Source organism: Actinomadura sp. 6K520, assembly GCF_004349245.1.
Taxonomy (GTDB): Bacteria; Actinomycetota; Actinomycetes; order Streptosporangiales; family Streptosporangiaceae; genus Spirillospora.
Map to the genome: position 1 here is coordinate 56,618 of NZ_SMLC01000003.1, position 86,462 is coordinate 143,079.

Genomic DNA, 86,462 nt, shown 5'->3' on the forward strand with positions numbered 1-86,462 from the left:
ACGAGGAGTTGTGGACCGGCGCGAGAACCGCGGCCACGCCCTGGCTCGAGTTGATGACGCTCTGGCAGTTCGGCACGACCGCGGTCGTGCCGCCGTCGCCGTTGCCGCCGCCGTGGTTGAGGTTGAAGTTGGCGTTCTCGTTCTCGCCGCCGCCACCGACGAGCAGGGTCGACAGAACGGCGCGCTCGGGCAGGACCTCGCCGGTCAGCTGCTCCAGCTCGGTGTAGGTGTAGGACTTCATGTGGTTCCTTTTCTTCCTTGTCACGCCCGGATCTCAAGGTGGATACCGGATGTCCCTTGCCTCACTGCAGGTCGCAGCGAGATAGCTCTATGTATACCAGAGGTCACTCAATGTAGCCAAGAGGGGCGTGTCGCGTCTCCGGACCACGGACCGGCAGTGACGATTCAGCGCGTCCGGGCGGGTATGCGAACGGGCATGGAATTCGGATACACGCTGCTCTGCGAGCAGACACCGCCCAAGCAGCTCGTCGCCGACCTGGTGGAGGCGGAGGAGGCGGGCTTCGACTACGCGGCCGTCTCCGACCACTACTTCCCGTGGCTGGAGGACCAGGGCCACTCCGCCTACGCCTGGTCGGTGCTGGGCGCGCTGGCCCAGGCCACCCACCGCATCCCGCTGATGACGCAGGTGACCTGCCCGATCATGCGCTACCATCCGGCCGTCGTGGCGCAGAAGGCCGCCACGATGGGCGTCCTGTCGGACGGGCGGTTCACGCTCGGGCTCGGCGCGGGCGAGAATCTCAACGAGCACGTCGTCGGGCGCGGCTGGCCGTCGGTGGACGTCCGGCACGAGATGTTCGCGGAGGCCGTCGAGATCATCCGGGCGCTGTTCGGCGGCGACTACGTCAACTACCGGGGCCGGCACTTCACCGTCGACTCCGCGAAGCTGTACGACCTGCCGGACCGGCCCGTCCCGATCGGGGTGGCCGCGGACGGCCCGCGCGCCGGACGGCTGGCGGCCCGGCACGCCGACCTGCTCATCTCCGACCAGCCCAACGGGGACGTCGTCGACCTGTTCCGCAACGAGGCCGGCGCGGGCAGACCCGTCTACGGACAGATCCCCGTCTCCTACGGCTCCGACTACGACGAGTGCAAGGAGCGGGCGCACCGCATCTGGAGGTTCTCGTCGCCGGGGTGGAAGGTGATGGCCGAACTGCCGGGCCCGGTGAACTTCGAGGCCGCGGTGCAGACCGTCCGTCCCGAGGACGTGGCCGGGGCCGTCCCGTGCGGTGACAACGTGGACGACTACGTCGAGGCCGTCCAGAAGTTCGCGGACGCGGGTTTCACCCACCTGTCGATCTGCCAGTCCGGGGCCGAGCAGCAGAAGGACTTCCGCACGTGGGCGGAGGCCGACCTTCTCCCGGCCCTCCGCGAACGTTTCGGTTGATCCGGGGTCGTCTACCTGGGGTACGGCGCGGACGGCAGGCCCGTCGCGGTGACGGCGGGACGGGCGGCGGGACCGGCGGCGGCTCCGGCGGCGGCTCCGGCGGCGGCTCGGGGCCGACCGGTCCCACGGCGCGGATCGATTTCTTCACCGTCGGCACCGGCGCCGCCTGCGAGGACGGCGACGGCTCCCCCTTCCGGTACAGGATCACCGGCAGCGAGAACCCGACGCTGATCAAGTTCAGCATCTACTTCGACGGCCGTCTCGGCAGGGGGCACCCCATCCAGTTCCAGGCGGACCCGTCGTTCAGCACCAGCGGCATCCAGGCCGAAGCAGCGGGAACCCACACCTACCGGCTGGTCCTGCAGGGCCCCAGCCAGCAGGAGATCACCCGGACGGTGAAGGTCTGCTGACCTGGGGCCCCGAGGTCGCCTCCAGGCGGCGGGCGAGCTCGTCGCGCTCGCGGGTCACCTGGGCGAGTTCGTGCTGGAGTTCGATGATGCGGCGGATCGCGGGCAGCGTCATGCCCTCGTCCATCATGGTGACGACCTGCTGGATGCGGCCGATCTCGTGGCGGCTGTAGCGGCGCTGGCCCCCGGCCGAACGTTGCGGCGAGACGACCTGGTGCTGGTCGATGCGGCGCAGGAACGCCTGCTGCACGTCGAGCATGTCGGCGACCTGTCCCACGGTGAACAGGGCCGCGTGCTCGTCGTCCATGGGCAGCTTCACACGCCCCTCCTTCTCCCGCCTCTACGGCCAATGAGACCGCGGCCCTGTCCCGGTGTAGCGCGGGACCGGGCCGCGGGTGATCCGTCGCCGGATGCTTCCGGTCAGCTCTTGAGCGCCTTGCGGCCGCGCTCCGCCTGGACGGTGACCTTGCGGGGCTTGGCCTTCTCCAGGACCGGGATGCGGATGGCCAGGACGCCGTTGTCGTAGGCGGCCTCGATCGCGTCGGCGTCGAGGTGCTCGGCCAGGTAGACGCGGCGGGTGAAGGACCCCATGGTCCGTTCGCGGATGAACGGCCGCTCGTCCTCGCCGATCTCCTCCTCGCGGTGCGCGGTCACCGACAGGACGCCGCGGTCGACGGTGATCTCGACGGAGTCGGGGTTCACACCGGGCAGGTCGAACCGCAGGACGACGTCGTCGGCGCGCCGGATGCCGTCCATCGGCATGCCCGCGCCGGTGCCGTTCCCGGCGGACTGGCGGAACGCCCGGTCGAACTGGCGCTCGAACTCCTGCACGAACGGGTCGATCGACGTCAGCAGCATGATGCTTCACCTCCGAAGATGCCCGGGCCCCGGAGGCCCGGATGCCTGATCGCCACAGAAGGAACTTGCAACTCAGATTGTAGGAATCCTCTTGTCAGACGTCAAGTCTCTGTCTCGCAGCCTGCTCCTGCCTGCACCAAGATACGTCCAGTCGCCGTACTCCCGCGGCATACGAGGGGATGGGCCGAGCTCTGCACGGCGGCCCTGGTGGATACCTCCAGCCGCACTTGACAAGCTCCTGCACGTCTGGGTATAGGAATGGTGTAGTCGGTCGATGACCTGGTGAACGTGCAGAGGGTTTCCGGGGAGTGATCGAGATGCAGCGCCTCGTGCCGCGGCGGGTGGACCGCGAGTTCGCAGAGCTGATCTGCGCCGACGAGCAGTGGCTGAGGGACGAGTTCGACGCCCTGGTCGCGGCGAGTTTCGGCGGACCGCCCACCCGGCCTGGGCCGCCCGCACCTCCCTGGACGCCGCCGGCCGGGCGACCGTGGCGATATCTCCCGTTCTCGTTCCCGGCACCGCCCGCTGTGCGGCGCGCCGCCCGGCCCGCCGGGAGCGGCCTCCCGATGCGGCGGCAGCGCTCACCTCCGGGGGACGACCCGGTGCGCGTACGTCACGGAGCAGGAAGACCGTAAGGAGGGCTATCGCTGCAGAGAGTCGTCAGCTGAAGTCTCGCTCTTTTCGCATCTGCCAGGACCGGCGGGCGGCGACCGCCCGCCGGTCCTTTCATGCCCGTGGGGTCAGGCGGCGCAGTACTGGGCCTCCTTGCCGATCGACCGGTAGGGGCAGTCGGCGTAGTCGGTCAGCCGCAGCAGGGCCTCGCGGCTGCGCTGGACCTCCCGGTCGATCGCGGACGGCGGCGGGTAGAAACTGCCTCCGCCCAGCTCGAAGGTGTAGGAGAAGATGCGGTACTGGCCCCACGTCCAGTCGATGGTGGTGCCGTCGGTGATGTACAGGTCGCTGGACTGCTGCGGGACGAAGCCGTTCGTCCCGGCCAGTTCCCGGCCGATGGTGCGGTGGGCCAGCTCGTCGTCGGCGGTCATCGTCCCGGGGACGGTGTTGTTGTAGGTGTAGCCGAACGGCCACAGCACCAGTTCCGCCTCGGAGTGGATGTCCAGGAACATCTTGATCTGCTGCGTGCCGCCTACGACCCGGCTCCGCACGAAGTCGGCGATCACCTTGGTCTCGGGGGCCGACTCGGCGCGGGTGCCCCGGTAGGTCTGGCTGGAGCCGCTGCCGGACGAGCCGCCGCAGCAGCCCCAGCGGTAGGCGAAGTTGCGGTTGAGGTCCGTGCCCGTCGAGGTCGAGTTGGGCTGGCGGTTCTTGCGCCACCACCGGCCGGCGGAGGTGTCGCTGGTCATGTCGTAGACCTGGCCGTCCGGGTTGGTCATGGGCATGATGTAGATCTCGCGCCCGTTCACCAGGTTCCTGATGCGGCTGTTGCCCGCGTACCCGCTGGTGAGCTGCCCGATGTAGTCGAGCGCCTGCTCGGCGGTGAGCCGCTCGCGCGCGTGGATGTTGGCGATGATGAGCACCTCGGGCTCGTTCTCGTCGGCCGCCACGTTGTCGCTGATCTTCACGCCGACGATGTCGCGTCCCTGGTACGACCTGCCCGCGACGAACTGCCGCGCGATCTGCGGGTACGCGGCGACGACGGAGTCGACGTTCTGCCGCATCTCGGCGTACGTGTGGTACGACGTCGCGGCCTTGGTCTCGACCGGGGCCGGGGACGCGGGCGGCGCCGCCCGCACCGTGTAGCCGAGTCTCCGGATCGCCCGCACCTCCGCCGGGATGGCGGTGACCGAGAGCTCGCCCGTCCGGACGTCGTCGATCGCCGCCCCGGTCCGCGCCACCTCGGTGCGCTGCTGGGCGGTGCCGGGACCGGTCACCACGTACTGCGCCGCGGCGTCCGGGGCGGGGGCGGCCGCGGCCGCGGGGGCGAAGGTCAGGATCAGGGCGAGTGCCGACGGGATGGTGAGGAGGGAGCACAGTTTCCGTGCACTGTTCATACGGGCACCTGCATTCGTGCTGCGCGCCCGGCGATCGCCTTGCGGGATGCCTGAAGGAAGCGCACGGGCGCTGGGGGGTGCCGTCACCATGAACGGGAACGGAACGCTTGACAATGGCCGGCCGGCCGCCCGCCCCATCGGCGGAAACCCCCGGCCGGAGGCGTGAAAGGCCAGGCCAGGGTTCCCGCGGGCCGGGTCGCCGCGGCCCCGGTTCAGATCAATCGATGCCGTTGTGAAATTTCAATGGCCCATCGAGATGCGCTGTTCAAGCTGTAACAGGTTCTCATCCGGGTCGGTTCCCGTGCTGGTACCGAGGGGTTTCGGCCCGGCCTCTCCTGGGTGCGGAGCGTGACCGTCCTTGCCGGGGCGACGAGCCGGTGACGTCGATTTATGGACATCTCGTATCGCGATTTACGGCCGAGTTGTGACCGGAATACCGGATACTTTGATTGGGTATTGACCAGAACATCACCTTTGCTTACCTTGTTAATAGAACGCGTTCTACTCGTTGGGGCCCGTGTCGATGCGGACACGGCCGCTCCGGCTCCCGTCCTCGAAACATGCCGCCCCCGCCGTCCATTGGCCACGGGCGTGGTGGCGCATGGGTCGAAGGGCTCCCACCCCGTTCCTTCGGGTGCAGGCGCGACGCCCACCGTTCGAAATGAGGACCACCTTGTCCCGCACCACGAAGAAGCTGGCCGCGATCGCATCGACCACCGCCGCGGCCGCCCTCACCGTCGCCGTGACCGCCACCCCCGCTATGGCCTGGACGGCCGGTGACTTCACCGCCACGCTCAACGGCACGATGGTCATCGACGCGGGCATCGCCGCCGAGTGCACCGGCTCGACGCTGAGCGGCACCATCGACGCCAACGGCAACCTCACCATCACCTCCGCCTCGGTCAGCGGCTGCGGCGTCACGGTCACGCCCAACAACCTGCCGTGGTCCGGCAGCCTCAACAACGGCGTCGCGAGCCTCAACGGCTTCTCGATGAGCGCCATCGGCTGCACCTACGGCGGCAACCTGTCCGGCAGCTTCAGCGGCACCGACCTCCCGGTCACCGCCACGTTCGCCGACCAGACGGTCAACAAGACCAGCGGCTGGCTGTGCCCGGGCTCCGCCACCGTCACCGCGACGTACGACTTCGCCGCGGCCTGACCTCCGGTGACCGGCTCGGCCTGACGTCAGCCGAGCCGGTCCCACCACCGTGACCCCGGCCCCCACCCCGCCGGGGTCACGGCACCGGAGACCGGATCGTGCCGCGGACGTGAGGGGGCCGGGCACTACCGACAACGGAGACTGTCCCAGGAGGGGCGGCGCGCGGTGATGGCCGTGTGCATGGCAGGGGCCTCAATGTGACGAACCCCCGGCCGCATCTGGCCGAGGGCTCGCGGAGTCGAGCGGGGGGCGTCAGGTGAGGTCGTGCGCGCTGCTCTTGACCGAGCGGGTGAACGCCGACCATGCCGAGGCACTGAAGGTCAGCTTCGGCCCCTCCGGATCCTTGGAGTCACGCACACCGACCATGGGGGCAAGGTCCGCCACCTCAACGCAGTCGCCGCCCTCATGGCCGCTGTAGCTGCTCTTACGCCAGAGACCTGCCACCTCGACGCAGTTCCCCCCGGAATGGTCGCTGTAGCTGCTCTTACGCCAGTGAACGCTGGGCATGTCCTTCATAGGCTCTCCATGACAGCAGTTATCAAGGCTCGCGACTCGCCGACAGGCAGTGCGTAGCCTCTCAGCAAGTCATACCGTACGACATACTCGGGTACCCTCGTCGGCTGTTCAATGAGCATGCCCATTCCCGCTGACTCTGTGTAAGCGACATTTATGCCGTCGTTGAAGCCGAGAAGAGTGAAGCTTCCGGTCAGGCCGGGGTAGTAGCCCACGTCCTGTGGGACTACCTGGATCATCGTGTTGGGGCGCTCGCTTAGTTCCAGTAGAAAGCGGAGCTGCTCGCGCAGGACTGTCTTGTCGCCGACTACCCGCCGGAGGACTCCCTCATCGAGGGTGAACCACACATGAGGGCTGTCTTGCCTCGTAAGAATTTCCTGTCGCCTGAGTCGTTCTTGTACGAGTTCGTCAATGCTGGGGCCGTCGAGGGACGCCATCATGGAACGAATGTAGTCCTCGGTTTGGAAGAGACCATTTACCAAGAGTGCCGAGTAGACCCTGACGGCATCAGCTTTCTTCTCGCGCTCCTGATACTCGACGAAGCCCGGCGGGAGAGTGGTCTGGACCTCGACTTCATTGGCGAGCTTCCAAAGGCGGTGAAATAGGCCGTCCGTCCTGAAGAAGGTATCGAGATCTTGTGCGCTCTGTTCAGATACCTTGCGGCCGCTCTCCATCGTGCTGATCCACTGCGGGGTGCAGCCGAGAGCGTCGGCGAGCTCCTTGCCTGTAAGTCTGGCCTTGTCACGCATGCGGCGGAGTTCCGTGCCGAAGAAGGTGCGCGCTCGATTTTCACCCATTTGGAGCCTCCGGGGAGTTGACCAGCGAGGGCTGGTTGAGTTGATCTTGGCTCAACTTGACCGGCGGTGTGGAACGGTCACTGGCGCACTTTAACCCGGACCATGAGGCTGTTCGCAAACTTTTCGCCGCAACGACAGACAACGAGGTCCCCGACATGTCAAAGAGGTCGATATCGAATAATTACGAAAAGACAGGGCAATTGCCCCCGATGTCCGATTGGCGGGGTGAGCGATTGGACGACGGATTCCGTGCGCACCGCCTCACCGGCCTGAGCGACTACCAGACGCTCAACGGCTGCCTGAACGAGGTGCGGGCGCAGGACGAAGGCGAACTGTGGCTGCTCTGCGACGCCCAGACCCGGCTGTCCGAGCGGATCGCTCTTGCCGAGTCCACGAGGAGGCGGCCGTGAGCATTCCCGAGCACGAGTCCCCAGCCGTCGAGTCGTACGTGCGGTTGAAGGCGCTCGAAATGCACCTGAGGGCGCACGGCTTCACGACTCACCACGTGGCCGGAGGGCTGGTCGTCCGGAACACGACGTCCACCGCGCGGACCTGCTGCGGAGCCCGAGGGGTCGCGGGCGACACCGTCACCTGCCGGCCTAACGAAGAGGACGGGAACCGCTACTGGTTCTTCACGTCGTGGCAGCAGCCGATCGCCGAGTCCGAGCGCATCACCGACGCCCTGGTGATGATCAAGGGCTATCTGGGAGCCCCCGCTTGAACGCCTCGGCCTACCGGGCTTGGCGGCCCAGCACGGCGGCCTACCTCGCCAAGCTGAGGCGCGAGTTCCCGGCTTTCGGCATCATCGCCGATCCGGACCGCCCCATATGGATGGCGGTCCGGGGCGATGACGTGTTCATCAGGGCCACGGACGGCTACGTCCTCCGCCAGCGGCTCCTGGAGATATCGGATCAATGAGCCTGGCCGGGCCGGCTACCTGCTGCTGAAAGCGGCCGCGTAGACGGCGGCCGGGCTCGACCCGGTTCCCGGGGAAGTCTGTGCTCGTGCACTTCTGCGTTCTCCTGGTTCCTGCTGCGCCGCCCATCTCCAGATCTCCGTGCTGGAGAATTTCGCCGGGGGACATGCGTAGGCTCGATCCGTTCCCGTGAGTCGTGCCGAGAGGAGAGCGGGGGATGGCGTTGCCGCGGGTGCCGGAAGGGATGTTCGACTTCACCACCACCGGGCTCGCGGACCTGCACACGGCGGTCATGTACGCGTTCGGGGAGGCGAACGAGCGGCTGGAGACGTCGCTGACGTTCGACCAGGTGCGGGAGCGGCTGCGGCAGGTCGGGTTCTACGCGCCCGTGGACGACGCCGGGCTGACGCGGGCGCTCGGGCAGCTCGCCTCGTGGGGGCTCCTCGACGTCGTGCAGAACCACGCCGGCAGCTACGCGACGGCCGAGGAGTACGAGCGGAAGAACCTCCAGTACTCGCTGACGCGCAAGGGCGAGGCGGCGTTCGCGGGGGTGCAGCACGCGCTGGCCGTGCTGAGTTCGTCCGGGGCGCTGCAGACGGCCGTGCTGGACGCGATCGCCGACCGGCTCGGGGAGTTGGGCGAGCTGCTCAAGGACGACGACCCAGGCGTGAACCGCAGGATCTTCACGACGCTGCAGGAGCTGGAGGGGCACCTCGACGCGCTGCGCAACAACACCAAATCGTTCAACGGCGAGCTGCAGCGGCTGATGCGGGCGGAGGGCGCCGACCTCACGACGTTCAACGACGTGAAGGGGGCGACGGTCGCCTATCTGCAGGAGTTCGTCACCAACCTGGACATGCGCGCCGATGCGATCAGTGCCGCGCTAGAGGAGGTGGAGGTGCGCGGCGTGAGCGTCCTGCACGGCCGGGCGCTGGACGGCGCGGAGCTGCCGCCGCTGCAAGGTGACGACCCCGCGGTCGCGTGGCTGGCCGCGCGCAGGGCCAAATGGGATGGCCTCCTCCTGTGGTTCCGGCCGGAGGAGGGGACGCCACGGGTCCGGCAACTGCACGACGTGGCGCGACGGGCGATCGTGTCGCTGCTCCAGGTGCTCGACCGGATCACCGAGTCGCGGCGGCGGTCGTCCAGCGCCGCGTCCGACTTCCGGACCTTGGCCCGGTGGTTCGCCAACGCGCCGTCCGAGGACGACGCCCACCGGCTGTGGGGGACGGCGTTCGGGCTGACGTCTGCGCGGCACGCCCACCTCGCCCACGCCGACGGCGAGCCCATCCCCACAGCGGCGAGCTGGGAGGAGACGCCGCCCGTGGAGGTGTCGGCGCTACTGCGCACCAGCGGGCGCACCGAGCGGGTGGGGCGGACGGCCAAGGTCCGCGACGTCCAGGCCCTGCGCGCCGAGCGGCGCGAGCGTGCCCGGCGAGAGCGGGCGGAGCTGGAGGCGGCCTGGCACCGGCTCGCCACCGACGGGGCGCTGCGGCTGTCGGCCTTCGGACGGGTCGAACACGACACGCTGCGCCGGCTCCTGGACCTGATCGGCCGGGCCCTCGCGGCGCGTCCCGACTCGGACGGGCTGCGGCGGGCGCTCACCTCGGACGGCCGTATCGAGGTGCGGCTGTGGCCGCCCCCGGACGGCCGAACCGCGGAACTGCGCACGGCGAAGGGACGCCTCCAAGGCCCCGACTACCTGGTGGACATCCGCTTCCTCGCAGCCGGGCCGTTCCGCAGGGTGTCGGGCGCATGAGCGCAGCGAACCGGGGGGTGTGGGGGGTCGCCCCCCACGGGAGGCAGGCATGAGCAGGCTGAAGAACCAGCTCGCCCAGGCGGAGCGGGAAGAGATGGCGCGGGCGATCCGGCTGCTGCTCGGCCGGCCGCTGATCTCCATCCACACCGATCCGGACGACTTCGACCTCGTCCGCCGCCGCCATTCGGCGCTCGCGCCGTGGTTCGACTACTTCTGCGGCTGGCGGCTGCTCGTGGAACCTCGGCTCGGCTATGCCCGGCTGGTGAAGGTGCGGGGCGACGCCGATCCGTCCCGTCCGGCGCGGAGGCGGCGTTCCACCCGCGCGCCGTTCGACCGGCGCAGGTACACGCTGCTGTGCCTGGCCGCCGCCGAGGCCCTCGCCGCGCCGGTCACGACGATCGGCATGCTCGCCCAGCGGGTGGTGCAGGCGGCCGCCGCCGACGACGGCGTCCCGGCCTTCGACCCCGTGCGGGGCGACGAGCGGGCCGCCTTCGTCGACGCGCTGAAACTGCTGGAACAGCACGGCGCCGTGACGGCCGTCGACGGCGCGACCGACGCCTTCCTCGACAGCGCCGAGGCCAAGGTCCTCTACCGGGTGGACGCGACGCGGGTCATCCGGCTGCTGTCGGCGCCCGTCGCGCCGTCGCGGCTGCCGGAGACGGACTGGCCGGATCTCGGGGACCTGACCGTCGAGCGTCGCTACGGCTCCGACGACTCCACCGAGACGCAGCGGAACCTGTGGGCGAGGCATTCGCTGCTGCGCAGACTGCTGGACGACCCCGTCGTCTACCGCGACGATCTCAGCGAGGCCGAACTCGCCTACGCGGCCTCGCTGACCGGACGGCAGATCCTGCGCAGGGCGGCGGAGGAGGCGGGGCTGGAGTTCGAGGAACGCGCCGAGGGCTACCTGCTCGTCGACCCCGACGCCCTCGCCACCGACTCCAAGTTCCCCGACGACGGCAACCACGCGAAGGTGGCCGCCCTCCTGCTGCTGGACGAACTCGTCAAAGCCGGGCCGCTGCCGATGGACGGGCTCGTGGACGAGGCCGCGCGCCTCCTTGCGAGCCGTCCGCGCTGGGCCATGGCGTACCAGTCCGAGGGCGGCACCGAGCGGCTCGCCAGCGACGCCCTTGCCGTCCTGACCGGGTTCGGGCTGGCGAGAGATGAGGGCGGCTTCGTCCACGCCATGCCCGCCGCCCATCGGTACACCGTCAACCGCGAGGAGCCATGACCGTCACCGAACTCGTGCCCGCCGGGGCACCGCCTGCACGCTGGCGGCCCGTCCGCGCCGGGATCCTCAACGTCTGGCGGTACTACGACGAGGTCTTCGAGTTCCACAAGGGCCGGCTGCTGCTGCGCGGGCCCAACGGCAGCGGCAAGTCCAAGGTCCTCGAACTGCTGCTGCCGTATCTCCTGGACGCGAGCCTGAAACCCAGCCGCCTGTCCACGTTCGGCGGCAGTGAGCGGACCATGCACTGGAACCTCATGGGGGACGGCCACACCGGCAAGACCCGCGTCGGGTATGTCTGGCTGGAATTCGCCGACGGCCCCCGCCGGTTCACCTGCGGCGCCCGGTTGCAGGCCACCGCCAACACCAAGAACGTCACCGTCGCGTACTTCACCACGGAGCAGCGCGTCGGCGTCCCCGGCGGCCTGGCGCTCACCGGCGACGCGGGCCAGCCCCTCACCCGCGCCCACCTCGCCGAGGCCATCGGGCAGCACGGGAAGGTGCACGAGTCGGCGGACGCCTACCGCACCACCGTCCGGCGGACCCTCTACGGCGGCCTCACCGAGCAGCGCTACGACTCGCTGCTCACCGCGCTGCGGCAGCTCCGCACCCCCAAGCTCTCCGAGCGCCTCGACCCCGGCCTGCTGTCGGACCTGCTGTCCAGCGCGCTGCCGCCGCTCGGCGAAGGGGAGATCCACGAGATCGCCGAGGGGTTCGAGCGCCTCGACCGGCAGCGCGAGGACCTGCGGCGGCTGGACGGCCACGTCCAGGAGGCCGACCGCCTCGCCGCCCGCCAGCGCACCTACGCCCAGCGCGTCCTCCGCGCCGCCGCGGCCCGCCTCATCTCCGCGAGAACCGCGATGGGCCGCCTGACCGACGAGGCGAAGACCGGCCGCGCCGACTACGAACGCGCAGTCGCCGAGCACACGCGGGCGGCCGGGCTGCTGGAGGACGAGGAGAAACTCGCCAGGAGGCTCGGCGCCCGCCGTGAGGCCCTGCTGGAGAGCGACGCCTACCGCGCGGGCCGCGACCTCGCCACGCTGCGGGAGAGCGCCCGCAAGGCCGATGCGGCGGTGACGGAGAGCCGGAAGGTCGCCGAACGCCATGCGCAGGAGGCGCAGAGCCGCCGCGAAACGGCCGACCGGGCCCTCTCGGACGCGTCCACACGGCGTTCGTTGACCGACCAGGCCGCCGAGGAGGCCGCCCGTGCCGCCGACCGGGCCGGCCTGGCGGCCGTCCATCGGGAGGCGGCCGACGCGATGCACGCCGCCATCGACGGTGAGACGCCCCGCGCGTCCGTACCCCCCGCCGTGGACGAGACGGCGGCGGACGCGGCGGCCCGGCGCGCACGGGACCTGATCCGGTCCGCCGCCGGGAGCCGGGAGGAGCAGATCGCGGACCTGAAGGAGGCGATCGACCGGCACCGGCGGGCGCTGGAGCGGCGCACCGAGGCGGAGACCGACCGGGACGCGAGCCGCGCCCGCCTGGAGGAGGCGACCGGGCGGCGCGACACCGCCCGCGCCGCCTACACCACGGCCCGGGACGGGCTCGCGGAAGAACTCGCCCGCTGGGCGCGGGCCTGCGTGCACCTCGCCGGACTCGACGGCGAGGCGCTGGCCGAGGCCGTCGAGGACGAGCGGGAATGCGACGAGATCGTGTTCGCGGCGCGGGCCCGGACGATCGAGCGGTTCGCCCAGGAGGAGGGCGAGCTGCGCATGCGGCGCGACGACGTCGCGGAACGGCTGGCCGTCCGGGAACGGGAACGCGAGGAGCTGAACCGGCGGCGGACGATCGCGCCGCAGCCGCTCCGGACGCGGCCCGCCGAACGCGGGGGCCGTCCCGGCGGACCGCTGTGGACGCTCGTCGCGTTCGCCGCCGACGTCGCCCCCGAGACCCAGGCGGGCATCGAGGCCGCGCTGGAGGCGGCGGGGATGCTGGACGTGTGGGTCATGCCGGACGGTTCGCTGCTCCGCGAGGAGCACGACGCGTTCGCGCCGCGTCTCCTCGCCCGTCCCGGCCCCGGCCCCAGCCTGGCCGACGTCCTGGTGCCCGAGCCGGACGCCGGGGTTCCGCCGGAGGTGCTGACGGGCGTGCTGGCGGGTGTCGCGTACGGCGGGACCGCGCTGGAGGCCGACCACCTCGCCGCCGTCGGCGCGGACGGGTCGTGGCGGCTCGGCACCGTGACCGGCCGGTGGCGGAAACCCGAACCGGCGTTCATCGGCGCGACCGCACGCGAACGGGCGCGGCGCCGCCGCATCGGAGAACTGGACGCGGAGATCGACGCCCTCGGGCAGGAGGCCGCCGACTGCGACGAGGCACTCCGCGGCGTGGACGCCGCACGCGCCGCACTGCGGGCGGAACTCGGCGACCGGCCCCCGCACCGGCCGGTGATCGAGGCCGCGCGGGCGAGGGACGAGGCGGACCGGGCCGTGGCGCGGTGCGGCGACGAGCACGAGCGGGACGAGAAGCGGCTGCACGACCGCGAGAAGGCCGTGACCGCGGCGCTGCGGGACCTCACCGCGCTCGGCGCGGAGCACGGGCTGCCCACGAACGATCAGGCGCTGGAGACGCTGGTGCGCGGTGTCCGCGACGCGCGGGAGACCGGGAACCGGTGGGTCGACCACTGCACGGCCCTGGTCGCCGCCCGCGTCCGTGCCGCCGACGCGGACCGGTCGGCCCGGGACTACGAGCGCACCGCCGCGGAGTCGCGGACCCGCGCGGTGGAGGCCATGGAGACCGCCGCGGAACTCGCCGAGCGGGTGGCGACCATCGATGCCTCGATCGGTGCGGAGCACCGGCAGGTGCTGGACGGCCTGCGGGAGACCAAGGCCGAAGCCGACCGCTGCCGCGCCCGCTGCCAGGAACTCCGCGCCGAACTCGACGACCTCGGGACGCGCATCGGCGAGCTGAGAGCCACGGTCGCGGCGGCCGAGCGGGCGCGGGACGAGGCCGTCCGCGTGCGAGACGAGGTGGCCGAGCGGTTCCGGCATCTGGCCGGCGGGCATCTGGCGGCGGACGCCGGGCTCGACGTCTCGCTCGCCCCGGACGGCGGAGTGCAGGCCACGCTCGAATGCGCGCGTTCGGTCAGCGCGGCGCTGGACAAGACGCCGCATGAGCCGAAGAACGTGCGGGACGCGGAGGCCAGGCTGTCCGAGGCGATGCACCATGCGCGGGACGTCCTCGCTGACCAGGCCGACCTCGAACTCGTCCAGGACGACGACGTGCAGGTGCTCACCGCCACCATGAACGGGGTGCGCGTCGGCGCGGCGGAGCTGAGCGCGGCCCTGCGCGCGGAACGCGACCAGCGGCGGCAGGACATCACCGACAAGGAACGCGACCTGTTCGACCGGACGCTCGCCGGGGACACGCGCAGGCACCTGGCCGACCGCATCCGGCAGGCGAACGACCTGGTCGAGGGCATGAACCGCCGGCTCGAACGCGTCCGGACGGCGTCGCGGGTGGCGGTCCGGCTGGTCTGGCAGGTGGACCCGCAGCAGAGCGCCGGGATACGCGCCGCCCGCGACCTGCTTCTGCGCGACCCGACCCGGCTGAACGAGGAGGACCGGGAGGCCCTGTACCGGTTCTTCCGCGACCGGGTGGAGGAGGCGCGGGCCGCGAACACGGCGGCGAGCTGGGAGGAGCAGCTCATGGAGGTGCTGGACTACACGGCCTGGCACCGCTTCACCGTCCGGCTCGAACGCGGCGACGGCAAGGGCTGGCAGGACCTCACCCGCAAGCTGCACGGCGCGCTGTCCGGCGGGGAGAAGGCCATCGCGCTGCACCTGCCGCTGTTCGCGGCGGTCGCGGCGCACTACCAGACCGATCCCCGCTGCCCCCGGTTCATCCTGCTCGACGAGGTCTTCGTCGGCGTGGACACCGCCAACCGGGGACAGGTCTTCGACCTGCTGGTGAACCTGGAACTCGACCTGGTCCTCACGTCCGACCACGAATGGTGCGACTACCGCGAACTCGACGGCATCGCCATCCACCAGCTCATCACCGGCGACGGCGACGACGCCGTGACGACCGCCCGGTTCGTCTGGGACGGGCACCGCACGGAAGCCGCCGACAGTGAAGCCGCCGACAGTGAAGCCGCCGACAATGAAGCCGCCGACACCGAGACCATGGAAGGCGACGCGCTCGCATGAGCGTTCCCGATCGGCTCCGGGCGGCCGACCTGAGGCCACTGTGGGCGGAGTTGCACCGGCGGTTCTCCACGGGCGTCCAGGTCAGCCGGGTCACGCTCAAGGACCTGGACGACGCCCAGCGAGCCGCCTTGGCCGACCTCCTCGGGATGGACCGCTACCCGCCGGCCACGGTCTCGCTGTCCGTGGCGCGGTTGGACGCCGTCCTCCTGGAGATCTCCGGCTCCGACACTAGGACGGTCACCGAGGAGATACGCGGGCCCATCGGCGACCGGGCGCGCGACAGGAGAGAACAGGAGCGCGAGCGGGACGAGCTGTGGGCATGGCTGGAACGGCATCCCGTGGTCGCGGCCGAACCGGCGCTGCTCGGGTGGGTCGCGGACGTCCGGCGCCAGGGGCTCGTATCGGCGTCGGTCCCGGCCACGCGCGCCCTGCTCGAAAAGGCCCTCCGCGTGCTGGCGGCACTGCCGTCCGACGGACGGCCGCTCGCGTCGTTCGCCACCGACGTCCTGGGCGATTCGCACGCCCTGGACGACGGGCACCGCCTTACCGGCCTCGTTCTGCGTGCGCTGGCCGCGCTCCAGGGTGCGGCGCCGCCGGGAGACGCGCAGGAGCGCAGGGCGTTGTGGCAGGACGCGGGAGTCGAGTGCGACGCGTTGTCCACGACCGTCCTGGTCGCGGGCCTGAGACCGCCCGGCCGGGGAGTACTGGCGCAGACTCTCCGGCTGTGGGCGGACGCAGGCCAGGCATCCGTGGTGACCCTCCAGCAGTTGAGCGACTCGCCCGATCTCCGGTTGGACGTTCCTGATGTGCGGGTGACCGAGAACCCCACCGTCCTCGCGCTCGCCCTGCGGCGGTTCGGGGATCGCTGCCCTCCGCTGGTGTGCTCCTCGGGCTGGCCGAACAGCGCCGTCATTCGCCTCCTGCGCGCGATCGGCCGCGATGGGACGGCGCTCCACTACCACGGCGATTTCGACGGTGAAGGTCTGCGGATCGCCGCTTATGTCATGGCCAAGACCCAGGCCAGGCCGTGGCGCATGTCGTCCAGCGACTACAAGGCGGCACTGGACGTGACGCCGGGGCCGCACCCGTCGCCGGGGCGGGTGACCGAGGCGCCCTGGGACGGCGGTCTGGCGCAGGCGTTGACGGCCTCCGGCGCCGCGATCCTGGAGGAGGCCGTGGCCGACGCCCTTCTGGCCGACCTGGGAGCGACCTCTCCGGGAAGCTAACCGTCTGTCACTGATCGATTGCTTTGCGGGGTCGGCGGGGAAGGGTTCTTCGCGTTGGTGTCTGCGGCGCGGAGGCGATGCAATCGATGAGTGAGATCTCGACACTGCCCACGACCGTCGTCCGGCCCGGTGACAAGCGGTATCCGGCGCTGAGCCGGGGGTTCAACCAGCGGTGGATCGCCGAGCCGGAGTACGTGCGGCTGGTGCGGACGCCCGAGGAGGCGCGGGCGGCGCTGGCGGAGGCGGTGCACGAGGTCGCGGTGGACCCGGAGCGGACGCGGATCACGGTGAAGTCCGGCGGGCACTGCTACGAGGACTTCGTCTGCGGTAAGGACGTGCGGGTCATCCTGGACGTCAGCCCCATGTGCGGGGTGTCCTACGACGGCGACATGCAGGCGTACTGCGTCGGGGCGGGGGCGACGAACTGGCACGTCTACAGCCATCTGTATCCGGTCAGCGGGAAGGCGCTGCCCGGCGGGTCCTGCTACTCGGTGGGGCTCGGCGGGCACATCCCGGCGGGCGGGTTCGGGCTGCTGTCACGTCAGCACGGGCTCACCGTCGACTACCTCTACGCGGTGGAGGTGGCGGTGGTCAGGGCGGACAAGTCGGTCAAGCTCGTCGTGGCGAGGCGGGACGACGAGGACGAGCGCCTACGGGAGTTGCTGTGGGCGCACGCCGGGGGAGGGGGCGGGAACTTCGGTGTCGTGACCCGGTTCTGGTTCCGGGGGCTGCCCGAACCGCCGAAACAGGTGCTGCTGACCGCCCTCGCCTGGGACTGGAAGGACTTCACCAAGGACGAGTTCACCGCGCTCGTGACCGCGTACGGGGAGTACTTCCGCGACCATCAGGACGCGTCCACGGCGGCCGGCAAGCTGTTCGCACTGCTCAAGCTCAACCATGTGAGCAACGGCCAGATCGGGCTTCTCGCCCAGGTCGACGTGGACGACCCCGACGGGCCGCAGGCGATGACCGACTTCATCCAGGCCGTGGACGGCCGAATCGGGCCGGCGGCGACGAAAATGCGGTCGGTGATGGGCGAGCATTTCGTCCACATGGACATTCCCAGGGTGATGCCGTGGCTTACGGCCACCCAGACACTGAACGCGAGCGGGGAGAACCGCTGCGGGAAGTACAAGTCCGCCTACCTGCGGAAGCCGTTCACCAGGCAGCAGATCGACGCGATGTGGGCCTACCTCGGCAAGGAGGAGTACACCGGCTACGTGAACAAGCAGGCGCTCATCCAGGTCGACTCCTACGGCGGCGCCATCAACCGGCCCCTGCACGACACGGCGGTGCGGCAGCGCGACTCCATCCTGAAGCTCCAGTACCAGGTCTACTGGACGAGGCACGACGCCCACGAGGACGACCACCTCGCGTGGATCCGCGACACCTACCGGGCGACGTTCGCCGGGACGGGCGGCGTCCCCATCGCCGGAGGCGACGTCACAGACGGTTGTTACATCGGGTATCCGGACACCGACCTGGACGACGAGCGCTGGAACGGCTCGGGCCAGCCGTCGGCGACGCTCTACTACAAGGACGCCTACGCGAAACTGCAGGAGGTCAAGCGGTATTGGGATCCGCTGAACGTTTTCCGGCACGCGCAGTCGATCCGTCCATGACGCACGGTGTGACGGGCGGCACATCACGTGGCGTGACGGATCATCTCGCCTTTATTGCATTCAATGCCCAATACTTGCGGGTGTGACGACGGGGACAGTAGTTTCGTCGGGCGTATGGATGGGAGCATCGGGCCGCCGTGGCCCGGGCCGTCTGGGGAGTCCATGAAGAAGCGTACCGACAGGAAGATCGCCATCGCGGGCACCGCGGCGGCGGCCGTGCTGCTGCCCGCCGTCATGGTCGGCCTCGCGCAGGCCGGCGTGGGCGTGCCGAAGAAGCTGTCGGACGCCGTCGGCGACTCCGAACCGGTGCCCTCGTTCGGCCCCGCGGCGCAGCCGTCGGCGCCGGGCGCCGCCGCGCAGCCGACGAAGTCGGCCAAGCCGGTCAAGCTGCCCGACGTGCCGACCGGGACCAACCCGTTCCAGACGGGCGGCGGCGGGCCCGCGCCCACCGACCCCGACACCAACGCCCGCAACCGCGGCCAGAAGCCGAAGCTGCCCGCGGGCGCCGGGTCCGGCAAGTACGCCAAGGCGCCCAACGGCGCCACCATCACCGGCGTCAAGAAGATCAACTCGCGGATCTTCGACGTCGAGATCGCGTCCCCCGCGCTCGGCGCGAAGGTGAAGACGCGCGTGATGGTCCCCAAGGGGTGGAGCGCGAACGCCACCAAGACGTGGCCGACCGTGTACGCCTTCCACGGCGGCAACAACAACTACACGTCCTGGACGAAGGACTCCGACATCGAGCAGACCATCGGCCCGTACAACGCGATGGTCGTGATGCCCGAGGGCGGCTGGAACGGCTCCTACGCCAACTGGTACAACGGCGGCAGGGGCGGCATCCCCGAGTGGGAGACCTTCCACATCCGCGAGGTCATCCCGCTGATGGAGCGCAACTTCCACGCCGGGGCGACCCGTGCCGCGATCGGCCTGTCGTCCGGCGGGCAGGGCGCGATGATCTACGCCGAGCGGCACCGCGGGACGTTCAAGTACGCCGCGTCCTACAGCGGCGCCCTCAACATCAGCGCACCCGGCATGCCGGCCATCCTCACGGCCATGAACCGGGAGTCGGGCATCTCGATCTGGGGTGACCCGATCACCGCGCGGAGCAACTGGCGCGAGCACGACGCGGCCGTCAACGTGGCCAAGCTCAAGGGCATCGGCGTCTACGTCTCGTCCGGCAACGGCGAGCCGGGGCCGTTCGACAGCCCGGACACGCCGCCGCACAACGCGGGCCGCATCGGCGAGCAGCTCTCCGGCGTGATGGCCGAGAACTTCGTCGCCGCCGCCAAGCAGGCGGGCGTCCCCGTCACCTCGCACCTGTACGGGCCGGGCATGCACAACTGGAAGTACTGGAAGCGCGAGCTGAAGCGCAGCTGGCCCGCCATCGCGGCCGCCATCGGGGCGCGCAAGTCCTGACCCCGCCGATTCACGTGTCCTGCGTCACGGCCGGCGATCGAGATCGCCGAATCGCGGGCGGCGCCACGCCGTCCCTGTGACGATGGAGGGCATGGCAGGAAGCGATGGTGCGGCTCTCGCCGGTGATCTCCCCCCATCCCTGCCGGCCGGGGCGCGCCCGCCCCGGCTCGGCGACGAACTGGCGCGGCGGACCCGTCCCGTCGTCCTCTGGTACGGCTCCACGTACGGGGTGATGGAACAGGTCCCCGGCGGCTGGATGATGTCGGGAATGGAGCGGATGTCCCCGCAGGACGCCCGCGAGTCCCTCGCCTGGTGGTTCCGGAACATGGTCCGGTTCCACTCCACCGGGGCGGACCACGCGGCCTACCGCGAAGGGGCCGCGCTCCTCGAACACGGGCACCTCGACGAGGTGACCGTGGCCGGGCGGGTGTTCCGCGTCGTCCGCGCCGACAGGTTCTGCCGGTTCGGCCCGGACGGACCCGAGCCGCCGCGGCCCACCGACCCCGACGACCTCCCCGAACCCCGCACCCGCCGCGATCCCGACCGGTTCGACCACGGCCTGCTGCCGCCCGCGCGGCCGATGAGCGGCGCGGAGCTGCTCGGCGAGCACGTCCCCGGCGGGCCCGGCGTCCCGTCCGAGGTCACCCGCGACGCCCGCCGTGCGCTGGCGACCCACCCCGGCGTCGTCCGCCTCGCCACCAGGTTCGCCGCCGCCGAGCGGGAGAACGGGACGTGGCCGCCGCACGGCCCCTTCCTGCACAGCCCCGCCCGCGTCCGCGACCACCTCGCCGCGTACTTTGACACGCTGGTGCCGAAGATGCTGCGGCCCTCCCCGGCCGTCCTCGCCGAGTACCGCGCCGCAGCCGCCCACCTCCGGGACGGGACGCGCCGCACCGAGGTCACCGTCCTCGGGCGGCTCTTCCGCGTGGTCCGCGTCGAGTACATCGTCCGCGCCGGGCCGGACGGCCCCGAGACCCCGCGGCCGTCCGACCGCGACCCCGAGGAGCTCCGCACCGGATCCGGGGAGTTCCGCGCGACGGGCCTCGCCGACGACGACCAGTAGGGCCGGTCCGCGGTGGCCGTCCGAAACATAGAAGGCGCTTGGTCGTTCTGCCGTCCGGAAATTGCGCACGCCGACCTAGCGTGAAGGTATGCGAGCTGCGATAGGCGTGCCATGCCCGAGGTGACCGAGTACCTCGCCGGGTTCCCGTCGTGGGTGGAGCTGGCCACTCCGGATCTGGAGGCGTCCAAGCACTTCTACTGCGAGGTGTTCGACTGGTACGCCTACACGCTGACCACCGGCGAGGTGGGGGAGTACGAGGTTTTCACCATCGGCGACGTCCAGGGCCCGGCGATCGGCGGGATGTACGAGCTCGTGGACGACACCCAGCAATCGTCCTGGACGGTCTACTTCCGCACCGACGACCTCGACGCGTCGCTCGACCGGGTCCGCGCCGCCGGCGGCCAGGTGCTCGTGGAACCCGTGGACATCGCCGGCCTCGGCCGGCTGGCCCACTGTTCCGACCCGCAGGGCGCCGACTTCGCCCTCTGGCGGGGCTACGACCTCAAGGGCGCCGAGGTGGTGGACGAGCCGTCCGCCCTGTGCTGGGTCGAGCTGTCGTCTCCCGACATCCACGAAGCCCGCCGCTTCTACGGCCGGGTGTTCGGCTGGGAGGCCGTCGACCGCGCCTACTACGTGCCCACCTACACCGAGTGGAAGGTCGACGGCCATTCCGTGGCGGGCATGGTCTCCCTGGAGGAACGGTGGGCGCCCGACACACCGTCCCACTGGGCCCCCTACTTCTGGGTCGCCGACTGCGCCGCCTTCGTCGAGCGCGCCGCCGAGCTGGGCGCGCACATCCACGTCCCGCCGACCGACATCGACCGCGGCCGCCTGTCCATCCTGACGGACCCCGCGGGCGCCCGCATCGCCGTCATCACCCCGAGCACCCCCGACGTGCACACCGCCAAGTCGGCCCCCTAGAACCCGGCCCCGGAACCTCGACTCAAGACGAACCACCGGCCCCGCGGGCGCACACCTCGCCGTCACAACTCGCCGTCACAACCCCGCCACCCCGGCCTGAACGTCGCCAAATCACTCCCTTGACACACCGGTCCGCCGAGCGCCCTGGGGCCAGATGACGTGTACGGCGACGCCCCGCCCCCGGGCGTGCTGGACTATCTCGGCGGTTCCGCCGCTGCCCTTGGCCGGGGTCCCGTCCCATACGGCGATGAGATGGTCGACCCGGTCGAGCATCATCAGTCCCGCCTCCCGGTAGGGCCCAGGTCCAGGGAGGAGGTGTGGCAGCGCCCGTACCCGTGAGGCGTGTGCCTTCAGCTCCTCGAAGGCGTCCCGTGCCCGGGGCCCCAGCGCCGCGGCGTAGCCGGTGGCGGGGATGACGACGTCCAGACGCCCCCCGAGGCTCAGCACGGCGCGTGCGAAGATCTGGTCGGCTCCGGCGGCCAGGCAGGACACGCCCACGATGTCGCGTGTGCCGCGAGCCCGAAGCTCCCTGCGGATCGCTTCGTCCACCATGACGGTGGTCGGCTCGTCGAGATCCCGATGCCCGGTGATGGCGATCCGCATAGACCTCCCTCCCTCCTCTTCCTGTGGCCGTTCGTCTTCCGGTGGCCGTTCGCCGCGGCCGCAGGATGGTTTCCACCAGGTCCGTGATCTACACGTGGGAAGCCCACCAGAGGGTGTGCTCCCGGGATATCGCTTCCTCGACCTCGTCGACGAAGTGCGCCCACTCCGGGTCGGTGCCGGGCCACTCGACCCGTGAGGCGATCTCGGCGAGTTCCTGCGCTGCGATGCCGTACGCGGTGGCGAGTTGCTGATGCTGGCGCGTCTGCACCCAGGCGAGCCCGCCGGCCGCGATGGCGCCCACGATGCCCGGCAGGTCCAGGCCGAGCATCCCCACCGCGTTGAGGACGGCCGCGACCAGGCCGCACGCCTCCAGGGAGGCGAGGAAGACCGACCAGCGTGCGACGCTTCGCCCGTGCTGCGCTGAGCGGCGGGCGTACCAGCGATACTGGTCTTCGATCCTGCCGGTCCGGTAGGCGCGCCTGCGCCCGTCGAGGTCCTGCGCGCGAAGCTCCCGCATCTCGTCGGTGACCTGGAGCCCGCCGTCGCCGTCGGCGTCGATGACCAGCGCACGCAGGTTGCCTCGAATGACCGAGAAGCGGTGCAGCAGCAGCGACTCGGCGGTGTGGTCGTCCTCGTCCACCCCGAAGGGCTGACCGCCCACCGCGAACCGCCACGCCAGAGTCTTGGCGGACTCCGCTGCCGCGCGCGCCTCGTACCACTGCCGGTCGGGACGTTCCGTCAGCAGGTAGACCTCGATGACCAGGCCCACGCCGAGTCCCGTGGCCGCCAGCAGCGCCGCCGCGTCGACCCTGCTCACCTCGAGGGTGAGCGTCCCCATCACGGCGGCGGTGAGTAGCGCGACGAGTCGCATCCCGGTCGCGACGAGCAGCCTGTGCTGCCCGGTGACCGCACTGGTGTCCGCCGCCCGGAAAAGAGCAGGATAGTGTGATTCGGCAAGTGCCTCCACACTTTGAGTGGAATGTCAGCTCTTGTCCGCGTCAAGGTTGTGTGTAGAAGTCCACAGTTACGAGATGTCCGACATTGGCCACCGGATCGTAGGATGTTGTGACCAGGGGACGGGCGCCGGAGCCGGTCCAATGAGGTGGGACCCGTGCGGCGACGTGATAACGGACGCGCCAAAAATGGAGACAATGAAACTGGATTGTGGCACGCTGCCGGGCGTGGAGGATTTCTGGTCCGCACAAAAGTTCGATGGTGCGGGACCCAAGGGGTCCCATAACGCCGGTCCGCGCGATATCGGAACCCACGGACGGGCATACTGTCGCCACGCACTGTCACCCTGCCGGATGGATAACCATGAATACTCTTGTTGATGAAGCGGGCGCAGCGGAACTCACCGACCTGCGGGAGCTGCCTCCGGAGGAGCTGGCGTTCGAGCCCGAGGCGATCGGCATCGTGGCGCGACTGACCAGAACGGAAGAGGTCAACGGGGAGGGCTCAGAAGCCGTCCGGGTCGCGGCGTTCAACTCTTTCATCTGATATCAGATTACGCCGTCATGCCTCCGTCAACACCGTTCCGGCAATTCGTGCTCAAGGTGCACAGCAGGTGCGACCTCGCATGTGACCACTGCTATGTATTCGAGCACGCCGACCAGAGTTGGCGGGGGCGTCCGGTCGCCATGGCCGTGCGCACGATGGAGCGCACGGCCGAGCGCATCGCCGAGCATGTGCGAGCCCACGGTCTCACGGAGGTCTGCCTGGTCCTGCACGGCGGAGAACCCCTGCTGGCCGGAGCAGGCCATCTGCGCGACCTTGCCATCGCCCTGCGGAAGCCGCTCAGCGGTATATGCGAGATCGACCTGCGGATGCACACCAACGGCGTCCTGCTCGACCGGCGGTACTGTGAACTGTTCCGCGAGCAGAACATCAAGGTCGGCATCTCGCTCGACGGCGACCGGACGGCCAACGACCGGCACCGCCGCTACCGGGACGGGCGCAGCAGCTACGACAAGGCCGTCCGCGCCATCGACCTGCTCCGCCGCGAGTATCCCGACCGCTACTCCGGGCTGCTGTGCACCGTCGACGTCGCGAACGACCCGATCGCGGTTTACGAGGCGCTCATCGCGCACGCACCGCCCGCGATCGACTTCCTCTGGCCGCACCACACCTGGGACCGCCCGCCGCCCGCCGGAACCGGCGACTGGCTGAAGGCGGTCGCCGACCGGTGGCTCGACGACGGCCGGCCGGTCCCGGTGCGGATCTTCGACTCGATCATCAGCACCGCACGGGGCGGCCCCGCCCTCACCGAGTCGCTCGGGCTGGAGGCCAGCGACCTGCTGGTCGTGGAGACCGACGGCGCCTACGAACAGGCCGACTCCTTGAAGACGGCCTTCGACGGCGCCCCGGACACCGGGATGGACGTGTTCCGGCACTCGATCGACGACGTCGGGCGGCACGCGGGCATCGGGGCACGGCAGGGCGGGCTGGCGGCCCTGTGCGAGAAGTGCCGGGAATGCCCGGTCGTCGCCACCTGTGGAGGCGGGCTGTTCGCCCACCGGTACCGCGGTGACGGCACCGGTTTCGCGAACCCCAGCGTCTACTGCGGTGATCTTCTCGCGCTGATCGGCCACGTCCAGGAGCGGACCACCCGCGCGCCGCACGTGCTGTCGCCTGCCGTGGTGCGGTCGGTGGCGACGGGGCACGGCGACAGGGCGGCGATCGCCCGGCTCGGGACCGCGCAGGCGATCGGCCGCCGGTCCCTGCTCGCGGCCGTCGGCGCCGCCACCGCCCCATCGGACGCCTGGGAGGCGATCAAGCGGATTGGGGCCGCGGACTCCGACGCCTACGACTGGGCGCTGTCGCACCCCTACGTGCGGGCCTGGGCCGTGGAACGGCTTCGCGCCCTGAACCGGCCGGGCGGCCCGGGACCCGCTCCGCAGCGGGACGACGGGCTGCTGGCCACCGTCGCATGCCTGGCCGCGGCCAGAGCGGCCGAGAATCTCACCCTGCCCGTCCCGGTGCGCGACGGCTCGGTCTACTTCCCGGGAATCGGACGTCACGAAGTGCCGGGGCGGCAGGAGACCAGGGTCCGCGTGGACGCCGGAAGCCTGGACGTGGAAGGCGCCACACGGTTCGACGCGGTGCGCCACCTGACGGCCGGCACGTTCACCGTGGCGCTCGACGACCTCGACCCGTTCCGCGGCTGCCACGACCACCCCGCCGCCGGGCGCCTGGACGCCGCGGCGTTCGCGCGGTGGCACGCCTTCTTCGAGGAGGCGTGGACGCTGCTGGAGAAGGAGTACGCGGAGTATGCACCCGCGATCTCCGAGGCGCTGACGACGATCGTCCCGCTCGACCCGCCCGCGTCCGGCGCCAGCGTCAGCTCGGCGGCGCGGGACGCCTATGGGTCGGTCGCGATCGCGCTGCCCGAGACCCCGGCGATGCTGTGCCTGCTGATCCTGCACGAGTTCCAGCATGTGAAACTCGGTGCCGTCCTCGACTTCGCCGACCTCTACGACAAGGCCGACGACCGCCTGTACCACGCGCCCTGGCGCCAGGACCCGCGTCCCCTGGAGGGGCTCCTGCAGGGGACGTACGCGCACGTCGCCGTCGCCGACTTCTGGCTCCGGCGGGCGCGGGACCCGGATCCGGACACCGCCGCCGAGGCCGCCCGGAACTTCGGCGACTGGTATCCGAAGACGCTGGCGGCGACCGGCGCGCTCCAGGACTGCGGGGCCCTGACCGGGCTCGGCGAGCAGTTCGTTGCGACGATGCGCCGGACACTGGAGTCCTGGGACGTTTCAGACCCGGGGCCGAAACGGTAAAACTCCACATTTGACGGGCTGTAATCTTGCCGCTCCTGCCGCTATACATGATGAAACCCCCGAGGGAGCGGCATGGCGGGACGAAAGCAGGTGGAAGAGGCGCGCCCGCACTTCTTCCTGAGCTATGCCAGGCCGCGCTACCGGCCCGAGGACAACGACCGCTGGGTAACCAAGTTCTTTAACGATCTCTGCCAGGACATAAGCCATGCTACGGGCGCACTTAATCCCGGTTTCATGGACAAGCAGATCGACGTGGGCACCGAGTGGCCGGACCAGCTCGCGGACGCGCTGGCGAACTGCCGGGTCTTCGTCGCGCTGTTCTCCCCCGCCTACTTCACCAGCGAGTACTGCGGCAGGGAATGGGCGGCCTTCCTGAAGCGCTACCACGCGCAGACCGCCGGCCTGGACACCCCACCGGCGATCATCCCGGCGCTGTGGACGCGGATGGAAATGACCGAGATCCCGGAATCGCTGCACAACCTGCAGAACATCCCGCCGGGGTTCCCGTCCGCCTACGGCAGCGAGGGCCTCTACGGGATCATGAAGCTGGGCCGGTTCCGCGAGCAGTACAAGGAGACCGTGCTGCGGTTGGCCACCGTCATCAAGGACCGGGCCGCCGAATGCGCCCTTCCCTTCAGCGAGGTCCCGGCGCTGGCGACGGTGCAGAGCCCGTTCGCGGGCGCGGCGCCCGGATCGCCGCGCCCGGCGATCCGGCTCACCCTGGCCGCGCAGGCGATCGGCCGGCTGCCGCCCGACCGGGACACCTACTACTACGGCCGGACGCCCCGCGAGTGGACACCGTTCCGCACCGAGAAGCACACGATGCCGATCGGCTCCTTCGCCAGGCAGGTGCTCAGCGAACTCGGTCACGACTCCATTCTCGCGAGCGCGGACGGGCCGCCGCAGGACCTCGGGGGCGCGCCCGGGCTGCTCGTCGTCGACCCGTGGGCGGTCAAGGACCGGGACATCGGCCAATGGCTCCGGGAGGTCGACCGGGACCCCGTCCAGGTCCTGGCCCCGTTCAACTACGAGGATCCGCAGACGGCGGAATGCGCCGAGAAGCTCGGCGCGGACGTGGCGGAGGTACTGCCCCAGGCGGCCGCGCTGAAGGGCTCGGCGCCGCACGTCACCTCCGCCCCGGCGTTCCGCGATGCGCTGCCCAAGGCCGCCCACGAGGCGCTCATGCGGCACCTGAAGACCACCGACGTGCACCCGCCGCAGGCCCCGCCCTCCACACCCCGGCGGCGGCTCCGGGACCCAGGGCCCTAGGCGAGGAGAACCCCATGGCGAACAACGGAACCATCGTCACCTTCTACTCGTACAAGGGCGGCACCGGGCGGACGAGCGCGCTCGCCAACGTCGCCTGGATCATGGCCGCCGCCGGGCAGAAGGTCCTGGTCATCGACTGGGACCTGGAATCCCCGGGGCTGCACAAGTACTTCCATCCGTTCCTCGACCAGGACATCCTGACCTCGACGCCCGGGGTCATCGACATGCTCGACGAGTACTCCTGGGCGACGACGACCAGGCACGACGACGACCGGCGGGACTGGCATCGCGAGTACGCCCGGGTGCTGCGGCACGCGGTGACCCTGGACTGGGACTTCCCCGGGGAGGGGACGCTCGACTTCATCTCCGCCGGACGCCAGAACAGGAACTACTCCTCGCTCACCCGCACCCTTGACTGGGACAACTTCTACGGGCGGCTCGGCGGCGGCCAGTTCTTCGACGCGCTGCGCGAGGACATGCGGCGGCACTACGACTACGTCCTGATCGACAGCCGCACCGGGTACAGCGACATCGCCGACATCTGCACGCTCCAGTTTCCCGACGTCCTGGTCGACTGCTTCACGCTCAGCTACCAGAGCATCGACGGCGCCGCCGACATCGCCATGAACATCGACAGGCGCGACCATGTGCGGCCCATTCGCATCCTGCCGGTTCCCATGCGCATCGACTTCGGCGAGAACGCGAAGGTGGAGGCGGGCCGCGCGTACGCCCGCGCGCGTTTCGACCGCTTTCCGCGCGGCATGCCCCGGCAGGACGCGAACGGCTACTGGCTCTCCATCGAGATTCCGTACCGGCCCTACTACGCCTTCGAGGAGACCCTCGCCACGTTCGGGGACGCGCCGGGCTCGCCGAACTCGATGCTCGCGGCCTTCGAACGGCTCACCAAGGTGATCACCGACGGGCGGGTGCGAGAGTACTCGCCCATCGACGAGGAACTGCGGCTCACCACCCTCGAACGGTTCACCCGGCGTGGCCCGGCGGAGATCTCCGACGTCCTCATCAGCTACGCCTCCGCGGACCGGCCGTGGGTCGACTGGATGGCGCTGGTGCTCGGCCGCGCCGGGTTCCGCGTCACCGCCCGCAGCGTCGACGCGGCGCCGTACGACATGCCGGACGAGGAGCCGGCCGGGTCCGACGAGCACACGATCGTGCTCGTCTCCCCCGACTCGGTGCAATCCCCGCAGGCGCAGCGGGTATGGGACGCGCTCGGCAGCCGCACCGCGGCCCCGCACCGCCGGCTGACGGTCGTCCGGGTCCAAGGCGCCGCGCTCGGCTCGGCGTTCAGCGACCGCGTCCCGCTCGACCTCACCGGGCAGGGGGAGAGCGGCGGCGCCGAGGACCTGGTGCGGGCGCTCGGCCGACCCGGCTACAACTTCGACCACCCGGCTGAGCACTCCCGGGTCGGGCCGCGCTTCCCCGGCGCCGCCCGGACCGCGCCGGCCATCTGGAACGCAGACCGGCGCAACGCCGTGTTCACGGGCCGGGGTCGCCTCCTGGAGGCGATCCGGGACGAACTGCTCGGCACGACCCGGCGCATCGTCACGCCGTTGGCGCTGCACGGCCTCGGCGGTGTCGGCAAGACCCAGGTCGCCTTGGAGTACGCCCACCGGTTCAAGGCCGACTACGACCTCGTGTGGTGGATCAGCGCGCAGTCACCCGACTCGATCCGGGTCGGTCTCGCCAACCTCGCCGAGCAGATGGAGTTGCGGGTCGGTGACCACCTCGCCGACGCCGCCGCGGCGGCGCTGGAGGCGCTGCGCCGCGGCGAGCCGACCTCCCGCTGGCTGCTCATCTTCGACAACGCCGACGACCCCGGGGAACTGGCGTCCTACCTGCCCGGTGGCGACGGGCACATCCTGATCACCTCCCGCGACCCGGCCTGGACGCAGCTCGGCACGCCCCTGGAGGTGGACGTCTTCACCGAGAGCGAGGCCGCCGAGCATCTGACGCGCCGCGTCCAGGAGATCTCCGAAGAGAACGCGCGCAAGATCGGCAAGGCGCTCGGGCACCTGCCGCTGGCGATCGAGCAGGCCGCCGCCTGGCTCGCCTCGACGTTCATGCCGGCGAGCGAGTACCTGGACGAGCTGGAGCACGAGACCGCCTCCACGCTGGAGCGCAGCGGCGAGTCCTTCCCCCAGTCGGTGGCGATGACCTGGAGCGTCACGTTCCGGCAGCTGCGCGAGGCGTCCCCGGCGGCGGCCCGGCTGCTGGAGCTGCTCGCCTTCTTCTCCTCCGAGCCGATCGCGCTCGACCTGGTCTACAGCAAGGAGGCGGCCCGCATCCTCGCCCGCCACGACGAGACGCTCCGCGACAAGCTGGTGATCGGCAAGCACGTCCGGGAGATCAGCCGGTTCGCGCTCGCCAAGGTCGACCAGGGCAACAATTCCATCCAGGTGCATCCGCTCGTCCAGGCCGTGATCCGGCACGGGCTGGCCCCGGACGTCGCCGAGGCGACCCGCCACGACGTGCACAGGATCCTGCTGGGGGCCCGGCCGCAGCACGGCGACACCGACGATCCGGCCAACTGGCCGAACCTGGAGGAGATCCTGCCGCACGTGAAGCCCTCGGCCGCGGCGCAGTGCGACGACGAGGACGTGCGGCAGATGCTCACCGAGCTCGTCCGGTACCAGTGGAAGCGGGGCGAGTTCGACAGCGCGATGGCCGCCGGGCGGGAGCTGGCCGCCGAGTGGAGCGGCAAGCTCGGCCGCGACCACTGGCAGTGGCTGTTCCTCCAGTCGCAGATCGCCAACGTGCTGCGCTCGCAGGGGCGACTCGACGAAGCGTACGAGCTGGACAGCGAGGTGCTGCAGCGGCAGCAGCAGTCGGCCGCGCTCGGCCCGACGCACCCCCACACGCTCATCACGGCGAGCAATCTGGCCGCCGACCTGCGGGCGAAGGGCAGGTTCCAGGAGGCGCTCGCCCTGGACAAGCGTACGTACGAGCAGGCCGCCGAGCCCTGGGGCGACGACCATCCGCGCACGCTGATGGTCGCGTACAACCTGGCACTCGACTACCGCCTCACCGGTGATTGGCACAGCGCCTACCGTTACGACAAGCACGCCTTGGAAGGGCGCCGCCTCCTCCTCGGCGAGAACCACCCCTACACGCTGTACTCCGAGTCGAACCTGGCGCGGGACCTGCGGGAGTCCGGGCACTTCGACAAGGCCGTCGACATCCTCCGGGACGTGTACCGCAGATACCTGGACGTCATCGGCGACCAGATCCTCGACACGCTCCGCACCGGCAAGAGCCTCGCGCGTTCGCTGCGCAGGGCGGGTCTCCGGGAGGAGGCGCTGGTGCTGGCGGAGGAGATCTACGCCCGCTACCAGCGGTACTTCCCGGAGTCGCCGGACACGGTGCCCGCCGACCTGGAGGTCGCGGCCTGCATGTCCGATGCCGGCGACCTGGTCGGGGGCCGGGACCGCACCCGCGCCGCGCTGGCCAGGTACCGAAGCGTGATGGGCGACGACCACCCCTACACCGCGATGATCGAGAACAATCTCGGATACCACCTGCGCCGCACCGGCGACCTGGACGAGGCCTGCGAACGTTCGGAGCGGGCGTTGTCCGAACTCACCCGGATGCTGGGCCCCGAGCACCCGTTCGTCCCGCTCGCCGCGGACAACGTCACGAACTGCCTGGGCGACGCGGGGCGCTTCGCGGAGGCCGAGACGCGGGAGCGGGACGCGATGGTCATGCTGTCGCGGCTGCTGGGGGACGACCATCCCGACACCCACACCTGCCGGTCCAACCTGTCGATCACCCTGGAGGGGATGGGCCGCGTCTCGGAGGCGAGAGAGCTGCGCGAGCGGGCGGTCGCCGGGCTGATGGTCCTCGCCGAGAGGCATCCGCACCCGGTCATCGCGGAGGTCCAAGACGGTGTCCGCGTGGACCGGGACCTCGAACTACAGCCGCTCTGAGCGGTGGCCGCCCGGGCGGCTGAGCCAGGTCAGCACGTCCGGAAGGACGTTGAACGCCCCGAAGTGGGCGGAGCCGGACTGGACGACGACGGTCGAGGTCGGGATCCGGTCGGCCAGCCACCGGGAGTGCCCGGCGGGGGAGAAGGTGTCGTTCGCGCCGTGCCACAGCATCGTCGGGACGACGATGTCGCCGAGTTCGAACCCCCACGGCGCGCAGAAGGCGAGCAGGTCGTCGATCCAGCCGTCGGCGGACGTGCGGAACGCCTCCGCGAACGTCTCCAGCAGCATCCTGCGCATTCCCGCCTCCAGCACCACGCGGCGGTCCGACTGGGTGAGTCCGTCGTACAGGTTCGCGACGTGCTGCGCCGGGTCCGCGCGGATCCGGTCGGCGATCGAGCGCAGCCTGGCGGCCACGAGCGGCCCCTGGCCGCGGACGGCCATGTACTCCCTGGTGTTGGACGGCGCCATGCCCGCGAACCAGTCCAGACCCTCTGCCTGCGCCGGCGCGAGCCCGACGAGAGCCGCGGCGCGGGTCGCCCGGCCAGGGAGCAGCGCCGCGCATGCGAGGGCGTGCGGGGCGCCGCCGGAGCGGCCGAGGACGGCGAATTTCTCCAGCTCCAGGACATCGGCGAGCAGCCCCACGTCGGCTGCGACATCGGCGACGACGCGTCCGCTCATCCGGTCCGACCGGCCGTAGCCGGGCCGGTCGAAGGTGATGAGCCGGATCCCGAGCTGGTACAGGGCCATGGGCCGTGGAAGGGGACCGATCCTGCTGCCGGGCGTGCCGTGCAGCAGAAAGACCGGAAATCCGGTCGGGACCCCCCATTCCTCAACGGCGAGCTCTCGTCCGTCCGCAGCGTAAACGACCCTCGTCAAGATCGTCCTCCGTCCCCCGGGATTCGCCGAGAAAGCTCCCGTCCCGCTTCTAACCGAACTTCTCCACATACGTCAACGGGGGTAAGGGCGTGCTGACGAAGCGTCTATTCATCAGTGCCGTCGGCGGCGTGGAGGCGGGCCAGGAGGAGCAGGGTCAGTTCCTCGATGAGGTCGTCGAGGGTGGCGTCGACCCAGCCGGCGTCCCAGTCGTGGAGCAGGCCGGTGATGCTGCCGGTGAAGGCGGCGGCGGCGATGCGGTAGTCGCGGTCGGCGATCTCGCCGCGGTGGGCGGCGGCGGCCGCCTCGGCGCAGATGAAGTCGAGCCAGCGGGCGCGGCGGGCGAGGCGCTGGCGCTCGATGCGGGGGCCGGCGCCGACGACCTCCACGAACGCGATGCGGATGCGGGCGCGGTCGGCGGTGATGCTCGCGGCGTAGGCGCGGAAGAGGTGGGCCGTGCGCTCGGCGAGGGGAAGACCCTCGACTTCCGGCAGGGCGGCGACCACGGCCTGCTCGGCGGTGTCGTTGACCTCCAGGTGGAGTTCGGCGAGGAGGTCTTCGAGGCCGGCGAACTCCTCGTAGAACTGGCGGGTGGACAGCCCGGCGGCCTCGCTGAGGGCCGCGACGGTGGTGCCGCGGTAGCCGGGGCCGCGGCCGAAGAGCTCCAGGCCCGCGTCGAGGAATCTGCGGCGGCGCTCGGCGCGCCGCTCGGTGGCCGATCTGCCGCCGTACCTGCCGGTCGGCGTTGCGCGCCTTCCTGCCACGTCGCTCCCTCCGCGCCCTGGAACGGCATTTTCCCGCGAATGGGCCTTGTGTCGAGCGGCCTCTTGTCTTACCGTCCAGTAACCAAGTCAGAATACGGCCGTTTTCAGACTGGAGACCACCCCCCACTCAGGAGGTACTCATGCCCTCCCTCAGTCTCCGGAGACCCGCCGCGCTGCTCGTGTGCGCCCTGCTGACGGCGGTGACGGCGCTGGCCGGCGCCGTCCCCAGGGCGGATGCGGTGCAACTGCGGGACGTGATGGCCGTCGGCAACGGCCAGGGCGGCACCGTCAGCTTCATCGACACCGCCACCTACGAGAACCTCGGCTCGCTCAACGTCGTCCCGGACCTGCAGGAACGACTGGACGCGATGAACCCGGTCGAGCGCATCGGCTACGAGGTCGTCAACAACATCCAGGGCTACCGCAAGCTCGTCGACGACATCGCGGTCTCCCCGGACGGCACGACCATCTACGTCTCGCGGGGCGTGCTGTCGGACGCCGTCGCGTTCGACATCGCGAGCAAGCGGATGCTGTGGCGGCGCAAGACCGAGGGGTTCAAGGCCGACCACGCGGCGCTGTCCCCGGACGGGACGAGGTTCGTCGTCAGCGCCACCACGGCGAGCAAGGCCGAGGTCATCGACACCGCGACCGGGCAACTGGTGTCGACCTTCGCCACCGGCAGCTACCCGCACGCCAACGACTACTCGCCCGACGGGACGACCCTCTACAACTCCAGCATCGGCATCACCTCGCTGCCGAAGGCCCTCAACGGGCTGAAGGGGGCGAGGTCGGTCACCGCGGTGGACGCGAACACCTACCGGCACCTGCGCACCTACCAGTTCGAGTACGGGATCCGCCCCGCGGTCTTCACGCGCGACAACAAGACGATGTACGCGCAGCTCTCCTACCTCAACGGGTTCGTCGAGTACGACCTCGCGGCCGGGAAGATCACGCGGACGGTGGAGATGCCGTTCAGCGAGCGGGGCGCGGCGCTGAAGCCCGACGACTACCCGCAGAACTCCGCCCACCACGGCATGGCCATGAACGCCGACGAGAGCAAGCTCTGCATGGCGGGGACGATCGACGACTACGTCTCCATCGTGTCGCGGCCGGGGCTGGCCACGGACGGGACCGTCCACTACGAGCCCGGTGCGCTGCCGTACTGGACGCAGACCTCCCCGAACGGGCACGACTGCTACGTCTCGCTCTCCGAGAAGAACCAGATCTCGGTGATCGACTACCGGACGGCCCGCGAGGTCGCGCGCATCGACGTCGGCGACTACCCGCAGCGGGAGCGCGGCGCGAAGCTCACCCCGGAGGCCATCGGCTCACTGGACCCGTCCAACGGCTGACCCCTCCCCGCGACCCGGCCTCGCGAACCGGCCCTCGCGAATCCGGCCACCGCGCGGCCCGCCGGCCTCCCACCCCACCGGCGGGCCCGCGGTGGCCTCCGCGTTCCGGCGCCCGGTGCGGCTGCGGCTCAGCCGCCTTCTGCTCGACCAGATCGGTTCCCGCCGGCACACCTAGTGTTCGCAGAATTGTTGACAATTTGGGCTACAAGGGCACACAGTGTGGTGCCATGAGCGATACCGCCGCGCCCGGCCCCCTGCTCGTGATCAGCGCGCACGCCGGCGACTTCGTGTGGCGCGCCGCGGGCGCGATCGCCCTGGCCGCCGAGCGCGGCGACCGCGCGAAGGTGGTGTGCCTGAGCTACGGCGAGCGCGGCGAGTCCGCGAAGGCGTGGCGGGCGGGCAAGGGCCTGGCGGAGATCAAGGAGATCCGCAGGGGCGAGGCGGAGGCCGCGGCGGCCGAACTCGGCGCGGAGATCGAGTTCCTGGACGCCGGGGACTACCCGCTGGTCGAGTCGCGGCAGCTCGTGGACCGGCTCGTCCGCGTGTACCGGGACTTCGCGCCGGCGGTGGTGCTCACGCACACCCTCGCCGACCCCTACAACGGCGATCACCCGGCGGCGGCGCGGATGGCGCTGCAGGCGCGGGTGCTGGCGCAGGCCATCGGATACGACGCGCCCGGCGAGCCGCTCGGCGCGCCGCCGGTGTTCTTCTTCGAGCCGCACCAGCCGGAGCAGTGCGACTTCAAGCCCGACGTGCTGCTCGACATCACCCCGGTGTTCGAGCGCAAGCGCAGGGCCATGGAGTGCCTGCCCGCGCAGCAGCACATGTGGGACTACTACACCGACCTGGCCAAGCGCCGGGGCGTGCAGCTCAAGCGCAACGCGGGCCCGAACCTGGGGCTGCCGCACGACACGATGGCCGAGGCGTACGTCCGGCTGTACCCGCAGACGACGGGGGTCCTGGCGTGAGGACGGTCGTCGTCACGAACCCGCCGCGCGCCGACGCCGCGGCGGTGGACGCGCTGGCCGGGTTCGGCGTCGCGACCGTCCACGAGGCCATGGGGCGGACGGGCTTCCTCGGGCCGTCGATCCGCCCCGTGCACCTCGGTTCCCGCATCGGCGGGACGGCGGTGACCGTGCTGTCGTGGCCGGGCGACAACCTGATGATCCATGTCGCGGTCGAGCAGTGCCGGCCCGGCGACGTGCTGGTCGTGACGACCACGTCGCCGTCCACCGACGGGATGTTCGGCGAGCTGTTCGCGACCGCGCTCCAGCACAGGGGCGTGCGCGGTCTCGTCATCGACGCCGGCGTCCGGGACGTGGCGGAGCTGCACGCGATGGGCTTCCCGGTGTGGTCGGCGGCCGTGAGCGCGCAGGGGACGGTGAAGGCGACGCCCGGTTCGGTGAACGTGCCGGTGACGATCGGCGGGCGGACGATCCGGCCCGGCGACGCGATCCTCGCCGACGACGACGGGGTGCTGTGCGTCCCGCGCGGCGAGGTCGCGGGCGCGGTCGCCGCCGCGAAGGCGCGGGAGGAGAAGGAGACCGCGACCAGGGAGGCGTTCCGGCGCGGCGAGCTGGGCCTCGACCGCTACGGGCTGCGCGCCCGGCTGCCCGGGATGGGCATCGAGTACGTCGACTACGCCGAGTACGCGGGGTCCGAAGAGCCGTGAGCACCGGTGTGCGCTGCATGCTGATGCGCGGCGGCACGTCCAAGGGCGCCTACCTCCTGGCCGGGGACCTGCCGTCCGACCCCGGCGAGCGGGACGACCTGCTGCTGCGCGCCATGGGCACCCCCGACCCCCGCCAGATCGACGGGATCGGCGGCGCGCACCCGCTCACCAGCAAGGTCGCGGTCGTGTCCCGCTCGGCCGACCCGGACGCCGACGTCGACTACCTGTTCCTCCAGCTCGGCGTGGCGGAGCCGACGGTGTCCGACCGGCAGAACTGCGGGAACCTGCTCGCCGGAGTCGGGCCGTTCGCCGTCGAGCGCGGGCTGGTCGAGGCGGGCGGCGAGCGGACGAGCGTCCGCATCCGCATGGTCAACTCCGGAAGCGTCGCGACCGCGACGTTCCCGACGCCGGGCGGCGCCGTCCGCTACGCCGGGGACACCGCGATCTCCGGGGTGCCGGGGACCGCCGCCCCGGTCGTCCTGGACTTCGCGGAGACGGAAGGATCGGCCTGCGGGGCGCTGCTTCCCACCGGCCGTCTCCGCGACCTGATCGACGGCGTCGAGGTGACCTGCGTCGACAACGGGATGCCGGTGGTGGTCGCCGCCGCGGCCGACCTCGGCGTCACCGGGTACGAGGGCCCGGACGAGCTGGGCGCGCTGGGCGACCGCGTCCAGGAGCTGCGGCTCCGGGCCGGCGAGCTGATGGGGCTCGGCGACGTCACCGCGGCCTCGGTGCCGAAGACCACCCTCGTCGCGCCGCCCCGCGACGGCGGGACGATCTGCACCCGCACGTTCATCCCGGTGCGCGTGCACACCTCGATCGGGGTGCTCGGCGCCGTCAGCGTCGCCACCGCCGTGCTGCTCGACGGCGCGGTCGGCCACGACCTCGCCGAGCTCCCGCCGCCGGGCGCCCCCCTGGGCATCGAGCACCCGACCGGGCGCCTGGACGTGGCGGTCGAGCTGGACGGCACGGCCGTCCGGCGCGCCGGCGTCGTCCGGACGGCCCGCAAGCTCTTCGACGGAACAGTCTTCCCCCGGAGCGGACCATGACCATCAAGCACGAGATCGCGCACGTCGGCCACGTCGAGCTGCTGACGCCCGAGCCGGAGAAGAGCCTGTGGTTCTTCACCCGCGTCATGGGCCTCACCGAGAACGGCGCCGAGGGCGACTCGGTGTACCTGCGGACCTGGGACGACTACGAGCACCACACCCTCAAGCTGACCGCGCACAGCACGTCCGGCATCCGGCGGACCGGGCTGCGCGCGTCGTCGCAGGAGGCGCTCGACCGCCGCGTCAGGGCGATCGAGGACGCGGGCCTCGGCATCGGCTGGCGCGACGGCGACCCGGGCATCGGCCCGACCTACGTGTTCCGCGACCCGGACGGCCACGAGCTGGAGATCTACTGGGAGTCGGAGTGGTACGAGGCGCCGCCGGACCTGGCGCCGTCGCTGAAGAACCAGGCGCAGGCGTACCCCGCGAGGGGCGTGTGCGTCCGCCGCCTCGACCACGTCAACTTCCTGGCCGCCGAGGTCGAGCCGAGCACCGAGTTCCTGCGGGACGTGCTGGGCGGCCACCCCACCGAGCAGATCCGCCTGGACGACGGCACGATCGCCGGGCGCTGGGTCACCTTCACCAACAAGTCCTACGACCTCGTCTACACGCGCGACTGGACGCGCAGCAGCGGCCGCCTGCACCACATCGCGTTCGCGACCGACACCCGCGAGGACATCCTCCGCGCCGCCGACATCTTCCTCGACCACGGCGTCTTCATCGAGACGGGACCGCACAAGCACGCCATCCAGCAGACGTTCTTCCTCTACGTCTACGAGCCGGGCGGCAACCGCGTCGAGCTGTGCAACGCGAGCGCCCGCCTGGTTCTCGCCCCCGACTGGAAGACCATCACCTGGACGGAGGCGGAGCGCGCGAAGGGCCAGGCATGGGGCCTGAAGACCATCGAGTCCTTCCACACCCACGGCACACCCCCCGTCAGCTAGAGAGGCGCTCCAGGAGGTCGCGGCTGGCGGTGGACATCGTGGGCGGGACGCCCAGCTCGTCCAGCATGGCCGCCGCGGCCTCCATCTCCGCGGCGCGGCGGACGGCATGCCGGTAGGTCCCGGTGACGAGCCGCTCCACGGTGGCGTCCCCGGCGGCCGCCAGCTCGTCGACGATGTTCTGCCGGAGCCAGTCCTCGCAGCCGGCCGCACGTGCCGCTTCCAGCGCCTCGACGACCGACCCGGCCAGGCCCTTGAAGAAGACGCTGCGGAGCAGCTTGCGGCCCGCGGCCTCCCCGGCCGCCGCGTCCATCACCTCGACGGACGCGCCGAGCGGCCCGAGCAGGGCGCGGACGTCCCCGGCGCCGTCGCCGCAGGCCAGCATCGGCGTGCGCAGCCCGCGCCCCGGCACCGGAGCCATGATCGCGACATCGGCGAACCGGACCCCGGCCGCTCTCGCGGCGGCGTCGAGCTCGCGCTTCAGCCCGGGCGACGCGGTGTTCAGGTCGGCCCAGACGACCCCGGCGCCGGCCGCGCCGACGCCCGCCCTGAGCGCCGCCGGGGCGTCATGGGAGCTGTTGACGCTCAGCACCAGATCGGCCCCGGCGACGGCCTCGGCCTCGCTCCCGGCCGCCGTCATCCCGCCCGGCGCGGGCACCGCCGGGTCGTAGCCGCGCACCACCGCCCCGGCCGCGACGAGATCGCCGCCGATCGCGCCGCCCGCCTCGCCGAGCCCCAGGACCGCGATGGTCGGCATACTTGTCCTCCTCGGAGCCGCCGCTGCCTGAGCTACCTTAGATGAGCGACAAAATTGGCGACAATCTCGGAGCGGCTGTGCGCGACGTGGCGGAGGGGATCCGCGAGGCGATCCTCAGCGGCGAGTTCGTGCCGAACCAGCGGCTGATCGAGGCCGATCTGTCCGAGCAGTTCGCCGCGAGCCGCGCCAGCGTCCGCGCGGCGCTGCTCGAACTGGCCAACGAGGGGCTGATCGAGCGCGTCCAGAACCGCGGCGCCCGCGTCCGTGCGGTCTCCCTCGCCGAGGCCGTGGAGATCACCGAGGTCCGCATGGTGATCGAGGGGCTGTGCGCCGCGAAGGCCGCCGAGCGCGTCACCGAGCGGGAGGCCGCCGGCCTGCGGGCGATCGGCGCGGAGATGGGCGACGCCGTCTCGTCCGGCGACGTACTCGGCTACTCCCGGCTGAACGAGCGGCTGCACCGCCGCGTCCGCGAGATCAGCGGCCAGCGGACGGCCGCCGAGGTCCTGGAGCGGCTGCGCGCCCAGAACGTCCGGCACCAGTTCCGGCTCGCCATGCACCCGGGCCGCCCGCAGGAATCCCTCCCGCAGCACCTGGAGATCATCGAGGCGGTCTGCGCCCGCGACCCGGCGGCGGCCGAACGCGCCGCCCGGACCCACCTGCGCAGCGTCATCGAGACACTCGCCGAGATCGACCGCCGCCGCACTCCCTAGGGACGGCCGCCCCCGCCTCCGGCCCGAAAAGCCTTCGCTCTCGCGTGTCCGCCGCCGTTACCGTCTCCCGTGCCGTGAAGGGACGATCTTGTCCGGCGGCGGTCGTCATCGAGAGAACGGGAGGATTCCGATGACAGCCACAACCCTTGCACTCGCCAAGGTTCGCAACATCGGGATCATGGCGCACATCGACGCCGGCAAGCCGACGACCGCCGAGCGCATCCTGTTCTTCACCGGCCTCTCGCGCCACGGTCATCGCGGCGGGCTGATCCCGCGCTGACCGGGGCCGCGTAACACGGCCCCGGTCAGCTCCAGATCGTCACGTACACCGGCGGGCGGAACCGGGACGGCGGGACGCCCGAGCCGGGGGAGCGCATGATGTGCAGGGCGTCGGCGGTGGCAAGGAAGCGTCGGAATGCGCCCGCCAGGGGCGGCCGGCGGTCCGGCGCCAGCGTCGTGGCGTGCCAGCGGATCTCCACGGGCGTGGCGGGGGTCGCGACGACGCGCAGCTCGCCGCGCTGCACGCGCGGCGCGACCAGGTGCGCGAGCGCGACGGCGAGCCCGTCGCCGTCGGCGGCGGCCGCCCACGCGGCCGTCTGGTTCGGGTAGACGCGGACCCGGTCCTCGGGCACCTTCAGGCGGCGCAGCAGCAGGGACGTCGCGCTGCCCGGGTCGGTGCCGGACGGGTCCACCAGCCAGCGCGGGCGCGGGGCGGCGTGGACGCCGACGGCGACGAGGCTCGCGCGGAACACCGGCTCGCTGACGAGGCCGGGATCGTCGGCGAGGCGCGGGCCGAGCGCCACGTCCGCGAGGCGGTTGTGCAGCAGGACGGGCATCTCCCGCCCGGCCACCACGCCCGCGGCGCCCTCGACGTCGCGGGGGTGCCGGGCGGCGAACGCGTCCAGCAGCGGCGTCGCGACGAACTCCGCGATCGCGGGAACGGCGATCACCCGCAGCGCCTCCGGGGCGCCGCGGGCGGCCCGCACGGCGCCCTCGGCCTCCGCGCCGAGCACCACCATCTGCGACGCGATCGGCAGCAGGCGGGCGCCGCCCTCGGTCAGCGTCATGCCGTCGCGGCCGCGGACGAGGAGCGGGTCGTCGAGGTGCTGCCGCAGCGCGGCGAGGGCCTGCGACACCGCCGGCTCGCTCACGTTCAGCGCCCGCGCCGCCTCCTTCACCGAGCCGAGCCGGGCGACGAGGACGAAGGCGCCGAGCTGCGTGAGGGTCATACGCCGGTCCAGCCTCCCGGGCCACCCGTTAACCCTTCGCTTATTCGGGTGTTGTCCCAGCGTACGGGCAGAGTGAGAATCCGGTCACATCCCACTTCGAGGGGGGCGTCGTGCAAGTACCGGCGAACTTCGAGTACGCGAAGGCGACGACCGTGGAGGAGACCCTCGCGCTGCTCGCCCGGCACGGGGACGAGGCGAGGGTGGTGGCGGGCGGCCACAGCCTGCTGCCCATGATGAAGCTGCGGCTGGCGCAGCCCGAGGCGCTCATCGACATCAACGACGTGACGGAGCTGTCCCGCATCCGGATCGAGGGCGGCATGCTGTGCGTGGGCGCGCTCGTCCGGCACGCCGAGCTGCTCGACTCGGCGGTCGCGGGCGAGCACTTCCCGATCCTGCACGACGCGGAGCGGGTGATCGCCGACCCGGTGGTCCGCAACCGCGGCACGGTCGGCGGCTCGCTGTGCCAGGCCGACCCGTCGGAGGACCTGTCGGCGGCGTTCGGCGCGCTGAAGGCGTCCGCGGTGATCCGCGGGCCGGAGGGCGAGCGGACCGTGTCCCTCCGGGAGTTCCACACCGGCCCCTACGAGACGGTCGTGGAGCCGGGCGAACTGCTCATCGAGCTGCGCTTGCCGATCAGGCCCGGCGGGTCGAGCGCCTACGAGAAGGTCGAGCGGCGGGTGGGGGACTGGCCGCTGGCCGCCGCCGGCGCCGCCCTCTGGCTGGACGGCGACCGGATCGCCGACGCCGGCATCGGGCTCACCGCCGTGCGGGCCGAGCACTTCGTCGCCCCCGAGGCGGAGGAGGTGCTGCGCGGAGCCGTCCCGTCCGAGGAGGTGTTCGCCGAGGCCGGACGGGTCGCCGCCGAGCACTGCGACCCCGGCTCCGACCAGCGGGGACCGGCCGACTACAAGCGGCACCTGGCCGGAGAGCTGACCACACGCGCGCTGCGCCGCGCCTACGGGAGGTTGCAGGCATGAACATCACCGTGACGGTCAACGGGCAGCCCTGCACGCGCGACGTGGAGCCGCGCCTGCTGCTCGTCCACTTCCTCCGCGACGAACTGGACCTCACCGGGACGCACTGGGGGTGCGACACGTCCAACTGCGGGGCCTGCGTGGTCTGGCTGGACGACGTGCCGGTGAAGTCGTGCACGGTCCTGGCGGTGATGGCGTCCGGCAGGGAGGTCCGCACCGTGGAGGGACTGGAACGGGACGGCGAGCTCGACCCCGTCCAGCAGGGCTTCACCGAGTGCCACGGCCTCCAGTGCGGGTTCTGTACCCCCGGGATGATGATGACGTCGCGGTGGCTGCTCGACCGCAGCCCCGACCCGACCGAGGCGGAGATCCGCGAGGCGCTGTCGGGGCAGATCTGCCGGTGCACCGGCTACGAGAACATCGTCCGGTCCGTCCGCTGGGCGGCCGAGCACCCCGCCGAGAAGCCCGAGGAAGTGACCCCATGAGCGCGAGCAACCCCGACGGGCACGGCCCCAACGGGCACGGCGGCCCCAACGGGCACCACGGGTTCGGCCGGGTGGCGCGCAAGGAGGACGCGCGCTTCATCCGCGGCAAGGGCAACTACGTCGATGACATCAAGCTGCCGGGGATGCTGTACGGGGCGATCCTGCGCAGCCCCCACGCCCACGCCAGGCTCCTCTCGGTCGACACCACGGCCGCCGAGGCGCACCCGCAGGTCAGGGCTGTCATCACCGGCGAGACGCTCGCGGGCCTGAACCTCGCGTGGATGCCGACGCTCTCCAACGACGTCCAGGCCGTCCTCGCGACCGACAAGGTCCGGTTCCAGGGCCAGGAGGTCGCGTTCGTCGTCGCGGAGACCCACTACGCCGCACGCGACGCGCTGGAGCTGATCGACGTCGACTACGAGGCGCTGCCCCCGGTCGTCGACGCCCGCACCGCCCTGGACGACGGCGCCCCCCTCATCCGCGACGACGTGGAGGGACGCGCCGACAACCGCATCTTCGACTGGGAGGCCGGGGACGCCGAGGAGACCGACCGGGTCTTCGACGACGCCGAGGTGGTCGTCTCCCAGGACATGCTGTACCCGCGGGTGCATCCCGCTCCGCTGGAGACATGCGGGATCGTCGCCGACATGGACAAGGTGACCGGCAAGCTCACCGTCCACACCACCACCCAGGCGCCGCACGCGCACCGCACCGTGTACGCGCTCGTCGCGGGACTGCCCGAGCACAAGATCCGGGTCGTCTCGCCCGACATCGGCGGCGGCTTCGGCAACAAGGTCGGCATCTACCCCGGCTACGTCTGCGCGATCGTCGGTTCGATCGTCACGGGCCGCCCCGTCAAGTGGATGGAGGACCGGTCGGAGAACCTGATGACCACGTCCTTCGCCCGCGACTACCACATGCGCGGGGAGATCGCCGCGACGCGCGACGGCCGCATCCGCGGCCTGCGGGTGCGGGTCCTCGCCGACCACGGCGCGTTCAACGGCACCGCGCAGCCGACGAAGTTCCCCGCCGGGTTCTTCCACGTGTTCACCGGCTCGTACGACATCGAGGCCGCGCACTGCGCCGTCACCGGCGTCTACACCAACAAGGCGCCCGGCGGCGTCGCCTACGCCTGCTCGTTCCGCATCACCGAGGCCGCCTACCTGGTCGAGCGCATGATCGACCTGCTGGCCGCCGAGCTGGACACCGACCCCGCCGAGCTGCGGCTGCGCAACCTGCTGCGCGCCGAGCAGTTCCCGTACTCGTCGCCGACCGGCTGGGAGTACGACTCCGGCGACTACCCGCGCACCCTGCGCACCGCCATGGACATCGCCGGGTACGACGACCTCCGCGCCGAGCAGGCCGACCGGCGCGCCCGTGCCGCCGGTGCAAGGGGCGACGACCCGCTCATGGGCATCGGCATCAGCTTCTTCACCGAGGCGGTCGGCGCGGGCCCGCGCAAGCACATGGACATCCTCGGGCTCGGCATGGCCGACGGCGCCGAACTCCGCGTCCACCCGACCGGCAAGGCGGTGCTGCGCATCTCCGTGCAGACGCAGGGGCAGGGCCACGAGACGACGTTCGCGCAGATCGTCGCGCACGAACTCGGCATCCCGGTCGACGACGTCGAGGTCGTCCACGGCGACACCGACCAGACGCCGTTCGGGCTCGGCACCTACGGGTCGCGGTCCACCCCGGTGTCGGGCGCGGCCACCGCCGTGGTCGCGCGGAAGGTGCGCGAACGCGCCCGGATCGTCGCGGGCGCCATGCTGGAGGCGGACCCCGAGGACCTCGAATGGACGCCGGGACGGTGGATCGTCCGCGGCGACCCGTCGTCCGGCGCGACCATGCAGGAGATCGCGATGGCCGCGCACGGCAGCCTCGAACTGCCGGACGGCGTCGAAGGTCACCTCGACGCGACCACCGTCTACAACCCGCCCAACCTCACCTACCCCTTCGGTGCCTACATCGCGGTCGTGGACGTCGACCCGGGCACCGGCAAGGTCACCGTCCGGCGGTTCGTCGCGGTGGACGACTGCGGCGTCCGGATCAACCCGATGATCGTCGAGGGCCAGGTGCACGGCGGCCTCGCCGACGGCGTCGGGATGGCGCTCATGCAGGTCATGGCGTTCGACGAGGACGGCAACCACCTCGGCGCGTCGTTCATGGACTACCTGCTGCCGACGTCGATGGAGTGCCCGTCCTGGGAGCTCGGCGAGACCGTCACCCCGTCGCCGCACCACCCGCTCGGCGCCAAGGGCGTCGGCGAGTCCGCCACGGTCGGCTCGCCCGCCGCGATCGTCAACGCCGTCGTGGACGCGCTCCGGCCCTACGGCGTCCGGCACGCCGACATGCCGCTCACCCCGGCGAACGTCTGGCGCGTCATCCAGGGCCGGCCCTTCCGCACGGACCTGGCGATCCCATGAACGACAGGACGGACCCATGAACGACAGGACGGAGACGTTGCGCACCCAGCGGACGCCCTACGTGCTGGCCACGGTCGTCCGCGCGGAGCGCCCGACGAGCGCGAAGACCGGCGACCGGGCGCTCGTGCTCCCCGACGGCACGATGGAGGGGTTCGTCGGCGGTGAGTGCGCCGAGTCGGCGGTGCGCGACCAGGCGCTCCGGCTCCTCGAATCCGGTGAGTCGACGCTGCTGCGCATCACCCCGGGTGCCGACTCGTCGCCGCTCGACGGGCTGGTCACGGTCACCAACCCGTGCCTGTCCGGCGGGACGCTCGACGTGTTCCTCGAAACGGTGATCCCGCCCGCCCTCGTCACCGTGTACGGGGACGGGCCGGTCGCCCGCGCGCTGGTCGACGTCGGGCGCGCCGCCGGGTTCGACGCGCGGCCGGCCGGGACCGCCGACCCGCCCGGCCCGGACGCCGCGGCCGTCGTGGTCGCCACGCACGGACGGGACGAGGAGGCACTGCTCACGGCCGCGCTGCGCGCCGGCGTCCCGTACGTCGGCCTGATCGCCAGCCGGAAACGGGGCGCGGCGGTCACCGCGTCCCTGGCAGGCGGCGACCGCGTGCACACCCCGGCGGGCCTGGACATCGGCGCCCGCACGGCACCCGAGATCGCGCTGTCGGTGCTCGCGGAGATCCTGGCGCTGCGTCCGGGTCCGGCGCGGTCCCCGGCCGGATCTGACCCCGGCCGGTCCGAAGCGCACGACCACTGCTGCACCTGACGCGCACCGCCGCACCTGACGCGGCGAGGGGCCCGGCGGCCACCGGGCCCCTCGCCTCAAGGGATCAGGTCGACGACACGGCCCGCACCGGTTCGGCGCGGCGGCGGGCGAGCGCCGAGTCCAGCGCCCACCTGCCCGGCCCGAGCACCGCGATCAGCAGGAACGCCCAGCAGAACATCGCCGCGCTCTCGCCGCCGTTGCGCATCGGCAGCAGCCCGTCCGGCTGGTGCACGACGAAGTACGCGTACGCCATCGAACCGGAGGCGAGCACGGCCGCGAGGCGGGTGAACAGGCCGGCCAGCACCAGCCCGCCGCAGACGAACTGGATGAGCGCCGCCCACCAGCCCGGCCAGGCGGCGAACTCCACCGCCTCGCCGCTGCCCCGGTTGCCGCCCAGCACACCGAACAGGGAGGCCGTCCCGTGGAACAGGAACAGCAGCCCGACGACGGCGCGGAACAGCGCGAGCACCGGTTCGGTCAGCCGGTCCAGCGAGATCATCTCTCCGCCACCCAGCCGGTCATGATGCCCATGACGTCCTTGAAGCCCTCCTCGGACGCCCGGTAGGACGCGGTGATCTTCAGGGTGTCGCCCCGGCCGATCCGGCCGATCGGGGTACCGCCGCACGACGGCATGTCGGAGATCTCGGCGTGGCCGTGGTGGTCGATGAACTCCGGCGTGCCGCCCTCCTCCGCCACGCTGCGGCACATGAGCTGCCCGGTGGAGGCGTTCTCGGTCTGCACCGCGATGCCGCCGCGGTGCACGTGCCCGCGAATGTGGACGAGGTCGCCCGAGATGGTGGATCTCCACGTCCTGGACTTCTCGCTCTGCTGCGGCGGGGTGTCCCAGGTGGAGTCCAAGCAGCCGCCGACGTCCAGCCAGAGCGGGGTGACCGGCGTCATGCGCGAGTCGGACGCGGGCTGGTAGGTGAAGGTGAACTCGACGTAGGCGGTCTTCTCCTCATGCGCGTGGTTCATCAGGTCGGCGAGGAGCGTCCAGCGGTCGAAGGACCCGATCCGGAACCCGTACCCGGCCGGGAAGACGCTCTCCACCCGCTCGTTGCCGGACGCGAGCACCCGTTGCGGTCCGCCGCACACGGTGTCCCGCGCCGCCGAATTGAAGATCACCGCGTGGTGCAGCATCGGCCCGGTGTTGATGTTGGCGTTGCCGCCGTCGGGGTAGACGAGATTCGGCTTGAAGCCCGTGACATAGCAGTTCTCGCACGGCTTCTGGATGTTGAACTTGACCTGGTCCGGCAGCATTCCGTGCGCACCGCCGGCCGCCGCCGGAATGGTGTAGGGGCCGTATCGCAGCGTGACGGTCCGCGCGGCGCTTGCTGTCTGCGCGGGGGTGTCCTGGTTGGGGGCGGCCTGGGCGGTCGCGGGGAGCAGTGCGGTGCCGGCCAGCATCGTTGCGGCGCCGCAGACGACGAGGAATCTTCTGAGGGACAAGGGTCTCCTCCTTGGGGAGCCGCGCCGAGCGGAAAACTGCGGCGCATTTTCTGCATGCGGCGGCAGACCGAAGTGTGAGGATTTCACGGATGATTCCGCGGCAATGCGGAAACGGTCGGCCGCGACGCCCCACACAGTGAACGACCCTCGATGTGATGTCAATTGTGCCTCGGCACAATTGCGCGTCGCGGACCGGTGAGCAGTAATTACGCCGAAACAACGGGAAGAAGACTGGTGATTTCGCCGATGTCACTGGCGGGGAGGGGCGGAGGGGGCGCGGACGCGGTGGCGCCGCCTCCCGCCGGCGCGCCGTCCGCCGAACGCCGTCCGGGCCGGCGCCTCGTCGGCTCCGGGTGTTGTGAACGGCGTCATCTCACCGACTCGCCACAAGTCGGCGCACTCGGTGAACCTTGGTGGCTAGGCTCTGTAGGCCGGGGCGCGGGCCCCGCGATCCGCGAGGGGGAGTGCGCAGGTGTTCGAGTCCGTGCTCGTGGCGAACCGCGGCGAGATCGCCGGCCGGATCATCCACACGGCGCGCGCGATGGGCATCAAGACCATCGCGGTGTACTCCGACGCCGACGCCGACCTGCCGTTCGTGGCGGAGGCGGACGAGGCCGTCCTGCTCGGCCCCGCCGACCCCGCGCGCAGCTACCTGAACGTCCCCGCGGTCCTGGAGGCCGCGCGCCGGACGAACGCGCAGGCCGTCCACCCCGGCTACGGTTTCCTCGCCGAGAGCGCCGCGTTCGCCCGTGCGGTCACCGACCACGGCCGCGTCTGGGTCGGGCCGCCGCCGCTCGTCATCGCCCGGATGAGCGACAAGATCAACGCGCGGAACCTGATGAAGGAGGCGGGCGTCCCCGTCGCGCCCGGCGTGTGGGAGCCCGTTCCCGACGCCGGCACGGCGGTCGAGGAGGCCCGGCGCATCGGCTACCCGGTGATGGTCAAACCCGCCGCGGGCGCCGGCGGCGTCGGCATGGCCGCCGCCCGCGACGAGGCGACGCTGCGCGCGGCGTACGAGGCGGCCCGCACCGGCGCCGCCCGCCTGTTCGGGCAGGACGACATCCTCCTCGAACGCCACGTGGACGGCGCCCGGCACGTCGAGGTGCAGATCCTCGGCCTGAACGACGGCACCGTCGTGACGCTCGGCGACCGGGACTGCTCCGTCCAGCGCCGCTACCAGAAGGTCGTGGAGGAGGCCCCGTCGCCCGGCGTCCCCCCGGCGCTGCGCGAGCGGATGCTCGCCGCCGCCGTCCGCGCGGGCGAGGCGGTCGGCTACCGCGGCGCGGGCACCGTCGAGTTCCTCGTGGACCCCGCGGCGCAGGAGTTCTTCTTCCTGGAGCTGAGCACCCGCCTCCAGGTGGAGCACGCCGTGACCGAGCTGGTCACCGGCATCGACCTGGTCGAATGGCAGTTCCGCATCGCCGCGGGCGAGCCCGGCCCGTCCGCCGTCCCCGCGCCGCGGGGCCACGCCGTCGAGTTCCGCGTCTACGCCGAGGACCCGCAGCGGTTCCTGCCCGTGCCCGGCGACATCAAGGTGTGGGAGGAGCCCGTCGGCGACGGCATCCGCATCGACGCCGGCTACGTCGAGGGCGACACCGTCACGCCCCACTACGCGATGCTGCTCGCCAAACTGTGCGTCCACGGCGACGACCGCGGACACGCGCTGAGCCGGGCCAGGGCCGCCCTCGACGCGTTCCGCATCGAGGGGCTCCCGACCAACCTGCCCTTCCTGCGGGAACTGCTCGACCGTCCCGAATTCGCGGGCGGCGCCTACGACACCGGGCTGGTGGCGCGCATGCGCGGCGCCCCGCCGGTGGGCGGCGCCTACTGCGACAGGTGCGGGGAGCCCGCCGCCGGGCGCGACCACGGCGCGTGCCGCGAGGCCCGCCGGATGGAGCCGCCGCGCTACTGCCCGCACTGCCGCCGCCGCCTGGTCGTCCAGGTCACGCCCCTGGGCTGGACGGCCCGCTGCTCCGAGCACGGTGACCTGGAGCCGGACCCCGGTCGCTAGAACACCAGGACGTAGGTGAGCAGGAGCTTCACGCCGGGTGCGGGGACCCAGTCGCGGTCGGGGGTGCGGACGAACCCCATCCGCTCGTACATGCGCTGTGCACCGACCATGTTCGCCTGGGTCGACAGGCGCAGGCCGCGGAGTCCCGCCGCGCGGGCGCGGCCGACGCACGCCCGCACCATGGCGGTGCCCGCGCCCAGGCCGCGTGCCTTCTCCCGGACGGCGAGCATGCGGAACTCGGCCTCGTCCGGCCCGGCGATCTGGACGTAGGGGCTGCCGGGCCCGCAGTAGGCGACCGCCCCGACGACCTCGCCCCCGGACTCGGCGACGAGCAGGTCGGCCCGGGCGGCGCGGTCGGCGGCGTCCCGGAGCGTGCCGACGTAGGAGGACGTGGGCGACACCAGGCCGCCGTCCACGTAGACCTCCACGGTGAGGTCGCCGACCAGCTCGTACTCGTCCGGGCGGGCCGGGCGGACGGTGACCGGCCCGGAAGCCGGCTCGGAGAGCGGCTCAGACACCGGTGGTCTTGCGGGGGTAGGAGACGTCCGGGTCGGTGGCGACGTTGACCAGGTACGGGACGCCCGAGTCGAACGCGCGGCGCAGCGCCGGCCCGATCTCGTCCGGGCGGGTGACGAGCTCCCCGGCGCCGCCGAGCGCCCGGACGACCTCGTCGTAGCGGCAGTGCGGCCGCAGCTCGGCGGCCACGTCGTAGCCGTACAGCATGCGCATCGGGTGCTTCTCCAGACCCCAGGAGCCGTTGTTGCCCACCACCATCACGACCGGCAGGCCGTGCCGCACCAGGCTATCGGCGTCCATGAGCGACAGCCCCGCGGCGCCGTCGCCGAGCAGCAGCACCACCTGCGCGGCGGGGCGGGCGAGGCGCGCGGCGATCGCGTAGCCGAGCCCGGTGCCGAGGCACCCGTACGGGCCGGGGTCGAGCCAGCGGCCGGGGCGCCGCGGCTCGATGTACTTGCCCGCGTACGAGACGAAGTCGCCGCCGTCCCCGATCACCACGGCGTCGTCGTCGAGGACCTTGGACAGCTCCCCGTAGATCCGCAGCGGATGGATCGGGTCGGCGCCGGACGCGAGCAGGTCGATGTCGCCGGCGATGGCCGCGTAGGTGGCGTCGCGCAGGCTCTCCCGCCAGTCCCCGTACGTGCCCGGGGACACCCCCGCCTTCGCGCAGGCGGCGGTGAGGTCGGTGAACAGCAGGGACAGGTCCCCGGCCGCGGAGCCCGCCGGGCGGAGGTGCGGTACCAGCTGCGAGGGCGCGTCCGCGAGATGGACGACCTTGGCGGTCCCGTCGCCGAACGAACCGTAGCCCAGGCGGAAGTCGAGCGGCGTCCCCGCGACGATGACGAGGTCGGCGTCCGCGAACGCGGCGCCCCTGGCGCGGGTGACGAGCAGGTCGTGCCCGGCGGGCAGGATGCCGCGCCCCTGCCCGTTGGCGACCACGGGCAGCCGCAGCTCCTCGGCGAACGCGCGGGCGGCCTCCTCGGCGCCGTCCATCCACACGTCCGAGCCGAGCACGAGGACGGGACGCCGCGCCGCCTTCAGCAGCTCGGCGACGCGGGCGAGCCGCTCCGGATCGGCGGGCCGCTCCGGCGGGTCGGGGATCTGCCCGGCGCGGGCCGGTCCGGCGGGGCCGAACAGGTGGTCCATGTGGACGTCGAGGAACACCGGGCCGCGGTGCGGGGCGGCGGCGGTCGTGAAGGCGCGGGCGAGGTCGGAGGCCAGCGTGTCCGGCCCGGTGGCGGTCATCGCCAGCTTGGTGACGGGCGCCAGCAGCGGCGGCTGGTCGAGTTCCTGCAGCGCGCCCGCGCCCCACCGGCCGAGCGGGGCGCGGCCGCCGAGCACGACGACCGGCGACCCGTTGAAGTGGGCGGTCGTGACGCCGCTGATGCCGTTGGTGACGCCCGGCCCGGCCGTCAGCACGGCCAGCCCCGTACGGCGGGTGAGCCGCGCCGTGGCCTCCGCCGCGAACACGGCGGTCTGCTCGTGCCGGACGTCGAGGATGCGGGGGTCGGCCTCCGTCCCCGGCACGGTGCCGGTCCGCCCGCCGGTCTCGCCGACCGCGCCGTCGTAGAGCGGGAAGACGTGCCCGCCCGACAGCGTGAACATCGTTTCGACGCCGTGCCTGCGGATCTCCGCGATCGCCGTGTCACCACCGTGCCGAGCCGTCATGCACGCACCGTAACAAGCGAGCGCTTGCCCGCACAGTAGTCGTTAGGGTCTTGACGACGTCTGGGCGGACCATGTTGATTGGCGGGAGGCCGACCCCCGGAGGTGCCCGATGCCGGTCCCGCGTTCGATCCTTGCCAGGCAGGACCTCACCGACCTGGACCTGGACGTCGTCGCCGGAGCGTGGCCGGACGACGTCCGCGGGCACTTCGTCGTGAGCACCTCCGACCAGCGGACCCGCCCACTGCACGCGTTCTTCGGCGACGGGATCATGGCCAGGCTGTCGCTCACCGCCGGTACCGACGGCGCGCCCCCCGGCCGGTTCGCCTGGCGCGCCCGCGTCCTCGACACCCCGTCGGTCCGGCTGCGCCGCAAGCGCCCCGACCTGTTCACCGCCGGGCCGGTCGGCACCGGCTCGCCCTGGGGGTTCGTCAACGCCGCCAACACCGCGCCACTGCCGTGGGGCGACCGGCTCTTCGCCACCTGGGACGCCGGCCGCCCGGTGGAGGTCGACCCCGTGACCCTGCGGTTCGTCGCCGAGGTCGGGCACCGCGACGACTGGAAACCCGCCATGGACCAGGCCGTCCTGCCGCTCGTCTCGACCACCGCCCACCCGGTGGTGGACCCCGAGCGCGACTGCCTGTGGAGCATCAGCCGCGACGTGCTGACCGGCGCCGTCTCCGTCATCGGGTACGACGGGAAGGGACCGCGCGTCCGGCGCTGGGAGGTCGAGGGCGCGGTGCTGCCGCAGGCCACGCACACCATCACCCAGACCCGCGACTGGCTCGTCCTCGCCGACACCGCCTACAAGATCGACCCCGAGGAGGTCTTCGGCGGGGAGCGGACCACCGCGAACAACCCCGACGGGCCCGTGCTGCTCATCCGCAAGGACGACCTCACCCCGGGGCGCGAAAGCGTCACCTGCAAGCAGTTCCGCATAGCCCCCGAGGTCAACCACTTCTACGCCCGCTACGACGACTCCGACGGCGTCCAGGTCGTGATGGAGCACAGCGAAGGCGTGGACATCGGAATGTACCTGCGCGAGGACGACATAGACGTCTACGGACGGCCGATCGACCCCGCCCTGCGCGGCATGTACTGCCACGGCATGACGCCCGCGCTCACCACCGTCCTGCAGTTCGACCCGGAGAGCGGCCAGGTGCGGGAGCGTGCACGTGCCAGCGACCCGGAGCGGTGGTGGCAGGCCGAGCTGTCCGCCATCGACTGGAGCATCGAGGGCCAGACCGACCCAACCCGGCACCACCTCATCTACCTGGGCTTCCACCCCGAGGCCATCAACCAGCGGGCCCTGCGCAACTACGAGGGCCGCGTAGACCCCTCGCTGTTCCCCGCGGAGGAGACCCCGGCCGTCCTCGTCACCCACGACCGCGAAGACCTCAAGGCCCTGTCCGAATGGACGTTCGCACTGGACGACTACCCGACGTCCCCGTCGTTCGTTCCACGCGGCCGGGGCGGCAGCCGCTACGCGGGCACGAACCCCGGCGGGCACGAGGGATACCTGGTCGTGGCCGTCCACAACGACGACCGGTTCCGCGTGGAGCTGTTCGACGCCTCCGACGTGGGGCGCGGCCCCATCGCCGTACTGGCCCCGCCCAACGGCACGACAATGCCGTTCCTGATCCACTCGGCGTGGATGCCCGAAGCCCGCCCGGCCCCCGACCTGGAGCGCCACCGCTTCGCCGACGACCTGGACGCCCGCCTCGACCAACTGGACCCCGACCTCGCCGCCACGGCCCGCGAGGTCGCCGCCGACCTCGACGCCCGCTAGCCCGGGTTCGCCGGTTCGCCGACCCGGCGAACGTTCGTGGACGCCGCTCAGTCCAGGTCGCCGCAGGAGGACTCGCCGGGAAGGAGCGGGCGCAGGCGGACGGAGTACGTCGTCCCCTCGCTGCGCCACGCGGTCCCCGGGCGGGTCTCGGGGACCTTCGCCGAGGGGGCCAGCGTGCAGATGCCGCCCGCCGCCCGCACGCCGTCGCCGAGCGGGCCGAGCGGCCACGGCCTCGCGGTTCCGCCCCCGGTGATCTCACCCGCGAGGACCGCCGTCCGCTCCGGCGTGTACGGCCCCGGCGGGGCGGCCTGGTCGTCCGCGGGCCAACCGTCCGGGTCGAGGTGCTTGAGGAACATCGCCTCCCCGCTGCCCGGCCACCCCGGCTCGATGATCCTGGTCGTCGCGTCGCCCATCGTGACGACGGTGACGACCGCGTCCGCGATCTGGTCGGAGCCGACCGTGTGGGAGCGGTCGAAACCGGCCGCGCGGGCCCCGTCCAGCAGCCGCCGGAGCGCCCGCGGCTTCAGGCGGTACTGGGTGAGTTCCCGGTCCGGCGGCCGGCTGCCCGGCCGCTCGGCGGCGGCGATCGCGCGTCCCGAGGAGTAGAGGGAGAACTCGGGGAGGCTTCCCGGGCCGCCGATGCCCGCGATGCCGCCCGTCTTGCGCCACCGCAGCACGAGCCGCTCACCCACCGGTTCCCCGGGCGCGGACCGGGACGCGGTCGGCGTGGCGGAGGGAGGCGGCGGCCCGGACGTCTCCGAGCCGCCGCATGAGGTCAGGGCCGTGCAGGACACCACGGCCGCGCAGGCGAGCACCGGGACCCGCCGGAGGTACGGACCGGCCATGGGGGTTGGACGGGCCGCCGCCCCACCGGGTTCCACGGCGCCGCCGGTACAAAGTCGGCCGCCGAAGACTGTGGGATCCGGTGACGTACCGCCCCGCGGCCCCGCGCTAGTGTGCCGCCTTGTGAGTGTGCTCGTGGTCACCGGGACGTGTACGGGCGTGGGCAAGACCGTCGTCACCGCGGCGCTGGCCGCGGTCGCCGCCACGCGCGACGCGTCCGTCGCCGTCGTCAAACCCGGGCAGACCGGCGTCCGCGCCGGCGAGCCCGGCGACCTCGACGCGGTCCGGCGCCTCGCGGGCCTCGACGACGTCCACGAGTTCGCCCGCTTCCCCGACCCGCTGTCGCCCGCCGCCGCGGCCCGCCGCGCCGGCGTCCCGCCCGTCCGGCTGCCGGAGGTGGCCGAGCGCGTCCGGGACCTGTCCGGCGACCGGCGGCTGGTGCTGATCGAGGGCGCGGGCGGCCTCCTCGTCCGCTACGACGACGAGGGCAACACGATCGCGGACCTCGCCCGCTGGCTGGGCGCCGCCGCCGTCGTCGTGACCCGCCCCGGCCTCGGCACCCTCAACCACACCGCCCTCACGCTGGAGGCGATGGCGCACCGCGGCGTGCAGCTCGCCGGCGTCGTCATCGGCGAGTGGCCGGCCGACCCCGACCTCGCGATGCGCAGCAACATCCGCGACCTGGAGACCATCGCGGCCCGGCCGCTGGCGGGCGCGCTGCCCGCGGGCGCGGGCGCGCTGGACCCGGCGGAGTTCCTCCTGGCCGCGCACCGCGGCCTGGCCCCCTCGTTCGGCGGCGCCTTCGACGCCGCCGCCTTCCGCGACACCTTCGGCCCCGACAAGGAGTAGGACGTGACAGACATCCTCGACGTAGCCCGCCGCCAGGTGCTGGACGAGGGCAGGGGCCTGTCCGCCGGCCAGGTCCTCGAATGCCTGACCCTCCCCGACGACCGGCTGGAGGACCTGCTCGCGCTCGCCCACGAGGTCCGGATGCGCTGGTGCGGGCCGGAGGTCGAGGTCGAGGGGATCGTGTCGCTGAAGACCGGCGGCTGCCCGGAGGACTGCCACTTCTGCTCGCAGTCCGGCAAGTTCGAGTCGCCCGTCCGCGCGGTGTGGCTGAACATCCCCCAGCTGGTCGAGGCGGCGAAGGAGACCGCGAAGACCGGCGCGACCGAGTTCTGCATCGTCGCGGCCGTCCGCGGCCCCGACGAACGCCTCATGGCACAGGTCCGCGACGGCATCAGGGCCATCAACGACGCCGTCGAGATCAACATCGCGTGCTCGCTCGGGATGCTCACCCAGGAGCAGGTGGACGAACTGACCGCGATGGGCGTCCACCGCTACAACCACAACCTGGAGACGGCCCGCTCCCACTTCCCGAACGTGGTCACCACCCACTCGTGGGAGGAGCGCTGGGAGACCCTCCGCATGGTCAAGGAGGCCGGAATGGAGGTGTGCTGCGGCGGCATCGTCGGGATGGGCGAGACCATCGAGCAGCGCGCCGAGTTCGCCGGCCAGCTCGCCGAGCTGGAGCCCGACGAGGTTCCGCTGAACTTCCTGGCGCCCCGCCCCGGCACCCCGTTCGCCGACCTCCCGCTGGTCGAGGGCACGGAGGCGCTGAAGACGATCGCCGCGTTCCGCCTCGCCCTGCCCCGCACCATCCTCCGCTACGCCGGAGGCCGCGAACTCACCCTCGGCGACCTCGGCACCCGCGAAGGCATGCTCGGCGGCATCAACGCCATCATCGTCGGCAACTACCTGACCACCCTGGGCCGCCCGGCGGAGCAGGACCTCGAACTCCTCACAGACCTACAAATGCCCATCAAGGCCCTAAGTCAGACCCTGTAGGCTCCGGCCGCTCGTCCCCCAGGTCCTCCGATTCGGCCAGGCGTCGGTTCGCCTCCCATTCCACGCGGAGCTGTTCCGATCTCTCCTTGGCCTCCTCGGCCAGGACCCAGAAAGGCCGTGGGGGCTCGGCCCGAGGCGACTCCTGAATGGGGGGACGAGGTGCTCCGTCGATGCAGATATTGCCGCCGATGATCTCTACCTTGGCGCCTTCCTCTGCGTTGACGTACTCCCAAAGCTCGCCGCTCTGCCAGAGGTTGATCGGCTTGTCCGGAAGTTCGATGCAATAGAACTGCCGTACGAGGTAGTAGGCCATATTCAGGCCCTCCACGGCTTCCAGCCGTTGGTGTTGATCGCGACGTTGAAGGGCTCGGGTAGATGGATCGTCGCGCCGAAGTCCCAGGACTCTCGGTGCAGGTACGCGCTGGAGCCCTGGTCGGGGATCGAGTAGAGCGTCGTGCTCGCGACCTTCGGGTCCCGGTCGACGAGGAGGTAGTACGGGATTCCGACCCGAGCGTACCCCCACCACTTGGTCGGCTTGCGCAGGTTCCTGTCTTGGCTCGGCGCCCTGTCGTAGATGGCCAGGTTCTTGGAGGTGACCTCCACGACCATTTCGATTTCGTCCGGGCTCAGGTTTACCTCTTCGGCCTCTCCTGCGGCCTCGAATACGCTTTCTTCTGCCACGATCAGGTCGGGGACGTAACCTTGCTCGAAGCTCACGAGGTTCACGGTCATGACCTGTCGAGTGGTCCACGGGTAGGTCTTATCCGTGAACCTGGCCCTGTCGATCGCACTGGAGATGCGGTAAACGATATTTCCGTGGGCGACGACGGGGGTGGGGGACACGACGATCTCTCCTCCGATGATCTCGGCCCGAGAGCCCTCGGGTAGGTGGAGGAAGTCGTCGAGTTCACCCCTCGCCCAGAGGGCGTAGGGCGTATCTGGAAGGGCTGCCTGGTAGGAGGGCAGCGTTTGGATGGTCACGTTCGGCGATCCTTCCCTCACGATCTGCTCCAGTCATCGTAGGGGAACGTGTGTTCGGTCCGTGCGTGAAACGTCGCACTCCGTCATGGTTCTGTGGTCGTGGCCGTCACGCGCCTGCGTGAAGGCTAGCGGCGGAGGCGGGTGATGAACTTGTAGCGGTCGCCTCGGTAGAGGGACTGGGCCCATTCGACGGGCTGGCCGGTGGTGTCGAAGGCGTGGCGGGAGAGCAGGAGCATGGGGAGGCCGACGTCCACGCCGAGGAGCTGCGCGTCGTGGGGGGTGGCGAGGACGGTCTCGATGGTCTCCTCGGCCTCGGTCAGGTGGACGTCGTAGGCCGTGGCGAGCGTCTCGTACAGGGAGCGGTGGCGGGGGAGCTCGCGGCGCAGGCCGGGGAAGCGGCGGGCGGGGAGGTGCGAGGTGTCGATCGACATGGGCTCGCCGTCGGCGAGGCGGAGGCGGTGGACGCGCAGGACCCGGCCGCCGGGGCGGATGCACAGGAGGGTCGCCAGGCGCTCGTCGGCGCTGACGTAGCCGGCCTCCAGGATGCGGGTCTCGGGGCGCAGCCCGTGGTGCCGCATGTCCTCGGTGTAGCTGACGAGCTGGAGCTCCTGCGACACCTTCGGTTTGGCGACGAAGGTGCCCTTGCCCTGGATGCGCTGCAGCCGGCCTTCCACGACGAGCTCGGCGAGGGCCTGGCGGACGGTGGTGCGGGACGTCTCGTACTTCTCGGCGAGGGTCCGCTCGGGGGGCAGCGGGCTGCCCGGCGGAAGCGACTGGATCAGCTCCACCAGCAGCTCTTTGAGCTTGTAGTACTTCGGGATGCGGGGGGCCTGGTTCGGGTGGCGCTTACCGACGCCGCCGAGTGAGGCCCGGTCGAATCCGTGCTCGAATCCACCCCCGTGCCGGGGCCCGCCCCTGACCTCCGTCACGGCATCTCCTCACGTTCATCACCGGTTCTCCCCGATGTTATGCGTGCAGACTACGGGCGGTAGAGGACGCCACTTCGGCCAGGGCCGTCCCGAGGCGTGTGAGGTCCGCCTCGCCCAGCGTGGCGCGTGCGGTGAGGCGCAGGCAGGCGCGGCCCTTGGGCACCGACGGCGGGCGGAAGCAGCCGACGCGAAGCCCGTGCTCGGCGCAGGTCGCGGCCGCGCGGACGGCGGCGTGCGGCTCGCCGAGGTACACCGGGACGACGGCCGCGGCGGGCTCGGCGGTCTCCAGGCCGGAACCGGCCGCGAGCGCGGCGATGCGCCGGGCGCGGTCGCGGGCGCGGGACGGCAGGCCGGGGTCGGCTTCGAGGACGTCGAGCGCGGCGAGCGCGGCGCCGGCGGCGGGCGGGTTCAGGCCGGTGTCGAAGATGAACGACCGGCCGGTGTCGACGAGGGTGTCGATGATCTCGGGCGCGCCGAGGACCGCGCCGCCCTGGGCCGCGAGCGACTTCGACAGCGTGAGGGTGAGGACCACGTCCGGTTCGCCCGCGAGGCCGGCGGCGTGCGCGGCGCCCCGGCCGCCGTCGCCGACGACGCCGAGCGCGTGCGCCTCGTCGATCACCAGCAGCGCGCCGTGCGCCCGCGCGGCGCGGTGGAGGGCGCCCAGCGGCGCGAGGTCGCCGTCCACGGAGAACACGGCGTCGGTGACGACGACGGCCTCGTCCTCGTCGCGTTCGGCCAGCGCCCGCTCGACGGCGGCGGCGTCGCGGTGCGGGACGATCGCGACCCGGGACCGCGACAGGCGGCACGCGTCCACGATGGAGGCATGGTTGACCTGGTCGGAGACGACGAGCGTGCCGGGCCCGGCGAGGGCGGTGACGGCGCCGAGGTTGGCGAGGAAGCCGGAGGAGAAGACGAGCCCGGCGGCGCTGCCGGTGAACGCGGCGAGCCGACGGTCCAGTTCGGCGTGCAGCTCGGTGGTCCCGGTGACGAGGCGCGACCCGGTGGAGCCGGTGCCCCACGCGCGGGCCGCGGCGACGGCCCCCTCGATCAGCCGCGGGTCGCCGGCGAGCCCGAGGTAGTCGTTGGACGCGAGGTCGGCGGGGCCGTCCGGACCGCCGGGGCGGGGGCGCAGCGTCCGGCGCAGCCCGGCCTCGGCGCGCCGCGCGGCCGCGTCCCGGAATCTGGCCAGGGGGTCTCGTCCTGCGGTCATGCGGGAATCCTGCCAGGCCCCGCCGGGGCCGGGGGCGTGGCCCCGCACCGAACCGCATCGGCGATGATGGTGGCGTGCCTACCTTGGCGGATCTCGTCCGCGATCACAGCGACCTCACCGAGGCCGACCTGGAGTGGCTGCACGCGCTGGTGTCCGACTGGCAGCTCCTCGCCGACCTGTCCTTCGCCGACCTGCTGCTCTGGGTGCCGCTGCGGTCGGCGGCCGCGCTGCCCGCCGAGGCGGCGGCCCGCGCGGGGCGCGGCCAGCGCGGCGCGCTCGACGCGGGCGCGACCGTGCCGGGCTGGGTGGCGATCGCGCAGATGCGCCCGACGACCGGCCCGACCGCCTACCCGGAGGACCTCGTCGGCAAGGTCGTCCGGACGGGACGCCGCGGCCTGATCGACGTGGCGTGGCGGGAGGGGCGCATCGTCCGGGAGGGCGACCCCGAGTGGGGCAGCGGCATCCCCGTCCGGGAGGAGTCGATCCCGGTGCGGCGCGGAGCCAAGATCCTCGGCGTGATCCAGCGCAGCACCAATCTCAGCTCGGCCCGCACCCCCAGCCGGCTGGAGCTGACCTACCTGCAGAGCGCCAGCGACCTCGCGACGATGATCTCCGAGGGGCGGTTCCCGGTGCCGGGGGAGGAGCCGAACATGGTCCGCTCGCCGCGTGTCGGCGACGGGCTGATGCGGCTGGACCGCTCGGGCCGGGTCACCTACGCCAGCCCCAACGCGCAGTCGGCCTACCGGCGGCTCGGCTACCCGGCCGACCTGGTCGGCGAGTCGCTCGGCCAGATCACCGCGGACCTGTGCGACACGGGCGAGCCGATGGAGGAGGCGCTGAGCGTCGTCCTGTCCGGCCGGGCGCCCCGCGAGGTGGAGGTCGAGTCACGCGGGTCGATCATGCAGCTGCGGACGATCCCGCTGGTCGTCGGGGGGACGCGGATCGGCGCGGTCGTACTGTGCCGCGACGTGACCGAGCTGCGCTGGCGCGACCGGGAACTGCTGACCAAGGACGCCACCATCCGGGAGATCCACCACCGGGTGAAGAACAACCTGCAGACGGTCGCGGCGCTGCTGCGGCTCCAGGCCCGGCGGCTGCAGATCCCGGAGGGCCGGGCCGCGCTGGACGAGGCGGTCCGGCGCGTGGGGTCCATAGCGATCGTGCACGAGACGCTGTCGCACACCCCCGACGAGCTGATCGACTTCGACGACATCGCCGACCGGGTGATCACGATGGCGGCGGAGGTGTCCACCCCCGAGACCAGGGTGGCGCCGAAGCGGACCGGGAGCTTCGGCGTCCTGCCCGCCGAGGTCGCGACGCCGCTGGCGATGGCGCTCACCGAACTCCTCCAGAACGCCCTGGAGCACGGCCTGGTGAACCGCTTCGGCACGCTGGAGGTCATCGCCCACCGCTACGGCGAGGGCGAGGTGCGCGACCGGGGCGGCGTGGAGGTCTGGGGAGAATGGCCGGAGGCCGGCGACCACGAGTCCCGCGGGACGCCCGCCGCCGACACCGGGGAACCCACCGGACGCCGCCTGGTCACGACCATCACCGACGACGGCGTCGGCCTCCCCGCCGACTTCGACGTGGAGGGCACCGACAGCCTCGGCCTGCAGATCGTCCGCACCCTGATCGTCGGAGAACTGGGCGGCCGCCTGGACTTCACTCCCCGCCCCGGGGGCGGCACCGAGGTGACGGTCGACATCCCCCTGGACCACACCCACCGGCGTGTTTGATTGCATTGCTGTGCTTGTTTGCACTGCCCTTGGCGGTCAGGCGCCAGAGCGCCTTCCCTTCAACGGGCAATGCGCGCGATCGCTGCATCGCTCCGGCTCGCCCCGGGGCTCGCTGCGCGATCAGGTTCCTCGCAGGCTCGGAACCTGCCTTCGGACGCGATCGCAGGTGTTGGGGTTGTCGCGGGGTTGCCGTGGTGGCTGATGTAGGTGCGCGCGGCGGTCGAGGATCGTGGGAGGGTGTTCAGCGCCTGACGCCCAGGGCGCTGCCTTGGGCACTTCGTGTCCTGCGGCGCTTGAGGGCGCGGCGTTCGTCTTCGCCCATGCCGCCCCAGACGCCCGAGTCCTGGCCGGACTCCAGGGCCCAGCGCAGGCAGGCGTCGGTCACGTCGCAGCGCCGGCACACCTGCTTGGCCTCTTCGATCTGCAGGATCGCGGGCCCGGTGTTGCCGATCGGGAAGAACAGCTCGGGGTCCACGTCACGGCAGGCTGCGCGGTGGCGCCAGTCCATGCGGTCCACTCCTTCGTCAGGTTGTGGAGCAACTCCACATTTGTGAACGGTTTCACATGTCGCGAACGCCCAGGTGGCGAGGGCCAGGTCCGGGGATGAATGTTCGGCGGCGCTGCGAGCGGGAGGCCGGCGACGTTGGGGCCCCTGTCTCGGATACGCACTTTGAGCGTGTCAGGGGGGCGCGGGCAGGCGCAAGACCTTTGAGAAAGGATTCTCAAAGTATGGGTGTCGCATGTGTCACACCCGGAAGACGATCGTGTTACTTGGCTCTCATCTGGAAGGCCATGAGACCGCACATTCTCGCGGCCGGGTTCAGATGACGACGCGTAGTGCCTTGGGAACGGACCGGAACGTCACGCTGTCCTGTTCGCCAAGGTAGTCGCCGTCCAGTTGGAAGGCCACCGGGTGCTCCGCGCGCAGCGTGACCTCCGAAGCGTCGTGCACGTTCACCACGTGCCTGCCCTGCAGGGGACGGGTACGGGCCGTGAGCATCTGCGCCACGGCCCCGAGCGTCGGGCCGATATCCAGGGAACGCATTCCGAACACGTCCAGCCCGCGCGAGAAGTTCGCCTTCGGACTCGGATTCACCGGGAGGCGATTCATGTACGTCCACGGCGACGTGTTCGAAATGAAGGCCAGGAACAGGCCCGGTTTCGGGGGGCGGCCCGGCTGCTCCAGGGTGAGTGTGGGGTGCCTCCGGTCGGTGCCGGTGAAGAAGTGCTGGATCGCCGTCCGCACATAGAGGGACGTGTAGGCGGTGGCGCCCGCGGCCCGGCGGCGCTCCACCTCCCGGACGACCTCGGCGTCCAGCCCGATGCCCGCGCAGAACGTGAAGTAGCGTTCGGCGCCGCCCGGATGGCACGCGGTCGCGAGGCCGACCGTCCGGTGCCGGCCCGCGCGCAGCGCCTCCAGCACGGACTTCGTCGCGCCGACCGGGTCGGCGGGCAGGCCGAGCGTCTTGGCGAAGACGTTCGCGCTGCCGGACGGCAGTACCGCCAGCGCCGGCAGGCCGGGGGACGGCCCGTCCGTGAGGAGGCCGTTGACCGCCTCGTTCACGGTGCCGTCGCCGCCGAGCGCGATCACGACGTCGTAGCCGTGCACGGCGGCCTGGTGGGCCAGTTCGGTCGCGTGGCCGCGGTGGCCCGTCTCGGCGAGGACGAGGTCGAGGTCGCCGGAGAAGGCCCGCATCAGGATGTCGCGGGCCCGCCGGGAGGTGGAGGTCGCCTTGGGGTTGGCGATGAGCATGGCGCGCACGGCGTCAGGGTATCGATCGTTCCGCGTGCGTTCGCCCGGCGTTCGCCTCGTCCTCGGGTGGGCGCCGGTCCGCTCCCCGGCGGGAGTAGGGTTTCGGGTTGTGTTGAAGCGTCGTCCCATCACCGTGCAGGCCGCCGCCGCCCTGGAGGCCGCGGAGGGCCTCGCCGCCCTCGGAGTCGGCGTCTTCACCGGCGTGGAGACGGCCACCGGCGCCGCGGTCGACCCGGCCGGCGCGATCGGCGTGACCGTCCTCGCGCTCGCGGGCGGCCTCGGCATGCTCGCCTGCGCGCGGGGGCTGCTGCGCGCCGAGCAGTGGAGTCGCGCGCCCACGGTGCTGACGCAGTTCTTCGCCCTGCCGGTCGCGTGGTCGCTGTGGCAGAGCGGGCAGTCCGCGTTCGCCGTGCCGCTGGGCCTGGCCGCCATCCTCACGCTGATCACGGTCCTCAGCCCGCCCAGCACGGCGTGGCTCTTCGACGATCAGGACGAGGAAGAAGCCGAGGACGGGGGGCGGCCCGCCCGCGAACCCGAGGACTCCGCGGCGGGGGAGACGCCGTCCGGGGAACCGCGCTCGCTGGGGCGGCGCCTCATGGACCGGCTGAAAGAGCAGCCCACGAAGAAATGATCCGGCGCCGAGGCCCGGGACGCCCCGGGGCGCTCGGCGCCGTGCACCGCGTCATTCGTCCGCGGTGAGGCCCTCCCGCAGCTGGGCGAGGGTGCGGGCGAGCAGCCGCGACACGTGCATCTGGGAGATGCCCAGCTCCGCGGCGATCTGCGACTGGGTCATGTTGCCGAAGAACCGCAGCAGCAGGATCTTCTTCTCGCGGGCGGGCAGCTTCTCCAGCAGCGGCTTGAGGGACTCGCGGTACTCGACGCCCTCCAGCGACTCGTCGACCATGCCGAGCGAGTCGGCCACCGCGGGGGCGTCCTCGTCGCCGGAGTCGGGGGCGTCCAGGGACACGGTGGAGTAGGCGTTCGCCGACTCCAGGCCCTCCAGCACCTCCTCCTCGCTCATCTGCAGGTGCGCCGCCAGCTCGCTGACGGTCGGCGCCCGGCCCTCGCGCTGGGCGAGGTCGCTGATCGCCTTGGTCAGCGACAGCTTGAGCTCCTGCAGCCGGCGCGGGACGCGCACGGCCCAGCCCTTGTCGCGGAAGTGCCGCTTGATCTCGCCGACGATGGTGGGGGTCGCGTAGGTGGAGAACTCGACGCCGCGTTCCAGGTCGAACCGGTCGATCGACTTGATCAGGCCGATCGTGGCGACCTGGATCAGGTCGTCCAGCCACTCGCCGCGGTTGCGGAAGCGGCGGGCGAGGTACTCCACCAGCGGCAGGTGCAGCTCCACGAGCTGGTCGCGGATGCGCTGGCGCTCCGGGTCGCCCTCGGGAAGCTGGGAGAGCCGCTCGAACAGGGCACGCGCCCGCGCCCGGTCGGGGACCGCGCTCTCGGTGCGCTCGACGCTCACTTCCGGGCCCACCGGCTCCGTCGGCTGCCCCGCGGCCGTCTGCTCCGTGGTCGTCTTCTCCGTCACGGCGCCCCCGCCGTACCGCGCCGCTTCTGCAGCGTCACGGTGACCCGGTCATCGGCGCCCACCCGGGCGTCGACCTCACCCGCCAGTGACGAAAGGACCGTCCATGCGAAGGTGTCGCGGCTGGGTTCCTCCCCGTCCACGGTGAGCACGGACACGGAGATGCGCATGGCCTCCCCGGTCAGTTCGAACTCGCAGACGAGGTCGGTACCGGGCACCGCCTGTGCGAGCAGCATCGCGCACGCCTCGTCGACGGCGATGCGCAGGTCTTCTATCTCGTCCAGCGTGAAGTCCAGCCGGGCCGCGAGGCCCGCGGTGGCCGTCCGCAGCACGGACAGGTAGGCGCTCGCGGCGGGCAGCCGCACCGTCACCACGTCGCGGACGGACAACTTCGTACTGGTCGGCATTGCAGCGGTTTCCTCGGTCACGTCACTCCCTCGCAGGATGGTCCCGCTGGTACCGAAACTACCGCCTGCCGAGCCCACTCGGAGACTTCGCCGCGCGTGGCTTTCTCACCAATGTCCGCGCCGACGTCAACGAACGCGTCCCAAACCTCGGCGCGACGAGGCGTGCATCACGGGCGAACGGGGCGGATAACCTGCTCGGGTGATCCGATCCGCGACCCCGGACGACGTTCCGGACATCATGCGCCTGATCCGCGCCCTGGCCGAATACGAGCGCGCCCTTCACGAGGTGAAGGCCACGGAGGAGCAGCTGCGCGACAACCTCTTCCGTGACGATCCCAGGGTCTTCGCCCACGTCGCCGAGCACGAGGGCAGGATCGTCGGGTTCTCGCTGTGGTTCCTCACGTTCTCCACCTGGAACGGCACGCACGGCATCTACCTGGAGGACCTGTTCGTCGAGCCGGACGCCCGCGGCCACGGGTACGGCAAGGCGCTCCTCATCGAACTCGCGCGGATCGCAGACGAACGCGGCTACGGCCGTGTGGAGTGGGCGGTCCTCAACTGGAATCGGCCGGCGATCGACTTCTACGAGGCGCTCGGCGCCCGTCCCCAGGACGAGTGGACGGTGTACCGCCTCACCGGCGACACCCTCACCAAAGCCGCCCGCTTGTGAAGGCCGCCCGGACGTAGCGGAGGCCCGGCCGGTGACCGGCCGGGCCTCCGCTCCCGGGTCCGTCAGCCCTGCTTGGTCTCCCAGAAGATCTTGTCGATCTCCGCGATCTTCGCGAGCAGGTCGTCGGCGACCTTGGTGTCCATGGTGGCCTTGGTGCCGCCGCCACCCCCGGCGAGCTTGGTCGCCTCGTTGAACAGCTGGTGGAGCTGCGGGTACTTCTCGAAGTGCGGCGGCTTGAAGTAGTCGGTCCACAGCACCCACAGGTGGTGCTTGACCAGCTCCGAGCGCTGCTCCTTGATCAGGATCGCCCGTGCGCGGAACTCGGGGTCCTCGTTGGCCGCGTACTTCTCAGTGATCGCCTTGACCGACTCGGCCTCGATCCGGGCCTGCGCCGGGTCGTAGACGCCACACGGCAGGTCGCAGTGCGCGGAGACCTTCGTCTTCGGGCGCAGAAGCTTGAGCAACACCTGCTCATCCCTTCCCTCGTTGCGGATCATGCTCAGGTCACCGACATTACCCTTGTGCCACCGGCCGCGTCCGGCCAGGGCGCTCGGTATTTCGGCCTAAGACCCGGACCGCGGCGCGGTCCGGAACCCTTCCAGCGGTGTTGATGCCCCTGACCGACGATCTATGCGGGCGGAACGAGGAGGATCATGCGGATGCGCCCGGTGGTGCGCGGGCTCACCGGTGCGGTGCTCCCGCTCACGGCGGTGCTCGCGCTCGCGGGACTGCGGCGGCTGCGGGCCGTCGAGGTGACCGGGGACTCGATGCTGCCGGGGCTGCGGCCGGGCGACTGGCTGCTGGTGCGCGCCGGGGCGCGTCCCGTGCCCGGCGACGTCGTCGTCGCACGGCACCCGGAACGGCCGGAGCTCCTCATCGTCAAGCGCGCCGTCCGCGAGGACGGCGGCGGGTGGTGGCTGGAGAGCGACAACCAGGCGGCCGCGGGCCGGCGGGACAGCTGGGACTTCGGCGCCGTGCCCGGCCCGCTCGTCGTGGGCCGGGTCGTCGCCCGCTACTGGCCCCCGTCGCGCGCCGGGACGGTCACGCGTGGCGCGCTCGGACCGCAGGCGGCGGTCACGCCGCCCCGTCCGGCGCAGCGCTCGGAGCAGTAGCGGCGCGAGCGGTTCGCGGTGGTGTCGAGGAACACCCGGCCGCAGCCCTCCGCCTTGCAGAGCCCGAACCGGCCGACGCCCTCGGCGGCGATCTCCGCGGCGAGGCCCATGGCGGTGCGCGCGGCATAACGGTCCGGTATCGAGCCGGACTCGTTGAAGTGCAGATGCCACCCCTGGCCGTCGTGGCGCGCGAGCTGCGGATGGACCGGGTGGTGGATGAGCAGCGTGTTGATGCGCTCGACGGCCTCGTCCTCGTTCCCGCGGGCGGCCGCGACGATGATCGCGCGGAGCTGGTCGCGCAGCGCGCGCATGGCGTCGAGCTCGCGGTGCGCGATCCGCCCCCCGAGATGCGGCCGGTGCGACAGCAGGGTCCGCAGCCCTTCGAGGTCGCGCAGGTCGTCCTCCTGGTCGCGCCGCGTGTTCACGAGGTCGACCGCCAGGTCTGCGTAAGACGCGAGGTTCATAGGACCTCCTGACCGACTCGACCAGATTGGCCAAGAGTTATTCCCACGTGGCGGCGAACATACCTGCTCATGGCGAAAAAGTGCCCGTGGGCGGCGGCCGGCGTCGAACCGGCCGAAAGTACGACGCTCGCCGGCGCGAACCGTGCTTTCGGCCGGTGCTCCGGGGCGGCGCCATTACCGACGATGCCGTCATGTCACATGAAGATCCGGTCCCTGTGCTGCAGGCCGAGGGACTGACGAAGAGATACGGCCGCCGGGAGGCGCTGAGCGGAGTCGAGCTGCGCGTTCCGGCGGGTCGCGTCGTGGGGCTGGTAGGTCCGAACGGGGCCGGCAAGTCGACCCTGCTGAATCTGGCCTGCGGGCTGCTGGAGCCGACGACGGGCTCGCTGCGCGTGCTGGGCTCCAGGCCGGCGGCGAGCGCCGCGCACCTGGCCAGGGTCGGGTTCGTGGCGCAGAACACTCCGGTGTACCCGTCGTTCAGCGTGGCCGACCATCTGCGCCTGGGGGCGCGCCTGAACCCGTCATGGGACCGGGGGCTGGCCGAGCGGCGCATCGCGCAGGTCGGGCTGAACCCGGGCCAGAAGGCCGGACGGCTGTCGGGCGGGCAGCGCGCGCAGCTGGCGCTGACGATCGCCGCCGCCAAGCGCCCCGAACTGCTGATCTTCGACGAGCCGGCCGCCGCGCTGGACCCGCTGGCGCGGCAGGGGTTCCTGGCGAACCTGATGGAGTTCGTCGCGGAGCTCGGCGCCAGTGCCGTGTTGTCGTCGCACCTGCTCGGGGACATCGAGCAGGTCTGCGACCACCTCATCGTGCTGTGCGACTCGCGGGTCCAGGTCGCCGGCGACGTCCGCGACCTGCTGGCCTGCCATCACCGGCTGGTCGCGCCGGACGGCGATCCCGGTCGGCCGCCCGCGGGCGTCGAGGTCGTCCGGGCGGAGCACGGCGGCGCGCTGGTGCGCACCGGCCGCCCGCCGGCGGAGCTCCCGTTCCGAACCCGGCCGGTCACGCTCGAAGAGCTGGTGCTGGCGTACATGGCCCGGGCGAACACGCCCGGCGCACGGTCCGGTGCCGTGGCCGGGGAGGGAGCGCGATGATCTGGTTGAACTGGCGGCAGTTCCGCCTCCAGGCGCTCGCGGGCGCCGCCGGGCTCGTGCTCATCGCCGGCTACCTGCTGTACCTCGGGATGGACATCCGGGACGCCCACGGCGCCTACCGGTCCCGCTGCGCGGACGCCGCCGCCTGCGCCCAGGCGGAGATCCAGTTCCAGAGCACCTACCGGAACACGCTGCTGTTCCTGGCCGCCGGACTCGGGCTGATCCCCGTGGTCATCGGCGCGTTCTGGGGTGCGCCGCTGATCGCGCGGGAACTGGAGCTCGGCACCCACCGGCTGGTGTGGAACCAGAGCGTGACCCGCCGCCGCTGGCTGATCGGCAGGATGGCGTTCACCGGCCTCGCCGCCATGATCATGGCGGGCGCGGCGGGCCTGCTGCTCACCTGGGCGGCGGCCCCGTACGATCAGGTCGCCGCCGACCGGTTCGGGACGGTGGAGTTCGGGGCACGGAACATCGCCCCGATCGGCTACGCCTTCCTCGCCGTCGCCCTCGGCACCACCGTCGGCCTGTTCGTGCGCCGGACGCTGCCGGCGATGGCCATCACGGGCGCCGTCTTCCTGGTCGTCCAGTTCACGGTGCCGAACCTGGTCCGGCCGCACCTCATGCCGCCGGAGAAGACGTCCCTGCCGATGACCGCGCAGGCCATCAACCGGGCCAGGAGCCTCGGCAGTATCACCGGGGCCCCCGTCGTCGGCGGCCTGCAGGTGCCCGGGGCCCCCGACGCGTGGATCAGCGAGACCAGCCCGCTGCGCACCCGGGACGGGCGGACGCTCAGCGAGAGGGCGTTCGCGCAGTGTCTGGACGCTCCGCCGAAGACCGGTGCGGGGGGCACGTTCGGTGACGCCGCGGTGTGCCTGGCCGCGCTCGATCTGCACGTTGACATCGAGTACCAGCCCGGCGGCCGCTACTGGTCGTTCCAGCTTGCCGAGACGGGGCTCTACCTGCTGACCGGCGCGTTCCTCACCGTCATCGCCCTGCGGCGCATCAGGCGTGCCTGACGCTGCCACGCCCGCCCACCGTGGCCGGCGGCACCGGGCGGCCACCGTGGTGGCGGCGGGACGAGTCCGGGACGCGCCAGGCGAGGATCCGTCCGCGTGCGACGCCGGACGGAGCATCGATAGCCTGGCCGGCGTGACCGTTCCGGGTGGATGGGTCAGGGGCGTCTCCGTGGCCGGGCTCGGCGCCGTGTTCCTCGCGGCGATCGCCGTGCAGGCCGCCGCCATCGCGCAGACCTGGGGCGCCTGGTACTGGGTGCCGGGCGGCGTCTCCGCGGCGGCGGTATGCCTCCCGGCGCTGCTGGGGCCGCGCAGGCCGCTCCGGGCGGCGGCCGCGGGGCTCGGCCTCGCGGCGGCGGCCATCGCGGTCACCGGCCTGGCCGGCCCCGACCTTCCCGCCGAGCCCAGCCCGGCCATGACGCTGGGGCTGGCGGTGCTGACCGGCGCCGCGCTCCGGTCCCTTCGGCCGGTACCGGCCGCCGCGGTCGCGGGCGCCGGGCCGGTACTGATCATCGCCGGTCAGCTCGCCGCCGGGCCGCCGTCCGGCGGCCTCGCGGCGGTGACGGCGCTGGACGGCCTGGTCTGGCTGGCCGGCGTCGGCGCCGGCCTGTCGCTGCGGGTGCTGGACGCCCGGGCCCGCGCGTCCGCCGAGGAGGTGCGGCGGGCGGAGCGGCTGGAGCTGGCCCGGGAGCTGCACGACGTCGTGGCCCACCACATCACGGGCATGGTGCTCCAGGCGCAGGGCGCCCAGGTGGTCGCGCGGCGCGACCCGGAGAAGGTGAGCGAGTACCTCGGTGAGCTGGAGGCCGCGGGGACCGACGCCCTGGCCGCGATGCGGCGGGTCGTGGGGCTGCTGCGCGACACCGGCGACGCGGCGCCGGCGTCCCCCGGGCCGGAGGGCCTCGGCGCGCTGGTGGAGCGCTTCCGCGGGCAGGGCCGGGAGGTGCGGCTGAGCATGCCGGACGGTGCCGAGTGGCCGCCGGAGGTGACCACCACCGTGTACCGCGTCACGCAGGAGGCCCTGACGAACGTCCTGCGGCACGCCCCGAAGGCCCGGTCCGTCACGGTCACCGTCGGGCAGGGCGCGCGGCGCGTCACCGTCGAGATCGCCGACGACGCCCCGGCGGCCCAGGCCCGGCATCCGCAGCGCGGCGGGTACGGCCTGATCGGCATGCGCGAACGCGTCGAGGCGCTCGGCGGCACGCTGCGGGCCGGGCCGCGGCCGGGCGCGGGCTGGTCCGTGCGGGCGACCCTGCCCGTCCCCACCGGGGAGCCCCGATGACCATCTCGGTGCTGCTCGCCGACGACCAGGCGATGATCCGCCGCGGGCTGCGGCTGATCCTGGAGGACCAGCCCGACATCAGCGTCGTCGGGGAGGCGTCCGACGGGGCCGAGGCGGTCGCCCTGGCGCGGCGGCTGCGCCCGGACGTGTGCCTGGTGGACATCAGGATGCCCCGGCTCGACGGCATCGAGGTGACCCGCGCGCTCGCCGGGCCGCGGGTGCCCGACCCGATGCGGGTCGTCGTGGTCACCACCTTCGACCTGGACGAGTACGTGTACGGCGCGCTGCGCGGCGGGGCGGTCGGCTTCGTCCTCAAGGACGCCGGGCCCGCCCTGCTCGTCGAGGCGGTCCGTGCCGCCCACAACGGCGAGGCGCTGGTCTCGCCCGCCGTGACCGTCCGGCTGCTGCGGCACCTGACGGCCGCCTCGGCGCCGCCGCGCGCCGAGCGGCCCCCGCCCCTGTCGGACCGCGAACTCCAGGTCGTCCGGGCCCTGGCGCGCGGCCGGACCAATCAGGAGATCGCCGCGGAGCTGTTCATCTCGCTCAGCACCGTCAAGAGCCATCTGTCGGGCGTCCAGGCAAAACTGGGAGTGCGCAACCGCGTCGGGATCGTCACCTGGGCGTGGGAGAACCACCTCGTCGACCCGTCGTGATCCCCGGCCTCCGCGGGCGGGGGCGAGCTCCGGCGCTACGTGGTCCGGCGGCCCGGCGGCCCGTGTTCCGGGGTGGAACACGGGCCGGCGAGTGGTCAGATGCGGTTGACGCCGTCCTTGCGGGCCTGCTCGGCCACCGCAGCGGTGACGGCCGGGGCGACGCGGTCGTCGAACGGGCCGGGGATGACGTAGTCGGGCTTCAGGTCGTCCCCGACGATGTCGGCGAGCGCGTTGGCCGCCGCCAGCTTCATGCCCTCGGTGATCGAGGACGCGCGGACGTCCAGCGCGCCGCGGAAGATGCCCGGGAACGCCAGCACGTTGTTGATCTGGTTCGGGTAGTCGCTGCGGCCGGTCGCGACGACCTTGGCGTGCCGGAGCGCGACCTCGGGGTGCACCTCGGGGGTGGGGTTGGACAGCGCGAAGACGATGGCGTTCTCCGACATCGTGGCGACGCACGACTCGTGCACGGTGCCGCCGGACAGGCCGATGAACACGTCGGCGCCGCGCAGCGCCTCCTCGGTGGAGCCCTTGAGGCACGACCGGTTGGTGATCTCGGCGATCTTCGTCTTGACCGGGTTGAGGCCGTCCCGCCCCTGGTAGATGAGCCCCTTGCTGTCCGACAGCGCGATGTCGCCGATGCCGCCCTCGATCAGCATCTTGGAGACCGCGATGCCGGACGCGCCCGCGCCGGCCACGACGGCGCGCAGCTCCGACAGCGGCTTGCCGACCAGGCGGGCCGCGTTCTTGAGCGCGGCGAGCGCGACGATGGCGGTGCCGTGCTGGTCGTCGTGGAAGACGGGGATGTCGAGCGCGGCGCGGAGCCGGTCCTCGATCTCGAAGCAGCGCGGGGCGCTGATGTCCTCCAGGTTGATGCCGCCGAAGCTCGGCGCCATCCGGATCACGGTGTCGACGATCTCGTCCACGTCCGTGGTGTTCAGCGCGATGGGCACGGAGTCGACGTTGGCGAACTCCTTGAACAGCAGGGACTTGCCCTCCATGACCGGCATCGAGGCGGCCGGGCCGATGTCGCCGAGGCCGAGCACGGCGGTGCCGTCGGTCACGACGGCGACGACCTTGGACGTCCAGGTGTAGTCGTAGGCCAGCTCGGGGTGGTCGGCGATCGCGGTGCACACCCGGGCGACACCGGGGGTGTAGGCCAGCGAAAGATCGTCTTTGTTGCGCACCGGAATGGTCGAGCGCATTTCCAGCTTGCCGCCGCGGTGCAGCGGAAACGCCGGATCGTCGTCGTAGGAGGACGGTTCGTTGGGATTGGGCTCAGCAGCCACAGCGACCCCTGTCAGTGAAAGTTGGCTTTCTAGCGATGCCGCCGCGGTGGTGCGGTGTGGTGGCCGGTCACCTGGAGGTCATCTCGCGACGTACGGGGGTCACCCGTTGTCCGATTCTCTCATACCGGGTCCGGCGGCCCCCGGGCGCAGGGTGGTGGCAACCGTCACGTGACGGTTGCCACGGGGTCGCCTGGGTCTCCGGGAACGGAGCCGTTGCATGATTGTTTCGGACCCTTTATCCAGATCAGGGGCGTTCTGCGCAAAAATGTGCACCTAACCTGTGGATCCGTTACGGATCCAACACAACCACTTGGAGGGGGACCATGATCATCGGTTCTCTGCGCCGCCGCGCCGTCGCGGCGAGCGCGCTCGTGCTGACGGGCGCCCTCGCCCTGTCCGCATGTGGCGACAACGGTGACGACACGGAAGGCTCGGGGGGCTCCGGTGCCGCGAACACGAGCGCGGACGCCGAGCTGAGCGCCATGGTCCCGGACGCGATCAAGAGCGACGGAAAGATCGTCGTCGGCGTGGACGCGTCCTACCCGCCGAACGAGTCGGTCGACCCGGCCTCACAGAAGATCGTCGGCTGGGACATCCAGCTCTTCGACGCCGTCGCCGCCAAGCTCGGCCTGAAGACCGAGTACAACAACGCGGGCTTCGACACCATCATCCCCGGCGTCCAGTCCGGCAAGTACGAGATCGGCGTCTCCTCGTTCACCGACAACAAGGAGCGCGAGAAGGTCGTCGACTTCGTCACCTACTACACGGCCGGGACCGCCTGGGCCGCGCTCACCGGCAACCCGAAGGGCGTCGACCCCGCCGACGCCTGCGGCAAGAGCATCGGCGTCCAGCAGGGCACCGTGCAGGTCGACGACCTCACCGCGAAGAGCAAGGAGTGCACCGACGCGGGCAAGCCGGCCATCAAGCAGGTCGTCCGCAAGCAGCAGACCGAGGTGAACAACGACCTCGTCGCGGGCAAGATCGACGCGATGGCCGCCGACTCGCCGATCATCGGTGACGCGGTGAAGAAGACCGGCAAGCTGGAGATCATCGGCGAGGCATACGACACCGCGCCCTACGGCTACGCGCTCGGCAAGAACTCCGGCCAGTTCAAGGACGCCGTGCTCGGCGCGGTCAAGGCCCTGATCGCCGACGGGACCTACACCAAGATCCTGACGGAGAACGGCGTGGAGAGCGGCGCGATCACCGAGCCGAAGATCAACGCCGCCGAGAGCTGATCGGATGACGGTCGACGACGACGTCGAGAAGGGACGGCCCGAAGCGATTCGGGCCGTCCCCGTCCGCCATCCCGGCCGCTGGGTCGCCGCGGCGGTCGTGGTGGTGCTCATCGCGATGTTCGTCAACTTCCTGTTGACGAGCGACGCGCTGGAGTGGCCGGAGCAGCGGAAGTACATCACCTCGGACGCGGTGCTGCGCGGTGTCCGCAACACGATCCTGCTGACCATCGCCGCCATGATCGGCGGCATGGTGCTCGGCACGGTCCTCGCGCTGATGCGCCTGTCGGCCAACCCGCTGCTGAGCGGCGCGGCCTGGTTGTACCTGTGGTTCTTCCGCGGCACCCCGCTCTACACGCAGCTGCTCATCTGGGGCGCGATCGGCACGCTGTTCCCGACCGTGGGGATCGGCATCCCGTTCGGGCCCGAGTTCGAGACGTGGCAGACCCAGGCGCTGGTGACCCCCATGCTCGCCGCGGGGCTCGGCCTGATCCTCAACGAGGCCGCCTACATGGCGGAGATCGTCCGGGCCGGGATCCTGTCGGTGGACGAGGGGCAGCAGGAGGCGGCGAGCGCGCTCGGCATGTCCCGGATGCAGACCATGCGCCGGATCGTGCTGCCGCAGGCGATGCGGGTCATCGTCCCGCCGACCGGCAACGAGGTGCTCTCCATGATGAAGAACACCTCGCTGGTCGCGGCCGTCCCGTTCTCCGAGCTGACCTTCACCGCGCAGACCATCTACGCCAGCACCTACAAGATCATCCCGATGCTGGTGATGGCGTGCCTGTGGTACCTGCTGCTGTCCTCGGTGCTGATGGTCGCCCAGTACTACATCGAGCGGCACTTCAGCAGGGGCGTCGGCAAGGGCAGCTCGCCGAAGACGCAGCGGGTCCGCTTCCGGGGCGGAGGCGGCGGCCAATGAGCGGAGGTGGCGACGTGACCGATCCCCTCGCCAGAACCCCGGCGCCGGAGAGCGGCGGGCTGATGGTGAAGGCCGAGCGGGTGCACAAGTCGTTCGGTCGGCTGGAGGTGCTGAAGGGCATCGACCTGGAGGTGCGGCAGGGCGAGGTGATGTGCGTCGTCGGCCCGTCCGGGTCCGGCAAGTCGACCTTCCTGCGCTGCATCAACCACCTGGAGAAGATCAACGCGGGCCGGCTGTGGGTGAACGGCCACCTGGTCGGCTACCGGGAGCACGGCGGCAAGCTCTACGAGCTGCGCGACCGGGAGGTCTCCGCGCAGCGCCGCGAGATCGGCATGGTGTTCCAGCGGTTCAACCTGTTCCCGCACATGACGGCGCTGGAGAACGTCATGGGGGCGCCGGTCTGGGTCAAGCGCCAGCCGAAGGACCAGGTCCGGAAGCGGGCCCTCAGCCTGCTGGAACGCGTCGGGCTGAGCGACAAGGCGCAGGTCTACCCGTCGCAGCTGTCCGGCGGGCAGCAGCAGCGGGTGGCGATCGCGCGGGCGCTCGCGATGGAGCCCGCGCTGATGCTGTTCGACGAGCCGACCTCCGCACTGGACCCCGAGCTCGTCGGGGAGGTCCTGGACGTCATGAAGCAGCTCGCCCTCGACGGCATGACCATGGTCGTGGTCACGCACGAGATGGGCTTCGCCCGCGAGGTGGGCGACTCGCTGGTCTTCATGGACGACGGTGTCGTCGTCGAGAAGGGCACGCCTCGCGAGGTCCTGGCCAATCCGCAGCACCCGCGCACCCAGGACTTCCTGTCGAAGGTCCTCTGACCGGGTATCGCGAGCGGCCCGCCTCCCGTCCGGGGGCGGGCCGCTCGCCGTACCGGCCGGGCCGTTAGTGTGCGTTCATGTTCGCTGTCACCGCTACGCAGATCGACGCAGACAATCCGCTGAACGGGCTGACCGTGGGGGAGGCGCCCGAACCCGAGGCACCGGACGGCTGGACGACCGTCACGGTGAAGGCCGCGGCGCTCAACCACCACGACCTGTGGTCGCTCAAGGGCGTCGGCCTGCCCGCCGACAAGCTACCGATGATCCTCGGCTGCGACGCGGCCGGGGTGGACGAGGACGGCAACGAGGTCATCGTCCACTCGGTGATCGGCGACCCCGCGCGGGGCGGCGGCGACGAGACCCTCGACCCGAAGCGCTCGCTGCTCTCGGAGAGCCATCCGGGGACGCTGGCCGAGCGGGTCGCGGTGCCGCGCCGCAACCTCGTCCGCAAGCCCGCCGAGCTGTCGTTCGAGGAGGCGGCCTGCCTGCCGACCGCGTGGCTCACCGCCTACCGGATGCTGTTCGACAAGGCCGGCCTGCAGCCCGGCTCGTCCGTCCTGGTGCAGGGCGCGGGCGGCGGTGTCGCGACCGCCGCGATCGCGCTGGCGTCGGCCGCCGGATACCGCGTCTACGCGACCAGCCGCAGCGAGGCCAAGCGCGAGCGGGCACTGGAGCTCGGGGCGGACGCGGCCCTGGAGCCGGGCGCGCGGCTCCCCGAGCGGGTCGACGCCGTGATCGAGACGGTCGGGCAGGCGACGTGGTCGCACTCGCTGAAGTCGCTGCGGCCGGGCGGGCGGATCGTGGTGTCGGGCGCCACCAGCGGCCAGGTGCCGCCCGCGGAGCTGAACCGGGTGTTCTTCCTCCAGCTGCAGGTGGTCGGCTCGACCATGGGGACGCGCGACCAGCTGGAACGGCTCGCGCGGTTCCTGGTCAAGACGGGGACCAGGCCGCTCATCGACCGGACGCTGCCGCTGAGCCAGGCCAGGGAGGGCTTCGCCGCGATGGAGACCGGCGACCTCTTCGGAAAGATCGTCTTCACGCCGTGAGCCGGGGGCGCCGTGGCCGGGGCGGCCCGGTCACGGCGTGCCGCCGTCCGCGTCCTCGCCGGGGCCCGAGTCCTCGTCCCGGCCGGGGTTGCGGTGGAGGACCTCGTCCTTCAGGCGGGCGCGGGTCTCGTCGAGGATCGCCTGGACGGCGGCGAGCCCGTCCTCGTCGAGCCGGGACTTCACGGCGGACTTGCGGACGTCCTCGACGAAGGTGCGGAGCAGGCGCTCCAGCTTGAGGCGGGCGACGTCCTCGCGGGTGCCGGTCGCGGTCTTCCAGGCGTCGTCCCAGTTCTGCCGCCACTCCTCCTTCCACGCCTGCTTCTGCTCGCGCCAGTACTCCTTCTGCCGCCGCCATTCGTCCTTCTGCCGGTCGGCGGTCTCCTTCCACGCCTCCTTGGACGTGGCCGCGCCCTGGTCGCGCATCGTGCGGGCCGCCTGGGTGAGCTCCTCGCGCAGCGTCCGGACGGTCTGCCGGACGTCCTCCTGCACCCCCCGGGCGAACTCCTGCGCGGACGCGGAGATCTCCTCCTCCAGGTCCGCCAGCTCGTCCATCCGGCGCTCCAGCTCCTCGCGGCCCTTGTCGGTCAGCGAGTACACCTTCTTGCCCTTGATCACCTCGTGGGTGACCAGGCCCTCCGACTCCAGCCGGGCCAGCCGCGGGTAGATCGTGCCGGGGGAGGGGGAGTAGACCCCGAGGAACCGGTCCTGCAGGTGCCGGATCACCTCGTAGCCGTGCCGCGGGCTCTCCTCCAGCAGCTTCAGCAGGTACAGCCGCAGGCGACCGTGGCCGAAAACGGGGCTCACGTGGTCCTCACTTCTCCATCCGGGGGGTGGTGGTGCCGGGCGGGTCTTCGCGGCCGATGAGGGTGACCGGGCCGGAGACCGTGTTGACGGTGAGCCGTCCCGAGCCGTTCCCGAGCTTCCCGGCGACGCTGCGGGCCACGGGCCGCTCCTGGCGGCCGAGTTCGGGGAAGGACGTGTCGATCCGCCCCGCGGCCGAGTTCAGGGTGACCTGCGCGTCCGCGGACTCGGGGATGCGCAGCGCGACCTCGCCGGAGACGGTGTTGACGTCGACGCGGCTGTCGCCCGCCAGGTCGACGTCGGCGGCGATGCGCCCGCTGACCGCCCGCGCCGCCAGCCGGTCCAGGGAGCCGCCGGCCAGGGACAGGTCGCCGGACACCGACGTGAACGACACCGTCCCGTCCAGGCCCTGCGCCTCGATCGCGCCGGAGACGGTGTTGGCGTCGATCGCGCCCGCGACCTCGTCGAGCGTCACGTCGCCGGAGGCGCTCTTGATGGACGTGCGGGCCGTCATGCCGGTCACGACCGCGTCCGCCGAGACCAGGTTGAGGGTGACGGGGCAGTCGTGCGGGACGGTCACCGTGATGGACGCCCGGCACTTCTGGGTGCGCAGCCAGCTCAGCACGCCCTCCCACAGCTTCTCGTGGGTGATCGTCAGCATGCCGGCCTCGTGGGTGATCACCAGCGGCGGGCCCTCGATGTCACCGATCATGACGGACGGCCGCTCCTCGGAGGCGAGCACGGAGACGTCTCCCGCGATCAGCGTGGCGCGCAGCGCGACGACGCCGTCGAAGTCGAGGGTGGTCGGTTCGTCGATCGTCCAGCGCGACATCGGGATCTGCCCCTTCGTCCGAGCGTCCTGTGACCAGTAAACACGATATGTCGCGTTCGTCGAAAGTCAAGATGTATCGCGTTTCCGCCAGGGTCTGGGCCGGGCCCCGGCCGCCGGGGGGTCATTCGTCGTCGTCCTCGTCGTCCAGCCGCGCCAGCCACGTGGCGAGCCGGTCGACGGGCGTCTCGAACTCGGGGTTGAGGTCCACGAACTCGCGGAGCCGCTCCGCCAGCCACGTCAGGCTGACCTCCTCCTCTCCGCGCCGGTCCGTCAGCTCCTCGATGCCCCGATCGGTGAAGTACATGAACTCGATTCCACTTTCTACGATGCCGCCCGCACACCGAGGGCTCCGGTGCGCCGCACCGGAGCCCTCGGATCCACGTCATCTCCGCCGGGGAAGCCCCCCGGGGACCGACTACTTCTGCTCGCCGAACACCCGGGCGATGAGGGCCTCCTGCTCCGCCTGGTGCAGCTTCGCCGAACCCACGGCCGGGGACGACGACGCCGGACGCGACACCCGCGACATCCGCAGGCCCTCGATGTGGTGCGGCAGCTTCAGCGCCATGAACGGCCAGGCGCCCATGTTCGCCGGCTCGTCCTGCACCCACACGACCTCGACGTCCGGCGGGTACTTGGCCAGCTCAGCCTTGATCTCGTCCACGGGCGGCGGGTACAGCCGCTCGACCCGGATCATCGCGGTGTCGGTCGCGCGCGCGCTCTGCCGCGCCTTCACCAGGTCGTAGTAGATCTTGCCGGTGCTGAGCAGCACCCGCCGCACGCCCTTCGGGTCGATCGCCGGGTCGCTCTCCGGGATCACCGGCAGGAACGCGCCGCCGGTGACCTCCGCGACACTGGACGTCGCCGCCTTCAGCCGCAGCAGCGACTTCGGCGTGAACACGACCAGCGGCTTGTGCCGGCCCGACAGCACCTGCCAGCGCAGCAGGTGGAAGTAGTTCGACGGGGTCGTCGGGTACACCACGGTCATGTTGTCCTGCGCGCACAGCTGCAGGTAGCGCTCGATGCGCGCCGACGAGTGGTCCGGCCCCTGGCCCTCGTAGCCGTGCGGCAGCAGCAGCACGACGCCGGAGTGCTGGCCCCACTTCTGCTCACCCGACGAGATGTACTCGTCCACGATGTTCTGGGCGCCGTTGGCGAAGTCGCCGAACTGGGCCTCCCAGCAGACCAGCGCGTCCGGGCGGGTCATCGAGTAGCCGTACTCGAAGCCCATCGCCGCGTACTCGCTGAGCAGCGAGTCGTGCACGTAGAACTTCGACACGCCCTGCCCGAACTGCTTGAGCGGGGTGTACTCCTCGCCGGTCCTGCGGTCGACGAGGACCGCGTGCCGCTGGCCGAACGTCCCGCGCCGGGTGTCCTGGCCGACGAGCCGCACCGGGTGGCCGTCGATCAGCAGCGAGCCCATCGCCAGCAGCTCGCCGGTCGCCCAGTCGATCGCGTCGTCCTCGATCATCTGCGCGCGGCGCTGCAGGATCGGCTGCAGCCGCGGGTGCGGGGTGAAGCCCTCCGGCAGGCTGACCTGCGAATCGATGAGCCGCTTGACGGTCTCCTGCGGGATCGCCGTCCGCGCCTTGCCGTGGTCGATCGGGATGCGCTCCTCGACGTCCGGCTTCACCACCGAGCCCGGCTCCTGCGGCTTCTTCACGGCCTCGCGGGTCTCGGTGAAGGCGCGCTCCAGCTGCTCCTGGTAGTCGCGGAGCGCCTGCTCGGCCTCCTCGACCGTGATGTCGCCGCGGCCGATCAGCGCCTCGGTGTACAGCTTGCGCACCGAGCGCTTCGCGTCGATCAGGTCGTACATCAGCGGCTGGGTGAACGAGGGGTTCTCGCCCTCGTTGTGGCCCCGGCGCCGGTAGCAGACCATGTCGATGACGACGTCCTTCTTGAACGTCTGCCGGTACTCGAACGCCAGCCGCGCGACCCGCGCGCACGCCTCCGGGTCGTCGCCGTTCACGTGGAAGATCGGCGCCTGGATCATCCGGGCCACGTCGGTGGAGTAGACGCTGGACCGCGAGTACTCGGGCGCGGTGGTGAACCCCACCTGGTTGTTGATCACGACGTGGACGGTGCCGCCGGTGCGGTAGCCGCGCAGCTGCGACAGGTTCAGCGTCTCCGCGACCACGCCCTGCCCCGCGAACGCGGCGTCGCCGTGCAGGAGCACGGGCAGCACGCTGAAGCCCGCCTCGCCGACGTCGAGCACGTCCTGCTTGGCGCGGACGACGCCCTCCAGGACCGGGTCGACCGTCTCCAGGTGCGAGGGGTTCGCCACCAGCTCACAGTGGATCTTGGAGCCGTCGTCGGCGACGAAGTCCCCGGACGCGCCGAGGTGGTACTTCACGTCACCGGAGCCCTGCGCGCTGCGCGGGTCGAGGTTGCCCTCGAACTCGCCGAAGATCTGCCCGTAGGACTTGCCGACGATGTTCGCGAGGACGTTCAGCCGGCCGCGGTGCGCCATGCCGATGACGACCTCGTCCAGGCTGGCCTTCGCCGCCGCCGAGATCACCGAGTCCAGCAGCGGGATGACGGACTCGCCGCCCTCCAGCGAGAACCGCTTCTGCCCGACGAACTTCGTCTGCAGGAACGTCTCGAACGCCTCGGCGCTGTTCAGCCGGCGCAGCACGTGCAGCTGCTCCTCGCGCGACGGCTTCTCGTGCGGGACCTCCACGCGCTCCTGGATCCAGGCCCGCTCCTCGGGGTCCTGGATGTGCATGTACTCGATGCCGACGGTGCGGCAGTAGGCCATCCGCAGCACGCCGAGGATCTCGCGGAGCTTCATCGTGGCCCTGCCGCCGAACCCGCCGGTCGCGAACTCGCGCTCCAGGTCCCACAGCGTCAGGCCGTGCTGGAGGATGTCCAGGTCGGGGTGCCGCCGCTGCTTGTACTCCAGCGGGTCGGTGTCGGCCATCAGGTGGCCGCGCACCCGGTAGGCGTGGATCAGCTCGTGGACGCGGGCGACCTTGGCGACGTCGTCCTCGTGCGAGGCGGAGATGTCCTTGACCCACCGCACCGGCTCGTACGGGATGCGCAGCGCCTCGAAGATCTCGTCGTAGAAGCCGTCCGCGCCGAGCAGCAGTTCGTGGATGCGGCGCAGGAAGTCGCCGGACTGCGCGCCCTGGATGATCCGGTGGTCGTAGGTGGAGGTCAGCGTCATCACCTTGCTGATCCCCATGCGCGACAGCGTGTCGCTGGACGCGCCCGCGAACTCCGCCGGGTACTCCATCGAGCCCACGCCGATGATCGCCCCCTGGCCGGCCATCAGCCGCGGCACCGAGTGCACCGTCCCGATCGTGCCCGGGTTCGTCAGGCTGATCGTGGTGCCCTGGTAGTCCTCGATGGTGAGCTTGTTGTTGCGCGCCTTGCGGACGACCTCCTCGTAGGCGGCCCAGAACTGGCGGAAGTCCAGCGTCTCGGCGGCCTTGATGCTCGGCACCACCAGCTGCCGCGACCCGTCGCCGCGCTGCAGGTCGATCGCCAGCCCGAAGTTCACGTGCTCCGGCCGGATCATCACCGGCTTGCCGTCGACCTCGGTGTACGCGGCGTTCATCTCCGGCATCGCGGAGAGCGCCCTGACCGTCGCGTACCCGATCAGGTGGGTGAACGACACCTTGCCGCCGCGGCCCCGCTTCAGGTGGTTGTTGATGACGATCCGGTTGTCGATCAGCAACTTGGCCGGGATGGTGCGCACGCTCGTCGCGGTCGGCACCCCGAGGCTCGTCTCCATGTTGCTGGCCGTCCGGGCGGCGACACCGCGCAGCCGCACCTCTTCGGCGCCCTCCGGCACCGGCGGGGGCGCGGGCTTCCTGTCGGCCTTGGGGGCGGCCTTGGGCTCGGCCTTCCCCTTGCCCTTCGGCGGAGCCTTGGGGGGCTCGACCGGCCGTACCGGTGTCGGCGGGGCGGCCGCAGTACCGTTCGGGGACTTCGGGGCCGCACTCTCGGCGGGGGCCTGGGGCGCCCCGGGGGACGCGGACTTCACGGAACCCGGCCGGCTGTCCGGCTGGTAGTCCGAGAAGAAGCTCCACCAAGCCTCATCAACCGAGGTCGGGTCCTCGAGGTACTTCTGGTACAGCTCGTCGACCAGCCACTCGTTGGCACCGAAGTCAGTCATCGTTGGGTCGGCACTAGATTGCGACGACTCTGTCGACACGGCGGAGATCGCCCTCTTCCGCAGCTCGCAGGTAATTTCTTAGACCCGTCAAGGCTACTCGTTCCCAGCAGGGTGTGCTTATTCGCGGCGCACTTGGCGCCCGGCCCTGGGGGGCCTTTCCTGCGGCGCGCACCGCGTGTGATCGCCGCATCACTCCGGCTCGCCGCGCGATCAGGTTTCCTGGCTCTGCCTGCCGAAGTTAGGACCGTAACTTCGGCCGGAGGTGCCCGTCCCGTTCCGGGTCAGTGGGTGTGCGGGGCCACGGTGGGGCCTTCGCTGGCCTGGACCAGGACGAAGCCCTGGCCCTGGTAGGCGAGCTGCATCGCCTCGCCGCTGCCGCGGCCGATCAGGGCGCTGGCCTTGAAGGTGCGGTTGACGCCCACCTGGAGGCCGGTGCTCCACGCGACGGCGGACTGGCCGTCCACGAAGGTGGGGGCGCGGCCGCAGTCGAGCATGACGGGGGTGCCGTGGGTGGTCAGGGCGACCCAGCCGGTGCCGGTGAGCGTGGTGTTGAACAGGCCGCCCGCGGCGATGCCCGCGCCCTGGACCCGCTGGATGTCGGACTGCAGGTGGGCGTCGTAGGCGAGGATGTTGGCGCCGTTGACGGTCAGGCCCTCGTTCTCCAGGTAGAACAGGTGGATGTCGTCGGCGTCGTTGGCGACGAACAGCAGGCCCTGGCCCTTGACGCGCATCGTCGGAACGCCCTCGCCGGTGAGGGCCTTCTTCATGAACTTGCCGATGCCGCCGGAGCCCTCGTAGTCGAACTCCATCTGGCCCTGGAAGGCCACCATGGAGCCCTGGCGCGCCAGGACGTCGCCGTTGAGGTGGATCCGGAGCATCTTGGAGTTCTGTAGGGCGAAGTGGCCGGGGAGCTGCTGCCCCTGGTCCATGTTTCCGAAGAACTGGCTACGCATGGTCGGGTTCGTGCCTCTCGTATGGACTGTTGCGGTTCGTCAGCATAACGACGTGCCGAGGTCAGCGATCCCGGTTGTGCGGGGCGGTCCAGTCGATGACGGGTCCCTTGGGGACGACTCCGGACGGGTTGATGTTCCGCTGCGTCACGTAGTAGTGGCGCTTGATGTGGTCGAAGTTCGTGGTCTCGCCGAACGCCGGGACCGAGTACAGGTCACGGGCGTAGCCCCACAGGTTCGGGTAGTCCGTCAGGTGGCGCAGGTTGCACTTGAAGTGCGAGTAGTAGACGGCGTCGAAGCGCGCGAGCGTCGGGTACAGGCGGACGTCGGCCTCGGTGATCTCGTCGCCGAACAGGTAGCGCCGGCCGGAGAGGCGCTCTTCCAGCTGGTCGAGGGTGGCGAAGAGGGCGTCCACCGCGTCCTCGTAGGCGTCCTGCGCGGTGGCGAACCCGGCCTTGTAGACGCCGTTGTTCACGGTCCGGTAGACGAGGTCGTTCAGCTCGTCGATCTCGGGGCGGAGCGCCTCCGGATACAGGTCGGGCGCGTCCGAACGGTCGGCCGAGCGAAGCTCGTCGGTTGATTGGTGGTGGGCGGGGGCTGGAGGACGGTGTAGAGCGGTGAACTCCGTCTCCAGCATCGTGGTGATGTTCGGGAAGTCGTTGGTGACCAGGCGCCCGGTCTCGGTGTCCCAGATGCACGGGACGGTGTAGCGGCCCTCGAAGGACGGGTCGGTGCCGAGGTACAGCTCCGAGAGGAACACCGCGCCGGTGACCGGGTCGCGCTCCGGGAGGCGCCAGCCGCGCTCGTCGCGGATCGGGTCGACGACGGCGACGCTGATCGCGTCCTCCAGGCCCAGCAGGCGCCGGACGATCAGGCTGCGCTGCGCCCACGGGCACGCGTAGGAGACGAAGAGCCGGTAGCGGCCGGGCTCGGCGGGCAGGCCGCTCGACCCGTCGGCGGTGATCCGCTCGGTGAAGCGGTTCGCCTGCCGGACGAACCGGCCCCCCTCGACCTCCTGGACGCTCATGTCGTGCTCCTCCCGTTGGCAGGCCCGCCGCCCACGATAGCCGCCGCGCTCAGACCCGCATCCGGCCGCCGATCATGGGCAGATCGAGCAGGGTGCGGATGCCCGGCTCGGCCGCGCAGACGGCGGGGACGGCGTTCAGCGCGTGGGAGGCGGCGGCGGAGATCGGGTCGGACACCCACCCCGTGTCGGCCGCCAGCGTGAGGGCGGGCTCGCCGTCCACGCGGAGCGAGTATCCGGGACGGCCCCACTCCTCGCACATCTGCCCGGCGCAGGCCATGTGCACGACCTCGATGGTGATCACCGGGCGGCCGCCGGCCAGGCCGCTGAACGTCCAGCGGGCGGCGGCGACCGTCCCGCGCGGGATCGGCCCGGCGGCGGTGGTGAGGTCGGTGCGGGCGAGCCGGTGGTCGACGTCGAGGTCGATCTCGTCCAGGTCGATCCCGAGCCCGGCCGCGACCAGGTGCAGGCTCTCGGAGAACAGCGCCCTCATCGCGGTGCGGGCGGGCCGCAGCGCCCGCCGGTAGGCGTCCTCGTCCTTGCCGAACCCGAGCATGTGGTGGACCATCCGCCAGGACGGGTGCAGGGCGAAGTCGGAGACCTCCCGGGCGTAGACGTGGGTGATTCGACGGGACAGCCGCGTCAGCATCAGCGGCATGGCGTCGGCCATGAACCCGCTGCTGATCCCGCTGCCGTGCAACGAGGCGCGGCCCCGCTTGCACGCCTGCTCCAGTTCGTTCGCGTAGTGCGGGCCGTGCGCGCGGGGGTAGAGGAAGCCGTTCAGGGAGACGACGTTCTTGCCCGACGACAGCAACGCGCAGACGAGGTCGAGTTCGGCGGCCCTGTCGGGCGTCGGGCTCGGCGCGTAGACGACGCAGTCGGCGTCGAGATCGAGGATGTCGGCGAGGTCGCCGGTCGCGGTGACCCCGACGGGGCCGCGGCCGGCGAGGACACCGGCGTCGCTTCCGGCCTTGCCGGGTGCGTGCACCCAGGCGCCGGCCAGCTCCATGTCGTCCCGGGCGAGGACCCCTCTGATCACGCTGCGGCCGACCGCGCCCGTCGCCCACTGCACGACTCGGTACGGGCGCGGGCTCGGCGGGGACGCGTCGGCTGTGCTCATCGAGACGGAACCTCCGTTGTTCCTCGCGGCGCCGATGAGTGGACCCGCACGGGAGGAGACTACGCCGAACGTCTCAGCGAAAGCGGCATTTACCGCATCTTCCTCCGGGGTCCGCCGACGCGCAGGACTGGGCGGCCGCCCGGATGGGAAAGAAAGACCGGGGGCCGCGGCCGAGTGGGATTCGGTTTAGTGGTACCACTGGGTAACCCCCGGATGATTACCTTGGGGGCGTAGTCGGTGCGATGTGAGGAGACAGGGATGTCGGAACTGCGCTACGACGGCCGCGTGGCGGTCGTGACCGGGGCCGGGCACGGCCTCGGCCGCCAGCACGCGCTGGAGCTCGCCGCGCGCGGCGCCAAGGTCGTCGTGAACGACCTCGGCGGCGACCGGTCCGGTGTCGGCGCCTCCGCCGGCCCCGCCCAGGAGGTCGTGGACGAGATCAAGAAGAACGGCGGCGAGGCCGTCGCCAACCCCGACAACGTGGCGACCCCCGAGGGCGCGCAGGCGATCATCAAGACGGCGCTGGACGAGTTCGGCAAGGTCGACATCGTCATCAACAACGCGGGAATCCTGCGCGACAAGTCGTTCAAGAACATGTCGCCGGAGGAGTTCGACTCGGTCATCGCCGTCCACCTGCGGGGCTCGTTCCTCGTCTCCAGCGCCGCCTGGGCGCACCTGCGCGAGCAGGGCTACGGCCGGATCGTCAACACGTCCTCGCCCGCGGGCCTCTTCGGCAACTTCGGGCAGGCGAACTACTCCACGGCCAAGATGGGCCTCGTCGGCTTCACCAAGACCCTCGCGCAGGAGGGCGCTAAGTACAACATCAAGGCCAACGCGATCGCGCCGGTCGCCTGGACCCGGATGACCGAGGACCTGCTGCCCGCCGACTTCGCCGACAAGCTCGGCGTCGAGCAGGTCACCCCCCTGGTCGCCTACCTCGTCCACGAGAGCAACGAGGACTCCGGCGAGGTCTACACCGTCGGCGGCGGCCGCATCGCGAAGATCTTCGTGGCGGAGGGCCCCGGCTACGGCCAGAAGGCGACGCTGACCGTGGAGGACGTCCGCGACAACTGGGCGGCCGTCAACGCGGCGGACCCGCTGACCGTGTTCAAGAACGTGGGCGAGCAGATGGGCCCCCTGATCCAGCAGCTCACCTCCTGAGCCGTTGGGCGGCATCAAGCTCGACCGGCGGGACGGGGTCCTCACCATCACCCTGTCCCGCCCGGAGCGTCTGAACGCCGTGGACGGCGCGCTGACCGAGGAGATGCTCGACGTCCTCAACGAGCTGGCGCGCGACCCCGACACCCAGGTGGTCGTGCTCACCGGCGAGGGCCGCGGCTTCTGCTCGGGCATGGACATCCAGGGCGGCGACCCGGGGCAGGAGAGCTCGGAGGGACGCGTCCAGCGCCTCTACCGGGGCATCGCCCGGGGCGGCGAGGTCACCGCGCGGCTGCGGGAGATCCCGCAGCCGGTGATCGCGGCCCTGCACGGCCCCGTCGCGGGCATGGGCGTGTCCTGGGCGCTGGCCTGCGACATGCGGGTCGCCGACCCGACGACGCGCTTCGTCGTGCCGTTCGTGAACCTCGGCCTGTCGGCCGGCGACTGCGGCCTGTCCTGGCTGCTGCCCCGGCTGGTCGGCCCGGCCAGGGCCGCGGAGATCTTCTACCGCGCCCAGCGGCTGGACGTGTCCCGCGCCGAGGCCCTCGGCCTCATCACCGAGGTCAGCGCCGAGGGCGCGGACCTGGAGGCCGCGCACGCCCTGGCCGGCGAGCTGCTCGCGAAGTCCCCGTACGGCCTCCGCCGGACGAAGGAACTGCTCAACCTGTCCCTGGACGCCCCGGGCCTCCGCGCCCAGCTCCAGGCCGAGACCGCGGTGCAGACCCTGGCCTTCTTCACCGAAGACCTCCCCGAGGGCATGACCGCGACCATGGAGAAACGCCCCCCGAAGTTCAAGAACCGCTGACGAGGGCTCGTGCGGCCGCCCCCAGGCCGCACGGCCCCCACTTCCCCGTACGGTGCACCACGCACCCAGACGGCTTTGGAGCGATCCGCACCCGAACGCCACCCCCCATGATCACCCCACGGGTCGTGCGGCCGGAGCGAGCGCAGCGAGCGGAGGTCGCACGACCCGCCGCGGGGCGGGCCGTTTCACGAGACGCGGAGCGGATCGGGAAACGGTCCGCCCCGCGCAACGGGGGTTCCAGGGGGTCGCCCCCCTGGGCGAACACGCCCCCCTGGGCTATTCAGACAGAGCCATCGACAGCGCCTCCACGTAGCGGAGGGCGGCCAGGCGTGCCAGGGCCTGTCTCTTATACACGGCT

The 86,462-nt window shown here is 71.5% G+C and carries 82 protein-coding genes and 1 pseudogene (1 of these 83 cut by a window edge); 48 read left to right on the forward strand and 35 right to left on the reverse strand.

Going from position 1 to position 86,462, the window contains the following annotated elements:
* A protein-coding gene (locus tag E1289_RS01675) for a hypothetical protein (protein WP_131974489.1) crosses the window boundary here: on the reverse strand, window positions 1–241 show its 5' portion. Its footprint begins 38 nt before the window's first position; only the first 241 of its 279 coding nucleotides appear in the window; the start codon lies at window positions 239–241; the stop codon falls past the left edge of the window.
* A 195-nt stretch (window positions 242–436) separates the two neighbouring features.
* Here E1289_RS01675 and E1289_RS01680 point away from each other — a divergent pair, with 195 nt between their 5' ends.
* Both E1289_RS01680 and E1289_RS01685 read left to right on the forward strand, forming a co-directional pair.
* The gene (locus E1289_RS01680) at window positions 437–1,405 is read left to right on the forward strand and encodes a TIGR03557 family F420-dependent LLM class oxidoreductase (protein ID WP_131974491.1); all 969 of its coding nucleotides are present in this window, start codon (window positions 437–439) and stop codon (window positions 1,403–1,405) included.
* On the forward strand, window positions 1,402–1,815 hold the full coding sequence (locus E1289_RS01685; RefSeq protein WP_131974493.1) for a hypothetical protein: 414 nt from the start codon (window positions 1,402–1,404) through the stop codon (window positions 1,813–1,815). The genes E1289_RS01680 and E1289_RS01685 overlap by 4 nt, the downstream gene beginning before the upstream one ends.
* Here E1289_RS01685 and E1289_RS01690 read toward each other — a convergent pair.
* On the reverse strand, window positions 1,790–2,131 hold the full coding sequence (locus tag E1289_RS01690) for a MerR family transcriptional regulator (RefSeq protein WP_131974495.1): 342 nt from the start codon (window positions 2,129–2,131) through the stop codon (window positions 1,790–1,792). The genes E1289_RS01685 and E1289_RS01690 overlap by 26 nt on opposite strands.
* 101 nt (window positions 2,132–2,232) lie before the next feature.
* Window positions 2,233–2,670: an Hsp20/alpha crystallin family protein gene (locus E1289_RS01695; protein WP_131974497.1), complete on the reverse strand. Its 438-nt coding sequence runs from the start codon at window positions 2,668–2,670 to the stop codon at window positions 2,233–2,235.
* 317 nt (window positions 2,671–2,987) lie between these two features.
* Here E1289_RS01695 and E1289_RS01700 point away from each other — a divergent pair, with 317 nt between their 5' ends.
* Window positions 2,988–3,305 (forward strand): hypothetical protein, encoded by a 318-nt coding sequence (locus E1289_RS01700; protein WP_131974499.1) that lies wholly within the window; start codon window positions 2,988–2,990, stop codon window positions 3,303–3,305.
* A gap of 105 nt (window positions 3,306–3,410) precedes the next feature.
* Here the strand turns inward: E1289_RS01700 and E1289_RS01705 are convergent, their stop codons facing one another.
* Window positions 3,411–4,679, reverse strand: coding sequence for a M14 family metallopeptidase (locus E1289_RS01705; protein WP_207928718.1), 1,269 nt, complete (start codon window positions 4,677–4,679; stop codon window positions 3,411–3,413).
* Between the two features lie 673 nt (window positions 4,680–5,352).
* Here E1289_RS01705 and E1289_RS01710 point away from each other — a divergent pair.
* Window positions 5,353–5,838: a hypothetical protein gene (locus tag E1289_RS01710; protein WP_131974503.1), complete on the forward strand. Its 486-nt coding sequence runs from the start codon at window positions 5,353–5,355 to the stop codon at window positions 5,836–5,838.
* A gap of 252 nt (window positions 5,839–6,090) precedes the next feature.
* On the opposite strand, the gene E1289_RS01715 is transcribed toward E1289_RS01710, so the two are convergent.
* Complete coding sequence (locus tag E1289_RS01715; RefSeq protein WP_131974505.1) at window positions 6,091–6,354, reverse strand: DUF397 domain-containing protein; 264 nt, start codon at window positions 6,352–6,354, stop codon at window positions 6,091–6,093.
* The gene (locus tag E1289_RS01720; protein ID WP_131974507.1) at window positions 6,351–7,148 is read right to left on the reverse strand and encodes a helix-turn-helix transcriptional regulator; all 798 of its coding nucleotides are present in this window, start codon (window positions 7,146–7,148) and stop codon (window positions 6,351–6,353) included. The genes E1289_RS01715 and E1289_RS01720 overlap by 4 nt, the downstream gene beginning before the upstream one ends.
* A gap of 233 nt (window positions 7,149–7,381) precedes the next feature.
* Here E1289_RS01720 and E1289_RS37930 point away from each other — a divergent pair, with 233 nt between their 5' ends.
* From E1289_RS37930 to E1289_RS01770, 11 genes are all read left to right on the forward strand, one after another.
* The gene (locus E1289_RS37930) at window positions 7,382–7,558 is read left to right on the forward strand and encodes a hypothetical protein (RefSeq protein ID WP_165970293.1); all 177 of its coding nucleotides are present in this window, start codon (window positions 7,382–7,384) and stop codon (window positions 7,556–7,558) included.
* Window positions 7,555–7,869 (forward strand): hypothetical protein, encoded by a 315-nt coding sequence (locus E1289_RS01725; RefSeq protein WP_131974509.1) that lies wholly within the window; start codon window positions 7,555–7,557, stop codon window positions 7,867–7,869. Before E1289_RS37930 ends, E1289_RS01725 begins: the two co-directional genes overlap by 4 nt.
* On the forward strand, window positions 7,866–8,066 hold the full coding sequence (locus E1289_RS01730; protein ID WP_131974511.1) for a hypothetical protein: 201 nt from the start codon (window positions 7,866–7,868) through the stop codon (window positions 8,064–8,066). The genes E1289_RS01725 and E1289_RS01730 overlap by 4 nt, the downstream gene beginning before the upstream one ends.
* A 215-nt stretch (window positions 8,067–8,281) precedes the next feature.
* Window positions 8,282–9,820: a TIGR02677 family protein gene (locus tag E1289_RS01735; RefSeq protein WP_207928719.1), complete on the forward strand. Its 1,539-nt coding sequence runs from the start codon at window positions 8,282–8,284 to the stop codon at window positions 9,818–9,820.
* 49 nt (window positions 9,821–9,869) lie between these two features.
* The gene (locus E1289_RS01740; protein ID WP_131974513.1) at window positions 9,870–11,051 is read left to right on the forward strand and encodes a TIGR02678 family protein; all 1,182 of its coding nucleotides are present in this window, start codon (window positions 9,870–9,872) and stop codon (window positions 11,049–11,051) included.
* Window positions 11,048–15,196 (forward strand): TIGR02680 family protein, encoded by a 4,149-nt coding sequence (locus E1289_RS01745; RefSeq protein WP_131974515.1) that lies wholly within the window; start codon window positions 11,048–11,050, stop codon window positions 15,194–15,196. Before E1289_RS01740 ends, E1289_RS01745 begins: the two co-directional genes overlap by 4 nt.
* Window positions 15,193–16,422: a TIGR02679 family protein gene (locus E1289_RS01750; protein ID WP_131974517.1), complete on the forward strand. Its 1,230-nt coding sequence runs from the start codon at window positions 15,193–15,195 to the stop codon at window positions 16,420–16,422. The genes E1289_RS01745 and E1289_RS01750 overlap by 4 nt, the downstream gene beginning before the upstream one ends.
* Window positions 16,423–16,508: 86 nt before the next feature.
* Entirely contained in the window at window positions 16,509–18,044 is a 1,536-nt protein-coding gene (locus tag E1289_RS01755; RefSeq protein WP_131974519.1) for a BBE domain-containing protein, read from the forward strand.
* 162 nt (window positions 18,045–18,206) lie between these two features.
* A complete protein-coding gene (locus E1289_RS01760; RefSeq protein ID WP_165970294.1) occupies window positions 18,207–19,460 on the forward strand; it encodes an alpha/beta hydrolase-fold protein in 1,254 nt (417 codons plus the stop codon).
* 91 nt (window positions 19,461–19,551) lie between these two features.
* Window positions 19,552–20,523, forward strand: a complete 972-nt coding sequence (locus E1289_RS01765) for a DUF5954 family protein (protein WP_131974523.1) — start codon at window positions 19,552–19,554, stop codon at window positions 20,521–20,523.
* Window positions 20,524–20,634: 111 nt separating this feature from the next.
* On the forward strand, window positions 20,635–21,444 hold the full coding sequence (locus E1289_RS01770; protein ID WP_131974525.1) for a VOC family protein: 810 nt from the start codon (window positions 20,635–20,637) through the stop codon (window positions 21,442–21,444).
* Window positions 21,445–21,555: 111 nt separating this feature from the next.
* Here the strand turns inward: E1289_RS01770 and E1289_RS01775 are convergent, their stop codons facing one another.
* Both E1289_RS01775 and E1289_RS01780 read right to left on the reverse strand, forming a co-directional pair.
* Window positions 21,556–22,047: a hypothetical protein gene (locus tag E1289_RS01775; protein WP_131974527.1), complete on the reverse strand. Its 492-nt coding sequence runs from the start codon at window positions 22,045–22,047 to the stop codon at window positions 21,556–21,558.
* Between the two features lie 88 nt (window positions 22,048–22,135).
* Window positions 22,136–23,014, reverse strand: coding sequence for a DUF4231 domain-containing protein (locus E1289_RS01780; protein ID WP_131974529.1), 879 nt, complete (start codon window positions 23,012–23,014; stop codon window positions 22,136–22,138).
* Between the two features lie 350 nt (window positions 23,015–23,364).
* Here E1289_RS01780 and E1289_RS01785 point away from each other — a divergent pair, with 350 nt between their 5' ends.
* From E1289_RS01785 to fxsT, 4 genes are all read left to right on the forward strand, one after another.
* Window positions 23,365–23,547, forward strand: a complete 183-nt coding sequence (locus E1289_RS01785) for a hypothetical protein (protein WP_131974531.1) — start codon at window positions 23,365–23,367, stop codon at window positions 23,545–23,547.
* 17 nt (window positions 23,548–23,564) lie between these two features.
* Window positions 23,565–25,832, forward strand: coding sequence for an FxsB family cyclophane-forming radical SAM/SPASM peptide maturase (locus E1289_RS01790; protein WP_131974533.1), 2,268 nt, complete (start codon window positions 23,565–23,567; stop codon window positions 25,830–25,832).
* Window positions 25,833–25,904: 72 nt separating this feature from the next.
* Window positions 25,905–27,101 (forward strand): TIR-like protein FxsC, encoded by a 1,197-nt coding sequence (locus tag E1289_RS01795; RefSeq protein ID WP_131974535.1) that lies wholly within the window; start codon window positions 25,905–25,907, stop codon window positions 27,099–27,101.
* 14 nt (window positions 27,102–27,115) lie between these two features.
* Window positions 27,116–31,042 (forward strand): FxSxx-COOH system tetratricopeptide repeat protein, encoded by a 3,927-nt coding sequence (fxsT, locus tag E1289_RS01800; RefSeq protein ID WP_131974537.1) that lies wholly within the window; start codon window positions 27,116–27,118, stop codon window positions 31,040–31,042.
* Here fxsT and E1289_RS01805 read toward each other — a convergent pair.
* Together E1289_RS01805 and E1289_RS01810 are read right to left on the reverse strand one after the other, a co-directional pair.
* Complete coding sequence (locus E1289_RS01805) at window positions 31,028–31,987, reverse strand: alpha/beta hydrolase (protein WP_131974539.1); 960 nt, start codon at window positions 31,985–31,987, stop codon at window positions 31,028–31,030. The genes fxsT and E1289_RS01805 overlap by 15 nt on opposite strands.
* Before the next feature lie 35 nt (window positions 31,988–32,022).
* Window positions 32,023–32,679, reverse strand: a complete 657-nt coding sequence (locus E1289_RS01810) for a TetR/AcrR family transcriptional regulator (protein ID WP_131974541.1) — start codon at window positions 32,677–32,679, stop codon at window positions 32,023–32,025.
* Window positions 32,680–32,819: 140 nt separating this feature from the next.
* On the opposite strand from E1289_RS01810, the gene E1289_RS01815 reads away from it, so the two are divergent.
* The 5 genes from E1289_RS01815 (at window position 32,820) to E1289_RS01835 (ending at window position 37,696) form a co-directional block, all read left to right on the forward strand.
* Window positions 32,820–34,031, forward strand: a complete 1,212-nt coding sequence (locus tag E1289_RS01815) for a YncE family protein (RefSeq protein ID WP_131974542.1) — start codon at window positions 32,820–32,822, stop codon at window positions 34,029–34,031.
* A 227-nt stretch (window positions 34,032–34,258) separates the two neighbouring features.
* On the forward strand, window positions 34,259–34,999 hold the full coding sequence (locus tag E1289_RS01820; RefSeq protein WP_131974544.1) for a PIG-L deacetylase family protein: 741 nt from the start codon (window positions 34,259–34,261) through the stop codon (window positions 34,997–34,999).
* Complete coding sequence (locus E1289_RS01825; protein WP_131974546.1) at window positions 34,996–35,703, forward strand: 4-carboxy-4-hydroxy-2-oxoadipate aldolase/oxaloacetate decarboxylase; 708 nt, start codon at window positions 34,996–34,998, stop codon at window positions 35,701–35,703. The genes E1289_RS01820 and E1289_RS01825 overlap by 4 nt, the downstream gene beginning before the upstream one ends.
* Window positions 35,700–36,752, forward strand: coding sequence for a 4-oxalomesaconate tautomerase (locus E1289_RS01830; RefSeq protein WP_243712548.1), 1,053 nt, complete (start codon window positions 35,700–35,702; stop codon window positions 36,750–36,752). The genes E1289_RS01825 and E1289_RS01830 overlap by 4 nt, the downstream gene beginning before the upstream one ends.
* Entirely contained in the window at window positions 36,749–37,696 is a 948-nt protein-coding gene (locus tag E1289_RS01835; protein ID WP_131974548.1) for a catechol 2,3-dioxygenase, read from the forward strand. Before E1289_RS01830 ends, E1289_RS01835 begins: the two co-directional genes overlap by 4 nt.
* Here E1289_RS01835 and E1289_RS01840 read toward each other — a convergent pair.
* Window positions 37,689–38,450 (reverse strand): NAD(P)-dependent oxidoreductase, encoded by a 762-nt coding sequence (locus E1289_RS01840; protein WP_131974550.1) that lies wholly within the window; start codon window positions 38,448–38,450, stop codon window positions 37,689–37,691. The genes E1289_RS01835 and E1289_RS01840 overlap by 8 nt on opposite strands.
* A gap of 41 nt (window positions 38,451–38,491) precedes the next feature.
* Here E1289_RS01840 and E1289_RS01845 point away from each other — a divergent pair, with 41 nt between their 5' ends.
* Together E1289_RS01845 and E1289_RS39360 are read left to right on the forward strand one after the other, a co-directional pair.
* Window positions 38,492–39,160 (forward strand): GntR family transcriptional regulator, encoded by a 669-nt coding sequence (locus E1289_RS01845; protein ID WP_131974552.1) that lies wholly within the window; start codon window positions 38,492–38,494, stop codon window positions 39,158–39,160.
* Between the two features lie 130 nt (window positions 39,161–39,290).
* Window positions 39,291–39,404: pseudogene (locus E1289_RS39360) on the forward strand (GTP-binding protein); the annotation flags it as partial.
* A gap of 61 nt (window positions 39,405–39,465) precedes the next feature.
* On the opposite strand, the gene E1289_RS01850 reads toward E1289_RS39360, so the two are convergent.
* The gene (locus E1289_RS01850) at window positions 39,466–40,389 is read right to left on the reverse strand and encodes a LysR family transcriptional regulator (RefSeq protein ID WP_131974554.1); all 924 of its coding nucleotides are present in this window, start codon (window positions 40,387–40,389) and stop codon (window positions 39,466–39,468) included.
* Between the two features lie 110 nt (window positions 40,390–40,499).
* Between E1289_RS01850 and E1289_RS01855 the strand changes: the two genes are divergently transcribed.
* The 4 genes from E1289_RS01855 to E1289_RS01870 are packed head-to-tail and all read left to right on the forward strand — an operon-like array spanning window position 40,500 to window position 45,037.
* On the forward strand, window positions 40,500–41,366 hold the full coding sequence (locus E1289_RS01855) for a xanthine dehydrogenase family protein subunit M (protein WP_131974556.1): 867 nt from the start codon (window positions 40,500–40,502) through the stop codon (window positions 41,364–41,366).
* Window positions 41,363–41,848 (forward strand): (2Fe-2S)-binding protein, encoded by a 486-nt coding sequence (locus E1289_RS01860; protein WP_131974557.1) that lies wholly within the window; start codon window positions 41,363–41,365, stop codon window positions 41,846–41,848. The genes E1289_RS01855 and E1289_RS01860 overlap by 4 nt, the downstream gene beginning before the upstream one ends.
* Entirely contained in the window at window positions 41,845–44,274 is a 2,430-nt protein-coding gene (locus tag E1289_RS01865) for an aerobic carbon-monoxide dehydrogenase large subunit (protein ID WP_131974559.1), read from the forward strand. The genes E1289_RS01860 and E1289_RS01865 overlap by 4 nt, the downstream gene beginning before the upstream one ends.
* Before the next feature lie 16 nt (window positions 44,275–44,290).
* Window positions 44,291–45,037 (forward strand): XdhC family protein, encoded by a 747-nt coding sequence (locus E1289_RS01870; protein WP_131974561.1) that lies wholly within the window; start codon window positions 44,291–44,293, stop codon window positions 45,035–45,037.
* 64 nt (window positions 45,038–45,101) lie between these two features.
* On the opposite strand, the gene E1289_RS01875 is transcribed toward E1289_RS01870, so the two are convergent.
* The gene (locus tag E1289_RS01875; RefSeq protein WP_131974563.1) at window positions 45,102–45,536 is read right to left on the reverse strand and encodes a DoxX family protein; all 435 of its coding nucleotides are present in this window, start codon (window positions 45,534–45,536) and stop codon (window positions 45,102–45,104) included.
* The gene (locus E1289_RS01880) at window positions 45,533–46,486 is read right to left on the reverse strand and encodes a hypothetical protein (RefSeq protein ID WP_131974565.1); all 954 of its coding nucleotides are present in this window, start codon (window positions 46,484–46,486) and stop codon (window positions 45,533–45,535) included. The genes E1289_RS01875 and E1289_RS01880 overlap by 4 nt, the downstream gene beginning before the upstream one ends.
* 472 nt (window positions 46,487–46,958) lie before the next feature.
* Between E1289_RS01880 and E1289_RS01885 the strand changes: the two genes are divergently transcribed.
* Window positions 46,959–48,497, forward strand: a complete 1,539-nt coding sequence (locus E1289_RS01885) for a biotin carboxylase N-terminal domain-containing protein (RefSeq protein ID WP_131974567.1) — start codon at window positions 46,959–46,961, stop codon at window positions 48,495–48,497.
* Here the strand turns inward: E1289_RS01885 and E1289_RS01890 are convergent.
* Together E1289_RS01890 and E1289_RS01895 are read right to left on the reverse strand one after the other, a co-directional pair.
* Window positions 48,494–49,015, reverse strand: coding sequence for a GNAT family N-acetyltransferase (locus E1289_RS01890; RefSeq protein ID WP_131974569.1), 522 nt, complete (start codon window positions 49,013–49,015; stop codon window positions 48,494–48,496). The genes E1289_RS01885 and E1289_RS01890 overlap by 4 nt on opposite strands.
* A complete protein-coding gene (locus E1289_RS01895) occupies window positions 49,008–50,681 on the reverse strand; it encodes an acetolactate synthase (protein ID WP_131974571.1) in 1,674 nt (557 codons plus the stop codon). Before E1289_RS01895 ends, E1289_RS01890 begins: the two co-directional genes overlap by 8 nt.
* A 109-nt stretch (window positions 50,682–50,790) precedes the next feature.
* Here E1289_RS01895 and E1289_RS01900 point away from each other — a divergent pair, with 109 nt between their 5' ends.
* On the forward strand, window positions 50,791–52,467 hold the full coding sequence (locus tag E1289_RS01900; RefSeq protein WP_131974573.1) for a carotenoid oxygenase family protein: 1,677 nt from the start codon (window positions 50,791–50,793) through the stop codon (window positions 52,465–52,467).
* Between the two features lie 47 nt (window positions 52,468–52,514).
* On the opposite strand, the gene E1289_RS01905 is transcribed toward E1289_RS01900, so the two are convergent.
* Window positions 52,515–53,312, reverse strand: a complete 798-nt coding sequence (locus tag E1289_RS01905) for a hypothetical protein (RefSeq protein ID WP_131974575.1) — start codon at window positions 53,310–53,312, stop codon at window positions 52,515–52,517.
* Window positions 53,313–53,433: 121 nt separating this feature from the next.
* On the opposite strand from E1289_RS01905, the gene bioD reads away from it, so the two are divergent.
* A complete protein-coding gene (bioD, locus tag E1289_RS01910) occupies window positions 53,434–54,159 on the forward strand; it encodes a dethiobiotin synthase (protein WP_165970295.1) in 726 nt (241 codons plus the stop codon).
* A gap of 3 nt (window positions 54,160–54,162) precedes the next feature.
* On the forward strand, window positions 54,163–55,158 hold the full coding sequence (gene bioB / locus E1289_RS01915; RefSeq protein ID WP_131974579.1) for a biotin synthase BioB: 996 nt from the start codon (window positions 54,163–54,165) through the stop codon (window positions 55,156–55,158).
* Here bioB and E1289_RS01920 read toward each other — a convergent pair.
* From E1289_RS01920 to E1289_RS01935, 4 genes are all read right to left on the reverse strand, one after another.
* The gene (locus E1289_RS01920) at window positions 55,133–55,471 is read right to left on the reverse strand and encodes a hypothetical protein (RefSeq protein WP_165970296.1); all 339 of its coding nucleotides are present in this window, start codon (window positions 55,469–55,471) and stop codon (window positions 55,133–55,135) included. The two genes, bioB and E1289_RS01920, sit on opposite strands and share 26 nt — an antisense overlap.
* Window positions 55,472–55,473: 2 nt before the next feature.
* Window positions 55,474–56,139, reverse strand: a complete 666-nt coding sequence (locus E1289_RS01925) for a Uma2 family endonuclease (protein ID WP_165970297.1) — start codon at window positions 56,137–56,139, stop codon at window positions 55,474–55,476.
* A 125-nt stretch (window positions 56,140–56,264) separates the two neighbouring features.
* On the reverse strand, window positions 56,265–57,068 hold the full coding sequence (locus E1289_RS01930) for a GntR family transcriptional regulator (RefSeq protein WP_243712549.1): 804 nt from the start codon (window positions 57,066–57,068) through the stop codon (window positions 56,265–56,267).
* 37 nt (window positions 57,069–57,105) lie between these two features.
* Window positions 57,106–58,278 carry an 8-amino-7-oxononanoate synthase gene (locus tag E1289_RS01935; protein ID WP_131974585.1) on the reverse strand — a complete coding sequence of 391 codons (1,173 nt, stop codon included), beginning with the start codon at window positions 58,276–58,278 and terminating at the stop codon, window positions 57,106–57,108.
* A gap of 74 nt (window positions 58,279–58,352) precedes the next feature.
* Here E1289_RS01935 and E1289_RS01940 point away from each other — a divergent pair, with 74 nt between their 5' ends.
* A complete protein-coding gene (locus E1289_RS01940) occupies window positions 58,353–60,014 on the forward strand; it encodes a PAS domain-containing sensor histidine kinase (protein ID WP_131974587.1) in 1,662 nt (553 codons plus the stop codon).
* Window positions 60,015–60,255: 241 nt separating this feature from the next.
* Here the strand turns inward: E1289_RS01940 and E1289_RS01945 are convergent, their stop codons facing one another.
* Together E1289_RS01945 and E1289_RS01950 are read right to left on the reverse strand one after the other, a co-directional pair.
* Window positions 60,256–60,522: a WhiB family transcriptional regulator gene (locus tag E1289_RS01945; RefSeq protein ID WP_131974589.1), complete on the reverse strand. Its 267-nt coding sequence runs from the start codon at window positions 60,520–60,522 to the stop codon at window positions 60,256–60,258.
* Between the two features lie 312 nt (window positions 60,523–60,834).
* A complete protein-coding gene (locus tag E1289_RS01950; protein ID WP_347813559.1) occupies window positions 60,835–61,767 on the reverse strand; it encodes a diacylglycerol kinase family protein in 933 nt (310 codons plus the stop codon).
* 109 nt (window positions 61,768–61,876) lie between these two features.
* On the opposite strand from E1289_RS01950, the gene E1289_RS01955 reads away from it, so the two are divergent.
* A complete protein-coding gene (locus E1289_RS01955) occupies window positions 61,877–62,398 on the forward strand; it encodes a hypothetical protein (RefSeq protein WP_207928721.1) in 522 nt (173 codons plus the stop codon).
* A gap of 51 nt (window positions 62,399–62,449) precedes the next feature.
* Here the strand turns inward: E1289_RS01955 and E1289_RS01960 are convergent, their stop codons facing one another.
* Together E1289_RS01960 and E1289_RS01965 are read right to left on the reverse strand one after the other, a co-directional pair.
* Window positions 62,450–63,247, reverse strand: a complete 798-nt coding sequence (locus tag E1289_RS01960) for an RNA polymerase sigma factor SigF (RefSeq protein ID WP_131974655.1) — start codon at window positions 63,245–63,247, stop codon at window positions 62,450–62,452.
* A 50-nt stretch (window positions 63,248–63,297) separates the two neighbouring features.
* The gene (locus tag E1289_RS01965) at window positions 63,298–63,726 is read right to left on the reverse strand and encodes an anti-sigma factor (protein WP_131974593.1); all 429 of its coding nucleotides are present in this window, start codon (window positions 63,724–63,726) and stop codon (window positions 63,298–63,300) included.
* 178 nt (window positions 63,727–63,904) lie between these two features.
* Here E1289_RS01965 and E1289_RS01970 point away from each other — a divergent pair, with 178 nt between their 5' ends.
* Window positions 63,905–64,375: a GNAT family N-acetyltransferase gene (locus E1289_RS01970; protein ID WP_131974595.1), complete on the forward strand. Its 471-nt coding sequence runs from the start codon at window positions 63,905–63,907 to the stop codon at window positions 64,373–64,375.
* Between the two features lie 62 nt (window positions 64,376–64,437).
* Here E1289_RS01970 and sodN read toward each other — a convergent pair whose 3' ends face one another.
* Window positions 64,438–64,842 (reverse strand): superoxide dismutase, Ni, encoded by a 405-nt coding sequence (gene sodN / locus E1289_RS01975; protein ID WP_207928722.1) that lies wholly within the window; start codon window positions 64,840–64,842, stop codon window positions 64,438–64,440.
* Between the two features lie 186 nt (window positions 64,843–65,028).
* Here sodN and sodX point away from each other — a divergent pair, with 186 nt between their 5' ends.
* On the forward strand, window positions 65,029–65,487 hold the full coding sequence (gene sodX / locus E1289_RS01980) for a nickel-type superoxide dismutase maturation protease (RefSeq protein ID WP_165970298.1): 459 nt from the start codon (window positions 65,029–65,031) through the stop codon (window positions 65,485–65,487).
* Here the strand turns inward: sodX and E1289_RS01985 are convergent.
* On the reverse strand, window positions 65,388–65,951 hold the full coding sequence (locus tag E1289_RS01985; protein ID WP_131974599.1) for a CGNR zinc finger domain-containing protein: 564 nt from the start codon (window positions 65,949–65,951) through the stop codon (window positions 65,388–65,390). The two genes, sodX and E1289_RS01985, sit on opposite strands and share 100 nt — an antisense overlap.
* Before the next feature lie 191 nt (window positions 65,952–66,142).
* Here E1289_RS01985 and E1289_RS01990 point away from each other — a divergent pair, with 191 nt between their 5' ends.
* The 4 genes from E1289_RS01990 to E1289_RS02005 all read left to right on the forward strand — a co-directional run bounded on the left by E1289_RS01990 (window position 66,143) and on the right by E1289_RS02005 (window position 69,993).
* Window positions 66,143–67,045, forward strand: coding sequence for an ABC transporter ATP-binding protein (locus E1289_RS01990; RefSeq protein ID WP_131974601.1), 903 nt, complete (start codon window positions 66,143–66,145; stop codon window positions 67,043–67,045).
* Window positions 67,042–68,061, forward strand: coding sequence for an ABC transporter permease subunit (locus E1289_RS01995; RefSeq protein WP_131974603.1), 1,020 nt, complete (start codon window positions 67,042–67,044; stop codon window positions 68,059–68,061). Before E1289_RS01990 ends, E1289_RS01995 begins: the two co-directional genes overlap by 4 nt.
* Window positions 68,062–68,194: 133 nt before the next feature.
* On the forward strand, window positions 68,195–69,340 hold the full coding sequence (locus E1289_RS02000; RefSeq protein ID WP_131974605.1) for a sensor histidine kinase: 1,146 nt from the start codon (window positions 68,195–68,197) through the stop codon (window positions 69,338–69,340).
* Window positions 69,337–69,993 (forward strand): response regulator transcription factor, encoded by a 657-nt coding sequence (locus E1289_RS02005; RefSeq protein WP_131974607.1) that lies wholly within the window; start codon window positions 69,337–69,339, stop codon window positions 69,991–69,993. Before E1289_RS02000 ends, E1289_RS02005 begins: the two co-directional genes overlap by 4 nt.
* 95 nt (window positions 69,994–70,088) lie before the next feature.
* Here E1289_RS02005 and E1289_RS02010 read toward each other — a convergent pair whose 3' ends face one another.
* The gene (locus E1289_RS02010) at window positions 70,089–71,279 is read right to left on the reverse strand and encodes an NADP-dependent malic enzyme (RefSeq protein WP_279486571.1); all 1,191 of its coding nucleotides are present in this window, start codon (window positions 71,277–71,279) and stop codon (window positions 70,089–70,091) included.
* A gap of 323 nt (window positions 71,280–71,602) precedes the next feature.
* Between E1289_RS02010 and E1289_RS02015 the strand changes: the two genes are divergently transcribed.
* From E1289_RS02015 to E1289_RS02030, 4 genes are all read left to right on the forward strand, one after another.
* The gene (locus E1289_RS02015) at window positions 71,603–72,517 is read left to right on the forward strand and encodes an ABC transporter substrate-binding protein (protein WP_131974609.1); all 915 of its coding nucleotides are present in this window, start codon (window positions 71,603–71,605) and stop codon (window positions 72,515–72,517) included.
* A gap of 4 nt (window positions 72,518–72,521) precedes the next feature.
* The gene (locus tag E1289_RS02020; RefSeq protein ID WP_131974611.1) at window positions 72,522–73,436 is read left to right on the forward strand and encodes an amino acid ABC transporter permease; all 915 of its coding nucleotides are present in this window, start codon (window positions 72,522–72,524) and stop codon (window positions 73,434–73,436) included.
* 62 nt (window positions 73,437–73,498) lie between these two features.
* Window positions 73,499–74,251, forward strand: a complete 753-nt coding sequence (locus E1289_RS02025) for an amino acid ABC transporter ATP-binding protein (protein WP_165970300.1) — start codon at window positions 73,499–73,501, stop codon at window positions 74,249–74,251.
* A 77-nt stretch (window positions 74,252–74,328) separates the two neighbouring features.
* Complete coding sequence (locus E1289_RS02030) at window positions 74,329–75,297, forward strand: zinc-binding dehydrogenase (RefSeq protein ID WP_131974615.1); 969 nt, start codon at window positions 74,329–74,331, stop codon at window positions 75,295–75,297.
* 30 nt (window positions 75,298–75,327) lie between these two features.
* On the opposite strand, the gene E1289_RS02035 is transcribed toward E1289_RS02030, so the two are convergent.
* The 7 genes from E1289_RS02035 to E1289_RS02065 all read right to left on the reverse strand — a co-directional run bounded on the left by E1289_RS02035 (window position 75,328) and on the right by E1289_RS02065 (window position 84,141).
* Window positions 75,328–76,101, reverse strand: coding sequence for a PadR family transcriptional regulator (locus E1289_RS02035; RefSeq protein ID WP_131974617.1), 774 nt, complete (start codon window positions 76,099–76,101; stop codon window positions 75,328–75,330).
* A 7-nt stretch (window positions 76,102–76,108) separates the two neighbouring features.
* Entirely contained in the window at window positions 76,109–76,930 is an 822-nt protein-coding gene (locus E1289_RS02040; protein WP_131974619.1) for a DUF4097 family beta strand repeat-containing protein, read from the reverse strand.
* A 121-nt stretch (window positions 76,931–77,051) separates the two neighbouring features.
* Complete coding sequence (locus E1289_RS02045) at window positions 77,052–77,234, reverse strand: DUF6104 family protein (RefSeq protein ID WP_131974621.1); 183 nt, start codon at window positions 77,232–77,234, stop codon at window positions 77,052–77,054.
* Between the two features lie 111 nt (window positions 77,235–77,345).
* Entirely contained in the window at window positions 77,346–81,086 is a 3,741-nt protein-coding gene (locus tag E1289_RS02050; protein ID WP_131974623.1) for a multifunctional oxoglutarate decarboxylase/oxoglutarate dehydrogenase thiamine pyrophosphate-binding subunit/dihydrolipoyllysine-residue succinyltransferase subunit, read from the reverse strand.
* 242 nt (window positions 81,087–81,328) lie between these two features.
* Entirely contained in the window at window positions 81,329–82,000 is a 672-nt protein-coding gene (locus tag E1289_RS02055; protein WP_131974625.1) for an AIM24 family protein, read from the reverse strand.
* 61 nt (window positions 82,001–82,061) lie between these two features.
* A complete protein-coding gene (locus tag E1289_RS02060; RefSeq protein WP_131974627.1) occupies window positions 82,062–83,024 on the reverse strand; it encodes a glutathione S-transferase family protein in 963 nt (320 codons plus the stop codon).
* A 49-nt stretch (window positions 83,025–83,073) separates the two neighbouring features.
* The gene (locus tag E1289_RS02065; protein WP_131974629.1) at window positions 83,074–84,141 is read right to left on the reverse strand and encodes a dihydrodipicolinate reductase; all 1,068 of its coding nucleotides are present in this window, start codon (window positions 84,139–84,141) and stop codon (window positions 83,074–83,076) included.
* A gap of 258 nt (window positions 84,142–84,399) precedes the next feature.
* On the opposite strand from E1289_RS02065, the gene E1289_RS02070 reads away from it, so the two are divergent.
* Complete coding sequence (locus E1289_RS02070) at window positions 84,400–85,302, forward strand: SDR family oxidoreductase (protein WP_131974631.1); 903 nt, start codon at window positions 84,400–84,402, stop codon at window positions 85,300–85,302.
* A 4-nt stretch (window positions 85,303–85,306) separates the two neighbouring features.
* The gene (locus E1289_RS02075) at window positions 85,307–86,104 is read left to right on the forward strand and encodes an enoyl-CoA hydratase-related protein (RefSeq protein WP_131974633.1); all 798 of its coding nucleotides are present in this window, start codon (window positions 85,307–85,309) and stop codon (window positions 86,102–86,104) included.
* Window positions 86,105–86,462 lie beyond the last annotated feature (358 nt).

Excerpts from the sequence above, each read along its gene's own strand:
- E1289_RS01845 (WP_131974552.1), top strand. The coding sequence starts at position 38,492 with ATGAGCGACAAAATTGGCGACAATCTCGGAGCGGCTGTGCGCGACGTG.
- E1289_RS01900 (WP_131974573.1), top strand. The coding sequence starts at position 50,791 with ATGCCGGTCCCGCGTTCGATCCTTGCCAGGCAGGACCTCACCGACCTG.
- E1289_RS02015 (WP_131974609.1), top strand. The coding sequence starts at position 71,603 with ATGATCATCGGTTCTCTGCGCCGCCGCGCCGTCGCGGCGAGCGCGCTC.
- E1289_RS01790 (WP_131974533.1), top strand. The coding sequence starts at position 23,565 with ATGCCTCCGTCAACACCGTTCCGGCAATTCGTGCTCAAGGTGCACAGC.
- E1289_RS02065 (WP_131974629.1), bottom strand. The coding sequence starts at position 84,141 with ATGAGCACAGCCGACGCGTCCCCGCCGAGCCCGCGCCCGTACCGAGTC.
- E1289_RS01755 (WP_131974519.1), top strand. The coding sequence starts at position 16,509 with ATGAGTGAGATCTCGACACTGCCCACGACCGTCGTCCGGCCCGGTGAC.
- E1289_RS01905 (WP_131974575.1), bottom strand. The coding sequence starts at position 53,312 with ATGGCCGGTCCGTACCTCCGGCGGGTCCCGGTGCTCGCCTGCGCGGCC.
- E1289_RS02045 (WP_131974621.1), bottom strand. The coding sequence starts at position 77,234 with ATGTACTTCACCGATCGGGGCATCGAGGAGCTGACGGACCGGCGCGGA.
- E1289_RS01795 (WP_131974535.1), top strand. The coding sequence starts at position 25,905 with ATGGCGGGACGAAAGCAGGTGGAAGAGGCGCGCCCGCACTTCTTCCTG.
- E1289_RS02020 (WP_131974611.1), top strand. The coding sequence starts at position 72,522 with ATGACGGTCGACGACGACGTCGAGAAGGGACGGCCCGAAGCGATTCGG.
- E1289_RS02025 (WP_165970300.1), top strand. The coding sequence starts at position 73,499 with ATGGTGAAGGCCGAGCGGGTGCACAAGTCGTTCGGTCGGCTGGAGGTG.
- E1289_RS01740 (WP_131974513.1), top strand. The coding sequence starts at position 9,870 with ATGAGCAGGCTGAAGAACCAGCTCGCCCAGGCGGAGCGGGAAGAGATG.
- E1289_RS01765 (WP_131974523.1), top strand. The coding sequence starts at position 19,552 with ATGGCAGGAAGCGATGGTGCGGCTCTCGCCGGTGATCTCCCCCCATCC.
- fxsT (WP_131974537.1), top strand. The coding sequence starts at position 27,116 with ATGGCGAACAACGGAACCATCGTCACCTTCTACTCGTACAAGGGCGGC.
- E1289_RS02055 (WP_131974625.1), bottom strand. The coding sequence starts at position 82,000 with ATGCGTAGCCAGTTCTTCGGAAACATGGACCAGGGGCAGCAGCTCCCC.
- E1289_RS02005 (WP_131974607.1), top strand. The coding sequence starts at position 69,337 with ATGACCATCTCGGTGCTGCTCGCCGACGACCAGGCGATGATCCGCCGC.
- E1289_RS01715 (WP_131974505.1), bottom strand. The coding sequence starts at position 6,354 with ATGAAGGACATGCCCAGCGTTCACTGGCGTAAGAGCAGCTACAGCGAC.
- E1289_RS01745 (WP_131974515.1), top strand. The coding sequence starts at position 11,048 with ATGACCGTCACCGAACTCGTGCCCGCCGGGGCACCGCCTGCACGCTGG.
- E1289_RS02070 (WP_131974631.1), top strand. The coding sequence starts at position 84,400 with ATGTCGGAACTGCGCTACGACGGCCGCGTGGCGGTCGTGACCGGGGCC.
- E1289_RS01840 (WP_131974550.1), bottom strand. The coding sequence starts at position 38,450 with ATGCCGACCATCGCGGTCCTGGGGCTCGGCGAGGCGGGCGGCGCGATC.
- sodX (WP_165970298.1), top strand. The coding sequence starts at position 65,029 with ATGCGGATGCGCCCGGTGGTGCGCGGGCTCACCGGTGCGGTGCTCCCG.
- E1289_RS01875 (WP_131974563.1), bottom strand. The coding sequence starts at position 45,536 with ATGATCTCGCTGGACCGGCTGACCGAACCGGTGCTCGCGCTGTTCCGC.
- E1289_RS01990 (WP_131974601.1), top strand. The coding sequence starts at position 66,143 with ATGTCACATGAAGATCCGGTCCCTGTGCTGCAGGCCGAGGGACTGACG.
- E1289_RS01680 (WP_131974491.1), top strand. The coding sequence starts at position 437 with ATGGAATTCGGATACACGCTGCTCTGCGAGCAGACACCGCCCAAGCAG.
- E1289_RS01995 (WP_131974603.1), top strand. The coding sequence starts at position 67,042 with ATGATCTGGTTGAACTGGCGGCAGTTCCGCCTCCAGGCGCTCGCGGGC.
- E1289_RS01860 (WP_131974557.1), top strand. The coding sequence starts at position 41,363 with ATGAACATCACCGTGACGGTCAACGGGCAGCCCTGCACGCGCGACGTG.
- E1289_RS01695 (WP_131974497.1), bottom strand. The coding sequence starts at position 2,670 with ATGCTGCTGACGTCGATCGACCCGTTCGTGCAGGAGTTCGAGCGCCAG.
- E1289_RS01820 (WP_131974544.1), top strand. The coding sequence starts at position 34,259 with ATGAGCGATACCGCCGCGCCCGGCCCCCTGCTCGTGATCAGCGCGCAC.
- E1289_RS01700 (WP_131974499.1), top strand. The coding sequence starts at position 2,988 with ATGCAGCGCCTCGTGCCGCGGCGGGTGGACCGCGAGTTCGCAGAGCTG.
- E1289_RS01945 (WP_131974589.1), bottom strand. The coding sequence starts at position 60,522 with ATGGACTGGCGCCACCGCGCAGCCTGCCGTGACGTGGACCCCGAGCTG.
- E1289_RS01850 (WP_131974554.1), bottom strand. The coding sequence starts at position 40,389 with ATGACCCTCACGCAGCTCGGCGCCTTCGTCCTCGTCGCCCGGCTCGGC.
- E1289_RS01815 (WP_131974542.1), top strand. The coding sequence starts at position 32,820 with ATGCCCTCCCTCAGTCTCCGGAGACCCGCCGCGCTGCTCGTGTGCGCC.
- E1289_RS01760 (WP_165970294.1), top strand. The coding sequence starts at position 18,207 with ATGAAGAAGCGTACCGACAGGAAGATCGCCATCGCGGGCACCGCGGCG.
- E1289_RS01935 (WP_131974585.1), bottom strand. The coding sequence starts at position 58,278 with ATGACCGCAGGACGAGACCCCCTGGCCAGATTCCGGGACGCGGCCGCG.
- E1289_RS01805 (WP_131974539.1), bottom strand. The coding sequence starts at position 31,987 with ATGTGGAGAAGTTCGGTTAGAAGCGGGACGGGAGCTTTCTCGGCGAAT.
- E1289_RS01770 (WP_131974525.1), top strand. The coding sequence starts at position 20,635 with ATGCCCGAGGTGACCGAGTACCTCGCCGGGTTCCCGTCGTGGGTGGAG.
- E1289_RS01720 (WP_131974507.1), bottom strand. The coding sequence starts at position 7,148 with ATGGGTGAAAATCGAGCGCGCACCTTCTTCGGCACGGAACTCCGCCGC.
- E1289_RS01835 (WP_131974548.1), top strand. The coding sequence starts at position 36,749 with ATGACCATCAAGCACGAGATCGCGCACGTCGGCCACGTCGAGCTGCTG.
- E1289_RS02060 (WP_131974627.1), bottom strand. The coding sequence starts at position 83,024 with ATGAGCGTCCAGGAGGTCGAGGGGGGCCGGTTCGTCCGGCAGGCGAAC.
- E1289_RS01895 (WP_131974571.1), bottom strand. The coding sequence starts at position 50,681 with ATGACGGCTCGGCACGGTGGTGACACGGCGATCGCGGAGATCCGCAGG.
- E1289_RS01750 (WP_131974517.1), top strand. The coding sequence starts at position 15,193 with ATGAGCGTTCCCGATCGGCTCCGGGCGGCCGACCTGAGGCCACTGTGG.
- E1289_RS01735 (WP_207928719.1), top strand. The coding sequence starts at position 8,282 with ATGGCGTTGCCGCGGGTGCCGGAAGGGATGTTCGACTTCACCACCACC.
- E1289_RS01870 (WP_131974561.1), top strand. The coding sequence starts at position 44,291 with ATGAACGACAGGACGGAGACGTTGCGCACCCAGCGGACGCCCTACGTG.
- E1289_RS01785 (WP_131974531.1), top strand. The coding sequence starts at position 23,365 with ATGAATACTCTTGTTGATGAAGCGGGCGCAGCGGAACTCACCGACCTG.
- E1289_RS01865 (WP_131974559.1), top strand. The coding sequence starts at position 41,845 with ATGAGCGCGAGCAACCCCGACGGGCACGGCCCCAACGGGCACGGCGGC.
- E1289_RS01775 (WP_131974527.1), bottom strand. The coding sequence starts at position 22,047 with ATGCGGATCGCCATCACCGGGCATCGGGATCTCGACGAGCCGACCACC.
- E1289_RS01985 (WP_131974599.1), bottom strand. The coding sequence starts at position 65,951 with ATGAACCTCGCGTCTTACGCAGACCTGGCGGTCGACCTCGTGAACACG.
- E1289_RS01705 (WP_207928718.1), bottom strand. The coding sequence starts at position 4,679 with ATGAACAGTGCACGGAAACTGTGCTCCCTCCTCACCATCCCGTCGGCA.
- E1289_RS02040 (WP_131974619.1), bottom strand. The coding sequence starts at position 76,930 with ATGTCGCGCTGGACGATCGACGAACCGACCACCCTCGACTTCGACGGC.
- E1289_RS02030 (WP_131974615.1), top strand. The coding sequence starts at position 74,329 with ATGTTCGCTGTCACCGCTACGCAGATCGACGCAGACAATCCGCTGAAC.
- E1289_RS01950 (WP_347813559.1), bottom strand. The coding sequence starts at position 61,767 with ATGCTCATCGCCAACCCCAAGGCGACCTCCACCTCCCGGCGGGCCCGC.
- E1289_RS01920 (WP_165970296.1), bottom strand. The coding sequence starts at position 55,471 with ATGGCCTACTACCTCGTACGGCAGTTCTATTGCATCGAACTTCCGGAC.